The sequence below is a fragment of the Mesorhizobium sp. AA23 genome (assembly GCF_001672435.1).
Lineage (GTDB): Bacteria > Pseudomonadota > Alphaproteobacteria > Rhizobiales > Rhizobiaceae > Mesorhizobium.
Genome location: NZ_LYTP01000033.1, coordinates 1 through 111,819, shown reverse-complemented (window position 1 = coordinate 111,819; position 111,819 = coordinate 1). Strand labels below are relative to the sequence as shown.

General features: G+C 63.9%; 115 protein-coding genes, 1 tRNA gene, 3 pseudogenes and 1 riboswitch (1 of these 120 only partly in view). Of the genes and pseudogenes, 59 read left to right on the top strand and 60 right to left on the bottom strand.

Going from position 1 to position 111,819, the window contains the following annotated elements; genetic code table 11:
• From A9K66_RS28435 to A9K66_RS28405, 7 genes are all read left to right on the top strand, one after another.
• Positions 1-141: the final stretch of a transporter substrate-binding domain-containing protein gene (locus A9K66_RS28435; protein ID WP_067330488.1), read on the top strand. 630 nt of this gene lie to the left of the window's left edge; the window shows 141 of its 771 coding nt (coding positions 631-771); the start codon falls outside the window, past its left edge; it ends in the stop codon at positions 139-141.
• A 161-nt stretch (positions 142-302) separates the two neighbouring features.
• Complete coding sequence (locus A9K66_RS28430) at positions 303-1,025, top strand: ABC transporter permease subunit (RefSeq protein WP_067330484.1); 723 nt, start codon at positions 303-305, stop codon at positions 1,023-1,025.
• Between the two features lie 10 nt (positions 1,026-1,035).
• Complete coding sequence (locus A9K66_RS28425) at positions 1,036-1,725, top strand: ABC transporter permease (RefSeq protein ID WP_067330480.1); 690 nt, start codon at positions 1,036-1,038, stop codon at positions 1,723-1,725.
• Between the two features lie 114 nt (positions 1,726-1,839).
• Positions 1,840-3,069: an aminotransferase class I/II-fold pyridoxal phosphate-dependent enzyme gene (locus A9K66_RS28420; RefSeq protein ID WP_067330478.1), complete on the top strand. Its 1,230-nt coding sequence runs from the start codon at positions 1,840-1,842 to the stop codon at positions 3,067-3,069.
• Between the two features lie 22 nt (positions 3,070-3,091).
• The gene (locus A9K66_RS28415) at positions 3,092-4,501 is read left to right on the top strand and encodes an aspartate ammonia-lyase (protein WP_067330748.1); all 1,410 of its coding nucleotides are present in this window, start codon (positions 3,092-3,094) and stop codon (positions 4,499-4,501) included.
• 14 nt (positions 4,502-4,515) lie between these two features.
• Complete coding sequence (locus tag A9K66_RS28410; RefSeq protein WP_067330476.1) at positions 4,516-5,325, top strand: phosphotransferase; 810 nt, start codon at positions 4,516-4,518, stop codon at positions 5,323-5,325.
• Complete coding sequence (locus tag A9K66_RS28405) at positions 5,322-5,765, top strand: Lrp/AsnC family transcriptional regulator (RefSeq protein ID WP_067330474.1); 444 nt, start codon at positions 5,322-5,324, stop codon at positions 5,763-5,765. Before A9K66_RS28410 ends, A9K66_RS28405 begins: the two co-directional genes overlap by 4 nt.
• A gap of 120 nt (positions 5,766-5,885) precedes the next feature.
• Here A9K66_RS28405 and A9K66_RS28400 read toward each other — a convergent pair.
• Positions 5,886-6,630, bottom strand: a pseudogene (locus A9K66_RS28400) (amino acid ABC transporter ATP-binding protein).
• Positions 6,627-7,057 (bottom strand): annotated as a pseudogene (locus tag A9K66_RS28395) (amino acid ABC transporter permease); the annotation flags it as partial. The pseudogenes A9K66_RS28400 and A9K66_RS28395, both read right to left, overlap by 4 nt.
• 927 nt (positions 7,058-7,984) lie before the next feature.
• Here A9K66_RS28395 and A9K66_RS28390 point away from each other — a divergent pair.
• The 3 genes from A9K66_RS28390 to A9K66_RS28380 all read left to right on the top strand — a co-directional run bounded on the left by A9K66_RS28390 (position 7,985) and on the right by A9K66_RS28380 (position 9,018).
• A tRNA-Pro gene (locus tag A9K66_RS28390) sits at positions 7,985-8,061 on the top strand.
• A gap of 64 nt (positions 8,062-8,125) precedes the next feature.
• Positions 8,126-8,461 (top strand): hypothetical protein, encoded by a 336-nt coding sequence (locus A9K66_RS28385; protein ID WP_067330472.1) that lies wholly within the window; start codon positions 8,126-8,128, stop codon positions 8,459-8,461.
• A gap of 290 nt (positions 8,462-8,751) precedes the next feature.
• Entirely contained in the window at positions 8,752-9,018 is a 267-nt protein-coding gene (locus tag A9K66_RS28380) for a hypothetical protein (RefSeq protein ID WP_067330463.1), read from the top strand.
• Between the two features lie 37 nt (positions 9,019-9,055).
• On the opposite strand, the gene hdaA is transcribed toward A9K66_RS28380, so the two are convergent.
• From hdaA to A9K66_RS28365, 3 genes are read right to left on the bottom strand one after another with little or no spacing between them, the layout of a single operon-like run.
• Positions 9,056-9,760, bottom strand: coding sequence for a DnaA regulatory inactivator HdaA (gene hdaA, locus A9K66_RS28375; RefSeq protein ID WP_067330745.1), 705 nt, complete (start codon positions 9,758-9,760; stop codon positions 9,056-9,058).
• A 1-nt stretch (position 9,761) separates the two neighbouring features.
• Positions 9,762-10,973 carry an AI-2E family transporter gene (locus A9K66_RS28370; RefSeq protein WP_067330460.1) on the bottom strand — a complete coding sequence of 404 codons (1,212 nt, stop codon included), beginning with the start codon at positions 10,971-10,973 and terminating at the stop codon, positions 9,762-9,764.
• On the bottom strand, positions 10,915-11,502 hold the full coding sequence (locus tag A9K66_RS28365) for a CDP-alcohol phosphatidyltransferase family protein (protein ID WP_067330741.1): 588 nt from the start codon (positions 11,500-11,502) through the stop codon (positions 10,915-10,917). The genes A9K66_RS28370 and A9K66_RS28365 overlap by 59 nt, the downstream gene beginning before the upstream one ends.
• Positions 11,503-11,761: 259 nt before the next feature.
• Here A9K66_RS28365 and purM point away from each other — a divergent pair, with 259 nt between their 5' ends.
• The 3 genes from purM to A9K66_RS28350 are packed head-to-tail and all read left to right on the top strand — an operon-like array spanning position 11,762 to position 14,071.
• Complete coding sequence (gene purM, locus A9K66_RS28360; protein WP_067330457.1) at positions 11,762-12,841, top strand: phosphoribosylformylglycinamidine cyclo-ligase; 1,080 nt, start codon at positions 11,762-11,764, stop codon at positions 12,839-12,841.
• Entirely contained in the window at positions 12,838-13,545 is a 708-nt protein-coding gene (gene purN, locus A9K66_RS28355) for a phosphoribosylglycinamide formyltransferase (RefSeq protein ID WP_066995863.1), read from the top strand. The genes purM and purN overlap by 4 nt, the downstream gene beginning before the upstream one ends.
• A 7-nt stretch (positions 13,546-13,552) precedes the next feature.
• Positions 13,553-14,071 (top strand): histidine phosphatase family protein, encoded by a 519-nt coding sequence (locus tag A9K66_RS28350; protein ID WP_067330453.1) that lies wholly within the window; start codon positions 13,553-13,555, stop codon positions 14,069-14,071.
• Positions 14,072-14,193: 122 nt separating this feature from the next.
• Here A9K66_RS28350 and A9K66_RS28345 read toward each other — a convergent pair whose 3' ends face one another.
• The 3 genes from A9K66_RS28345 to A9K66_RS28335 are packed head-to-tail and all read right to left on the bottom strand — an operon-like array spanning position 14,194 to position 14,960.
• Positions 14,194-14,400, bottom strand: a complete 207-nt coding sequence (locus A9K66_RS28345; protein ID WP_067330449.1) for a DUF680 domain-containing protein — start codon at positions 14,398-14,400, stop codon at positions 14,194-14,196.
• Positions 14,401-14,454: 54 nt separating this feature from the next.
• Positions 14,455-14,661, bottom strand: a complete 207-nt coding sequence (locus tag A9K66_RS28340) for a DUF680 domain-containing protein (RefSeq protein ID WP_066995857.1) — start codon at positions 14,659-14,661, stop codon at positions 14,455-14,457.
• Positions 14,662-14,714: 53 nt separating this feature from the next.
• Positions 14,715-14,960, bottom strand: a complete 246-nt coding sequence (locus A9K66_RS28335) for a DUF680 domain-containing protein (protein WP_066995852.1) — start codon at positions 14,958-14,960, stop codon at positions 14,715-14,717.
• A 484-nt stretch (positions 14,961-15,444) separates the two neighbouring features.
• Between A9K66_RS28335 and A9K66_RS28330 the strand changes: the two genes are divergently transcribed.
• Both A9K66_RS28330 and A9K66_RS28325 read left to right on the top strand, forming a co-directional pair.
• Positions 15,445-16,113: a response regulator gene (locus A9K66_RS28330; RefSeq protein ID WP_067330446.1), complete on the top strand. Its 669-nt coding sequence runs from the start codon at positions 15,445-15,447 to the stop codon at positions 16,111-16,113.
• A gap of 4 nt (positions 16,114-16,117) precedes the next feature.
• Positions 16,118-17,515, top strand: coding sequence for a sensor histidine kinase (locus A9K66_RS28325; RefSeq protein WP_067330443.1), 1,398 nt, complete (start codon positions 16,118-16,120; stop codon positions 17,513-17,515).
• Here A9K66_RS28325 and A9K66_RS28320 read toward each other — a convergent pair.
• From A9K66_RS28320 to A9K66_RS28295, 6 genes are all read right to left on the bottom strand, one after another.
• Positions 17,496-18,371 carry an ABC transporter permease gene (locus A9K66_RS28320; protein ID WP_067330441.1) on the bottom strand — a complete coding sequence of 292 codons (876 nt, stop codon included), beginning with the start codon at positions 18,369-18,371 and terminating at the stop codon, positions 17,496-17,498. The genes A9K66_RS28325 and A9K66_RS28320 overlap by 20 nt on opposite strands.
• A gap of 13 nt (positions 18,372-18,384) precedes the next feature.
• Positions 18,385-19,239: an ABC transporter ATP-binding protein gene (locus A9K66_RS28315; protein ID WP_067330438.1), complete on the bottom strand. Its 855-nt coding sequence runs from the start codon at positions 19,237-19,239 to the stop codon at positions 18,385-18,387.
• Between the two features lie 163 nt (positions 19,240-19,402).
• Positions 19,403-20,416, bottom strand: coding sequence for an ABC transporter substrate-binding protein (locus A9K66_RS28310; RefSeq protein WP_082954146.1), 1,014 nt, complete (start codon positions 20,414-20,416; stop codon positions 19,403-19,405).
• Between the two features lie 177 nt (positions 20,417-20,593).
• Positions 20,594-21,373 carry a 4-hydroxy-tetrahydrodipicolinate reductase gene (dapB, locus tag A9K66_RS28305; protein WP_067330434.1) on the bottom strand — a complete coding sequence of 260 codons (780 nt, stop codon included), beginning with the start codon at positions 21,371-21,373 and terminating at the stop codon, positions 20,594-20,596.
• Between the two features lie 112 nt (positions 21,374-21,485).
• Positions 21,486-23,591: a molybdopterin oxidoreductase family protein gene (locus tag A9K66_RS28300; RefSeq protein ID WP_067330431.1), complete on the bottom strand. Its 2,106-nt coding sequence runs from the start codon at positions 23,589-23,591 to the stop codon at positions 21,486-21,488.
• Between the two features lie 248 nt (positions 23,592-23,839).
• The gene (locus A9K66_RS28295; protein ID WP_067330428.1) at positions 23,840-25,717 is read right to left on the bottom strand and encodes an ABC-F family ATP-binding cassette domain-containing protein; all 1,878 of its coding nucleotides are present in this window, start codon (positions 25,715-25,717) and stop codon (positions 23,840-23,842) included.
• A gap of 128 nt (positions 25,718-25,845) precedes the next feature.
• Here A9K66_RS28295 and A9K66_RS28290 point away from each other — a divergent pair, with 128 nt between their 5' ends.
• Entirely contained in the window at positions 25,846-26,100 is a 255-nt protein-coding gene (locus tag A9K66_RS28290; protein ID WP_156751164.1) for a hypothetical protein, read from the top strand.
• Between the two features lie 197 nt (positions 26,101-26,297).
• Positions 26,298-26,489 carry a hypothetical protein gene (locus A9K66_RS28285; RefSeq protein ID WP_067330421.1) on the top strand — a complete coding sequence of 64 codons (192 nt, stop codon included), beginning with the start codon at positions 26,298-26,300 and terminating at the stop codon, positions 26,487-26,489.
• Positions 26,490-26,602: 113 nt separating this feature from the next.
• On the opposite strand, the gene A9K66_RS28280 is transcribed toward A9K66_RS28285, so the two are convergent.
• From A9K66_RS28280 to A9K66_RS30905, 5 genes are all read right to left on the bottom strand, one after another.
• The gene (locus tag A9K66_RS28280) at positions 26,603-26,884 is read right to left on the bottom strand and encodes a hypothetical protein (RefSeq protein WP_067330418.1); all 282 of its coding nucleotides are present in this window, start codon (positions 26,882-26,884) and stop codon (positions 26,603-26,605) included.
• Between the two features lie 10 nt (positions 26,885-26,894).
• Positions 26,895-27,335 (bottom strand): MucR family transcriptional regulator, encoded by a 441-nt coding sequence (locus tag A9K66_RS28275; RefSeq protein WP_066995912.1) that lies wholly within the window; start codon positions 27,333-27,335, stop codon positions 26,895-26,897.
• A 352-nt stretch (positions 27,336-27,687) separates the two neighbouring features.
• Positions 27,688-27,930 carry a hypothetical protein gene (locus tag A9K66_RS28270; RefSeq protein WP_245307741.1) on the bottom strand — a complete coding sequence of 81 codons (243 nt, stop codon included), beginning with the start codon at positions 27,928-27,930 and terminating at the stop codon, positions 27,688-27,690.
• Between the two features lie 5 nt (positions 27,931-27,935).
• Positions 27,936-28,979, bottom strand: coding sequence for a DMT family transporter (locus A9K66_RS28265; RefSeq protein WP_245307740.1), 1,044 nt, complete (start codon positions 28,977-28,979; stop codon positions 27,936-27,938).
• On the bottom strand, positions 28,979-29,812 hold the full coding sequence (locus A9K66_RS30905; protein ID WP_066995820.1) for a hypothetical protein: 834 nt from the start codon (positions 29,810-29,812) through the stop codon (positions 28,979-28,981). Before A9K66_RS30905 ends, A9K66_RS28265 begins: the two co-directional genes overlap by 1 nt.
• Positions 29,813-29,922: 110 nt before the next feature.
• On the opposite strand from A9K66_RS30905, the gene A9K66_RS28255 reads away from it, so the two are divergent.
• A complete protein-coding gene (locus A9K66_RS28255; protein WP_067330413.1) occupies positions 29,923-30,891 on the top strand; it encodes a LysR substrate-binding domain-containing protein in 969 nt (322 codons plus the stop codon).
• 250 nt (positions 30,892-31,141) lie between these two features.
• Here A9K66_RS28255 and A9K66_RS28250 read toward each other — a convergent pair whose 3' ends face one another.
• Positions 31,142-31,324: a hypothetical protein gene (locus A9K66_RS28250; RefSeq protein WP_067330410.1), complete on the bottom strand. Its 183-nt coding sequence runs from the start codon at positions 31,322-31,324 to the stop codon at positions 31,142-31,144.
• Between the two features lie 125 nt (positions 31,325-31,449).
• On the opposite strand from A9K66_RS28250, the gene A9K66_RS30900 reads away from it, so the two are divergent.
• Together A9K66_RS30900 and A9K66_RS28245 are read left to right on the top strand one after the other, a co-directional pair.
• On the top strand, positions 31,450-31,605 hold the full coding sequence (locus A9K66_RS30900) for a hypothetical protein (protein WP_082954124.1): 156 nt from the start codon (positions 31,450-31,452) through the stop codon (positions 31,603-31,605).
• A 161-nt stretch (positions 31,606-31,766) separates the two neighbouring features.
• Positions 31,767-33,848, top strand: coding sequence for an ATP-dependent helicase (locus A9K66_RS28245; protein ID WP_067330406.1), 2,082 nt, complete (start codon positions 31,767-31,769; stop codon positions 33,846-33,848).
• 79 nt (positions 33,849-33,927) lie between these two features.
• Here the strand turns inward: A9K66_RS28245 and A9K66_RS28240 are convergent, their stop codons facing one another.
• From A9K66_RS28240 to A9K66_RS28230, 3 genes are all read right to left on the bottom strand, one after another.
• A complete protein-coding gene (locus tag A9K66_RS28240; RefSeq protein ID WP_067330405.1) occupies positions 33,928-34,713 on the bottom strand; it encodes a GGDEF domain-containing protein in 786 nt (261 codons plus the stop codon).
• A gap of 186 nt (positions 34,714-34,899) precedes the next feature.
• Positions 34,900-35,160, bottom strand: a complete 261-nt coding sequence (locus A9K66_RS31390; protein ID WP_245307739.1) for a hypothetical protein — start codon at positions 35,158-35,160, stop codon at positions 34,900-34,902.
• Between the two features lie 546 nt (positions 35,161-35,706).
• Positions 35,707-36,216: a DinB family protein gene (locus tag A9K66_RS28230; RefSeq protein WP_067330402.1), complete on the bottom strand. Its 510-nt coding sequence runs from the start codon at positions 36,214-36,216 to the stop codon at positions 35,707-35,709.
• Between the two features lie 54 nt (positions 36,217-36,270).
• On the opposite strand from A9K66_RS28230, the gene A9K66_RS28225 reads away from it, so the two are divergent.
• Positions 36,271-36,963 (top strand): glutathione S-transferase family protein, encoded by a 693-nt coding sequence (locus A9K66_RS28225; protein ID WP_067330399.1) that lies wholly within the window; start codon positions 36,271-36,273, stop codon positions 36,961-36,963.
• Between the two features lie 138 nt (positions 36,964-37,101).
• Here the strand turns inward: A9K66_RS28225 and A9K66_RS28220 are convergent, their stop codons facing one another.
• Entirely contained in the window at positions 37,102-37,317 is a 216-nt protein-coding gene (locus A9K66_RS28220) for a hypothetical protein (protein ID WP_067330396.1), read from the bottom strand.
• A gap of 176 nt (positions 37,318-37,493) precedes the next feature.
• Here A9K66_RS28220 and ndk point away from each other — a divergent pair, with 176 nt between their 5' ends.
• Complete coding sequence (ndk, locus tag A9K66_RS28215) at positions 37,494-37,916, top strand: nucleoside-diphosphate kinase (RefSeq protein ID WP_067330393.1); 423 nt, start codon at positions 37,494-37,496, stop codon at positions 37,914-37,916.
• A 145-nt stretch (positions 37,917-38,061) separates the two neighbouring features.
• On the opposite strand, the gene crcB (A9K66_RS28210) is transcribed toward ndk, so the two are convergent.
• The 8 genes from crcB (A9K66_RS28210) to A9K66_RS28175 form a co-directional block, all read right to left on the bottom strand.
• Complete coding sequence (gene crcB, locus A9K66_RS28210; protein WP_245307738.1) at positions 38,062-38,463, bottom strand: fluoride efflux transporter CrcB; 402 nt, start codon at positions 38,461-38,463, stop codon at positions 38,062-38,064.
• Between the two features lie 32 nt (positions 38,464-38,495).
• On the bottom strand, positions 38,496-38,888 hold the full coding sequence (gene crcB / locus A9K66_RS28205) for a fluoride efflux transporter CrcB (RefSeq protein ID WP_067330731.1): 393 nt from the start codon (positions 38,886-38,888) through the stop codon (positions 38,496-38,498).
• A 97-nt stretch (positions 38,889-38,985) separates the two neighbouring features.
• A riboswitch (Fluoride riboswitch) is annotated at positions 38,986-39,059 on the bottom strand.
• 208 nt (positions 39,060-39,267) lie between these two features.
• The gene (locus A9K66_RS28200; RefSeq protein ID WP_082954123.1) at positions 39,268-39,684 is read right to left on the bottom strand and encodes a YbaY family lipoprotein; all 417 of its coding nucleotides are present in this window, start codon (positions 39,682-39,684) and stop codon (positions 39,268-39,270) included.
• Between the two features lie 219 nt (positions 39,685-39,903).
• On the bottom strand, positions 39,904-40,383 hold the full coding sequence (locus A9K66_RS28195; RefSeq protein ID WP_067330388.1) for a molybdenum cofactor biosynthesis protein MoaE: 480 nt from the start codon (positions 40,381-40,383) through the stop codon (positions 39,904-39,906).
• Between the two features lies 1 nt (position 40,384).
• Positions 40,385-40,642: a molybdopterin converting factor subunit 1 gene (moaD, locus tag A9K66_RS28190; RefSeq protein ID WP_067330385.1), complete on the bottom strand. Its 258-nt coding sequence runs from the start codon at positions 40,640-40,642 to the stop codon at positions 40,385-40,387.
• 1 nt (position 40,643) lies between these two features.
• Positions 40,644-41,240 carry a CDP-diacylglycerol--glycerol-3-phosphate 3-phosphatidyltransferase gene (gene pgsA, locus A9K66_RS28185; protein WP_067330383.1) on the bottom strand — a complete coding sequence of 199 codons (597 nt, stop codon included), beginning with the start codon at positions 41,238-41,240 and terminating at the stop codon, positions 40,644-40,646.
• A gap of 104 nt (positions 41,241-41,344) precedes the next feature.
• Positions 41,345-43,429, bottom strand: a complete 2,085-nt coding sequence (gene uvrC / locus A9K66_RS28180) for an excinuclease ABC subunit UvrC (protein ID WP_067330379.1) — start codon at positions 43,427-43,429, stop codon at positions 41,345-41,347.
• Entirely contained in the window at positions 43,426-44,190 is a 765-nt protein-coding gene (locus tag A9K66_RS28175) for an SDR family oxidoreductase (protein WP_067330376.1), read from the bottom strand. Before A9K66_RS28175 ends, uvrC begins: the two co-directional genes overlap by 4 nt.
• Before the next feature lie 412 nt (positions 44,191-44,602).
• On the opposite strand from A9K66_RS28175, the gene A9K66_RS28170 reads away from it, so the two are divergent.
• Positions 44,603-45,259, top strand: a complete 657-nt coding sequence (locus A9K66_RS28170; protein WP_067330375.1) for an outer membrane protein — start codon at positions 44,603-44,605, stop codon at positions 45,257-45,259.
• Positions 45,260-45,352: 93 nt separating this feature from the next.
• Here the strand turns inward: A9K66_RS28170 and A9K66_RS28165 are convergent, their stop codons facing one another.
• The 5 genes from A9K66_RS28165 to A9K66_RS28150 form a co-directional block, all read right to left on the bottom strand.
• A complete protein-coding gene (locus tag A9K66_RS28165) occupies positions 45,353-45,769 on the bottom strand; it encodes a GFA family protein (RefSeq protein ID WP_067330374.1) in 417 nt (138 codons plus the stop codon).
• A 76-nt stretch (positions 45,770-45,845) separates the two neighbouring features.
• Positions 45,846-46,229: a TfoX/Sxy family protein gene (locus A9K66_RS28160; RefSeq protein WP_067330372.1), complete on the bottom strand. Its 384-nt coding sequence runs from the start codon at positions 46,227-46,229 to the stop codon at positions 45,846-45,848.
• 111 nt (positions 46,230-46,340) lie between these two features.
• The gene (locus A9K66_RS28155; protein WP_245307736.1) at positions 46,341-46,886 is read right to left on the bottom strand and encodes a glutathione S-transferase family protein; all 546 of its coding nucleotides are present in this window, start codon (positions 46,884-46,886) and stop codon (positions 46,341-46,343) included.
• On the bottom strand, positions 46,814-47,365 hold the full coding sequence (locus tag A9K66_RS31385; RefSeq protein WP_245307748.1) for a GNAT family N-acetyltransferase: 552 nt from the start codon (positions 47,363-47,365) through the stop codon (positions 46,814-46,816). Before A9K66_RS31385 ends, A9K66_RS28155 begins: the two co-directional genes overlap by 73 nt.
• A gap of 398 nt (positions 47,366-47,763) precedes the next feature.
• The gene (locus A9K66_RS28150) at positions 47,764-48,126 is read right to left on the bottom strand and encodes a hypothetical protein (protein ID WP_067330367.1); all 363 of its coding nucleotides are present in this window, start codon (positions 48,124-48,126) and stop codon (positions 47,764-47,766) included.
• Between the two features lie 515 nt (positions 48,127-48,641).
• Here A9K66_RS28150 and A9K66_RS30895 point away from each other — a divergent pair.
• Entirely contained in the window at positions 48,642-48,797 is a 156-nt protein-coding gene (locus A9K66_RS30895) for a hypothetical protein (RefSeq protein WP_197507533.1), read from the top strand.
• A 68-nt stretch (positions 48,798-48,865) separates the two neighbouring features.
• Positions 48,866-49,459 carry a TetR/AcrR family transcriptional regulator gene (locus A9K66_RS28145; protein WP_067330364.1) on the top strand — a complete coding sequence of 198 codons (594 nt, stop codon included), beginning with the start codon at positions 48,866-48,868 and terminating at the stop codon, positions 49,457-49,459.
• A gap of 20 nt (positions 49,460-49,479) precedes the next feature.
• Here the strand turns inward: A9K66_RS28145 and A9K66_RS28140 are convergent, their stop codons facing one another.
• From A9K66_RS28140 to A9K66_RS28120, 5 genes are all read right to left on the bottom strand, one after another.
• The gene (locus A9K66_RS28140) at positions 49,480-50,316 is read right to left on the bottom strand and encodes a DMT family transporter (RefSeq protein ID WP_067330361.1); all 837 of its coding nucleotides are present in this window, start codon (positions 50,314-50,316) and stop codon (positions 49,480-49,482) included.
• Positions 50,313-50,891 carry a TetR/AcrR family transcriptional regulator gene (locus A9K66_RS28135; protein WP_067330359.1) on the bottom strand — a complete coding sequence of 193 codons (579 nt, stop codon included), beginning with the start codon at positions 50,889-50,891 and terminating at the stop codon, positions 50,313-50,315. The genes A9K66_RS28140 and A9K66_RS28135 overlap by 4 nt, the downstream gene beginning before the upstream one ends.
• A gap of 202 nt (positions 50,892-51,093) precedes the next feature.
• Positions 51,094-51,546, bottom strand: a complete 453-nt coding sequence (locus tag A9K66_RS28130) for a hypothetical protein (RefSeq protein WP_067330356.1) — start codon at positions 51,544-51,546, stop codon at positions 51,094-51,096.
• Positions 51,547-51,656: 110 nt separating this feature from the next.
• Positions 51,657-52,019, bottom strand: coding sequence for a DoxX family protein (locus A9K66_RS28125; protein WP_067330354.1), 363 nt, complete (start codon positions 52,017-52,019; stop codon positions 51,657-51,659).
• Positions 52,020-52,043: 24 nt separating this feature from the next.
• A complete protein-coding gene (locus tag A9K66_RS28120; RefSeq protein WP_067330351.1) occupies positions 52,044-52,466 on the bottom strand; it encodes a VOC family protein in 423 nt (140 codons plus the stop codon).
• A gap of 181 nt (positions 52,467-52,647) precedes the next feature.
• Here A9K66_RS28120 and A9K66_RS28115 point away from each other — a divergent pair, with 181 nt between their 5' ends.
• On the top strand, positions 52,648-53,403 hold the full coding sequence (locus A9K66_RS28115; protein WP_067330348.1) for a helix-turn-helix domain-containing protein: 756 nt from the start codon (positions 52,648-52,650) through the stop codon (positions 53,401-53,403).
• Between the two features lie 24 nt (positions 53,404-53,427).
• On the opposite strand, the gene A9K66_RS28110 is transcribed toward A9K66_RS28115, so the two are convergent.
• Genes A9K66_RS28110 through A9K66_RS28100 form a run of 3 tightly spaced genes read right to left on the bottom strand, consistent with a single transcriptional unit; the run spans position 53,428 to position 55,564 of the window.
• Positions 53,428-54,276: a 23S rRNA (adenine(2030)-N(6))-methyltransferase RlmJ gene (locus A9K66_RS28110; RefSeq protein ID WP_067330345.1), complete on the bottom strand. Its 849-nt coding sequence runs from the start codon at positions 54,274-54,276 to the stop codon at positions 53,428-53,430.
• 7 nt (positions 54,277-54,283) lie between these two features.
• Entirely contained in the window at positions 54,284-54,907 is a 624-nt protein-coding gene (locus A9K66_RS28105) for a hypothetical protein (RefSeq protein WP_067330343.1), read from the bottom strand.
• A gap of 12 nt (positions 54,908-54,919) precedes the next feature.
• Entirely contained in the window at positions 54,920-55,564 is a 645-nt protein-coding gene (locus tag A9K66_RS28100) for a TetR/AcrR family transcriptional regulator (protein ID WP_245307734.1), read from the bottom strand.
• 136 nt (positions 55,565-55,700) lie between these two features.
• Between A9K66_RS28100 and A9K66_RS28095 the strand changes: the two genes are divergently transcribed.
• From A9K66_RS28095 to galE, 3 genes are all read left to right on the top strand, one after another.
• Positions 55,701-56,168, top strand: coding sequence for a carboxymuconolactone decarboxylase family protein (locus tag A9K66_RS28095; RefSeq protein WP_067330340.1), 468 nt, complete (start codon positions 55,701-55,703; stop codon positions 56,166-56,168).
• A 792-nt stretch (positions 56,169-56,960) separates the two neighbouring features.
• Positions 56,961-58,022: a UDP-glucuronic acid decarboxylase family protein gene (locus A9K66_RS28090; RefSeq protein WP_067330337.1), complete on the top strand. Its 1,062-nt coding sequence runs from the start codon at positions 56,961-56,963 to the stop codon at positions 58,020-58,022.
• The gene (galE, locus tag A9K66_RS28085) at positions 58,022-59,155 is read left to right on the top strand and encodes a UDP-glucose 4-epimerase GalE (protein WP_082954143.1); all 1,134 of its coding nucleotides are present in this window, start codon (positions 58,022-58,024) and stop codon (positions 59,153-59,155) included. Before A9K66_RS28090 ends, galE begins: the two co-directional genes overlap by 1 nt.
• Positions 59,156-59,340: 185 nt before the next feature.
• On the opposite strand, the gene A9K66_RS28080 is transcribed toward galE, so the two are convergent.
• Positions 59,341-59,832, bottom strand: a complete 492-nt coding sequence (locus A9K66_RS28080; RefSeq protein WP_245307732.1) for a DUF995 domain-containing protein — start codon at positions 59,830-59,832, stop codon at positions 59,341-59,343.
• Between the two features lie 489 nt (positions 59,833-60,321).
• On the opposite strand from A9K66_RS28080, the gene A9K66_RS28075 reads away from it, so the two are divergent.
• The 3 genes from A9K66_RS28075 to A9K66_RS28065 are packed head-to-tail and all read left to right on the top strand — an operon-like array spanning position 60,322 to position 63,336.
• Entirely contained in the window at positions 60,322-61,239 is a 918-nt protein-coding gene (locus tag A9K66_RS28075) for a lysylphosphatidylglycerol synthase domain-containing protein (protein ID WP_067330335.1), read from the top strand.
• Positions 61,240-61,244: 5 nt separating this feature from the next.
• The gene (locus A9K66_RS28070) at positions 61,245-62,321 is read left to right on the top strand and encodes a glycosyltransferase family 2 protein (RefSeq protein ID WP_066995901.1); all 1,077 of its coding nucleotides are present in this window, start codon (positions 61,245-61,247) and stop codon (positions 62,319-62,321) included.
• 31 nt (positions 62,322-62,352) lie between these two features.
• Positions 62,353-63,336, top strand: coding sequence for an NAD-dependent epimerase/dehydratase family protein (locus A9K66_RS28065; RefSeq protein WP_067330332.1), 984 nt, complete (start codon positions 62,353-62,355; stop codon positions 63,334-63,336).
• Between the two features lie 28 nt (positions 63,337-63,364).
• Here the strand turns inward: A9K66_RS28065 and A9K66_RS28060 are convergent, their stop codons facing one another.
• From A9K66_RS28060 to A9K66_RS28050, 3 genes are all read right to left on the bottom strand, one after another.
• The gene (locus A9K66_RS28060) at positions 63,365-65,779 is read right to left on the bottom strand and encodes a sulfatase-like hydrolase/transferase (RefSeq protein ID WP_197507529.1); all 2,415 of its coding nucleotides are present in this window, start codon (positions 65,777-65,779) and stop codon (positions 63,365-63,367) included.
• 334 nt (positions 65,780-66,113) lie between these two features.
• Positions 66,114-66,854 carry a sulfotransferase domain-containing protein gene (locus A9K66_RS28055; RefSeq protein WP_127335067.1) on the bottom strand — a complete coding sequence of 247 codons (741 nt, stop codon included), beginning with the start codon at positions 66,852-66,854 and terminating at the stop codon, positions 66,114-66,116.
• A gap of 138 nt (positions 66,855-66,992) precedes the next feature.
• On the bottom strand, positions 66,993-67,508 hold the full coding sequence (locus tag A9K66_RS28050) for a hypothetical protein (RefSeq protein WP_245307730.1): 516 nt from the start codon (positions 67,506-67,508) through the stop codon (positions 66,993-66,995).
• A gap of 231 nt (positions 67,509-67,739) precedes the next feature.
• Between A9K66_RS28050 and A9K66_RS28045 the strand changes: the two genes are divergently transcribed.
• Together A9K66_RS28045 and A9K66_RS28040 are read left to right on the top strand one after the other, a co-directional pair.
• Entirely contained in the window at positions 67,740-70,415 is a 2,676-nt protein-coding gene (locus A9K66_RS28045; protein ID WP_067330322.1) for a DUF6212 domain-containing protein, read from the top strand.
• A gap of 238 nt (positions 70,416-70,653) precedes the next feature.
• The gene (locus tag A9K66_RS28040) at positions 70,654-70,944 is read left to right on the top strand and encodes a hypothetical protein (protein ID WP_156751162.1); all 291 of its coding nucleotides are present in this window, start codon (positions 70,654-70,656) and stop codon (positions 70,942-70,944) included.
• Positions 70,945-70,977: 33 nt separating this feature from the next.
• On the opposite strand, the gene A9K66_RS28035 is transcribed toward A9K66_RS28040, so the two are convergent.
• Positions 70,978-71,931, bottom strand: coding sequence for a glycosyltransferase family 2 protein (locus A9K66_RS28035; RefSeq protein ID WP_164749222.1), 954 nt, complete (start codon positions 71,929-71,931; stop codon positions 70,978-70,980).
• Positions 71,932-72,188: 257 nt separating this feature from the next.
• Here A9K66_RS28035 and A9K66_RS28030 point away from each other — a divergent pair, with 257 nt between their 5' ends.
• A complete protein-coding gene (locus A9K66_RS28030; RefSeq protein WP_067330312.1) occupies positions 72,189-75,428 on the top strand; it encodes a DUF6212 domain-containing protein in 3,240 nt (1,079 codons plus the stop codon).
• Positions 75,429-75,535: 107 nt separating this feature from the next.
• Complete coding sequence (locus tag A9K66_RS28025; protein WP_067330308.1) at positions 75,536-76,312, top strand: OmpA family protein; 777 nt, start codon at positions 75,536-75,538, stop codon at positions 76,310-76,312.
• A 193-nt stretch (positions 76,313-76,505) separates the two neighbouring features.
• On the opposite strand, the gene A9K66_RS28020 is transcribed toward A9K66_RS28025, so the two are convergent.
• Entirely contained in the window at positions 76,506-76,955 is a 450-nt protein-coding gene (locus tag A9K66_RS28020; RefSeq protein ID WP_067330305.1) for a DNA polymerase III subunit chi, read from the bottom strand.
• 7 nt (positions 76,956-76,962) lie between these two features.
• Complete coding sequence (locus A9K66_RS28015) at positions 76,963-78,489, bottom strand: leucyl aminopeptidase (RefSeq protein ID WP_067330302.1); 1,527 nt, start codon at positions 78,487-78,489, stop codon at positions 76,963-76,965.
• 349 nt (positions 78,490-78,838) lie between these two features.
• Here A9K66_RS28015 and lptF point away from each other — a divergent pair, with 349 nt between their 5' ends.
• From lptF to rsmA, 6 genes are all read left to right on the top strand, one after another.
• The gene (gene lptF / locus A9K66_RS28010) at positions 78,839-80,038 is read left to right on the top strand and encodes an LPS export ABC transporter permease LptF (RefSeq protein ID WP_067330299.1); all 1,200 of its coding nucleotides are present in this window, start codon (positions 78,839-78,841) and stop codon (positions 80,036-80,038) included.
• A gap of 2 nt (positions 80,039-80,040) precedes the next feature.
• Positions 80,041-81,123: an LPS export ABC transporter permease LptG gene (gene lptG / locus A9K66_RS28005; RefSeq protein ID WP_067330296.1), complete on the top strand. Its 1,083-nt coding sequence runs from the start codon at positions 80,041-80,043 to the stop codon at positions 81,121-81,123.
• A complete protein-coding gene (locus A9K66_RS28000) occupies positions 81,123-83,537 on the top strand; it encodes an LPS-assembly protein LptD (RefSeq protein ID WP_066995713.1) in 2,415 nt (804 codons plus the stop codon). Before lptG ends, A9K66_RS28000 begins: the two co-directional genes overlap by 1 nt.
• 207 nt (positions 83,538-83,744) lie before the next feature.
• On the top strand, positions 83,745-84,671 hold the full coding sequence (locus tag A9K66_RS27995; protein WP_066995711.1) for a peptidylprolyl isomerase: 927 nt from the start codon (positions 83,745-83,747) through the stop codon (positions 84,669-84,671).
• A 78-nt stretch (positions 84,672-84,749) separates the two neighbouring features.
• A complete protein-coding gene (gene pdxA, locus A9K66_RS27990) occupies positions 84,750-85,784 on the top strand; it encodes a 4-hydroxythreonine-4-phosphate dehydrogenase PdxA (protein WP_067330293.1) in 1,035 nt (344 codons plus the stop codon).
• A complete protein-coding gene (gene rsmA, locus A9K66_RS27985) occupies positions 85,781-86,641 on the top strand; it encodes a 16S rRNA (adenine(1518)-N(6)/adenine(1519)-N(6))-dimethyltransferase RsmA (RefSeq protein ID WP_067330290.1) in 861 nt (286 codons plus the stop codon). Before pdxA ends, rsmA begins: the two co-directional genes overlap by 4 nt.
• Positions 86,642-86,689: 48 nt before the next feature.
• Here the strand turns inward: rsmA and gmk are convergent, their stop codons facing one another.
• The 8 genes from gmk to fabD form a co-directional block, all read right to left on the bottom strand.
• Positions 86,690-87,364: a guanylate kinase gene (gene gmk, locus A9K66_RS27980; protein ID WP_067330287.1), complete on the bottom strand. Its 675-nt coding sequence runs from the start codon at positions 87,362-87,364 to the stop codon at positions 86,690-86,692.
• A 5-nt stretch (positions 87,365-87,369) separates the two neighbouring features.
• A complete protein-coding gene (locus A9K66_RS27975; RefSeq protein ID WP_067330719.1) occupies positions 87,370-88,260 on the bottom strand; it encodes a YicC/YloC family endoribonuclease in 891 nt (296 codons plus the stop codon).
• Between the two features lie 156 nt (positions 88,261-88,416).
• Complete coding sequence (gene mltG / locus A9K66_RS27970; protein ID WP_067330283.1) at positions 88,417-89,646, bottom strand: endolytic transglycosylase MltG; 1,230 nt, start codon at positions 89,644-89,646, stop codon at positions 88,417-88,419.
• 103 nt (positions 89,647-89,749) lie between these two features.
• Positions 89,750-91,012, bottom strand: a complete 1,263-nt coding sequence (fabF, locus tag A9K66_RS27965; RefSeq protein WP_067330280.1) for a beta-ketoacyl-ACP synthase II — start codon at positions 91,010-91,012, stop codon at positions 89,750-89,752.
• Between the two features lie 34 nt (positions 91,013-91,046).
• Positions 91,047-91,283, bottom strand: coding sequence for an acyl carrier protein (locus A9K66_RS27960; protein ID WP_006203723.1), 237 nt, complete (start codon positions 91,281-91,283; stop codon positions 91,047-91,049).
• Positions 91,284-91,597: 314 nt separating this feature from the next.
• Positions 91,598-92,335, bottom strand: coding sequence for a 3-oxoacyl-[acyl-carrier-protein] reductase (fabG, locus tag A9K66_RS27955; protein ID WP_067330278.1), 738 nt, complete (start codon positions 92,333-92,335; stop codon positions 91,598-91,600).
• A gap of 10 nt (positions 92,336-92,345) precedes the next feature.
• Positions 92,346-92,552, bottom strand: coding sequence for a CopG family transcriptional regulator (locus A9K66_RS27950; protein WP_245307729.1), 207 nt, complete (start codon positions 92,550-92,552; stop codon positions 92,346-92,348).
• Between the two features lie 88 nt (positions 92,553-92,640).
• On the bottom strand, positions 92,641-93,582 hold the full coding sequence (gene fabD, locus A9K66_RS27945; protein ID WP_067330272.1) for an ACP S-malonyltransferase: 942 nt from the start codon (positions 93,580-93,582) through the stop codon (positions 92,641-92,643).
• Between the two features lie 257 nt (positions 93,583-93,839).
• On the opposite strand from fabD, the gene A9K66_RS27940 reads away from it, so the two are divergent.
• From A9K66_RS27940 to A9K66_RS27860, 17 genes and pseudogenes are all read left to right on the top strand, one after another.
• A complete protein-coding gene (locus tag A9K66_RS27940) occupies positions 93,840-95,786 on the top strand; it encodes an LTA synthase family protein (RefSeq protein ID WP_082954121.1) in 1,947 nt (648 codons plus the stop codon).
• Between the two features lie 357 nt (positions 95,787-96,143).
• Positions 96,144-96,629, top strand: a complete 486-nt coding sequence (rpsF, locus tag A9K66_RS27935) for a 30S ribosomal protein S6 (protein WP_067330265.1) — start codon at positions 96,144-96,146, stop codon at positions 96,627-96,629.
• On the top strand, positions 96,629-96,877 hold the full coding sequence (gene rpsR / locus A9K66_RS27930) for a 30S ribosomal protein S18 (protein ID WP_006203718.1): 249 nt from the start codon (positions 96,629-96,631) through the stop codon (positions 96,875-96,877). Before rpsF ends, rpsR begins: the two co-directional genes overlap by 1 nt.
• Positions 96,878-97,084: 207 nt before the next feature.
• Positions 97,085-97,669: a 50S ribosomal protein L9 gene (gene rplI / locus A9K66_RS27925; protein ID WP_067330262.1), complete on the top strand. Its 585-nt coding sequence runs from the start codon at positions 97,085-97,087 to the stop codon at positions 97,667-97,669.
• Positions 97,670-97,895: 226 nt separating this feature from the next.
• Positions 97,896-99,179: a cyclopropane-fatty-acyl-phospholipid synthase family protein gene (locus tag A9K66_RS27920; RefSeq protein WP_067330259.1), complete on the top strand. Its 1,284-nt coding sequence runs from the start codon at positions 97,896-97,898 to the stop codon at positions 99,177-99,179.
• 71 nt (positions 99,180-99,250) lie between these two features.
• Positions 99,251-99,574: a YnfA family protein gene (locus A9K66_RS27915; protein WP_067330256.1), complete on the top strand. Its 324-nt coding sequence runs from the start codon at positions 99,251-99,253 to the stop codon at positions 99,572-99,574.
• Position 99,575: 1 nt separating this feature from the next.
• A pseudogene (locus A9K66_RS27910) lies at positions 99,576-100,540 on the top strand (small ribosomal subunit Rsm22 family protein).
• 269 nt (positions 100,541-100,809) lie between these two features.
• Positions 100,810-102,300 carry a replicative DNA helicase gene (locus A9K66_RS27905; RefSeq protein WP_067330253.1) on the top strand — a complete coding sequence of 497 codons (1,491 nt, stop codon included), beginning with the start codon at positions 100,810-100,812 and terminating at the stop codon, positions 102,298-102,300.
• Between the two features lie 231 nt (positions 102,301-102,531).
• A complete protein-coding gene (radA, locus tag A9K66_RS27900) occupies positions 102,532-103,950 on the top strand; it encodes a DNA repair protein RadA (RefSeq protein ID WP_067330249.1) in 1,419 nt (472 codons plus the stop codon).
• 27 nt (positions 103,951-103,977) lie between these two features.
• Positions 103,978-104,658, top strand: coding sequence for a CvpA family protein (locus A9K66_RS27895; protein ID WP_067330246.1), 681 nt, complete (start codon positions 103,978-103,980; stop codon positions 104,656-104,658).
• Between the two features lie 129 nt (positions 104,659-104,787).
• Positions 104,788-106,269 (top strand): amidophosphoribosyltransferase, encoded by a 1,482-nt coding sequence (gene purF, locus A9K66_RS27890; protein ID WP_067330243.1) that lies wholly within the window; start codon positions 104,788-104,790, stop codon positions 106,267-106,269.
• 27 nt (positions 106,270-106,296) lie between these two features.
• Positions 106,297-107,040 carry an SDR family NAD(P)-dependent oxidoreductase gene (locus A9K66_RS27885; RefSeq protein WP_067001369.1) on the top strand — a complete coding sequence of 248 codons (744 nt, stop codon included), beginning with the start codon at positions 106,297-106,299 and terminating at the stop codon, positions 107,038-107,040.
• A gap of 76 nt (positions 107,041-107,116) precedes the next feature.
• Positions 107,117-107,758: a hypothetical protein gene (locus A9K66_RS27880; RefSeq protein WP_067330239.1), complete on the top strand. Its 642-nt coding sequence runs from the start codon at positions 107,117-107,119 to the stop codon at positions 107,756-107,758.
• 130 nt (positions 107,759-107,888) lie between these two features.
• On the top strand, positions 107,889-108,113 hold the full coding sequence (locus A9K66_RS27875; protein WP_067001363.1) for a hypothetical protein: 225 nt from the start codon (positions 107,889-107,891) through the stop codon (positions 108,111-108,113).
• Between the two features lie 130 nt (positions 108,114-108,243).
• Entirely contained in the window at positions 108,244-109,746 is a 1,503-nt protein-coding gene (locus A9K66_RS27870) for a peptidase S10 (protein WP_067330236.1), read from the top strand.
• Positions 109,747-109,887: 141 nt separating this feature from the next.
• Positions 109,888-110,784: a DMT family transporter gene (locus A9K66_RS27865; protein ID WP_067330232.1), complete on the top strand. Its 897-nt coding sequence runs from the start codon at positions 109,888-109,890 to the stop codon at positions 110,782-110,784.
• Between the two features lie 55 nt (positions 110,785-110,839).
• A complete protein-coding gene (locus tag A9K66_RS27860) occupies positions 110,840-111,739 on the top strand; it encodes a DMT family transporter (RefSeq protein ID WP_082954141.1) in 900 nt (299 codons plus the stop codon).
• The last annotated feature ends 80 nt before the right edge of the window (positions 111,740-111,819 follow it).

Genomic DNA, 111,819 nt, shown 5'->3' with positions numbered 1-111,819 from the left:
TCGGGCATCGGCGGTGGACTGAGAAAAGGCGATCAGGCACTGCGCGAGAAGCTCAATGCAGCAATTACGGCTGTCAGAGCAAACGGAAAGTATGCGGAAATCTCGAAGAAGTACTTCGATTTCGACCCGTACGGTGAATGAGTGTGGCTACGGCAGACGACGTAAGCGCATCTGCCGTAGCCCGCTTGTCCGCCGGTTCTGTCTCGGGTCATTGGCCGGTGCACCGCCGGCGTTGTTCGCCGGCTGCGAAGCATCGCGCTTCGCGGCTCTCGTTCCCGCCCAAAAATCAAGGTTGAACTCAGATGTCGACCTCCCAGTCGATCCTGGAAATGCTTTCCCCCTATCCGCCTGGATGGGGCGGCGTGCTTCTCAAAGGCGCGCTTTCCACCATTTCGATATCGTTGGGTGCTTACCTTCTCGGGATGCTGATTGGTCTTGGCGGGGCTCTTGGCAAACTCAAGGGCAACCCGCCGGTCCTGCTTCTTCTCGACGTCTATACGACTGCGGTTCGGGCCATTCCCGAACTGATCCTGATTATCGGTCTGTACTATGCCGGCACTGACGGTCTGAACCGAATTCTCTCGAGCTTCGGGCTTCCCAATGTCGAGATCAACGGGTTTGTCGCGGCAATCGCAGTGCTCGGAATCGTCCAGGGCGCCTACATGACCGAAGTGTTTCGTGGCGCAATCCTGGCGATTCCTGTTGGACAGATCGAGGCCGCCAGTTCCTTCGGCATGCGCCCATGGTTGAGGTTTCGCCGTATCGCTCTGCCGGCATTGATCCCGAATGCCCTGCCTGGGCTTGCCAACCTCTGGATGTCGGTGACGAAGGACAGTGCGTTGATCGCGGTCGTCGGCTATCAGGAGTTGGCGCTCGCCACGCGGATCGCGGCCGGCAACACGAAGCACTATTTTCTGTTCTTCCTGGTCGCCGCTGCCGTCTATCTCGTCATCACGCTTGTCTCCAACGTCGTCTTCGGCCTCCTCGAGAGCCGCTATCGACGCGGGCAGCCGAAAACCGCTTAGGACGCTCGCGATGAATTTCTCATGGGTATCGTCCTATTGGCCGCTCATTGCCGCAGGCGCGGTTCAGACGGTCCTCCTTCTCGTCATTTCCGTCGGGGTCGGCTTCATTCTGGCGATCGGTCTTGCGCTCGCGCAGGTCAGCGGTCCGCGATGGCTGAAATGGCTTGCCCGTTGCTACTGCACCTGCCTTCGCGGCACGCCACTTTTGATCCAACTGTGGTTGCTCTATTACGGCATCGGTTCGCTGCTGCCGATGATACCAGGGCTGCGCGCGAGCTTCCTCTGGCCGATAGTGCGGGAGGGCTTCTTCTTCGCAGCGCTCAGTTTCACGCTCAACTACGCCGCCTATGAGGCCGAAGTCCTGCGGGGTGCGCTTCTCGCCGTCCCGAAAGGCGAGCTCGAGGCAGGTCGCTCGTTCGGTATGACTTCCTGGACGCTGTTGAGACGGATCTGGCTGCGTCGCGCCATACGTATCGCACTGCCGACGATAGCTGGCGAGGTGGTTCTGCAACTGAAAGCGACACCCCTCGCCTTCACCGTGACAGTGATGGATCTCTACGCCGTCGCGTACAAGGTGAGGCAGGACACCCTGCTCGTTTATGAACCGCTGATGATCGTCACGGTGTTCTACATCTTGCTGACGCTTCTGATCACCCGCACCTTCAGGCTCGTCGAGGCGCAAATCCCGGTTCGCAGCTGAATTATCAGCTCGGCCCCAAGACGATGAAATTCCAGGAATTCTGCAGGAAGGTCTTCCATGTCCTCGAACATCTCTACTCCCTTCGCAACTGACAGTTGGGGCTCGAATGCACGCATGACGCTGTTGCCGCCCGTAAGCGGCGGTGTCGTCCTACGTCGGGAAACCCTGGCGCTCGACGGCGGACTGATCATCGATCCGATCACGAAGGCTATCGCGCCCAACATCTCAATGTCGGTCAACAACATGTTGGTTCCTGGTGACGGCGCCTTTTCCGCGGACGGGGTATCAGACCTGACTGCTCTGCCGTTTCTGTATGCCCGCTGGACCAATCCGACCGTGCGGCAACTCGAGCAGCGCATGGCCGCACTCGAAGGTGCGGAGGATGCGCTCGCAACAGCAACCGGCGTGGCCGCGATCGCAGCCACCTTCCTGACCTTTCTCAAAGGGGGGGACCATCTGATCATCAGCGACGTCTGCTATGCCGGCGCCTACGAACTGGCACACCGCATATTGCCCGAGTACGGGATCGAGGTGAGCGCCGTGAACATGTCGGTCATTGGCGACGTTGTCGCAGCCTTCCGACCCAACACGCGGCTCGTCCACTGCGAAAGCCCCTGCAATCCAATCCTGCGCCTGACCGATCTGGCCGAAGTCGCGAAGCTGGCACACGAACGCGGCGCGCTGGTTTCCGTCGATTCCACGCTTGCCACGCCGGTCGCGACCCGCCCGGCCGTACTCGGCATCGATCTCGTCATTCACTCCCTGACCAAGTTCATCAACGGGCACGGCGACGCCTTGGGTGGCGCCGTGTGCGGGCGCAAGGATCTGGTGGAAAAAATCCGCTCTCGTACTGGAGTTTATCTCGGCGCTTCTTTGTCTGCCCAGAATGCCTGGCTCATCATGCGCGGGATCGACACGCTCTTTCCCAGGCTCCGGACCATGTCCGCTTCTGCGATGCAGATCGCCCGTTTTCTCGCCAAGCATCCAAAAATCAGGTCTGTCACCTACCCCGGCCTGGAAAGCCATCCGCAGCATGCCTTGGCAACACGTCAGATGGATGTATTCGGGGGAGTTCTGACCTTCCAGACCGACGACCCGCAGGCGATGGCAGCCCAACTCGCTGACAGGCTCCGCGTAGCGCACTACGCCTTTTCGCTTGGTCACCAGCGCAGCATCGTTGTCCTTCTCGATACGAACGAAATGATGAAATCGACTTACGGTCTGCGGGGCGCTCAGCTCGACGACTACCGCGCCTTCGCGGGAGACGGCGTCTTTCGCCTTTCCATTGGCCTGGAGTCGGTGGACGACCTGATCGAGGATCTTGACCAGGCGCTGCGTGCCTAAGGCTCTTGCGCGAGGGGATATGATGACCGTTGAGAGGACCGAAACCGATATGCTCGGCGAGCGGGATCTGCCCGCCGACGCGCTGTTCGGCATCCACACGCTGAGGGCAGCGGAGAATTTCGACGTATCCGGAATCCGCCTGCGGGACTTCCCGGAATTCGTTCAATCGCTTGCCATGGTCAAAAAGGCGGCTGCACGAACCAACAAGGAGCTGCAACTACTGGCTCCCGATGTTGCCGATGCAATCGATCGAGCCTGCGATCGACTGATCACCTGCGAGGACCTCACCGACCATTTCCCGATCGACATGATGCAGGGAGGCGCCGGGACCTCGACCAACATGAACGTCAATGAGGTGGTCGCGAACCTGGCGCTTCTGGAGATAGGCAAGGTGCCGGGCGACTACGCCGCGGTTCACCCCAATGACCATGTCAACCTGTCCCAGTCGACTAACGATGTCTATCCGACGGCCATCCGGGTAACGGTGATGCGCGGCTGCGCCGCCGTGCTCGAAGCGCAGCGAAGGCTGCGAGATACCTTTGGCAGAAAGGGTGAGGAATTCGCTAATATCGCCAAGGTCGGACGCACCCAGTTGCAGGACGCGGTTCCAATGTTCCTTGGTCAGGAGTTCGACGCTTTTGCCGAGACCATTGACGAAGACATAATCCAGCTTCGAAAAGCCATGGAACTGATGCGGGAAATGAACCTCGGAGGCACCGCCATCGGCACCGGCTTAAATGCGCCCGAGGGATTCTCAGTCAGCGCCTGCCGTCATCTTTCGGAAATTTCTCGGCTTGAAATGGTTCCGGCACGCAACTTCGTGGAAGCAACGTCCGACACCGGAGCCTTTGTGTCGTTTTCGGGCACGCTGAAGCGGATCGCTGTCAAGCTTTCCAAGATATGTAACGATTTGAGGCTGCTCTCCAGTGGCCCTCGGGCTGGCCTTGGTGAAATCAGATTGCCTCCGCGACAGGCCGGCTCGTCGATCATGCCGGGCAAGGTCAACCCAGTCATTCCCGAGATGATGAACCAGATTGGCTTTCAAATCATTGGCAACGATCTGACGGTGACACTGGCGGCGAGCGCTGGACAATTGCAGTTAAACGCGATGGAGCCCGTGATCGTTCTCAACATCCTGCAATCGATGCGACTTCTGGCGCGCGGCATGGATATCCTGCGCGAACGTTGCGTCGACGGCATCGAGGCGGATGCCGATCGCTGCCGCTTTCTCTATGATCAGTCGCTCATTCTGGCCGCATCGCTCAATCCAGTTGTCGGATATAGCAAGGCTGCACTCTTGGCCAAGGCGGCGCTCGCTTCCGGCACAAGCCTTCGCCAGGCTGCTGAGGCCGATGGCTCGTTCAGCCGTGCACAACTGGATCAGATTTTCGGCGTCGCGCAGTCCTCCTCTGTTGTGCTGAAACGCATTTAACTCCCGAATCGACCATGGCCGTATTTACCCAGCTTTCCGACGATGACCGCGAAGCGATTTCGGTCGCCTACGGCATAGCCCCGCTGACCTCGGTGATTGGCATTGCCGACGGAGATACCGAGACGACCTATCTCTTCCGGTCACAGCGGGGCGAGTACATCGTCACTCTGTTTGAAAACGGCGCTGAGCCGTTCGATCTTGAACGCGCGTTTCGGACCATGGAGTTGTTGTCGGCCGCGTGTGTTCCCTGCCCTAAAACGTTCCGCACCGAAACGGGCGGGGCGACGATCCGTCTGTCCGGGAAGCTCGTGGCGGTGGTCGGCTTTGTCCAGGGCACGCAATCGGCTTGCGCAAGCCCGGCCCAGTGTTTCGATCTCGGGCGGCGCCTCGCGCAGATCCATCGAACGCTGATGCCTGCCTCTCCCGAAAAGAGGGAGGGACTGCCAAGGGGACCAATCCATGGGGCGCTGTTTCCGGACAATGTGTTTTTTCTCGGCGATTGCGTCAGTGGCATCATCAATTTCAGGCTTCGCCATGACGATGTCCTGATCGCAGAACTGGCAGACGTGTTGGTTCGATGGACGATGCTGAGCAACGGGGCGCTGGATGGGGAGCGCGCGGAGGCAATTCTCAAGGGATATTGCCGCGTCCGCCAGTTGCAAGACAACGAGCGCCAAGCACTGGCGGCCTTTGCTCTCGCTGCGGCTGCGACTTTTCTAGCTGTTTCGGAAGGTAGTATTGATCTACGGGTTCGTGCCGAGAACGCGTTCCTATCAGCGCAAAGCCTGTTTGCAGCTAGAGAAACTCCTATTGGTGCCGCATGAAAAGGCTTCTTGACCGGGCAGACGAGCGTATTCTTATGGAACTGACCAGGAACGCGCGTATCTCGCATGCGGACCTGGCCGCGAGGGTCAATCTTTCTCGCAACGCCGTCCGCCAGCGGATTGAACGCCTGGAGCGGGATGGCCTAATCCGGGGATATACGATCATTGCAGGCGAAGGACGCATCGCGTCTTCAACGATTGCGGCACTGATGTTTGTTTATCGCAATGACCGGATGCGGGGGGGCGACGTCATTCAAGCACTGCGACGGATCCCAGAGGTCGTCGCCTGCGACGTGATGAGCGGCGAATTCGACCTGGTCGTCCGTGTAGAGGCGACGGAGGCCGATCGCACACGGCAGATCTGGCAGGAGATTTCCGCATTGCCCGGTGTGCGAGACACCCTCACAGCGTTCGCGCTATCGTCGATGATCCGGCGTTGAACCTTTATGGATTCCCCTCCTTAGGCCGTGCGACCGATGGGAGGGATGTCCGACTTGGGGGCCGAGAGCGGGCTGTCCGCTTTCTGCAAGAAAGTCGAAAAGCCACCTTCTCCCGGAAGGCTAGTGCTTCAAGATCTGGCTGAAGAACAATTTCGTTCGCTCGTGGCGCGGGTGACTGAAAAACTCGTCGGGCGTGCCCTCTTCGACGATCTGCCCAGCGTCCATGAAAATGACGCGGTCGGCCACTGCACGGGCAAAACCCATCTCATGCGTTACACACACCATGGTCATGCCGTCGCGGGCCAATCCAGTCATGGTCTCCAGCACCTCCGAGACCATTTCCGGGTCGAGGGCAGAGGTCGGTTCGTCGAAAAGCATGACGTCCGGTTTTATGCACAGGCTGCGGGCGATCGCGACACGCTGTTGCTGGCCGCCCGACAGCTGGACCGGGAACTTGTTCGCCTGCTCGGGAATACGGACCCGTTCGAGGAACTGAATAGCGGTCTTGCGTGCTTCCATGGCGGAAACACCTTTGACCCACATTGGCCCGGCCATGCAGTTCATCAACACCGTCATATGCGGAAACAGATTGAAGTGCTGGAACACCATGCCAACATTGGAGCGGACGGCGGCGACGTTCTTCATCTTGCCATGCAGAGCGACGCCGTTGACGACGATATCGCCGCCCTGATGCGCTTCGAGGCGGTTGAAGCAGCGGATCAAGTGTCGACTTGCCCGAGCCGGACGGCCCGCAGATGACGATGCGCTCGCCTTTGTGGACAGTCAGGTTGATGTCCTTCAGCTCGTGGAACTGGCCGTGCCATTTGGAAACTGCCCTGGCTTCAATGATAACCCGCGCGCTCATCGCACTTTGCTCCTGGCGTAGTGCCGTTCGATCCGCGACTGGATCAGCTCGAGGCAGATCGACAGCACCCAATAAATGATGGCGGCCGAGATCAGCATTTCCATGTGCTGGAAGGTCTTCTGGCCGAGCGTTCGTGCCAGGAACATCAGCTCCCAAACGCCGATGACGGAGACCAGGGAAGAATCCTTCAGCATCGAGATGAACTGGTTGCCGGTCGGCGGAATGATGACCGGCAATGCCTGCGGCAGGATGATGCGGCGCATGATCAAGGCGAAGCCGAACCCATGGAGCGCGAGGCCTCCCATTGGCCCCGATCGATGCTCTGAATGCCGGAGCGGAATATCTCGGTCATGTAGGCGCCGTAGCAGAGCGACAGCGCCAGTATGCCGGCGGGCACGGCATTGATGACGAAGCCGAGCTGCGGCAGCATCTCAGGTTCGGGAGCGGCTCCGCCTTGCACAATCCGCAGATGAGGCGTTGACGGTTCTCGAAACTCAGCTGCTCCCGAGAATTTCCACCAATTTGCATATTTCCCCGGAGGGGTTGGAGTTGTATCGTATGGGGATGCAGCGCTGCCTTGCGGGGCGCGGTGCGATGGCCTCATTTCCGAGCACCCCTGACCGCTACACACCGCGATGATGCCCGAAAACTTCCTCGTAGGCCCCCCGTTCCCCGGCTGTATTGGCGACGGGCGAGCCAGCGGGCCACTAGGAACGCTGGAACTACGTGAGATGGCTGCGTGTGGACAATTGGGTGCAGTCTAGGCTTCGACTGGACGGGTGTCACACTACCGCATGGGAAGAGCGCTCTTTCTGGGAAGTAGACGAGAATGGTTAAGCCGAAGAAAAACGACAAGCCAGTTTCAAGGCAGTTCGAGTCTAACATTAACCGTGACAGCAGCTTGCTGCCGATGCTGATCGGCGGGCTTGTCCTGAATCATTATCGGGGCAACCGTCGTTATGATGTTCGTTTAGTTTCGCATGGGTACCGACGCGAATAGCGGCCGTGACCCACCCGCCATTAGGCCTGCTGATCAATTTGACAGGACTCTGGCCTCGTTACGTGGATGTGTGGTGACGCGAAGCTCAACGGCGGGCGCGGTCGATAGAGATGTTGCTAGGCGCGCATCCGTACGCCGCCGCGTATCTGCGCCTGCCCATCGCCCGCAGCCGACATCGAGACTTATTACATTTTTGACCTTCGGCTCGAAAGCAGGAGGGGGGAACGACTGGGCAACACCGTGGGACTTTCCGTGGGACCTTGCGTGCCGAACTCTGCCAATGTACGCCGTTCGTTCCGCTCTTCCATTTTGGGGCTTGCTCAAAATGGTTCGGAACCCTATGGGGATGCCGTTCGGAGTGTAGCGCAGCCTGGTAGCGCACCTGATTTGGGATCAGGGGGTCGCGTGTTCGAATCACGCCACTCCGACCAGTTTCCTGAACATCTTAGAGCCCGCGCTTCGGGAACCCTGTCGGCCTTCAGAAGTTCTGTTGCCATGGCCGACACTCCAAGGACCCCCACCATCGCCCGCATCTGGCGCGGCCGGACCTTGCCGGAAAAAGCCGACGATTATGAAGCTTACAATTACGAGACCGGCATCAAGCCGCTCATCGAAAAGGCAGTCGGCGTCCAGACATTTCGCGAGGACACGGCGACCCATTCCGAGTTCGTGACGATCTCCTATTGGGAGAGCATCGAGGCAATGGCGCGCTTCACCGGCGGCGGGCCGACCCAGGTCCACCACCTCGACCGCGACGCGGAATTCCTGATCGAGCTGCCGAAGAGCGTGCAAGTGCTGCGCTTGCTCACCAGCCATGGCAAGACGGGCTGAAGGTGTCCAGCATCGAGCAACAGGCCTTGATCTCTGAAGGGAGCCGTCGGCGTGGAACCGAGTAAACCCGCCGGGCGAGTCCCCAACAACCTCGAGCCCGGCGAGCCTACAACCCGATCTGCAATGTGACCGGGACCGGGATCAACCGGCCTCTTCGACGCTGCAAGATGGATGCCAGGGCAATGGCTCGAAATGGGACAGCCACGATCCCGCAACCCGGACGGAAAACCGCTACGCACTTTCCCGGAGTTGCTCTAGACTCCGGGCAAACGGGGCAAGGGGGACTCTGGATGCCTGTTCTCGAGGCGCTGCTGTCGCTGATCGGCCCGGCCTACTTGGCCTATTATGGCTTCGCGGTTCCGGTCGCGGTCGCCTGGGCAATCCTGTGCGCTACTCTGTGGGTTTGGAACAACCGGCCGAGCAAGAGGCAGAATGGCAGCGTCGCCCTGTCGCGGATCGCCAGCCTGGTGCTCTTCGTCTTTGTCGCCGCATGCTACGTGGCGGCGCATACGGGGGTCTATCTGCTGGCTCGGCATCTGGCCGGACTATGGGCGTAGAGGGCGCACAACCCCGGGAACAGCCTTCCTCGATATTCTAAATATCGAACTCGCCCTGGCCCTCGTCCATGGCGCTGACGGTCTCGGCGGCGAGCGCTCGGGTGATCGGCGTCTTGCGCTCGAGAGCGGCGCGGTCGAGGCGCTCCACGACCCGCATGGCGGTTGCCAGCGAGCGCTCGATGCGCCGCACCAGATATTGCACGACATGCGGCTCGACCTCGACCTGGCGGTCGGCGAAGAGCTTGGTGATAACGCCGGCGAGCAGCAGGTCGTCCGGCTCGTGGATCTCGATGGTCGCCGCCGCTTTCAGCCGGGAGATGAGATCCGGCAGCGCGACGCGCCAGGCCGAGGGAAAGCGCCGCGCCGTCAGAAGCAGCGTGGAGCCGGCGCCGCGCACGGTGTTGATCAGGTGGAACAGGCCTTGCTCGTCGATCGGGAGCTTGTCGATGTCGTCGATCAGCGCGGGGCTCGCGCCAAGCCCGCCAATGTGCTCGCCGATGCGATCGGGAGCGATGGCGACAGCGTGCGCATGCGCTTGCCAGATCTGGGCAAGATGCGTCTTGCCGGACCCGGGAGGGCCGGCGAGCACCACCACCGGCGCGGGCCAGTCCGGCCAGCAGTCGACAAGTGCTGCGGCCTGCGCGTTGGCGCCTGAGACGACGAGCTCGTCGCGCGAATAGCCGGTACCGTGGCCGAGATCGAGCGGCAGCTGGCGCGGTGGACCGGTTCGTTCGCCAGCCATTTCAGCCACGCGGCTGTGAGCGGCGGCCGCCGCCTCGATCCGCCGGCAAAGGAGGTGCGGGCTCGGTGGCATGGCCGTTGTAGAGCGGCGATTCGAGGTAGCGGGCAATCGCAAAGCGCACCAGCACGGCAATGGCCGCCGAAGCCGGCACCGCAATCAGCAGGCCGACGAAGCCGAACAGCGCACCGAAGGCAAAGAGCGCGAACATCAGCCAAACCGGATGCAGGCCGACGCTTTTGCCGACCAACCTCGGCTGCAGGATATTGCCCTCGATGAACTGGCCGACGAAGAACACGCAGACCACCGCCACGATCATCGTCCAATCCGGCCAGAACTGGACGAAGGCGACGCCGACAGCAAGCACCAGCCCGGTCAGCGAGCCCACATAGGGGATGAAGGAGATCAGCCCGGCGAAGAAGCCGATGAGGATGGCGAAGTTCAGCCCCGTCAGCGTCAGGCCGGTAGCGTACATGGCGCCCAGCACAAGGCAGAGCGTGCCCTGCCCGCGCACGAAGCCGGCGGTGGCGGTGTTGATGTCGCGGGCAAGCGCCCTGACCGTCTCGACATAATCTCGCGGCACCCAGCTGTCGACCACGGCCACCATCCGGTCCCAGTCGAGCAGCATGTAGAAGGCAACGACCGGGGTGACGACGAAGAGGCTGACCACCGAAACCAGCGCCACGCCCGAGCTCCAGATCGAGGTGAAGACGGTGGTGAGCAGCCCGAAGCCGGTGGTGAGCAGCGAGTTCAGTCCTTCGCGCAGGCTGGCCGCGTTGACGCCAAAACGCTGCTCCAGCCACTTCGGGTCGAAGCTGGTGATGAGCGACTGCAGGCGGGTGAGATATTCCGGCAGCTTGCGCGCGAAATCGGCCATCTGCGTGGCCAGCACAGGGACCAGAATAACGAAGGCGAGCACCACGACGACGACGAAGGCAATGAGGATCACCACCGTCGCCATCAGCCGGGAGAGGCCGAGCCGCTGCAGCCGATCAGCCACCGGATCGAGGAAATAAGCGAGCACCATGCCGGCGACGAAGGGCAAGAGGATGCCGGAGAAGACATAGAGGAACAGCGCCAGTAGCACGGCGACGATCAGCCAGAACGCGATCTGCCGGCGCAACGCGGTCGAGGCCGCGGCCGTCCAGGCTTCGCCGTCAGGTGTCCGTGCTGGAATTGCCCGACTTGGTGTTGCTCGTCCGGGAGCCTTCGCCATAGCCACTCATATGCCTTAGCCAGGCCACGAGATAGGCCGCGGCCGAAGCCACGGTCAAGACCCCCGAGAGCAATATGAGGGCCGGCCGGAGCGGATAGAGATGCATGGAAAAGGCAAGCTCGCCCAGCACAAGCGCCGCCAGCGCGATCTGCACGGCGGTGTTCACCTTCGACACCAAGAGCGGCTTCATCTCGACCGGCTGCGCCATCACGCTGGACAAAAGCACGGCGCAGACGATCAGCGCGTCGCGCGAGACCATGGTCACGACAAGCCAGAGCGGCAGTTCCCCGGCATAACCCATGACGACGAAGACCGAGACCAGGAGGAGCTTGTCGGCGACCGGATCGAGATAAGCGCCGAGCCGCGAGAACAACCGGTAGCGGCGAGCGATGAAACCGTCGACGCCGTCGGAGATGCCGGCGACGAGGAAGCCGGCAAAGGCCCAGTCCCAGCGCGCCTGCAGCATGGCCAGCACCACGGCCGGCACCAGCAACAGCCGCATGATCGTGATCATGTTAGGTATGGTCACGTGATGTCCCATCATGGGTTTTGTTGGAAGATAGTTGATGGAGATGAGAGGCGCACGCAAGGGAGGAGTTGCGGATCTCCCCGCTCGAGGGGGAAGATGGTCTCTGGCGCACAAGGCGCTGGAGCTCCACGCGAGGCGACCCCCCTCTGTCGCCTCCGGCGACATCTCCCCCTCAAGGGGGGAGATTGGCTCTCACGCGCCTTGCCCCTCGAAACCATTCATGCGATGAGCCCGCAATGGAAACAGGGATGAGCCGAAGATGAGCAACGGCGACAAGGCCAAGCGCAAGAACGGGCTCACCTATGCCGAGGCGGGCGTCGATATCGATGCCGGCAATCTCATGGTCGAGAAGATCAAGCCGCTCGTGCGCGCGACGCGCCGGCCGGGCGCCGACGGCGAGATCGGCGGCTTCGGCGGCCTGTTCGATTTGAAAGCCGCCGGCTTCACCGATCCGGTGCTGGTCGCGGCCAATGACGGGGTCGGCACCAAGCTCAAGATCGCCATCGATTCCGGCAAGCACGATACGATCGGCATCGACCTCGTCGCCATGTGCGTCAACGATATCGTCGTGCAGGGCGCCGAGCCGCTGTTCTTCCTCGACTATTTCGCCACCGGCAAGCTCGATCCGGACCAGGGCGCGTCCATCGTCGGCGGCATCGCGCAAGGCTGCCGTCAGGCCGGCTGCGCGCTGATCGGCGGCGAGACCGCCGAGATGCCCGGCATGTATCACGACAAGGATTACGACCTTGCCGGTTTTGCCGTGGGCGCGGCCGAGCGCGGCCAGTTGCTGCCCACCGACGACATCGTCGAGGGCGACGTGCTGCTTGGCCTCGCCTCCTCCGGCCTCCACTCCAACGGCTTTTCGCTGGTGCGCCGCATCGTCGACGCCAGCGGGCTTGGCTGGAGCGATCCGGCGCCGTTCAACGATGAGCTCAGCCTCGCCGAAGCGCTGCTCGAGCCGACGCGCATCTATGTGAAGTCGATCCTGAAGGCGATCCGCAACACGCATGGCATCAAGGCGCTGGCTCACATCACCGGCGGCGGTTTTCCGGAAAACATTCCGCGCGTGCTGCCCAAGGATTTCTCCGCCGAGCTCGACCTCGAAGCGATCGACGTACCGCCTGTATTCTCGTGGCTCGCCAGGACCGGCGGCGTGGCGCCGCAAGAAATGATGCGCACCTTCAACTGCGGCATCGGCATGATCCTCGCCGTTGCTTCCGGCCAGGCGGCGCAGGTGGCAGCGGTGCTGCAGGAAGCCGGCGAGACGGTGACGCCGATCGGTCGGATCGTGCCGCGCCGCGACGCCGGCGTCATCTACCGGGGCTCGATCGAACTATGAGCAGGAAACGCACGGTCGTCCTGATCTCGGGCCGCGGCTCCAACATGACGGCGCTGATCGCGGCAGCCAGCGACCCGACCTATCCGACCGAGATCGTCGGCGTCATCTCGGATCGTGCGAACGCCGCGGGCCTCGGCCTCGCGCAGTCGCGCGGCATCGCCACCAAGGTCATTCAGCGCGCCGACCATCCGAGCAAGGACGCACATGACGCTGCGATCGATGCCGCGCTTACCGGCTTCGGCGCCGAGATCGTGGCTCTGGCCGGCTATATGCGCATCCTCGGCCGCGGCCTGGTCGAAAAATGGCAGGGGCGCATGGTCAACATCCACCCTGCCCTTCTGCCTGCCTTCAAGGGGCTGGACACGCATGCGCGCGCCATCCGCGCGGGCGTGCGCATCCATGGCTGCTCCGTGCATTTCGTCACGCCCGAGATGGATGACGGCCCGATCATCGCCCAGGCCGCCGTGCCGGTGATGGTCGGCGACAACGAGGACACTTTAGCCGCGCGGGTGCTGAAGGTGGAGCACCGGCTCTATCCGCTGGCGCTAGGGCTGGTCGCCGAAGGCAAGGCGCGCATGGAAAAGGGCCACACCGTGCTTGCCCATTTCGCCGACGACGCCGACAACGCCACTTCAGTGGTGATGGCGCCCGACCCGCTGCGCGAGGAAACCGACCTCGAACAGCTGGCGCGCATCACGCCGTAGGACTGCCATGGCGACGCCCAGACAACTCCTTGTGCTGCGCCATGCCAAGTCGAGCCGGGACGATCCCAAGCTCGCCGATTTCGACCGTCCGCTCGCCCCGCGCGGGCTGAAGACGGCACCGCTGATCGGGCGCGAGCTTTCGCGGCGCGGCTGGCTGCCGGATCTGGCACTGGTCTCGCCGGCGCTGCGCACCCGCGACACCTGGCGACTCGTCGCCGCCGAATTGCCGAAGCATGGGCCAGCGGAATTCGCCGAGGAGCTCTACGCGGCGGCGCCGGCCGCCATCCTGGCGTGCGTGCGGCAGGCGAAAGCCACCAGCCTGATCGTGATTGGTCACAATCCCGGCCTGCAGAATTTCGTGCTGCGGCTCGCCGGCACCGGATCGGATGAGGGCGTGTTCAAAAAAGTCGAAGCGAAGTTTCCGACGGCGGCACTGGCCCGGTTCACGGTGAAGGAGGATTGGGCGAACCTCGACTTCGGCGGAGCGCGACTGACGCATTTCGTCAGGCCGAAGGATTTGGAATAGAGCGCCTCTGTGCGCAGCCGGGCCTATAGTCACGACACAAGCCGGCCTGCGGATAGCCGGCTCCATAAAAGCAGAGCGGCGGGACAAACCCGCCGCTTTCAGGTCTATCGACGATCGACCGTCTAGTGGTTGCCGAACAGATCGCGGTCGGCGCCCTGGGTAACCGGCTTCTGGACGTTCGCATCAGACTTCTTGACCGAAGCGGTGTACGAGGTATCGACCGAAGCAGCCGGCTGGTGGGCGTTGGCCGAACCGTAGTTGTCGGAACCGGCGAAAGCGGCACCGGTGGCAACGAGAAGGGCAGCGGCGGTAAGAGCGATCTTGGTCATTTCAGTTACTCCAGATTTGAGGGGTGAGTTTGAAGAGGTCGGGCTGGCGGCCGGTTAGTGGTTGCCGAACAGGTCGCGGTCGCTGCCCTGGGTGACGGGCTTCTGGACATTCGCATCAGACTTCTTGACCGAAGCGGTGTACGAGGTGTCGACCGAAGCAGCCGGTTGGTTGGCGTTAGCCGAACCGTAGTTGTCGGAGCCGGCGAAAGCAGCACCAGTGGCAACGAGAAGGGCAGCGGCGGTAAGAGCGATCTTGGTCATTTCAGTTACTCCAGATTTGAGAGTTGTGGTTCTGATCGGTTCGGGACGGAGGCCTAGCGGCCCCAAATGCCCTGGCCGGATTCCGGCTGGTTCTGATCGGGCGTGATCCTGAGATCGCGCTGCTCGAACTTGCGGATCGAACCGGTGATGCTGCGGTCGATGTTGTCGCCCGACCGCGGCGCAACCGACTGGGTGACGGCCGGCTGGTTGACGTTGTCGGAACCGTAATGGTCGCTGCCGGCGAAGGCGCTGCCCGTGGCAACGAGAAGGACCGCGGCGGTAAGAGCAATCTTGTTCATTTTAGGTACTCCAGATTTTCAAAATTCTGTCCGTCAAGTGGCGTGCCGTAATGGAAATTCGCGTCGCTCGGACCACCCCGAGATGGGTCGGTCCTGTTGCCATTTCCAATCACGAAGATGTGCAAATCGAACCGTTCGGTTCGACCTTGAAATCGCGTGAACAGCGCGGCTGCCACATTCTTTTGTTTGAATATCAACTACTTGCAGTGTTAGCCGACGAGGTTTCACGGTCTGGACAACGAGCCAGCGTTCACCCGAGTTACACGAACCGTCAACATAAATTGAACTGAACCGTTCGGTTTTATCCATCGCGCGAGCGAATTGGGCCTTCAGGCTGACCGACGGAACCGATTTCAGCCGGCGTTTGCCTTGTCCGCGGATCGAGACTATCGATTGCTTTCAAACTGTCCGTTCGGACCGCCGGGCCGCGCTTGCGAAAGCCCGGCGCCACCCGGATGGAGGCATTGCCGAACAGCGATGGACGATGCGGCTCCTGCTTGTCGAAGACAATCGCGAACTGGCCGATTGGCTGAGCAAGACGCTGCGCCAGGCGAGCTACGTCGTCGACGTGGTACATGACGGCGAGGACGTCGAGCATGCGCTGGCGGCCGGCGACCATGCGCTGATCATCCTCGACCTCGCCCTGCCGCGCATGGGCGGGATGGAGGTGCTGAAGCGGCTGAGGGCACGCGGCAACCCGGTGCCGGTCATCGTGCTCACCGCCAACGCCAGTCTCGACGGCCGGGTGAAGGGCCTCAACGAGGGCGCCGACGACTATCTGGCTAAACCCTTCCAGATCGAGGAACTGGAAGCGCGCATCCGCGTGCAGCTGCGCCGTGCCAACGACCGGACAGCGCCCGTCATCTCCTGCGGCGACCTCGTCTTCGACACCAACACAAGGCTGTTCTCGCTCGGCGGCGCGGCGCTTTCGCTGACGCCGCGCGAACATGCGGTGCTGGAACAGCTGGTAGTCAAGGCGGGGCGCACGGTGAGCAAGGCGGCACTCTCGACGGCGATCTACGACTTCGACACCGACGCCGATCCCAGCGCCATCGAGATCTACGTGCATCGGCTGCGCAAGAAGCTGGAAGGCTCGCGCGTGCAGATCGCCACCTTGCGCGGCCTTGGCTATCTGCTCCGCCATGAAGATTAGGGCCATGAAAATTAGCAGCCTCCGCCTGCAATTGCTGGCCTGGGTGGTGCTGCCGCTGACCGCGCTGGTGACGGTCAATCTGTGGACCAGCCAGCGCAACGCGCTGGCGACGGCAGATCTGGTCACCGACCGGATGCTGGTCGGCTCGGCGCGCGCGATCGCCGAGCGGGTGGCGATGGCCGAAGGCGTGCTCGACGCCACCATTCCGCCGGCGGCGATCGAGATGTTCGACACCGGCGACCGCGACAGCGTCTACTACCGGGTCGAGACCGCCAACGGCCGGCTGCTGACCGGATATCCCGACCTCCCCCAGGCGTCGCAGAGCGGCAGCATCGAGGCTTCCTATCGCGATCGTCGGCTGCGTCTGACAACGCTCAGCCATGCCGTGATCGGCGCCGGCACGGATTCGCCGATCAGGGTCACGGTGGGCGTCACGCTCGCCGGCCATGACGCGATGGTGCAGCGGCTGTGGTTCAGCGCCTTTGCCCAGCAGCTGGCGCTGGTGGCGATCGCCGGCCTCTTCGTGCTGCTTGGCCTGCGCCGCGGGCTGGCGCCGCTGATGCGCCTGCGCGATACGGTGCGCTCGCCGGATCGCAGCGATCTCGACCCGGTCGAGGTGCCGGGCGCGCAAAGCGAGATCCGGCCGCTGATCGACGCGCTCAACGCCTATATGGAGCGCGTGCGGGCGCAGATGGCGGCGCAGCGCCGCTTCATCGCCAATGCCGCGCACCAGCTGCGTACGCCGCTGGCGCTCATGTCGACACAGGCGAGCTATGTGCTGCGCGAAAGCGCCGCCGACCGGCGCGAGGAGGCGCTGGTGGCCCTACAGGCAGGCTCCGGCCGGCTGGCGCGGCTGGCCGAACAGCTGCTCACGCTGTCGCGCGCCGAGCCGGGCAGCCGCCGGCCGCGTGCCGACCGCATCGACCTCACCGAAGCCGCCCGCGAGGTGCTGGAAACACATGCGCCGAAGGCCGTCGAGCGCAACATCGATCTTGGGCTCGAGGAAGCCGGACCTGTTCCCGTCATCGGCGACGGCACCATGCTGCGCGAGATGATCGTCAACCTGGTCGACAACGCGCTGCGCTACACGCCAGCCGGCGGCACGGTGACCGTCCAGCTGGCCGCGATCGGTCGCGAGGGCGTGCTGACGGTCACCGACACCGGTCCCGGCATTCCGGCCGAAGAGCGCGAGCAGGTCTTCGAGCGCTTCTACCGCATTGCCGGTGCTGCCGAGGAAGGCAGCGGGCTCGGACTCGCGATCGTACGCGAGGTGGTCGAGAATGCCGGCGGCAGCGTTGCGCTTGGCGGGGCCGCCGGCAGCGGGCTCAGGGTCGAGGTCCGGCTGCCGCTCGCCGCGCCCCAGGACAGGCCGACTGGAGCGGTCAGGCCCCCTGCTCGTTGAACGGCGCCGGACGCCATTTGACGACGTAGTTCTCGAAACGGGTGATGATGAACTCCACCACCAGCGCCATCACCGCCAGGATAATCATGGCGGCGAAGACGCCATTGGCGTTGAACGCGCCCTGGGCGGTCGAGATCAGCAAGCCCATGCCCTGCTTGGCGCCGAGGAACTCGCCGACCACGGCGCCGACCAGCGCGAAGCCAAAGCTGACATGCAGGCTCGCCAGGATCCAGCTCATGGCCGAGGGAATGATGACTGTGGTGGTGATCTGATAGGGTGAGGCGCCGAGGATCTGGGCGTTGGCGATCATCGCCCTGTCGGCCTCGCGCACGCCCTGGAAGGCGTTGGCGAAGACCACGAAGAACACCATGACGACGGCCAGCGCCACCTTGGAGGCCATGCCGAGGCCGAGCGCTATGATGAAGACCGAGCCCAGCACGACGCGCGGCACCGAGTTGGCGATCTTGATGTAGATCGAGAAGACATCCGCCAGGAGCTTGTTGCGGCCAAGGATGATGCCGGCGGCGATGCCGCCGACGGCGCCGATGGCGAAGCCGAGGAAAGTTTCCTCGAGCGTCACATAGATCTGCAGCCAGAGCGGCCCCTGCGAGGTGCCCTCGGTGACCCAGGACCAGATCTGCTCCCAGATGCCGGAGGGGCTTGAGAAGAAGAACGGATCGATGACGCCGAGATCGGCGCCAAGTTCCCAAAGAGCGAGGAAGACGATCAGGATGGCGAGCCGCAGACCGATGACCAAGGCATGGCGGCGGCGCAGCCGCGCCCTCGCCCGGGCTTCCGCGGCGACGATCGAGGTCGCGCGGGCGGCTTGGTGAGAGGCTGGAGAGATGGCGGTCATGGCAAGTCTCCTTTCAATGGCCGGTCTGCAGGCCGCGGCTCTGGCCGAGCTGCACTTCCTCGCGCAGGTCGTTCCAGATCACCTTGGCGATCTCGATGAATTTCTGATCGTAGCGGATGTCGGCCATGACACGCGGGCGCGGCAGGTCGATGCGGTAGACGCTCTTCACCGTGCCCGGCCCGGCGGTGAGCACATAGACCTTGTCGGCCAGCGCCACCGCCTCCTCGAGATCGTGAGTGACGAAGACGACGGAGGATTTGAGTTCCGACCAGAGGCCGAGCAGCTCGTCCTGCATGGCGGTGCGGGTCTGCATGTCGAGCGCGCTGAACGGCTCGTCCATCAGCAGGATCTTTGGCTGGTTGATGAAGGTTTGCGCTAGCGCGACCCGTTTGCGCATGCCGCCAGAGAGCTGGTGCGGATAGTGTTTCTCGAAACGCGCAAGGCCGACGCGGGCGATCCAGTCGCGCGCCCGGTCATAGGCTTGAGCCTTCGGCGTGCCGCGATAGAGCGGGCCGGCGGCGACGTTGTCGATGACGCTGCGCCACGGAAACAGCGCGTCTGCCTGGAAGACGAAACCGATGTCGCGGCTGATCTCGGTTACGGGATTGCTCATGACGCGGACATTGCCGGTCGTCGGCCTGAGCAGCCCGGTGACGAGGTTAAGCGTCGTCGACTTGCCGCAGCCGGTCGGCCCGACGACGCAGGCGAACTCGCCGCGCGCCACCGTCATGGTGAAATCGCGGATGGCCGTCATCATGTGGCCGTCGGGGGTGACGAAGCGCAGCGTCACATCGTCGATGGCGATCGCGGCATCAGCCGGCGGCGCGGCCGGAGACAATTTCTCGGCCGCCATGGTTTGCAACTGCATGGCACACTCCTGTAGCGATGGTGCGAGGATGACTGGGGCTCGAGCCCATGGGCCCGCCGCGCCTCGGTATCCGGAAAGGCGCCGCTGCCGAATTGATTCAGGCAAGCGGCGCAACTTGTTGTTCTTCAACGACCGAGCCGGCAGGCCCGGCTCCCTGTCGGCGCTACTTGGCGGCGTCGACGAATGCCGTGGTATAGGTCTTCGACAGGTCGATCTGCTTGCCCTGCAGGCTCTTCGAGAAGGTCGACAGCACCTTCAGCACCGTCTCCGGGCCATCGGCGGGCATGCGGCCGTCAGGCGTGAACATCGCCTTGCCGCCGGCCAACCCTTGCACATAGAGGTCCTTGTTGCCGGCGTAATAATCCTTCGGCATCTGGTCCGCGATCTCTTCGGCCGAATGGCTGGCGATATACTTCATCGTCTTGACGAAAGCGTTGGCGAGCTTCTGCGCCTCGTCCTTATGGCTCTCGATCCAGGCGGACTGGACATAGAAGGATGCCGCCGGATAGTCGCCGCCCAGCGCTTCCCTGGTCTTTTCGGGCGTGCGCATATCGACCAGCACGTTGGCCTCGCCGGTCTGAAGCAGCTTGGCGATGGTCGGCTCGGTGGTCATGCCGGCCTGGATCTGGTCCTGCTTGACGGCGGCGATGAAAGTGTTGCCGGCGCCCACCGGCAGCAGCGTGTAGTCGCCCGGCTTCAGGCCGTTGCGCACGGCGAGATACTGCGTCAGGAAATCGGTCGAGGAGCCAAGACCGGTGACGCCGAGCGTGGCGCCCTTGAAGTCGGCCGGCGATTTGATTTCCGGATGCTTGGCCGAAACCAGCTCGACCTCGCCCGGCGCCTGGCTGAACTGGACGATCGACTGGATGTATTTGCCCTTCGACTGCAAGTCGACGGTGTGATCATAGAAGCCGACGACGCCCTGCACGGCACCGGCCAGCAACTCATTCTCGGCCTCGACGCCGGCGCGGGAGTTGACCAGCTCGACATCGAGCCCCTCATCCTTGAAGTAGCCGAGCTGCTGGGTGAGCACGGCCGGCAGGTAGATCTGCTTTTCCATGCCGCCGACGATGATAGTGATCTTGTCGGCAGCCGATGCCGCCGTGGCGCCCGCGGCGACGATGGCAAACGAAAGCGCCGCCGAACGCAAGACGCACTTCGAGATGAAACCGGTCACGTAACTTCCTCCACCTGGGCGGCGTGCCACCAGGCCACGCCGCATTTCCTCCTTGCCGGCCCGCTCCCGGACCGATCCCGCGGCGAACGCCGCAAAAATGTCATGGCATGCCCAAGCTTTCAGCTGGCTTTCAGTCATTTTAGCGGCCGAAAGAGCGAATTCCGCAGCTATCGCTGGTCACGAAGCGGCGAAGCCAAGCACATCGTGCATGCCGTATTCGCCTGGACACTGTCCGGCCACCCAGAGTGCCGCCGCGATGGCGCCGCGAGCAAACATCGAGCGGTCGCCAGCCGAGTGCGAGAGCGTCAGCGCCTCGCCCTCGGCGAGGAAGCTGACGGAATGCTCGCCGATGATGCTGCCGCCGCGCAGCACGGCGAAGCCGATCTCGCCGGCAGGGCGTGTGCCGACAATCCCATTTCGAGCGCGCCGCGCCACTTCGTCCAGCCTGACGCCGCGTCCGCGCGCCGCCGCCTCGCCCAACATCAGCGCCGTTCCGGACGGCGCATCGACCTTGAAACGGTGGTGCGCTTCCAGGATATCGATGTCGCAATCGTCAGCCCCAAGCGCCCGCGCCGCCTGCTCCACCAGCCCGGTCAGCATGTTGAGACCCAGCGAGTAACTGCCGGAGCGCACGATCGCGATCGTCTTCGCCGCGTCGGCGATCGTCTCCAGCTCGGAACCATCTAAGCCGGTGGAGCCGATCACCAGCGCCGGACCGCCGCGCGCCGCGCATGCCTTTGCTAGTTCGACTGACGCCGCCGGCGTGGTAAAGTCGATGACGACGTCGGCAAGCGCCAGCGCCGCGTCGCGCGCGACCAGCCCCTCGCCCGTGCTGCCCGGTCGATGGAAGCGGGCGACAAGCTCCAGCCGCGGATCGACCTGCACCGCCTCCGTCATCTCCCGGCCCATGCGGCCGAGCGCGCCGGCGATGGCTATTTTCAATGGCTGTTGCGGCAAGGGACACCTCGCCCGTCGCTTCGCTCCTTGCTCCGTCCTTGGATGACGAAGCAACGGGCGTTTTCGGCTAATCTCCCGGGCATGTGACCTGCCGAGCTCGCGCCACAGACCATCACAGCGCCCTGAGCCAGACCTTGTTGTCGTGGAGGGCAGCACCGCCATACGGCGCCGGGGCGTCGGCACCGGTCAGCACGTTGATGCCTTCGCCGCGCTCATGCGCACTGTTCGGCCAGATGCCTTCCGCAATCACCACGCCGCGCTTCACGCCGTCGAAGAACCTGGCATGCAGCACCACGTCGCCGCGCCGGTTGCCGATCTCAACGCGGCCGCCGTCCTCGATGCCAAGCGCCGCGGCATCTTCCGGGTGCAGCAAAAGCTCCGGCCTGCCTTCCTTGGCTTTCGACACCGGCGTCTCGGCAAAACTGGAATTGAGGAAGTTGCGCGCCGGCGAAGTTGCCAGCCGGAACGGATGCTCTTCGTCCGCGACCTCGATCAGCTCGACATGGTCGGGGAATTGGGGCAGACGCTCGACCGGTCCGAACAAGCCCATGCTCTTCGGCGGCCGGTTGGGCGCTGACTGCCCGGTCCAATTGGGCCGGAAGTGGAATTTCTTGTCGGCATGGCCGAAGCCGTTGATGAAATGCGCGTCGTCGAAATCGGGTTGCAGGTCGACCCACTTCTGTTCCTTCAGGCTGTCGAAGCTGCCTAGCCCGCGCTTGCCGAGGATGATGTCGATATGTTCTTTCTCGGTCAGGCCAAAGCCCGGCCGGTCGCCGACGCCCAGCCGTTTGCCGAGCTCCTCATTGAGGTAGTGGTTGGTGCGCGGCCCCTCCGGCGGCTCGATCAGCTTGGGGCCGAGCGTGATGTGCTGGTTGCCGCCACCCTTGTAGATGTCGTCATGTTCCAGAAACATCGTCGCCGGCAGCACGACGTCGGCGAGCTTGGCCGTATCGGTCATGAACTGCTCGTGCACGCAGGTGAACAGGTCCTCCCGCAGGAAACCTTTTCTGACCAGCCGCTGCTCGGGCGCGACATTGGCGGGATTGGTGTTCTGGATCAGCATCGCCGTCACCGGCGGACCGCCATAAAGCGCATCCTCGGCACCGGTCAGCACCGGGCCGATGCGCGAATGGTCGAGATAGCGCACCTTCGGGTCGCGCATCGCGGTGCCTTCGAGCACATCCTGATTCAGCTTGAAGATGCCGGAATTGGAGTGAAAGGCGCCGCCTCCCTCATATTGCCAGGCGCCGGTAACCGCCGCGATGCATGAGGCGGCATGCATATTGACCGAGCCGTTGCGCTGGCGCGCAAAACCGTAGCCGAGGCGGAAGTAGGTCTTCTTCGTTGTGCCGACCAGATGCGCGAAGGTCTCGATCTCGGTGACTGTCAGACCCGTGATTGCCGCCGCCCATTCGGGCGTGCGCGTCCTCAGATGTTCTTGCAGCCCGCGCGGATCGTCGGTGTATTTTTCCAGATAGGCGCGGTCGGCCATGCCGTCGCGGAACAAGACATGCATGACCGCGCAAGCCAGCGCGCCGTCGGTGCCGGGTTTGAGCACCAGGCCGAGATCGGCCTGCTTCATGGTGGCGTTGTCGTAGATGTCGATGGCGATGATCTTGGCGCCGCGCTCTTTTCGCGCCCTCGTCGCATGGGTCATGACGTTGACCTGGGTAACAACGGCATTGGTGCCCCAGATCACCACGCAGTCGGACTTCGCCATCTCACGCGGATCGGGGCCGCGCAGAGCGCCCGCTCCCATCATCCAGCCGGTCCAGGCGAGATTGGTGCAGATCGAGCCGAAGAAGCCCGAATATCTCTTCGCGTGCCGCAGCCGCTCGATACCGTCGCGCTGCACCAATCCCATCGTACCGGCGTAAAAATAGGGCCAGACCGTCTCCGAGCCGTATTTCTCTTCGGCCGCGATGAACTTCTCGGCGACGAGGTCGAGCGCCGCTTCCCAACTGGCTTCCTTCCAGGCGCCCTCCCCCTTGCCGCCCGCGCGCACCAGCGGCTTCAGCAGCCGGTCGGGGTGATGGACGCGGTCCGCATATCGCGCGACCTTGGCGCAAACGACTCCTGCCGTGTAGCTGTTCGCTTTCGCGCCGTGGACGCGGCCGATGCGGTTATTGTCGAGCAGCTCCACCTCGAGCGCGCAGGTGGAAGGACAGTCATGCGGACAGGCCGAATGGCCGATCCCGAGCTTGGCGTGCTGGTTCATGCCAGGGTGTGTAGCGGGTTTTGCGGGAGAGGTGTAGGGCCAGATGGGGCTCCTCCTTCTCCCCTTGTGGGAGAAGGTGGCCGAGCGAAGCTCGGTCGGATGAGGGGTGTTGGAAGGATCGCTACGACAAAGAAATGGGCGATCGAAGCCGCCTGTTGTTCGGCGCGTCACTCCATCCAACACCCCTCATCCGTCTCGGCGCTTCGCGCCGATCCACCTTCTCCCACAAGGGGAGAAGGGGAACCGCCCTACTCCGCGATCCCCTCCTCATATTCCGCCGACATCGTCAGCCACTTGTCCTCGTTGAGGGCAAGTGTGTGGGCAAGCTGCGAGCGCTCCTTGGCCAGCCGCGTCGCGGTCGAGGGGTCCTTCTCGTAAATCGCCGGGTTGGCGAGCTCGTCCTCGATCAGGTCGATGCGCTTGCGGATGCGGTCCATCAGCGCCTCGGTGGCGCGGATCTCCTTGGCTAGAGGCTCGAGCGCCGAGCGCCGGGCGGCGGCCTCGCGGCGACGGTCGGCCTTGGATGCCCTGTCTGCCTCCTTCTGCTCGCGGCGATTGGAGGAAACGCCGGTCACCAGCGTTTTGTAATCCTCCAGGTCGCCGTCATAAGGATTGACCGCGCCGTCCTTGACCAGCCACAGCCGGTCCGCCGTCGCCTCCAGAAGATGCCGGTCGTGCGAGATGAGGATCACCGCGCCTGAAAAATCGTTGAGCGCATGGATCAGCGATTCACGGCTGTCGATGTCGAGGTGGTTGGTGGGCTCGTCGAGGATGAAGAGGTTCGGCCCCTCGAAGGCCGAGAGCCCGATCAGGAGACGCGCCTTCTCGCCACCGGACAGATCTCTCGCCGCGGTATTCATCTTCTCGGTCGAGAGCCCGAACTGCGCAACGCGGGCGCGCACCTTGGCTTCCGGCGCATCGGGCATCAGCCGGCGCACATGCTCATAGGCGCTTTCCTCGGGACGCAGATCGTCGAGCTGGTGCTGCGCGAAGATCGCCACCTTCAGGCCCGGCGCCACCGTCATCGTGCCGGTCTCGGCTTTGAGGCGGCCGGCGAGCATCTTGGCGAACGTCGATTTGCCGTTGCCGTTGGCGCCGAGCAGCGCGATGCGATCGTCGGCATCGATGCGCAGCGTCATCTTCTTCAGCACCGGATTGCCCTCGGTGTAGCCGACATTGACGCGGTTGAGCGCCACGATCGGCGAGGCCACCGTCTTCACCGGCTCGGGGAAGGAGAACGGCCGCACCGTGTCGTTCACCACCGCGGCGATCGGCTTCATCTTCTCCAGCGCCTTCAGCCGCGATTGCGCCTGCCTGGCCTTCGAGGCCTTGGCGCGAAAACGCTCGACGAAGGATTCCATATGCTTGCGCTGCGCTTCCTGCTTGACGCGGCTCTTTTCCTGCAGCTCGCGCTGCTCGGTGAGCTGGCGCTCGAACAGGTCGTAGCCGCCGCGCCAGAAGGTCAGCTTCTTCTGGTCGAGATGGACGATCGAATTGACCGCGCGGTTGAGCAGGTCGCGATCGTGCGAGATGAGCAAAACCGTGTGCGGATACTTTGCGACATAGTTCTCGAGCCAGAGCGTGCCTTCGAGGTCGAGATAGTTGGTCGGCTCGTCGAGCAACAGAAGATCGGGTTCGGAGAACAGCACGGCGGCCAAGGCCACGCGCATGCGCCAGCCGCCGGAGAAGGACGAAGCCGGGCGCTTCTGCGCCGCATCGTCGAAGCCGAGGCCGGCAAGGATGGTGGCGGCGCGGGATTCGGCCGAATGCGCATCGATGTCGGCGAGCCGTGTGTGGATTTCCGCGATGCGGTGCGGATCGGTCGCGGTCTTCTCCTCTTCCAGCAAGGCCTGCCGCTCGACATCGGCTTTCAGCACGATGTCGATCAGCGGCTCCTCGGTGCCCGGCGCTTCCTGTGCGACCTGGCCGATGCGGGTGTTTTTCGGCAGGCTGATCGAGCCGGTCTCGGAGGGGAAATCGCCGGTGATTGCCTTGAACAGTGTCGTCTTGCCGGTGCCATTGCGGCCGACGAGACCGGCCTTGGTGCCGGCCGGCAGGGTCAGCGAGGCATGATCGAGAAGCAGGCGCCCCGCCATGCGCAGCGAGAGGTCGTTGATGATAAGCATGGGCTGGCTTTTGCACCGGACGTCGGCGCTTCGCAAGAGCCAGGCCTGGAGGACGGCTCGCCGTGTTCCGGGCGCCGGTCCCGAGCCCAATCAGGGAACCAGTTGCCGGCCGAAGCGTTCTGAGCCCCGTGATCCGCTATTTCGCCCTCGCCTTCATCTTCTTCCAGGTCGCCACGACCGCCGCGCTGGCGACACAAGTGGTGCTGTTTGAGGGCGAGACGGCTGCAGTGCTCTCCTTAACCGGCCCGGCAAGCGCGGCGCCGACGCTGCCAGTCTCCGCCCAAGTGGAGGAGATGACCGACAGGCCAGAGGCGGACGCGACGAAACACCTGCTGATCCAAATTTATCCTGGAAAACAATCCCAGACGTCGCCTACGCAATGACCGATAGGCCGGCGGCGCAGCGCCGCTCTGGGCTGCCGCGCGTCGAAGCTTTTGGCCCAGGCCTGATGCTTTCTGAAAATTGACTTCAGTTTTTGTCGTGACCCTGCGAATTTGGAATTGCGCTGTGAGTCGCGCGTAAGCGCCAAGAATGATCAAGAAGAACAACAACAATAACTTGGCTTGTCTAGGAACTCACGATGGACGGGGCGGCAAACGATCTGCGCATGCTAAGATATGTGGCGGAGATCACGCGCAGGCTGGCGAAGATGCTTTCAAGCACGCGCTATCAAATGCTTGTCTATTTGCTGGAAATGACCGCCGTCGAGGCGGACAGCCTCGCGGCCGACCAGGATCGAGGCACCGGGGCGCGCAAGCTGCCGCGCAATTGAAGGCGGCCCGAGCGGGTCCGGCTTTGATAGGGACTAACGCTGAATACCGCTCCTCCCGGATTCCGGAAAACCGCTGCGCGGTTGTCTCGGAACCGCCTTGACCATGCGCCTTTTCAGCCGCCGACGATGCCGTCCAGGACCGCGAGGCATCTCAGCCGTCGCGCAGCGACGACCGGCCGGTCGTCATGCTCGACGATGGCGCGCTCGAAATTGTCGAGCGCGTCGAGCGCGGTACGCAGATCGATGGCCGGCAGGTCCAATGAAAACAGGACGCGCCGCGCCTTGACCCCCTCGCCGGCATCGGCGCAAGACTGGATGGCCACCCTGCGACGCAACGCGTCGAGCGCGGCAAAGCGGTCGGCCGACGGCGTGGCGCCGTCCGTAGCGGGCAGCATGACCTTCGGCTCAGGCCTTGGCTTTACGCTTGCCCCTGCCGGAATCCGCGGCCGGCTTCCGGCCCAGGCCGGAAGACTTGGCAAGCGCCGAGCGAGTGGCCGAATAACTGGGCGCCACCATGGGATAGTCCGCCGGCAGGCCCCATTTCGCGCGATATTCGTCCGGCGTCAGCCCATGGTCGGTCGACAGGTGCCGCTTCAGCGACTTGAACTTCTTGCCGTCCTCGAGGCAGACGATGTAGTCGGGGAATACCGAACGCTTCGGATTGACGGCCGGCGTCTGCGGCGCGCTTTCCTTCACCGGGGCGCCCCCGGCGAGCTTGCGCACGGAAGCGCTGACGCTGGCGATCAGATCAGGCAGGCCGGATGCCGGAAGCGGGTTGTTGCCCACATAGGCCGAAACAATGTCGGCGGTCAGCTCGATTGCAGTCTTGTCGTCGATATTGGACAATTTTTTCACCTTCTGCTGGCTCTCAAATGACCAGCTGTTTTTAAGACTTTAGTCTAGGTATCTTATTGGACCTGTCCCCCAACGGACGTCCAGAGTCAGTAAACGTGCGAGACTCAATACCGAAGGTATGTTTTCACCGCGGGCCGCGACCGCGCAAGTTAGGAATTCTAATACCTACAACAAACACTTTACAGCACCGAAGCTCTGCACGGGCGAGGAAATGACGCAACAGCACTTCAATTTCTACGAGTAATTCCTGCAAAAATTGGAATTCTGGACGGAAAGCCAATAATTGCGAGCAGCGCTGGCTCTCTGATCAATCGATCATGCCCGATTCGTTAGGGCAAGTCGCTTATTTCGCGGCAACGCCGCGCCGGAGATCGGTCGGGCCGTCGGCCAGAATCTCCAGCACGCGTTTCCAGCGGGCGCAGCGGCCGAAATCCTTCTGCTCGATGGCCTTCTCAGCCTTCATGGCGGCATAGAGCTGCGCCTCGGCGCCGAATTCCTTGACCAGCCAATGCGCCTCCTGTCTGGCCCGGCGTTCGTCGTCGTCAAGCCCGCTCCCTGGCATGTTTCCTGGTACGATCCCTGGCATGGTCTTCAGCCCTCCGGACGTTCGATGCCGACAGCAATGCAACTGCCGATGACAAGGACGGCGCCAGCCATGGCCGTCATCGACAGGCTTTCGCCCGACAGCGCCAGCAAAAGCGTGGAAGCGATCGGCGTGAGATACGCCACGACCGCGAGCCGCCCACCCTGATCGAGGCTGAGCGCGCGCGACCAGAAATAATAGCCGAGCCCCATCGGCCCGGCGCCGAGATAGAGTCCGAGCAGCAGGTCCAAGCCGCCCAGGGCGGCGACGCCGTCATGCAGGCACCATGCGAAGGTCAGCGCCACGCCGATCAGGGCCGAAGGCAGCAGAAGCCGATCCGGCGACACGGCAAGGCGGCCGACGGCAAGCGAGTAGAAGGCCATGCAAAGTGCCGAGCCGAAGGCGGCGCAATAACCGACGGGGCTACCTCCGAACCAGGCATGCGCGCCTCCGCCGGAGATCACCAGCGCGACGCCGGTGAAGCCCAGCGCGGCGGTCAGTCCAAGCAGCAGCGGCCGTCGCGGGCGGCCGAGCACGATGACGGCGGCGGCGACCATCAGCGGCCAGGTGTAGGCAACGAGATTGGCCTCGATGACCGGCATCGAGGCGAAGGCGATGTATTGCAACGCCATGGTGCCGACCAGGCCGATGAAGCCGACGGCGCAGGCGCGCATGGTTCTCCCCTTATCCCCTTGGGGAACAAGGTGGATCGGCACGGAGCACCGAGACGGATGAGAGATGTTGGAAGAAACTCCTGCGTCGGCGATCCGTCCGGCCCCCTTGATCACAAGGGGAGAAGGGAAGAACCTGATCAGCGCAAAGACCAGCGCGGCGCCTGAGAACTGCAGGAACTGCACCTCCGATACCGGGTGATTGGCAAGCAGCGTCTTGCCGACGAAAGCGTTAGTCGCCCAGAGCGCCACGGCGCCGAGGGCAAAGGCCAGCGCCACCGGGGGAGCAGCGCTGGAACGGTCGCTGCGCCTTTCGGCGGTGAGCGGGCCAAGGCTCAGCGATGCTGAAGGCGGCTGGCGACCGGCCGGATCGTCAGCCACTACCACGATTCCCTGGCTCCGCCGGAGACCGGATCGACAGCCGGCTTCGGCACGGGATGTTCTTCGGCGTGACGGCGATAGGCCGGCAGCTGGTTCGTCCAGACGTCCTCGGCCAGTTCGTTCACCCAGCCGCGGTCCTGGTCGTTGTCGGCGGCGAGGTAGAACATGCGGTTGTCGTCGACATAGGGCTTCGCCACCGAACGCTGGTTGAGCACCAGGGTGACCCGCGAGCCGAGCTGGATCGGCGCGGTGCGATGGAGCACGCCGAGGAACTGGCCGAGCGTGGCGTAATTCATCTTGTGGTCGATGCGCATGACCCTGTTGCGCGGCAGGTCGCTGCCGGATTCGAGGATGGCACGCCCCGTCTCGGAATCGTCGCAATAGATTTCAAGATGGCCGCCGATCAGAGGATCGCTGATCGAGAGCGGAATGAGTTCCGTCACCGGAACGCCATCGCAGTGCCAGTCGACGGCGCCGTCCTTGGGGTTCATGAAGGTGACGGTCGAGCCTACGATAGACAGCGGATAGGGTTCGAGCTTGGTGCCCATCATGTCGGACAGCCGTTCCAGCCGCAGCTTGTCGTTGAGCAGTTCCTTGATCTCGGGAATGTAGCGGTCCGCGCCGGTGATGAAGGTGAGGTCGAGATGCTTGTGCACGGCGTGGCTGGCCTTGAGCTTGAGCGCCGCCTCCTCGATCGCGGCGAGCAGTTGCGGGTCGTAGCCGTGAAGATACTGGGCGACGCCGAAGCTCGACACTTTCCACGCCGTATCATGACCGATGATGGCTTCACGGCTCATCGCATAGCGCAGTTCGGGGATTGTATGGGCGTTCATTCTACTTCTCCAAGGTCGGGGCAACACTTGGTAAACAGTCGATTGAGCACCCTCCCCTGTAAATTTAGGAATGCTGGTGCTACTTTAAGCATAGCTAAAGGTCGAACCCCGTGCGTCTGCTCAGCCAGGTCAACTTAAACTCGCTGAAAATCGTGGAGAGCGCCGCCAGGCACCGCAACTTCACGCGTGCGGGCGAAGAGCAGTTCATTACCGCCTCCGCCGTCAGCCAGCGGGTGAAGAGCCTGGAGGACCAGCTGCGCTTCAAGATCTTCCAGCGCGGCGGCAATGCGGTGTCGCTGACGCCGGAAGGCGAGACCTACGTGGCGCGCGTGCGCGAGGCGCTGGAGCGGATCGTGGCTGCCAGCATGGAGGCGACCGGCCAATCCCAGGCGCATGTGCTGAAGATCTGCGTTTTGCCGACCTTCGCGGCGCGCTGGCTGTTTCCGCGGCTTGCCACCTTCCAGCGGCAGTATCCAGATATCGAAATGCGGGTCTCGACTTCCTATGCCACGCATGAATTCGCGACCTCCGAATACGATCTCGAGATCCGCTACGGCGACGGCAATTTCCCCGGCCTCAACTCCGCGCTGCTGTTCAAGGAGGACCTGACGCCGGTGTGCAGCCGCAAGCTGTTCCGCGAGGTGCTGGGCGATAAGCCGCTGTCCAAGGTGACGCCGGAGGACCTCAGGCACTTCACCCTGCTCCACTCCGACACCTGCACCCAGAACTGGCAGTCGTGGCTGGCTTTTGCCGGCGCGAGTTTCGTGCTTGGCGAGACCAAGAGCATCTATTTCGATTCCTGCATGATGTCCTACGAGGCGGCCAATGCCGGCATGGGCTTTGCCGTTGCCAACCGCGCCTATATGGCAAGCGACATCCGAGCCGAGCGGCTGGTCGCCCCCTTCGCGGTCCACCATCCCAACACCGCCGGCTGGTATTTCGTCAGCCCCATCAAGGCGCTCGGCGCCCGCAAGGTGGAGCTGTTCAAGCAGTGGATCATGGCCGAAGCGGCGCTGACGCAGCGCCAGCTGGACCTGGAGATCGCCAACGTGCCGCTGGCGCGCGCCGCGATGGCGTGACGCGGCGGCGCAAGCGACGCAAACACACCCCTGAGATTCTCCGATCTTTGAAGGCCGACAAAGCGTTTGGACGGATACCTGTAGCCGGCTAGCGCGATCGCCCCATGACGCGGCGGAGAGACTCAGCTATCTTTGATCCTGCGGCGGGCCTGATTTTCCCGCTTGGCCGGCGCTTTCCAGCTTCCTCCCAAGCAGCGCCGGCCTTCTTCTGCGGCGCCGCCGCTTCGTCTCCCGACAACATCGTCCGCTCTCATTGCTTCGGCGGCGTGCCGGGCTGGTCGCCGCCGGTGGTCGATTGCGGCACCGGGTTCTTGTCGACCTGCGGGTTTTTGTCGACGGTGTCGCTTGGCGCCTTGGTGGGCTGCACGCTGTTGTCGCAGGCGGCGAGCCCGAGCCCTGCCGCGAGAGCCAGCAGCACAGGAAGTTTCTTCATGACGACCTCCTCTCGTTCGCCCCATTCTTCGAAGCAAACGAGGCGGCGGCGGTTTGGTTGCGCCGTCCGGCGGGAACCAACGCGCCTGTCTCCGGTTGAACCTCGTTAACTCACGAGGAGATGTCATGATCCGTCTGCTGCTCGTCGGCCTGTTCGGCTACACGGCCTATCGCGTCACGATGAGGATCATCGAGGAGGCGTCCGGCGATCTCGCGCCGCCGGACGATCGGCGGTCGCTGCGGCGCCAGTCGGCGGCGATGGGCGTCGAGCCGAAAAGGTAGATCGGCCGTTCTCGCGCTTGTTGGGAAGATGGCCGGCCTATCCAGCACATGCCGGCGCGTACAGCGTCCCCTCTGCCCTGCCGGGCATCGCCCCCCACTTGGCCGCCTTTGGGCGAGATTAGCTGTATTGCGAACAAAGCGGAAACGATGCTTGATGGGCGATGAACATCGCCGCCCGTGATTCGTCCTTCGAAACTCCTGCCTATCTTGCCCGGCTGAACGACGAGCAGCGGCTGGCGGTGGTGCATGGCGACGGCAAGGTGGCCGCGCCGCTGCTGGTGATCGCCGGGGCCGGCTCCGGCAAGACCAGCACGCTGGCGCATCGCGTGGCGCACCTCATCGTCAAGGGCGCCGATCCGCGCCGCATCCTTTTGATGACCTTTTCGCGCCGCGCCGCGGCTGAAATGGCGAAGCGCGTCGAGCGCATCGCCGGCGAGGTGCTGGGCCGCGATGCCGCGATCATCGCCGATGCGCTATCCTGGGCCGGTACTTTCCACGGTATCGGCGCCAGACTCTTGCGCGACTATGCCGAGCAGATCGGCCTCGATCCGGCTTTCACCATCCACGATCGCGAGGATTCGGCCGACCTGATGAACCTTGCCCGGCACGAGCTCGGTTTTTCCAAGACCGAAAGCCGTTTTCCGACCAAGGCCACCTGCCTGCAGATCTATTCGCGGGCGGTGAACGCCCAGGCGCCGCTCGGCGAGGTGCTGGGCTCGGCCTTTCCCTGGTGCTCAGGATGGGCGGAACAGCTGAAGGAGCTGTTCGCGGCTTATGTCGAGGCCAAGCAGGCGCAGAACGTGCTCGATTACGACGACCTTTTGCTCTACTGGGCGCAGATGGCGGCCGAGCCGGAGATCGCCGCTCACCTTGGCTCCCGCTTCGACCACGTGCTGGTCGACGAATACCAGGACACCAACCGGCTGCAGGCCTCTATTCTGTTGGCGCTGAAGCCGGACGGCGCGGGCTTGACCGTGGTGGGCGATGACGCACAGTCGATATATTCCTTCCGGGCCGCGGAAGTGCGCAACATTCTCGATTTCCCAAAACAGTTCGCGCAAGGCACCGAGATCGTCATGCTGGAGCGCAATTACCGCTCGACCGAGCCGATCCTAGCCGCCGCCAACAAAGTAATCGGCGAGGCAAGCGAGCGTTTCACCAAGAATCTCTGGACCGAACGCCGGTCGTCGCACAGGCCGCAACTGGTAAGCGTGCGCGACGAGGCTGAGCAGGCCAATTATGTCTGCCAGGCGATCCTTGCCGAGCGCGAGGCCGGCACGGCGCTCAAGGCGCAAGCCGTGCTGTTCCGCGCCTCGCATCACAGCGGGCCGCTGGAGGTGGAGCTCACGCGGCGCAACATCCCCTTCGTCAAATTCGGCGGACTGAAATTCCTCGATGCCGCGCATGTGAAAGACATGCTGGCGATGCTGCGCTTTGCCGAGAACCCGCGCGACAGGGTCGCCGGCTTCCGGGTGCTGCAGTTGATGCCCGGCATCGGGCCTTCGGCCGCCTCACAGATCGTCGAGGCGATGGCGACGTCGCTCGACGAGACGCTCGGCCTTGCCCGCTTCCGGCCGCCGCAGCGCGCGGCCGAAGACTGGCCGGTCTTCCTCGACATCTACAGCGGGCTGCGCGCCGGCGCCAAATGGCCGGCCGACCTCGAGCGGATCAGGCTCTGGTACGAGCCGCATCTGGAGCGTATCCACGAGGACGCCATCACGCGCCGGGCCGACCTGTTGCAGCTCGAGCAGATCGCGTCGGGCTATCCCTCGCGCGAGCGTTTCCTGACCGAGCTGACGCTCGACCCGCCCGACGCCACCAGCGACCAGGCCGGCCCGCCGCATCGCGACGAGGATTACCTGATCCTGTCCACGATCCATTCGGCCAAGGGCCAGGAGTGGAAGAACGTCTTCGTGCTCAACACGGTCGACGGCTGCATCCCGGCCGATCTCGGCGTCGGCACCAAGGAGGATATCGAGGAGGAGCGGCGGCTGCTCTATGTGGCGATGACGCGCGCCAAGGACAGCCTGCACCTGGTGGTGCCGCAGCGCTTTTATCCGCACAATCAGCCGGCGCGCGGCGACCGTCACGTCTATGCCTCGCGCACCCGCTTTATCCCGGCCTCGATGCTTTCGGCTTTCGAACAGTCATCCTGGGCGAGCGCGGCGATCACGGACGACCCGCGCCAAAAGCCGGGCGTCAAGGTCGATCTCGGCGCGCGCATGCGCGGAATGTGGAAATAGACGCTTACCCAAAGGCGGCTCGACACTCCTACTCAACCCCACGCTGGTGAGGGCGCTCCGTTCCCTGCTGCGGGTTCGTTCAGTGGAACGTGCCGGCGGCCTCGCCGGATAGCCTGCTGCGCGGGCTTTCGAAGCTCACCTGGTCGCGTCCGTTCGACTTCGCCTTGTAAAGATGCCTGTCCGCGACCCGAAACATGTGGTGATAGGTGGTGGGCCCGCTGAACGCGACGCCACCGATGCTGACCGAAAGCGGGCACGGCTGCCCGCCCGGCGCGAACTCGGCCTCGCGGATACGCAGTCTGATCGACTCGGCGACCAGGAAGGAGCGTGTCGCGTCGGCGCCCGGAAGGAAGACCGCGAATTCCTCGCCGCCGATGCGTCCGACGATGTCGGCGCCGTGGAGCTGGTTCCGGATCGTGGTAGCGATCAGCTTCAGCGCCTGATCGCCGCAATCGTGGCCGAGCCGGTCGTTGATCGACTTGAAATGGTCGGCATCGACGATCAGCAGCGCGCCGGCTTCGGCCACCGCGTGGCTGCGGGCCTTGTCGAGATAGGCCTCGACCAGCATCGAGAAAGCGCCGCGGTTGAAGACCGCCGTCAGGCTGTCGGTCGCAGCAATGATGCTGAGCTCCTTCTGGGCGATGGCCAGCTGGCGCATCTTCCACATCAGGAAGAAAAGGAAGGAGCCGCCAAGGATGAGCGGCAGGAACAGGTCGGTGAGCTTGGCCCAGAGCAGCGCTTCGGGTGACAGCGAGGCGAAGTTGAAGGAATCGACAAAGAAGGCCGCGGCAATGAAGAATGCCGTGCCGGCAACGGTGACCAGCGCGACCCTGGCCCAACTGGTGGGGGACAAATCGATGCGCATGGCATTGCTCCCACTACAACTGGCCTATTGTGGAGCGCGAGCGCAAACGAAGTCCTAATATATTGGCTTCAATGGGAATGTGGTTAACCAGGCGTCGAGCGCGCCGCACCGCGATACCAGCTGAAGAAGGCCCGCCGACGCAGCGGCGGGCTTTGCGATTGGCCAGAGGCGCTCGTCAGCGCGCCGTCAACGACGCGAAATCATCAGGCAGAGCGCCCTCAGATCACGATCATAGGTGCCCTCGCTGCTGAGCACATCGACGCAGCGCTTCTTCATCCGCGACAACTGGCTGCTCGACATCTGGGCGACGGCGGAGGACAGGTTCGTCGTTCCCGGCGGCGTCGCGCCGACGGTTCCAGGAACGGCGGCGCCCGCGCCGAGGGCGACGCCAGCGCCGCTCGTGCCGCCGGTCGTCACGTTGAGCGCGCTATTGGTGCCGTTGCCCAAAGTCGCATCGGCTCCAGCCCCGTTGGTGCCGCCGATGGATGCGGTGGCCGTGGAACTGCTGCCGCCGATGGTGGCGTTTCCGCTGCCGCCGCTTGCGCCGCCGATCGAAACCCTGGCGCTGCTGTTGCTGCCGCCGAAGGATGCATTGCCGTCAGCCCCATTTGGCCGCCCGCATTGGCGTCGGCGCTGTTGCCGCCTACGGATACGCCGCCGAGGCTGCCCACGCCGACGCTCTGGGCGCTCGCAGGCATGGCAAGAGCAACGACGATTGCACCACTCGCCAATGTGCTGGCGAATCTTTTTACGATACTGGCCATGACACTCTCCCTGTGGTTTTGTATTTCCGCCTTGCACCGTTTGTTGCGCTTTTCTAGAGCGCGTAGCTTTTGAGACAGAAATACGCCGAGAGTGCCCTTTCGGTTTCTTTAGCTATTTCGCATATGACGAATCGTAGTTTTCAAAAACGATACTTCTGCTTTAAAAATATAGACGAAATTGAAGTGTTTCTTAATTTTTTTGAATTGGCCAACCGGAATCCCGTAAGCTTCAGGCGTAGGCGCGGCCTTCTTCGGAGCGCTGGAACTGCATCAGGTCAAGCGACACCGAGGGTCTGCCGAGGACGGTAAGGCACATATGCGCCTGGCCGCGATGGTGGGTCTGGTGATTGAAGAGATGGCTGAGCGCCGGCGCCAGCCGCTGCGAAACGGTGCGCATGTCGGTGGTCATATAGGAAAATCGCCCGGTGAGCGCCTTATCGGTCATGCCGCCCATCCAGTCGACGATCCTCCTGTCCTCGGCCTCGCGTGCCAGGCGCAAGCCCGGGAAGGCGCGATAGAGGATCGTCGCAAGGTTTGAGGGCGCGTCCCCCTCGCCCGTAAAGCGCTTCATCCAGACGCGGTCGGTGACGAGCAGGTGATTGAGCGTGCCCAGCGTCGAGCCGAAGAAGGCGCCGACATCGCGGCCGAGTTCCTCTTCGCTGAGATCGGCGGCGGCATCATAGATGCGCGTGTTGGCCCATTGATTGTAGGCCGCAAACATCATGAAATGCTGTTTCATTCTTCCACCCGGCTCGCAACGAATCCCGGCTCTTCGTAACCCGCAGGAACCGTAATGACCATTCTGTTCTATGATCTCGTCGGCCACGACGCAAAACGCCCCTTCAGTCCGCATTGCTGGAAGACGAAGATGGCGCTGGCCCACAAAGGGCTCGATGCCACCAAGGTGCCGACGCGCTTCCTGGAAGTCCCCAAGGTGGAAGGCGGCGCGTCGAAGACGGTGCCGGTGATCCGCGATGGCGAGCGCGTGGTGGCCGATTCCTTCGCCATCGCACTTTATCTCGACGAAGCCTACCCCGAGCGGCCGATGTTGTTCGGCGGCGAAGGCGGCAAGGCGACGGCGCGCTTCATCGAACGCTGGTCGCAGCTCACCATCCATCCTTACCTCATGACGGTGCTGCTCACCGATCTGCACAGCATGCAGGACGAGGCGAACCGCGCCTATTTCCGCGAGAGCCGCGAGCAGCGGCTCGGCAAGCGGCTCGAAGAGGTGGTGGCCGGCCGCGACGAGGGGCTTGCCGGCTTTCGTGCCTCGCTCGAGCCGCTGCGCTCGATGCTCAGCTATCAGCCTTTCATCGGCGGGACATCGCCGCTGTTTGCCGACTACATCGTGTTCGGGGCGCTGCAATGGGCGCGCGTCGCCTCGCCCTACCAGCTGCTCGAGACGGGCGACGGCGTTGCCGAATGGTTCGAACGCTGCCTAGACCTGCATGGCGGAATCGGCCGGCAGGTCGCCGCGGCGGCGTAAGCGCTAATCTTCCTCTTGTGGGAAGATGTCGCCGAAGGTGACAGAGTGGGCGCCTCAACAGCTGCGGCGCCTACTTGCGAGTAAGAAGTCGGCGTTTCAGGCGCGGCGCCCCACTCTGGCCTGCCGGCCATCTCCCCCTCAAGGCGGGAATTTTCCGGCTTCATCCTTTTCGACCAGCCTGACGCAGATCGGATCGCCCTCTCCCATGCGGGCGCATTGCCATTCCGGGCCGAAGCCGAAATTCTGCTGTCCGGTTTGTGGAAAGAACAGCAGGACGAAGACGATCACGGCAAGGACCACGGCCATCAAGAAAATGCCGGCGATATCGTCGCGTTTGAGGTAGAGCCGGTTCATCGCCTCCTGCTCCGCTGCCGCGGCGCTCCGGACTGCACGCGAAGCGCGCTCTCAGCCGTCTAATTATCCCGCAAACAGCCGGCCTTGACCAGAAGCCGCCTCCCCTTGGCAAGCCGCCAAGCGGCTTGTATAGAGCCCGCCACTCCAATTTCCATTCCCAGAACAAGGACGACCCAATGGCGATCGAACGCACCTTCTCCATGATCAAGCCGGATGCCACCAAGCGCAATCTGACCGGCGCCATCACCAAGATGCTGGAAGACGCGGGCCTCAGCGTCGTCGCGTCGCGTCGCGTATGGATGAGCCGCCGCGAGGCCGAAGGCTTCTACGCCGTCCACAAGGATCGTCCTTTCTTCGGCGAGCTGGTCGAGTTCATGTCGTCGGGCCCGACCGTCGTGCAGGTGCTGGAGGGCGAGAACGCCATTGCCAAGAACCGCGAAGTGATGGGCGCCACCAACCCGGCCAATGCCGCCGAGGGCACCATCCGCAAGGTGCATGCGCTGTCGATCGGCGAAAATTCGGTGCACGGCTCGGACGGGCCGGAGACCGCCGCGCAGGAGATCAGGTACTGGTTCTCCGACACCGAGATCGTCGGCTGAGACGCTTCGGTCCCGGCAATGAAGGCGGCTCTCGGGCCGCCTTTTTGTTGCAGCGGGCGGCCGGGCAGGCTATAGGAACGGGCGATTGCCCGCGGCTGCGCCGAGGCCTCCGAGCCGGCGAGAAGTGCCATGCTCTCCTGCCTGATCACCTGGTGATCGGCAAGCGGTTGAACCTGGCCGCCATGAGATAGCCGAGCCAGGCCGACGCAAGCGACAGCACCACCACACTGACAAGATAGGTCGCCGCAAGGCCGAGGTCGCCCTCGAGAAGCAGGATGAAGGTGTCGAGGCTCATCGACGAAAAGGTGGTGAGACCGCCGCAGAAGCCGCCGGTCACGAACTGGCGGCCGGCCGGGCCGACCATCAAGCGTCCATCCGGCCTGGTCAGCGTGGAAAAGAACATGATGACCCAGGAGCCGACGACGTTGACCAACGCCGTTGCAAGCAGCGCGCTCCAGCCCAGCAGCGAGACAATAACATAGCCGCACAGGAAGCGCGCCAGCGAACCGATGGCCGCGCCGCAGCCCACCGCCAGATAAAGCCGCATGGCTGTCTGTCTATCGTTTCCAAACATGCGCCCTACCCTGCCATCCGCACGACGGTCCAAAACCCAAAGGCGACGGCAAGCACGCAGAGCGCCGCCGAAGCCACGATGTTGAGAGCGGCGAGCCGCCGCTCGCCGTCGAGCGCGAGGTTGAGCGTCTGCAGGCAGAAGGACGAAACCGTGGTGTAGCCGCCGAACAGCCCGACCACGATCAGGTCGCGCACGAGTTCGGCGGAAAAGATGCCGCCGACGGCCCGCGCCGCGCCTGCGAAGGCGCCGATGGCAAGCGCGCCGGAGACGTTGACCACCAGCGTGCCCCAGGGAAAGGTCTCGCCGACGCTGCGGCCGACAAGGCCCGACAGGAAGAAGCGGGAAACACCGCCGAGGAAGCCGCCGATCAGGACCAGGGCGCAGGCCGCAAGGCTCATCGCTTCTTTGCCTTTCCACAAAGCGATTCCTCGCGGGAATCGCGCCATCAAGACAGGCGTGTGCGAGCGGAAAAAGAAATCCTGCCGCGCGAAAGCACGCCTGGCAGGAGTCATCAGCCCAGATGCGAAAAGCTCGGGCGGTTTCGGGGGAACCCCATCCCCATTTGACGAGGGAAACTAGGTGGTCGCGGGGTCGCGGTCAATCGGGGCCACTATGGTTGCGACGCGCTTCTTCGCGCCCCGTTAACATTTGGCGAATCCGTTATGGTGGCGGACGCGGTGGCGGACGAGAGACCGGAACTCCCGGGGCTGACGCAGAAGCGGCCGCGATCCCTCGTCTCTATGCGTTTCCGGCGTGTCGGAAATTTTGCGAACCAGGCTACGACGTGACCTTCTTCAGCACGATGGTCTGCGGCTTGCCGTCCAGCGGATCGACCTGGTGGCGAGTGTCGGTGAGGAAGATCAGCCGGTCATCGACAGTTATGCGGGCCTGCAGCGCGTAGGCCCTGCCGGGCTGGATTGCCTTGCGATCGAAGCCGATCTCGAATTTGATCGGCACCTGGCCGGCCAGGACGATCTTGCGCTGGCCGAGGAGCGTCGCCGGCGCGTCGGCCAGCGAGATGTCGGCGAGCTCGACCGAAAGCACGGCATTGGGCGGCAGCGCGATGCGCTCGCGATAGGTCACCTCGCCGGCAATCGTCTTTTCGGCGGCACTGGTGAACTCCGGCACGGCAAGCACGCCGACCACCAGCGGCACCAGGCCGAAGATGAAAAATTCCGCAATTCTGTCCAGCATAAGATTGCTCCCGCCCAGCAAATCAAACCGATTTCCAAGGTCGGGAAGGATTGCGGTCGTTCGATGGCCTTGGGGAGGAAATTTCGCCGGCTTGTCCCTCAGCCGGATTGCCAACCGAAATTGCGAAGAGCAGTTCGGGGCGACCCTCTTCTCCCCAAGGGGAGAAGGTGCCGCGAAGCGCGCCGGATGGGGCGATCGCCAAGGCAATGCCGTCCTTGCTTACTTGTCCGGGGTCTTCCAACGATCCGCGGCTTCGTCGTCGGCTTCCTTGGCCTCGACCCAGCAGCCTTCGGAGCCGTCGGCACGGTGCTCCTTCTTCCAGAAGGGCGCGCGCGACTTCAGGTAATCCATCAGGAAATTCGCCGCCTCGAAGGCCGCCTGGCGATGCGCGGAGGCCGCGACCACCAGCACGATGTTTTCGCCCGGCGCGATTTTTCCATGGCGGTGTACGACGGTGAGCCCCTGCAGCGGCCAACGCCCGATGGCCTCAGTGGCGATGCGGCCGATCTCGGCCTCGGCCATGCCGGGATAGTGCTCGAGCTCGAGGGCGGCGAGCGCGCCTTTTTCGTCACGGCAGAGGCCGGAGAAGGTGACCACGGCGCCGATGTCGGCACGGCCTTCGGTCAGCGCGGCAATCTCGGCGGCGACGTCGAAATCCTCCCGCTGGACGCGGATGGCCGGTACGACCGTGCTCGCCATCTCAGCCCCCGGTCATCGGCGGAAACAGCGCGATCTCGCGCGCGCCCGCGATTTTCTCGCGGTGGCCGACATGTTCCTGGTTGATGGCGACGCGAATGACGTCCGGATATTGCAGCGCGTTTTCGTATTCCTCGCCGCGCGACTTCAGCCATCGCAACAGGTCGGCGACGGTCTCGACTCCGGCGGGCAGTTCGACATGCTCTTCCGGCTTGCCGATCCGCTCGCGCACCCAGGCGAAATAGATGAGCTTGGTCGACATCTCACTCGTCCATGATGTGTTTCAGGCCGGCGCGGAAATAGTCGTAGCCGGTGTAGAGGGTGACAAGTGCCGCGATCCACAACAGCACCAGGCCGATTTGGGTGGTCAGCGGGAAGATCTTGTCGCCGGCCGGGCCGACGAGCAGGAAGGCGATGGCGACCATCTGGATGGTCGTCTTCCATTTGGCGAGTTGGGTCACCGGAACCGAGACCTTCAGCGCGGCCAAATATTCGCGCAGGCCCGAGACAAGAATCTCGCGGCACAGGATGATGATCGCTGCCCATAGCGACCAACCGGCAATGCCGGCATGGCGGTCGGTGTCGGCGGCGAGCAAGAGCAGGCAGGTGGCGACCAGGAGCTTGTCGGCGATCGGGTCCAGCATCTTGCCGATGTTGGAGGTCTGCTGCCAGGCGCGCGCGAAATAGCCGTCGAAATAGTCGGTGATGGAGGCGAGCAGGAAGATGGCGAGCGCCGACCAGCGGGCAAAGTCGGAGGACTTCAGATGGCCTTCGAGAAAAAAGCACAGCACCACCAGCGGCACCGCGATGATGCGGGCGTAGGTGAGGATGTTCGGCAGGTTGAAAGCGCGCTGGGCCATATCTGATCGGGATCTCTCTCCGCCTGCCTACTCAAATCAGAAGCCAATGTGGGGGGTCAACAGGCGAGATTCGATTGGTCAACCCAAAATAGGCGCAAGAATGGTCAGCTGTCATGAAAATGGTTGTAGACCAGCTTCGCCACGTGCTCGGAAATGCCATCGACCTTGACCAGGTCCTCGACCGCGGCGCGGCTGACCGCCTTGGCGGTGCCGAAATGGTGAAGCAGCGCCCGCTTGCGGCCTGGGCCGATGCCGACGATCTCGTCGAGCGGGCTCTTGACCATCTCCTTCTTGCGGCGGGCGCGGTGCGAGCCGATGGCGAAGCGATGCACCTCGTCGCGCAGGCGCTGGACGAAATAGAGCACCGGGTCGCGCACCGGCAGCGTGAAAGAGTCCCTGCCCTTGACGAAGAAGCGCTCGCGCCCGGCGTCGCGGTCCTGGCCCTTGGCGATGCCGATGGCGACGACCCGGTCCTCGATGCCGAGATCGGAGAGGATCTTGCGCACCGCCGTCATCTGGCCCTGGCCGCCGTCAATCAGGATGACGTCCGGCCATGCCGGGAAGCTGCCGTTTCCCTCGACAAGATCCTCTGCCGCATCGTCCTCGGCCTCCGCGCCCGCTCCGATTGAAGGCTGGACGTCGCCATGCTCCCTGAGGAGCCGCGAGAAGCGGCGCTCCATCACCTCGCGCATCATGCCGAAATCGTCTCCGGGCGTGATCTCGGTCGAGCGGATGTTGAACTTTCGGTACTGGTTCTTCACAAAACCTTCCGGCCCGGCGACGATCATGGCGCCGACCGCATTGGTGCCCATGATGTGCGAGTTGTCGTAGACCTCGATGCGCACTGGCGGCCTTGCGAGGCCGAAGGTCTCGGCAAAGCCTTGCAATAGCCGCGCCTGCGTCGACGTTTCCGCCAGCCTGCGGCCGAGCGCCTCACGCGCGTTCTGCAGCGCGTGATCGGTGAGATCCTTCTTCTCGCCGCGCTGCGGCACCGAGATCGCTATCCTGCGCCCGGCGCGGGTTGACAGCGCCTCGGCGAGCAGCTCCTGCTCCTGCACCGGCTGGGAAAGAAGCAGCGTACGCGCCGGCAGCTTGTCGTCATAGAACTGCGCGAGGAAGGAGCCCAGCACCTCGGCCGGCTCCAGCGCCGGATCGGCCTTGGGGAAATAGGCGCGGTTGCCCCAGTTCTGGCCGGTGCGGAAGAAGAACACCTGGATGCAGGTCTGGCCGCCTTCCTGGTGGATTGCAAAGACATCCGCCTCCTCCACCGTCTGCGGGTTGATGCCCTGATGCGCCTGCACATGCGATAGCGCCGCGAGGCGATCCCGGTAGATAGCGGCCCGCTCGAAATCGAGCTCTTCGGAGGCTTGTTGCATGGCGGCCGAGATCTCGGTCTTCACCTTCTGGCTGCGGCCGGAGAGAAAGTCCTTCGCCTCGGCAACCAGCTCGGCATAGCCCCGATGCGATATCTCGCCGGTGCAGGGACCGGCGCAACGCTTGATCTGGTAGAGCAGGCAGGGCCGCGTGCGGTTCTCGTAGAAGGAATCCGTGCAGCTTCGCAACAGGAAGGCGCGCTGCAGCGAATTGATGGTGCGCCCGACCGCGCCGGCGGAAGCGAAGGGCCCAAAATAGTCGCCCCTGCGCGAGCGCGCGCCGCGATGCTTATAGATACCGGGCGAGACATGGTCGCCGGTAAGCAGGATGTAAGGGAACGACTTGTCGTCCCGCATCAGCACGTTGAAGCGGGGCCTCAGCCGCTTGATGAGGTTGGCCTCGAGCAGCAGCGCCTCGATCTCGGTGCGGGTGACGACGAATTCCATCGTCGCCGTCTCGCGCACCATGCGGCCGATGCGGGCGGTGTGGAAGCGCCCCTGCGCATAGTTGGTGACGCGCTTCTTCAGGCTGCGCGCCTTGCCGACATAGAGCACGTCGCCGGCGGCGTTCATCATTCGGTAGACGCCCGGCTGGTTGGGCAGCCGCTTGACCAAAGTCTGGATCACCTCGGCGCCGACCATGCCGTCGGCGTCGCCGGCATGCGGCGTCCAGTCGATCGCGGTGAAAGCGACGTCGGGACCGGCGGCAACCGCCTCCGGCTCGACGATTTCCTCCGACGCCTCGTCCTCGATGTCGAGATCGGGCGGCAAATCATCGGCGGCGCCGAGGGGGCTGTGTTTATGGGCAGGACTCATTCCACCATGCCTGTCACATCGGGCGTCTGCCATGCAAGATGCTGGCCGCCGTCGAGCGCGATCATCTGGCCGGTGACGGAGCGCGCTTTCCAAAGATAGCGGATGGTGGCGCCGAATTCCGGCAATTGCGGGCCGCGCTTCAGAATCAGCCCTTCGACCTGCCTGCCGAAATCATCGTCGTCCTGGCGCTTGTTCTTCAGTGTCGGGCCGGGGCCGATGGCATTGACGCGAATGCGCGGCCCCAGCGCCTGCGCCAGCATCTGGGTCTGCGTCCACAGGGCCGATTTCGACAGCGCGTAAGAGAAATAGCGCGGCGTCGGCCGCCAGACACGCTGGTCGATGACGTTGACGATCAGTCCATCCGCGCCTTCCGGCAAGGCGCGAGCAAAGTTCTGCGCCAGCAGCGCCGGCGTCTTCAGATGAATGGCGAAGTGGCGGTCCCAGGCCTGCCAGTCGAAATCCTCGATACGGTCGTCGACGAACAAGGAGGCGTTGTTGACGAGGAGCGTGACCGGGCCAAGGGCAGCTTCGGAGCGGCCGACCAGATCGCCGACGGCTTTCATATCGGTGAGGTCGGCGGCGAGCACGGCGGCACGGCCGCCCTGGTTCCTGATGCGGCTGGCCAGCGCCTCGGCCTCGGCTCCGGAACGATTGGCATGGATGGCCACGGCAAAGCCATGCGCGGCAAGGTCCTCGACGATCGCCTTGCCGATCCTTTTCGCTCCACCCGTCACCAGCACCACGCCAAAGGCTTCTTTCATGTCGTCAATCCTCTATCGGCTTCACGATTCCGGGAAGCCGGCACAATATGACGGGCCAAGCGTTAAATGCCATTTCTACCTGGGGCAGGAATGTGGCGAAGCGGCCCGTACGCACGCTGCCGACCCGGATTGCGGAAGTTTCATAATGCAATATATGTCCCCGAACCCCTTGAACCAAGCGGTGTGCAGCGCAACATGACTAGCGTGCTGACATTCGCTGTTGCGAAGATGCAACGTCACCTTTTGGCCTCATTCGCGCCAGGGAATTACCCAAGTTCAGGTTCGCTTCAGCCGTATTTCAGCACGACATTTGGAACCGTTGAACGCCAGGCCCGTTTATCCCCCCGGACGGGCCGGGGGCATTCATGAACATAAAAAGCCTCGTGTCTTGTGGCTTAAGGAGTAAACAACAATGCAAGCTAATCTCAAGTTTGCGCGGCCGCTGGCGGTTGCGCTCGGGCTCTTCGCCCTCGGTGGTACCGCTTATGCCGCAGACGCCGTCACCGAAGAGCCGCCGGCACCGGCCCCGGTCGCCGAACTCCCCGTCGCTTCCTGGGCCGGCCCCTATGCCGGTATCAGCCTCGGCTACGGCTTCAGCGGCCATGCCGACGCCCGCGACGCCGGCGTCAATGTGAAGACCAAGGGCTTCATCGGCGGCGTCTTCGGCGGCTACCAGTGGCAACAGGACAACTTCGTCTACGGCGCTGAAGCCGATCTCGGTTACAATGGCGTCAAGGGCGACAGCGCGGGCATCAATGCGAAGGGCGGCCTCGAAGGCTCGCTGCGCGCTCGCCTCGGCTATTCCGTGACCCCGGAAATCCTGCTCTATGGCACCGGCGGTCTTGCCGCCAAGAACCAGAAGATCACTGATAGCGTCACCGCCACCGACGAGAGCAAGGCGATGCTGGGCTGGACGGCCGGTGTCGGCACCGACATCAAGATCACCGACAACGTGTTCGGTCGCGTTGAATACCGCTACACCGACTACGGCGACAAGGACTTCGGCGCCCTCGGCAACGTCAAGTCGAAGGACAACCGAGTCACTTTCGGCGTCGGTATGAAGTTCTAAGTCGTCCAAGCCACGACACGGAAAAAGCCGGGCCGCGCGCCCGGCTTTTTTTGTGGTTGGCGTTGCCCCAGGCCGACACGTTTGGCCACGCCTTCAACGCAACCCGGTGGATGGCGCCTGCTGGAAAGCCTCATGGGCTGAAATCGACTGCAGTTGGTCGAGCCAATTCGCGCGCGAGCGCGTGAAGACCTGGGCGTCCGGACGGTAGTCGGCCGGGTCGGTCATGGTCGCGGCGTGAACGTGGATCTCGTCGGGCCATCTGTCGGAGCGGAAGTAGAGCCTGGTGCCGCAGGACGGGCAGAACCCGCGAAAGGTGTTCGGGCTGCTTTCATAGTGCCTGATGACGCCGGCCCAGTTCAGCTGCTCCGGCCTCATGCCCAGGAAAGCAGTGAAGGGAGCGGACGTGGCGCGCTGGCAATCGGCGCAGTGACAGACAAGGTTTCGCGTGAGCTCCCCGGAATAGATCCAGATGACCGCGCCGCATATGCAACGTCCCGCCAGAGATGCCATCGCTTCCTCCGCCGACTGCGTGCCCGGGCCGACCTCGCCTACACCGCCGATGTGAAGGATAGGCCGCGCGATCTGTTCAGGCTGGCCGCTTTGCGACCTTGGCGGGTTTGACCTTCGGCGGCAGTGTCTCGACGAAAGCCAGCGCACGATCGATCCACTCGGCGAGATCTGCCTCGGTTGCAGTGCCTTCCGGCGCGACATGGACATAGCCTTCCATGGAACGCCCGCCCATTTCCATCGGCCGCGCATGGGGCCGTGCGGCTGCGGCCGCGTGCCCGTCCTTGCCGACACGCACAAGCAAACCGCGCTTCGAGGTGCCGACCAGCATATTGCCGTTGATCATGAAGCAGGTGCCGCCGAACATTTTCTGTTCCGTGAAAGCGCGCCGGCCAAGGGCCGCGCGCAGGCGCTCGACCATCGGATCGGGAGTGGTGCTGCTCTTGGTGACTGCCTTCGCCATGCTCAGCCCTCCGCGATTTGCGCGGCATCAGGCAAGCATGGAAGTGGGTCGAGGTTCAAGATGGGCGCGCGAACCGCCAGTCTCCTCGCTCATGGGGGAGATCAGCAGTCCTCACCCCGGCACGCAGCCCTTCAGTTCCGGAAACTTTTCGTCGAAGCGCGCGGCCCAGCGTGTAAGCCGGCCGCGGCCCTTTTCCCACTGGCCGCCGAAACGCAGCGCGAGATAGCCGAGGGTGGCACGCAGCGCCAGCTGGCCGGCGGTGATCTTCTTGGGCAGTTTCGGCGGGTTGGCGTTGAGCAGGTCGAGCGCGGCGGTGATCTTCCCCCACTGACGGTCGAGCCAGGGCTGATAGACCATGGCGTCGGGGCGCGTGCGCCGCTCATAGACCATCGACAGCGCGCAGTCGCAGATGCCGTCGGCCAGCGCCTCCAGCACCTCGGCCTCGAGCCGCTTGTCGGGGTTGCGCGGGAACAGCAAGTTCTTCGACAGCCGGTTGAGATGCTGGGTGATCGCCCGGCTGTCGTGGATCGTGCGGCCGTCCTCCAGCACCAGCACCGGGATCTTGCCCAGCGGATTGGCCGAGATCAGCTCCGCCGGCTTGTCCTCCGTCTTGACCGGCACGAGGTCGATGGCGATGCCGGCATAGGCGGCGGCCATGCGGACCTTCGAACTATAGGGAGAGGTGGAGGCGTAGAGCAGCTTCGGCATGGATCGGGTTCCTGATTGTCCGCGCGCACTGTTGACCGAATGCTCTTGCCAGAGCAACGGCCAGCGTCGCCAAAACCTACCGCCAGTTGGCCGCACCTTGTTCGAGCGGCGCGTGCCGCCGCTACTTCAGGGACCGCTCCATGATGATGGTTCGTTCGTCGTCGTGGAAGCAGTCCCGGAGCGCGGAAGCCAAGTCTGAAATAAAATCGCTCCGCGGTTACCGAGGACGGCACCGTCAGCACCGTCGCGCCGTTTGCCCGCGCTGCTTCCTCGATCTCCAGCATCAGCCCGCTACCCACGCCGCGTCCCTGAAATTCAGGATCGACGAACACAGATCGAACCGTTGTTCCGTCCAGCCCCGCGGTACCGACAATTTTGTCGCCGCAAACGGCGACAAAGACTTGGCGCTTCTTGAAAAGTTGCAGCACGGCCGAGGGGCTGAAGCTCTGCTCAACGCGGGCGATGATTTCCGGCCCGTAATCCCTGGCGTTGTTTTTCCGCAGAGCGGCAACAATGACCCGACTTACCGCTTCGGCACCGCCTCGCCTGCCCGTCGAATTCCAAGCCACAAAGCCATGATCAACCCTTTCTACCTGATCGACGTGCGGCAGCAGCCGACATCGCCCGGACCAGAACGGATCGTGACGATGCGAGCCGGTCGCGCAATAAAAAAGCTCCCGGAAGTTTGCCGGGCGGCAAATTTCCAGGAGCTTTCAGGACAGGCCTTTACCGATCCACTTCGCCCGCTGTCACGCCGAACTGGCGAGAGGGGCGCCTCGACGGCACCCACCCTCGCCTGTTCAGGCTCGCGAGCGAAGTTACGCGATTACTTCTTGGCCGGCGCCTTCTTGGCAGGCGCTGCCTTCTTCACGGCTGCCGTCGACTTGGCGGCTGCTGCTTTCATCGGCGCCTTGGCGGCGGGCTTGGCCGCTGCCTTCGCTGCCGGCTTCTTGGCGGCGGGCTTCGCTGCCGCCTTCGCGGCGGGCTTGGCTGCCGCCTTCGCGGCCGGCTTAGCCGCAGCCTTCGCCGCAGGCTTTGCCGCTGCCTTGGCCGGAGCCTTGGCCGGAGCCTTGGCTGCTGCCTTCGGTGCCGCTGCCTTCTTCGCTGCTGCAGGTTTCGCGGCAGCCTTCGGTGCCGCTTTCTTTGCCGGCGCTTTCGCCGCCGGCGCCTTGGTTGTCGTCTTTGCCATGCGATGCCCCTTGCGTTTTGCCCAAGGTCGTGAGTGACCCGGCGTGCTCATGCATATCTGACTCGCGGCTATCTAGCCAGCGAAGCAACACATTGAATTTCAGTTATTGAATTTTGGTTACGCAAGACGCGTTGACAAGGGCATCGGCGAAAAAAACGACAGAGAATCTTTGCCCGTCGAAGTGAAATTGCGCCGTCGAGAATTCCCGATGCTCTCTATCGCCGGATCATCCAGACATCTTGATGCCGCGCAGAGCGTAGAATGTGAGCGTATTGCTCATAATGGACAACGCACACCAAACAAAGCACCTCATCTTGTCCAGCGGAAAGATTTACAAGTCAAGGCGGAGCAGAACCGAACCGGCGAAGGGGCAAAGCTTGCGCGGCAAAAAGCGAGCTTACAGCTCACATTCAAAAAACTGCCGCTGGAGAGCTTGATCCGCTCAGGCTCCACTGCAGACGGCGTGAGGACTCCGCCGTTCCATGCTCCTCGCAAGTTCCGAGGGGAGAAAACCGTTGCGCACAGTCCTGGAATTGCTGTTCTTCCTGGTCGCAATTCCGGACGGAAAACCGCTTCGCACTTTTCCTGGAATTGCTGTTCTTCCTTGGTCGCAGTTCCGGACGGAAAACCGCTTCGCACTTTTCCTGGAATTGCTCTCAGGCCAAATGTGAGTATTCTGGTTATATTCTCGGGAGGCAGGTTGGGGATGTCTACTCGCATTGCAAAGCCAGCCCCGCGCATGCGCAAGGAGCCGCGCCAGGCGCGTTCGGTCGCCACCGTCGAGGCGATAATCGAAGCAGGTGCCCGCGTTCTAAGCGAGATCGGCTGGGCGGGCTTCAGCACCAACAAGGTGGCCGAGACCGCGGGCGTGAGCATCGGGTCGCTCTATCAATATTTCCCCGACAAGCTTGCGCTGGTCGACGCCATCCGACGCCGCCACTTCGACCATGTGCTGTCCGTCATTCGCGAAGCCGCGGCCGAGGAGAAGCCGCTCAGGCAATTCGCGCGCGAGCTGGTGCGCGGCATGATCGCCGCGCACAGCATTCACCCGACGTTGCATCAGGTGCTGCTCGACGAGACGCCGGGCGACCGCGGCTCGCGCGCCGCGCATGCCTCGTTCCAAGCCCGCTATCTCGAGCACTATGCGGCGGCCGTCGCGCAATACCGCCGGCGCCTGAAGAATACCGAGACCGTGGCGCGCGTGCTCTCCTCCGCCGTCGAGGGCGTGATCCACAATGCGGCGCGCCGCAACATGCTCGATGCGCCGGAGCTGCAGAAGCAGCTCGGCGAGCTGATCTGCGCCTATCTGTCCGGCCAGGGCGCGCGAGCGTGACCAGCGCGATACCGACGCCGTCAGGGTCGATAGCCGAGGCAGATCGCGCCCAGCGCGACGACGGCACAGGCTCCGATACGGCGCGGCGTCAACTGCTCGCCGAGGAAGAAGCGGCCGATGAAGGCCGCGAAGACGACACTGGTCTCACGGATGGCGGTGATCGGCCCGGCCGGCCCCAGCGCGAAGGCGGCGACCACCGCGCCATAGGCCAGCAGCGCGAATAGACCGCCGCTCAAGGCCTTGCGTGTTTCCGGCGCACGCAGGTCGACAGTGAGCCTGCCGCTCAGGCCGACGAAAGCCGCCGGCAGCAGGGCACCGTAAATCAGCAGCACCCAGGCGGTGTAGGCGGCGCTGTCGCCGGCGACGCGCACGCCGATCGCGTCGACCGTCGCATAGGCCGCGATGATGATGCCGGTGGCCAATGCGTAGAGGATCGATGTCACTGAGGCCCTGCCCCGCCCGACTGACAGAGCCATAATGCCGCAGGCGACCAGCGCGACGCCGATGAGTTCCGGCGCGGCGAGCCGCTGGCCGGCCAACAGGAAGCCGCCGAGCGCCACCAACGGCGGCACGCTGCCGCGCACGATCGGATAAACCTGCCCGAGCTCGCCATAGCGGTAGGCGGCAACCAGGAACACGCTGTAGCCGACCTGAAGGACGGCCGATAGCACGACATAGGGCCAGGCAGCCGCAGCCGGCAGCGGATGGAAGAGCGCCAGGACAATAGCAGCGGCAGTGCTCGAGAAGCTCATGACCGTGACCGTCCACAGCCTGTCGGCCCCGGTCCGTAGGAAGGCGTTCCAGCTGGCATGCAAAATGGCCGCGGACAGCGCGAGCCCAACGACCGTCGCGTTCATTGGGGGACCTGCGCGCCGGCGAGGATGGCGGAAGCCGCCTTGCGCGCATTGGCGATGGCGGCATCAGCCTCCCCCATCTGGGCCAGCAGCGTCGCGCCCTCGATCAGCATCAGCAGCGCCGTGGCGACGCCCTCGGCCCGCTCCGGCGGCATCTCTTCTTCCAGGATGGCGCGCAGGCGCGCCCGCAAACCGTTCTTCTGGCGGCTGGCTGCCTTGAACACCGGATGATCGGGATCGCCGAACTCGGCGAGCGCGTGCGCGAACAGGCAGCCGTGGAAGTCCGGATCGCGAAACCAGCGTTCGTGCCAGTCCAGTATCGTTAAGATCTTCGCTTCCGCCGTGTCCGCCGTCGCGGCCAGCCGGTCGAGCTGGCGTTCGAAACGCGCCGCGCGGTGCTCGAGCACCGCGACGATTAGCTCGTCCTTCGCCGGGAAGTGGCGGTACATCGTCATCTTGGCGATGTTGGCCTCGGCAATAATTCGGTCGATGCCGGTGGCGTGGAAGCCGTCGCGCTTGAACAGCGAATACGCGGTGTCGACGACATGCTGGCGTTTGGCGGAGGGCGATGAGGGCATTTATGCTGCCGCGTGATGAGACAGGTCTGTCTCTTTTTAGGCAACGGTTCGACAGTTGTCAATTGGCGGCCGATTAGCCGATTTGCTTCCGGCGATAGCCGGCAAGCTCACAATATTCGCGATCGGACTGATGCGGTCGGCGGGCCGCACTGAGTGTCCTGCGGCCTGAAGGCCGCAGGCCGGGGAATGGATCGGCGGCTTCTTACCGAAGCACGCGGCAGCGGCCGTTATAAACCATCCAGCGGTCGAAGCCGGAGACGCAGAACTCGACATTGTCGCCGATCGAGGCGAAGCCCTGGCCTTCCTCGATCAGGTAGAAGATCGAGCGGTCGTGGCCGTCCGACAGGCTGACGGTGGCGCGGCAATAGTGCCGGCCGATCGGCCATCTCTCGCTCGACGGCAGATAACGATGCAGGCGGATGTTATGGAAATCGGTGATCGCGACATCCGGCAGGTGCGGCACATGATGAACCTGATAGCTGAAGCGGTCGGTGATCTTGCTCAGCACCCAGGCCTCGCCGCAGACGCTGCCGTCATCCTCGGTGTAAACGGCAAGGTCGGCGGCCTGCGCTGCCTGGGTGAAACCAAGCGACGTGCCAAGCGGCGTCAGAAGCGAAATCAGCGCGGCAAGGGCGGAACGGGCGAAGCGAGTCATGACAGCCTCTCAAGGTCGGTTGCGCGCACTGTGCGGATTCGCTTGGCGGCGGTCAAGCGGTTGTGAAGACAATGGTTTCCCAAATCATCGTTCCAGATGCGGTCCGGCTGTCAGACGGTTCCCGCCACCAGCAGTCCGCCGACGACGGCCAGGTTGATCAGCAAGGCGTTGCGCAGCACCTGCCGCTCCGGCTCTTCGGACTCCCAGAAGCGCAGCAGCGCGACGTTCGTCGACAGCGTGAACAGGACAAGCGCGCCGGCGGCGAAAGGCACGGCACGGCCGAGCGCAAGCATCAGGCCGGCGACGACTTCGAGGGCTGAGCCGGCTGCCAGCATGACAGCGGGAGCCGGAAACTTCCGGCTCGCCAGATAGTCGCACATCGCCTTGAATTTCACGAAGTGCTCAATGCCGGCGAAGACGAACACGCCGCCGATGAGAAGCGCGCCTATCGCCTGAATGGTATCGATCGACATGTCGACCTCCTGCAGGCTTCCGGGTCAATCCTTCGGGATGAAAGCGGGGTTGTAGACGACTTCCCAGAAATGATCGTCGGGATCCTGGAAATAGCCGGCATAGCCGCCCCAGAAGGTCTTTTGCGCCGGCTTGGCGACGCGCGCGCCGGCCTTGACGGCCTCGGCCATGGTCGCGTCGACCTCGGCCTCGCTCGCCACGTTGTGGCCGATGGTGAACTCGGTCGGGCTGCGGCCGCTCTGCGGCACGGTGGCGTCGAGGGCGATGTTCGCGCGCTCGAAGATCGCGAATTTCAAGCCGCCGGCAAGCTCGAAGAAGGCGACGGCGCCATGCTCGAACTCGCGGCCGATGATGCCTTCGGTCGGCAGGCCCAGGCCGTCGCGGTAGAATTTGAGCGACGCCTCCAGATCGTCGACGCCAAGGGTGAAGACGGTGATGCGAGCTTTCATTTCTCTCACTCCCTTCTATATTCGTCACCACATCCGCGACCGGATGCGGCGCAGTGAAGGCGCTGGACGCGCCAAGAGGCTGCATCTGTTTTGCCACGGCGGAAGCGACCCGCATTGAAGATTTCGGCCAAAATGGCCGAAGCGGATCCGCCAGAGGACGCCGAAGCAGATCGGAGAAGATATGGAAGCGGTCCTGGCGCAGACCACCGGCTTCTTTCGGGAACGGCCCGTCCCGCGAGGCCTGGCCGGCGCCTTCTCCGTCGTCTGGGTGCATCGCATGGCGAAGCAGGACGTCCCGCCAATCGTCATCACGCCGGACGCGACCATCGATCTGCAATGGATCGAAGGTCGCTTCCGCGTGGCCGGACCGGACAAGGAGCCGCAGATCGAGCGCCTTCCCCCCGGGTCGGTGATCATCGGCTTCCGTTTCCGGCCGAGCGCGGCCGCCGGGTGGCTCGGCCTGCCGGCCGGCGAAATCGTCGGCGGGCGGCTGAGCCTCCAGGACTTATGGGGTACGCGTGCCCGCGAACTGTCGGATCGCGTCAAGGCCGCGCCTGACCTCGCCGGCATGGTGCGGCAGCTGGAAAATAAAGTCGGAGCGCATACAGAGGGGCGCGATGCACTTGATGCGCTGATGGGCAGAGCCTTCGAGGTTATTGATGAAGGCCTGTCGCCGGAGACCCCGCTGGTTCCCTATCTGCTCAACCGCCTTAACATGAGCGAGCGGACGCTGCGCCGGCGTTTCGAGGACGCTTTCGGCTATGGTCCGAAGACGCTCGACCGCATCCTGCGCTTCCACCGCTTCCGTCGCCTGCAGCGACGGCATAGCGATGCCTCGACCGCGCTGCTCGCCATCGAGGCCGGCTACGCCGACCAGGCGCATCTGATCCGCGAAACCCGGCGGCTGACCGGCGTGACACCCTCGGCGCTGGCGTAGCTCAGTCTTCGGCTGGTCCCGGTCTCACTCACCGGCCAGCCATTCGATCGTCCAGCGCGACGGCTGTTCGACGGCAAGCACTCCATGCAAGGCCGGCAGCATCAGCCGCAATTCGGCCTCCAGCGTGAAGGGCGGGTTCACCACCACAAGGCCGCTGCCGTCGAGGCTCGGTTCGCTCGAGGCAGGCCGGATCTCGAAGCCGATGTCGAGCAGTTTTGGAATGCCAGTCTCCTTCAGCGCGGCGCGGAAGGCGGCGACCGCCTTGCGATCCTTGATCGGATACCAGAGCGCGTAGACGCCGCCCGGCCAGCGCCGGTGCGCTCGGCGCAGGTTCTCGACGAGACGCTGGAACTCGCCCTCCTCCTCGAAGGGCGGATCGACAAGCACGAGCCCGCGCTTTTCCTTCGGCGGCAGATGCGCGCCGAGCGCCAACCAGCCGTCGAGCTCGATCACCCTGGTCTGGATGTCGCCGGCGAAGACGGCTTTGAGCCGCGCAGCGTCCTCGGAATGCAACTCGATCGCCGTAAGCCGATCCTGCTTGCGCAGGAGATGGCGCACGATCAGCGGTGAGCCGGGATAGCGGCGGAGACCGCCGTCGGGATTTTCCAAGCGCGCCGCTTCCAGATAGGGCTGAAGCAGCGCGGCCGTCCGAGGCTCGAGCGCGGCCTCGGATAGCCGGCCGATGCCGCCCTGCCATTCACCCGTCTTGCCGGCCTCCACCGACGCGAGATCGTAGCGGCCGATGCCGGCGTGAGTGTCGATAACGCGAAAGGCCTTGTCCTTCTGCTTCAGATACTCGACCAGCCGGCTGAGCACCGCGTGCTTGACGACATCGGCGAAATTGCCGGCGTGGTAGGCGTGGCGATAATTCATGCCGCCTTCACCTTTGCGAACCGCCGCGGCCCCAGCGCGGCGGCGGGGGCTGCGAGTTGGGATTCTGCGGCGGCTTGTTGCCACGCCCAAAGACCAGCGAAAGCACCAGCCCAGCCAAGCCGACGCCCATCAGCGTGTAACCGGCCGGCTGCGCGCGTTCGTCGACCGAGCCGGTGCCGGCACGCAAGATCAGGTCGACGGCGCGCATGTCGATGCCGTCCGCATCGCCCGGACCGACAGTGAAGACGTAAGCGCCCGGCGTGACCGTCTCTATCACGCCGGCCTCGTCGCGAAAGATCCTGTCGGGCAGTTGCGGGCTCACCTGGCGTGGATTGTCGGGGTGGTTGAAGGAGAGCGTCGAGGCGAGCGCCGTGCGGCCGCCGCTTGCCGCGGTCAGCGTCAGCACCGTGTGCTGCTGCGAGGCGACGCGCTCGGCACGCGCGGTGAGGTCGACCAGCACGCGGACAGGCGCGTCGCGTGCAGCGAGCCGTACGGTCGCCGGCCGGAAGCGGCCGCCCTCGTAGACGCGCCAGGTGCCGATCGCATGGCCGGAGAAATTGCTCACCGCCCAGGGATAGAAGACCCCGATGGCAGCGCCGGCGATGAGGACAAGAACCGAGAGGAAGCGCATTGAGAGCCCTGGCTACATTTTGTTGCGGGCGCGATCGTCAATCTTGGCGGCCTCGTCCCGGGCAGCGTCGCGAATCCGCTCCATCTCGTCCAGAAACATCTCCAGGCCAAGCTCGAAAGTCTTGTCGAAACCGCTTGTGCCAAAATAAGCCGCGGCCGTCACGACACTGGGATAGTCGCGCGCCAATTCTTCGTCGCTGACCGTGGTGACCGCCGACGGCCCCTTGGCGTAGCCGGCGGTCTCGTCGAGGATCGCCCCCATCAGATAATAACCGGCGGCGCGGAACAGACGGGCGCTGAGCTCAGGTCCGAAGCCGCCATCCTCGAACAGGCCGATGATGGCGTTCAACTTGGCGAGGCAGGGCGGCGAGTTCATGCGATAGACGACGATGAACGGCGCGAAGGCCGGATGCTCCGTCGCCACACGCCGGAATTCCTGCATGCCGATGCGCGCCCGCTCACGCCAAGGAAGGCTGTCATCGGGGATCACGAGCCCGCTCATCTGGCGATCGACCAGCGCCTCGTAGAGATGCGCCTGCGAGGGAAAGTGATGGTAGATGCTCATCGCCTCGCAGCCGAGCCTGGCGGCGAGCTTGCGCATCGAGAAGCCGGAGAGCCCTTCCCGCTCGATCACCTCAAAGGCCGCGTCCTCGATCATCTCGCGGGACAATTTTCCGCGGGTTCGGATTTTCTTGCTCGGTGAGTCCATGGCGCCGCTTGACAACTTACACTGTAAGGTTCATGTTCCAAATCACCTTACACCGTAAGGCTAACAAAAACCAGAGGAGAACACCATGCCTGTCATTCGCATCATCTCAAGCGCGCATTCCTACCTTCGCTCCGCCTCGCTGCTCGCCGCTATCGCGTTCACCGCGGCCTTGACCATGCCTGCCGGCGCCGACGACTGCGACGCCGCCATCAAGGACATCCAGTCGACCATTGGGGGCGTGCCCGGCTTCATGAAACAGTTCCCGAAAGCCGGTCTGCCCGGCGCGTGGGCAGAGGTCAAGGCAATCGAGATCAGCGACAACACGGCGCTGCCGCCGAAGGTGAAATCGCTGATCTCGCTGGCGGTCGCGGCGCAAATCCCCTGCAATTATTGTGTTTGGTCGGACACCGAGAACGCCAAACGCGCCGGCGCCACCGACGAGGAGATCCAGGAGGCAGTCGCCTTGGCCGCCTTGACCCGCCACTGGAGCACCATCTTCAACGGCATGCAGGTCGACTTCGCCCAGTTCAAGAAGGAGATGGGCGGAGAATAAGGAGGGCAATGAGGAGTAGAAACGGGAATGCACGCGTCCAGTTGTCCAACCTGCGCTACTCCTTGTGCTCCCCTTTTTGATGCACCTCAGAGTGCTGGCGATGCCGGGAGGCCATCTCGGCGTGCCGGACAGCACGGCTGCGGAGCCGTCGTCACCACGGCCGCCTAGCCCCGATCAATTCGGAAAGCGCGTTTCGCAGACAGGGCCTACAGGCTCGCCAGATCTGCCTGTTGGCGAACTAAGATATACTTGCGCAATTTTCTAGCCCGAAAGACCGGCCGCAAGAAATGCCAGAGCCCGAGAGACGGCGCCAGACGCGTTCCTTGTCCTTCACCTTGAAGCCTTCCGCCCTAACGCTCGACGAGTTTTGCGAAGACCGCGGCACGCGGTGTTTACCGCGGGAAAACCGGACGGAACCGCCCCTTTTATGATGCAAAAGGCGCGCCTGCCTACGCCTACAGTTAACCAACAGCAAAAGAGTAACGTTAACGAATCCCTAAATTAGTTGACTATGCGGCGCACAGGTATATCTTTCTATACGTTGGGTGTGCAATTTGGGCGAGCAGTCCGCGGTGGTGGCAACCATGTTCGTGGATCGCGACTTAGGGGCAAAGGGACGCTGAGCGGCAGCACATAAAGCCGTACGGCAACGACCCCGCTTACTCAGACAAAACACACGTTTCTGGCGACTCCGCGCATGCGGGGGGATCGCCATGATTTCACCTGGTCGGGCAACGCTGTTGCCCCGGCCCGGAACGATGATGCGTGGGTGTGTGCGAGTATGAGGTCGCCATGGGTAGGGTCATCAAGGTTCTGAAGCTGGACACCAAGCCGGGACGGAGGCGTGCCGATCAAGGACGCGCGCTGGTCGCCGGCGGAGCAGGATTTCTGGGTTCTCATCTGTGCCAAAGGCTGCTTGCCGATGGATATGAAGTCATCGCGCTGGACAATTTCCACACGGGCAAGCGCTACAACCTGTCAGCGATAGCGCGTGACGCGACTTTCACCTGCATCAGGCACGACATCGTCGAGGAACTGCCGACGGACCTTGCTGTCGACGAGATCTACAATCTCGCCTGCCCGGCTTCTCCGCCGCATTATCAGGCCGATCCGATCCACACCTTCAAGACCAGCGTGCTCGGCTCGATCAACCTTCTGGAGCTCGCGCGGCGACACAACGCCAAGATCTTCCAGGCGTCGACTTCGGAGGTCTATGGCGATCCGCTGGTGCATCCGCAGCCCGAAGGTTACTTCGGCAATGTCAACACGCACGGTCCGCGCTCCTGCTACGACGAGGGCAAGCGCTCAGCCGAGACGCTGTTCTTCGATTACTCGCGGACATACGGCATCGATGTCCGCGTCGCGCGCATCTTCAACACCTACGGTCCGCGCATGCGGCCCGACGACGGCCGCGTGGTGTCGAACTTCATCGTCCAGGCGCTGCGCGGCGACGACATCACCGTCTACGGCAGCGGCGCGCAGACGCGATCCTTCTGCTTCGTCGACGACCTGATCGAAGGCTTCGTGCGCCTGATGAACGCCGACGTGGCCCCCCAGCACCCGGTCAATCTCGGCAACCCCGTCGAGTTCACCGTCATGGAATTGGCCGAGCTGGTCATCGACTATACGAATTCACGCTCGCGCATCGTGCACCGGCCGCTGCCGGTCGACGACCCCAGGCAGCGCAAGCCCGATATCTCGTTTGCCAGGCAGCATCTCGGCTGGGAGCCGAAGGTTGCGCTGAGCGAAGGCCTCGCCCACACCACTGCCTATTTCGACGCCGTCCTGGGCGGACGCCGGTTCATCGCCCCGCGCAGGGTCCAGGCATCAACCGCCAGGGAGGCAACGGCATGATGACCCGCCGCCCCGTTCTGGTGACGGGTGGCGCCGGCTTCATCGGCAGCCATGCCTGCAAGCTGCTGTCGGCGGCGGGCTACTTGCCGGTGGTCTACGACAATTTGAGCCGCGGCAACGAGAAAGCCGTCGCCTGGGGGCCGCTGGTCGTCGGCGACATCCGCGACCCCGAAGCGTTGCGGCGGGCGATCGAGACTCACAGACCACAGGCGATCATCCATTTCGCCGCCCTTGCCTATGTCGGCGAGTCGGTCAGCGCGCCGGCGGATTATTATGCGACCAATGTCGGCGGCACCATCGCCGTACTGGACGCCGCGCGGGCAAGCGGCATCGACAAGGTGATCTTTTCCTCGAGTTGCGCGACCTATGGCGTGCCGGAAGCATTGCCGGTGAGCGAAGCCTCGCCGCAGAAGCCGATCAGCCCCTATGGCCGCAGCAAGCTGATGGGCGAAGAAATCATCAGGGACTATGCCGCTGCCTATGGAACGAGATACGCGATCCTTCGCTACTTCAACGCCTGCGGCGCCGATCCCGAAGGCGAGCTTGGCGAGTGGCATACACCCGAAACCCACCTCATTCCGAGGGTGCTGATGGCGGCGTCCGGCATGATCGAGGCGATCGAGGTCTTCGGCGCCGATTACGAGACGGCGGACGGCACATGCGTGCGCGACTACATCCACGTCAGCGACCTCGCGCGCGCGCATCTCATGGCATTGATGCATCTCGAGGCCGGCGGCGACAGCCTGTCCGTCAATCTCGGCGCTGGCCGAGGCATCTCGATAAAGGAGATCCTCGAGGCCGTCGGCCGCGTCACCGGCCGGACGGTCCCGGTCGCCTATAAACCGCGCCGGCCCGGCGACCCGGCCGGGCTGTTCGCCGATCCCAGCCTTGCACAAGAGCAGTTGGGCTTTGTGGCGGAACTTTCCGATCTAGACACCATCGTCAGGACGGCAGCGCCCTTCTTCGGGCTCCGACCGGCCCTGAAGCCGAAGGTTTTCAAAGCGTCCGCCGGCGTCTCGCGCGCGAAGCGCGCGCCGCGCGGCATGAACGCCGCGGAAAAACGCCAGCCTGCACGGCTGGCAGTCGTCCCTGTGAGTACTGTGTCGGGGCGTGGGCTCGCTGAGCTGGGTTGACGGCTTGTCTCAGCGAGCCTCTGATACGCCGGGACAATTCCGAGCGGAAACTGCTAGAGCAATTCCAGGACGTGTGCAGCGGTTTTCCGTCCGGAAATTGCGTGAGCAAAGAGATAGAGCGGGTCGGCGTTTCCGTGAAACGGCCAGCCGCTCTAGGCATTTTTCTGGACGTGCGCCAGCAGCGACTAACTCTTGGGATCGACCAACTTGCGGGCCTTTTCGAAATCGACGCTCCTGGTATCGCCCGCCTGAATTTTCTTGAACTCGTCGGCCGAATTGTCCGAAGCGTGCCTGAAGCTGTACCACCGGCCATCCGGATCCCTCCGTTGCTGGACGGTCCCGTTCAGGACGCGATGGCTGAAACAGGTGCGGATGGGCTGTGCCGTATAGGCCGTGGACCGCCAGAGGAGCTCCATGCACATCTTGCCATCATTGCTGAGATGCCATGTACCTTCGGCGAAGGACGTTGAACCAGGCTTGGACGTCCACGCGCGCATGCGCCTGTCCTGGGCGAAATAGGCGGCTCCGTCCTCCCAGTTCCAGGTGCGGTCGGCATAGAACAACTGCAACTCAAATGCCGTCGGCGTGGTGCCTGCTTGTGCCGCTGCCGGAGACCCAGCGCCGGCTGCGTGAGCAACGCCGGACAGCGCCACTCCACCGCAGAAGAGCAGAAGCATCAGGTCCGCGCGCCGCGCAGAACGACGGCACCTCACGCTCCGCGCTGGTCTGGACGGCAATATTTTTCGAACTGCAGGAATGATGAGCGATAACATTTCGACGACGCCTTTCGATCTGGCGTCACTACCCAGATTGGGTATTCGATCCCAATGCGCAGCTACCGCCCCCACGTGATATTAACTGCCGCTCGAGGAATGGCGTCAACCTTCCCGTCGCAGCGAGCCAAGATCGCCCGCGGACGGTGATTGCGGCCGCGCCAAAGCTTGTGGATGGGCAAGCCGCTGGTTTATAGGATCGGCCGCTTATGATGGAGCAGAAACGTTGAACGGGCCGGCGACCACGGAAGGGCTCGGAATCTTGGCGCCTCGCCAGGCCATTGAAAACCGGCAAGGGAGCCGGCGGCCTGGAGCGGTCCCCTTCCGTGCGCCCGATTTCGAAATCGAAGCAATTACCCGGAATGCGGCGGTCGGCGCCATTCGGAGAACTGGTTGAAAAGAGCATTCTCGATAATCGTCACCCTGGCGCTGCTGGCATGGCTTGCCGCAGACTCGCGCTGGAAGATGGTGGGCGACGCCTTCGCCAGCATCACGCCCAGCGCCTTCGCTGCGGTGACGCTGGCGCTGTTCGTCACTTATGTGCTGCGCGCGCTGCGGGTCTGCGACGAGTTCCGCGACGAGGTGAACGGCCGTTTCGGCGCCTGCCTGCGCGTCATCCTGATTCACAACGCCATGATCAACGTCGTGCCGTTCCGCGGCGGCGAGACCGCCTTCCCGCTGCTGTTGCGGCAGGTGTTCGGCATCTCGATCGTGCGCGCCGGCGCTTCGCTCCTGTGGTTCAGGCTGCAGGACGCCTTCGTCGTCGGCGTGCTCGCGTGCCTGGTGTGGCCCGGTCTTCACCCGGCCCTCAGGGCTGCGGCCATCGCGGCGCTGATTGCCGCCGCCTGGTATCTGCCGCGCTGGGCGCGCGCGCCGCATGACTGGGCCGGGCGCGGCAGCATCGTGTCGAAGCTCGGCAAGCTGCGCGATATCTTCACCGAGGCCACGGGGCGCTCCCGCTACGGCTGGTGGTGGACGGTCGCCAACTGGACGCTGAAGCTTGCCGTGCAGGGATGGCTGCTCGCCATGCTGCTCGGCACCTCCTTCCAGACTGCCTTTCCCGGCGCCGTCGGCGCCGAGGCCGCCGCCATCCTGCCGGTGCAGGGTGTCGCCGGTTTCGGTACCTATGAGGCGGGCGCGGCAGCGGCGCTGCTTTATTCCGGCATCGCCATGAAGGACGGGCTGCAGGCGGCGCTGGCGCTGCATCTGTTCATCCTCTGCTCGGCCGTTGCCACCGGTGCGATCGCCTGGCTGTTTCCCTCGAAATCGACGCTGCCGGAGACGCCGGCTACGGGACCCGCAAGGAAATGACCGCCATGGACATGCTTCCCATTCCTCAGTCGGGGCTGCCTGCCGGTGCCGTCATGCCCGAGCACCAGCTTTCCATCGTCATCCCGATGTATAACGAGGCCGACAACGTCGAGCCGCTGATCGTGCGTATCCACCAGGCGATGGAGAATTACAGCCAGCCCTGGGAAGTGGTGCTGGTGGACGACGGCAGCACCGACGCCACGCCGAATGAAATTCGCCGCCTGGCGGCCGAATACGGTGCGCATGTGCACGCTGTGGAGCTGGTGCGCAACTTCAAGCAGACGGCGGCCATGCAGGCCGGCCTCGACGCTGCCCGCGGCGATGTCATAGCGACGCTCGACGGCGACCTGCAGAACGATCCGTTCGACATACCGCGCATGGTCTATCGACTGCTGACCGAGGACCTCGACCTCGTCGCCGGCTGGCGCAAGAACCGTCAGGAGGGTTTCTGGATGCGCCGGCTGCCGTCACGCATCGCCAACTCGCTGATCGCGCGCGTCACCGGGGTTCGGCTGAAGGACTATGGCTGCAGCCTCAAAGTGTTCCGCGGCAGCGTCATCCGCAGCGTCAGGCTCTATGGCGAAATGCACCGCTTCATCCCGGCCTGGCTGGCGACGGTGACGACGCCGCGCCGTATCGCCCAGGAGGTGGTAACGCATCACGCCCGCATCCACGGCCAGTCGAAATACGGCATCTCGCGCACCTTCCGCGTGGTGCTCGACCTGGTCTTCATGTTCTTCTTCATGCGCTACCGCACCAGGCCCGGCCATTTCTTCGGCGGCATCGGTATCGTGTTCGGCGTGCTCGGCTCGCTGATCCTTGCCTACCTGTTCAGCTTGAAGGTGTTTTTCGGACAGGACATTGGAACGCGCCCGATGCTGTTCACCGGCTTCTTCCTGGTCATCGCCGGCCTGCAGATGGTAACGTCGGGCGTGCTCGCCGAGATGCTGTCGCGCGTCTATCTCGAGGCCAATGTTTCGCTCGCCTATGTGGCGCGCCCGCAGCCCGCGCCTGGCGAAGGCGATGGCTGGCGTTGGCCGAGCCCGCCGGCGCAAGCCAAGAAAGCCCCGAGACGGAAATGATCCCGCCCCTGCCCTCATCCGAGGTCCGCGCATGACCATCCTTGTGACCGGAGCCGCCGGCTTCATCGGCAGCCATGTCTGCGAGCGCCTGCTCGCCCGCGGCGACGCCGTTGTCGGCGTCGACAGCATGAACGCCTACTACGACCCGGCATTGAAGGCGGCACGGCTCGCCCGGCTTTCCGGCCGGCACGGATTTTCGTTCCAGCAACTCGACATAGCCGAGTCGGGCGCGCTGGCGGCGACGCTCAATGGAACGCTGCTGAGCGGCATCGTGCATCTCGGCGCCCAGGCGGGCGTGCGCTATTCGCTCGAAAATCCGCGCGCCTATATCCACGCCAACATCGCCGGCCACCTGGAGGTGCTGGAGCTCTGCCGTGCATCGCCCGAGATCAAGCATCTGGTCTATGCCTCGTCGAGCTCGGTCTATGGCGGCAACACCAAGGTGCCGTTCGTGGAAAGCGACCGCGTCGACAATCCGGTGTCGATCTACGCGGCGACCAAGAAGGCGGATGAGCTGATCAGCTCGACTTATTCGCATCTCTTTGGGCTGCCGCAGACGGGCCTGCGCTTCTTCACCGTCTACGGCCCCTGGGGACGACCGGACATGGCGGCCTGGATCTTCACCGAGGCGATGCTCTCCGGCAAGCCGATCCGCGTCTTCAACCATGGCGAGATGTGGCGCGATTTCACCTATGTCGACGACGTTGTCGAGGGCGTGATTGCGGTTCTCGACAAACCGCCGGCGGCCGGCCGCGAGCGCCACCGCATCTACAACATCGGCAACAGCCAGCCGGTGCATCTCGGCCGCTTCATCGAGACGCTGGAAGGGCTGCTCGGCGTGAAGGCCATCCGTGAGGATCTGCCCATGCAGCCCGGCGATGTCGAGAAGACCTTTGCCGACACCAGCGCGCTAGAGCGCGACATCGGCTTCAAGCCGAAAGTGCCGATCGAGGAAGGACTGGCGAAATTCGTCGACTGGTACCGGCGGGAATGGCGGCCGGAGGGCAAGCTGTAAAGCGAAGCGCTGCCGCCGATGCCCTGCCCTACATGCATCCTTCGATAAACGGACCGCTGACCCATAGCGAGCCGTTGGTATACATGGCGGTTCCGCTGTCGTCGGTGTAGCCGTGGGATTGCTCGTCGACGTGCAGCTTGCTGTTGGGCACAAGCTGCCCGTTCACTTTTATGCTCTTGATGAAAAGGTTGCGATCGCCGGGCCGGCCGTCTCCGGCCCACTGGTCGTTGACATAACGAATTTCGATCGTCTTTGGATTGGGCACGCCGCTAAGGTCGAGGTGGAACGGTTGCGCCTCGACGGCCGCCTCCGTCAGTTCCGCCACGCGCTGCTCGCCTGTCGAGGCCTTGCTCACCTTGCCGTGGACGGCGATCTCGCCAAGGCGCGTGCCGTCGGCGAAGACGTCGAAGCGAGGCTGACCCTGGTAGTCCGTGCCGGCCGCGTCGATCTCCAAGCTTGTGGCTGTGCAGCGCCCAGCGTCCCGGGCCGCGTTGGCGACAAGCGTGGCTATGCGCCGCTTTTGCGATTGCACCCATCCGGCAATCGGCTGCAGCAGCGCCGTTCGATCGCTCGAGCCTTCATTGAATAGGTTCGTCTTTTCGCCGGGATCGGCCTTAAGGTCGTATTCCTCGACCCTGCCGGTGGTAGCATTGAAGATCACCTTTCGATCATTGTCGCGATAACCGAGCAAGGAGCCGGCCCACGGATTGAAGAAGAAGGTCCTGTTTGGCCGTTGCTCGCTGAACAGGCTGCGGCCCTGCCACTGCTCGGGCAAAGGCAGCCCTAGTATGTCCATGATCGTCGGAGCGATATCGATGATGCCGCCGACCGGATGCGCGACTTCGTCATGGAAAAGGTGCTTGTTGATCATGATCAGCGGGATGTGGACGTTCTCGTCGTAAATCGCGGTGGCATGGACGTAGTCGCCATGTTCTCCGAACGCCTCGCCATGATCGCCAAGGACGACAACCAGCGTCGAATCGAGCTTGCCGGACTGCTTCAGTGAATCGAGGATTTCACCGAACGCCGCGTCGCCGACCTTCAGGGCGTTGAGATAGGCATTGAATTTTTCGTCATCGACGTAGTGCACCGGCCCGATGTCTTTGGCGGAAGGCACCATCTTCGAGAACATCGGGCTGCCGGTGATGTACGGATAATGCGTCATCGCCGTGAACATGATGCCGAAGAAGGGCTTCTGCGAATCCTTCTTCATCCAGTCGATGATCGTTTGGGCCGTGCAGAGGTCACTGTTGTAGTCCATGTTCTTCCACTGCTCGGTACTGAGCTTGAAGGTCGGGGTGGCGCATTTCTGCCCCCGATAGTCCTGGATGGCGTCCAGTCCCTTGTTGAGCAGGAACTCGTCCACACGCTGGAAACGGGAATCGGCGCTCCAGAAGAACCCGGTGCGAAAATTGTGCTTGGACAGGGTGTTGGAGATCGTCTCCAGCGGCAGGTACGGATATTTGGCAGTCATGCCGTAGAATGAGATGTCGTTGTACATCGAGGTCAGCAGCGAGAAGATCGAATAGTGCGTGGAAGGAGCATGCGCATAGATCTTGTCGAACCGAATGGAATCTCCGGCATAGCTCTTTATGTTCGGCGTGATCGGATACTGGCCGCCAAACGGCTCGATGTATTTCGACGGCACCGACTCCATCATGAAAATCAGCACGTTCTTGATCGGATTTGGCGTCGGCGCCTTGAAGCTTGAGGTTTCCGCCGGACGCTCCCCGACGCTGGCGACATCGGGATCATCGCCGCCGGCGCTCATCGCAAAAGTCACCGGCGTCGAACTGAACCACGCCGACTGAACGAAATACACGATAGGATTGTCGACCTTGGATGCTGGCAGCGACTGAGCGCGCACATGATAGCCGCTGCCGACCAGGGCCGCGCCAACGCACAGAACCAAAGCGATGAGAAACCTCTTGCGGCCTGCGGAACTCAGCCGCTGGCACAAACTGCCCGCGGCGTAGCCGAGGGCCAGCACCAGAACGATGGACCCGAAAAGGATCGCGGCATCCCTCACGTTGAGGGCATCGCCCATCGCGCTCTTGGCGTCGGCATTCTGCAGGAAGTCGCCATAGACCAGCCACTGGAAGGTGAAAGGCTCACCCAGCATCTTGACGAGATTGATGTTGGCAAATCCCCAGCCGAGCGACACCAGGACCACGAGATAGAAAAGGGAGGCGACGGCCGCGGATGCGAGCCGGCTTGACTTTGTAAGGAAGAGCAGGATCAGCGTTGCCGCCGTCACCGATGTGATGAGTATCAGGTCGTAATAGCTTGCCGCCAATCCCATGGGAATGGACGCCAGGCCTCCCTGAAATGTCGTTTGCGGATCGACGATTACGGCCCGGTAGATGCCCAGCAGAAGCCATAACCACAGGCTGGTGCAAATGACGCGCAAGGACGTCCGCGTGAAGCGAAGTTCCTGCGTCAATGCAGGTTTCGTCCTCGATCCCGTCTGGCCGCACTCGGACCGGCTCGCCGAGCCCATACCGCCGCCGATACTCATGAGATTGCCCACCGCCAGTTTGTGCTCCGGCCAGAAACCACGGCCGGCAGCTTTCAAACCTCGTGCGCAAAATCGGTTCGGGGCAGGAAAGAGTCAACAAAATCAAGTGTGCGTTAACGACGTCTCTTCAGAACTGGTTAACCGCAAACATTGAAAGACGATGGGCTTGCCAAAGCGCCGATCAGCATGGAAGCGGCCAACTTGCGGCAGCGAAGAAGGCTGAGACCGTGTTGCGGGCCGGCCCGGCTTCATTCCGACGTCAGCCGAACGCGTACAGATCGTCCGTCGAGACTGCCCTGAAATAGGTCACGAATTCCCAGTAATTCTCGATGCGGTCGACGAAAGGCCGCTGCGGCGGCTTCAGGATCTCGGTCTCGAAGTGGTCCAGTCGCTGGGAACCGCCGAGATAGGCAATGATTGCATTGCCAACCAGTGGATCGCCGATGTCGCTATAGTGGATCGGGAAATACGGCTGTCGGGTCTCGAACAGCACCGATCTGATCTTTGCGCGAAACAGATTCAGCTCGCGCAGAAACGCGTTGAAACGTTCTATGTCGAAATGCACCTTCTTTCTGGGGCTGTCGGCTGCGAACCGGTCGGTGGCATGGACTGTCCATACTCCGGATGCTTCCGCTTCGAGCAACGAGACGAAGGACGCGATCGGATTCCTGACAAGCCAGAGCTTCTTGACGCTTTCATCTTCCAGCACGGGGAGTATGGCCGCGCGCGTCTGGTCGGGAAATATATGAAAACCGATGAAGCGAGCCGACTGATCGTCGAAGATGCGCGCGATGAACTGCTCCGGCTCGACATCTCGCAAATCGACCCGATCGCGCGGCAGATCGATTTTCTCGTGATAGTCATGGCGCAAGCCGACGAAGCTCGGATTGAAGATTTCGCCGTGCAGCACCATTCCGTCATACTGGTTGAGATGGCGATTGAGCGCTTGAGAACCGGTTCGTGGCGAAGCGATCAGCACGAACTTCTGACAAGACTGCATTCACGCCACACCCGTTGGAGTTTGCCCGAACATACACAAACGACCTCTCCGTTCAAATGTGAGCGGCCGCTTGAAACGGCAACGGCAGGCGCCCTGAAGCACCCGCCGTCGTCGGTGTCCCAGCACTTGCTGCGGGGTTCAACCGCCGCGCAGGCGCGTTGGGCTGAGGCTCGCAATGGTCGAACGCTGTTCGGCGGGACAAGTCGGCAGGAACCGGCTCGCATCCGCATAGGTCATGGTGGTGACGGAGTTCTTCAGGCCGCCGCGCTTGGCGATCCAGCCGCGAACCCAGCCAGGGTAGTTCTTCATCATGAAGTCGGCCGCGACCTGGTTGCCGCGCACCCCGGCGCCATACGGCAGGTGGAAGCCGAACGATGCGTTGCGCGTGACGCAGACCTTGCTCTTGGGCATCGCCAGGTAAAGCGTGCAGGCCGAATCGCACGCACCGTTGAAGCGCACGAAACCGCCGCTGCGGCGCATCTTCAGCATGCGGATGGCATAGTCGATTACATAGCCGCCGCGGTCGCCGCTGATCGTCTTGACGTAGCCCTTGCCGAGATTCATGCGCGGACGCAGCAATTGGTCTGCCGAGCTCGTCGAGATCATCGCGCCCGTCAAGGCGAGCGCAGCGAGAAACTTCAATATCGTTTTCATTCGCGCCTCCTGCTATGCCGTGAACGGTTAGCCGGGACGCGTAAAGATTGGTTATGCCGTGTCGATAAACTTGTAACAATCGCTTGATTGCACAGTCTTTTTAGGGGCCGCTTGATTGCATTGGTTTATCAACGGCGCAGAAGGATGATCACTGAAAAGTAAATCCGGCATGGTCAAAGACCAGAGAAGCGTGGAAGCCTTGCCGGTCGATTTGGGTCAGAGGAACGTTCAATGACCGCTGCAAGCAAGCCGAAGCCGGAAGGCGGTCGTCGCCGCATCTGCGTGGTCACGCCTGCGATCCGGCGCGACGCCGATAAAGACGATGCCTCGGCGCCCGGCGAACTTGCCAGGCTCTTCGCCGAAGACGGAGACGACGTCACGCTGCTGTGGGTTGCCGGCCGGGACGTGCCATCCACGGACGAGGTCGCGGCCCGCCGGGCGGAGTTCGGGGCCGCCTCGGTCAAACTGGAGGTTCTCGACCGGTCCGACCAGCTGCTTCCCTCGCTGGCGACGCCCGAAAGCCGCTCCGCTGCGCTGCTGCATTATCTCGAGCGGTGCAGTTACGATCTGGTCTACGCGCCGCTGGAGGGTGGCCTGCCCTACTTCACCCTGCTCGCGGCTGAGACCGATGCCTTCGCCACGCCGCCGATCGTCCTCCTTGCCCGCGCTCCGCAAGAATGGGCGCATGAAGCCGACAAAACATTCATGGGCAGCACCGAGGCGATCGCCACGGCCTACATGGAAAAGTACTGCGCCGAGATGGCCGACAGGACGGTCTGTGCATCCGCCGCCCTGCGCCAATGGATGCTGTCGAGAGGCTGGAAGGTGCGCAAGGCGACGGTGCTGCCGCCACCGCTTCGGGCCGTCCGGACCGAAGCGCCGCAGCCACCCATCGCGAGCAAGGCGCGTGAGCTTGCCGCCCTGGCCGGATCGCGCTTTCGTGACGGGCTGACGCTGCTCTGCGACGCGCTCGACATCCTCGCGCAATCGGCGCCCGAAGGGCTGACCCTCACCGCGTTCGGTCCATTCGGCAAGATCATGGGCGAGCACAGCGGCGGACTGCTTCTGCGGCGCGCCGAACGTTGGCCGTTCCGGCTCAAGCTGTTGCCGCGCGCGACCCTCGAGGAGAGGCTCGACTACCTCGCACGCAGCGGCGCCTTGGCCGTTGTCCCCAGCCTTGCCGCATCGACCGGCGAGGCCGTTGGCGCATGCACCGCGGCAGGGCTGCCCTTCGTTGCAACCAATGCCGGCGCGAATGCCGAAGCCTGGAAGGCTCAAGCCGGCCAGCCGCCGCTGGTCGAGCCCGACACGGCGCAATTGGCGGCCGCCATGCTGGCGGCGCTCGAGAAGCCGCCCCGGCCACGGCGGATCGATATGACGGGGCCCGGCCGCAAGGCATGGCTGGATACGCGCCCTCTGCCCGCTGCCCGGAAGCGCATTCGCAAGCGGCCCCAACCGGCGCCCCTGGTTTCGGTGGTGATGGCGCATCGCAACCGGCCGCTCTATCTCAAACAGGCCATCGAAGCGGTCGAGGCGCAAACCTACGGCAATCTTGAACTGGTGCTGGTCGACGACGGAAGCGATCTGGAAGAAGCCAGGCAATTGCTGGATACGTTGGAACCAGGCTTCCGTAAGCGCGGATGGAGGATCCTGCGCCGGCCGCACAAGCATCTTGGCGCCGCCCGCAATGCCGGAGTGCGCGCCGCGCGCGGCGAGTTGCTCCTGTTTGTCGACGACGACAATGCGCTTTTTCCGGAAGCCGTCGAGCATTTCGTCCGTGGCATGGCGGCATCGGGCGCCGATATCTGCACCGCCTTCCAACTGATCTTCTATGAGGATTTCGTGCCCGAGGACCGGGCCGACGGCCTGATCCAGTATCTGCCGCTTGGCGGCCCCGACGCGCTGGGCCTGATCCACAACGTCTATGGCGACGCCAATGCGATGGTGCGCCGGTCGGTTTTCTCGCAGATCGGATTTTGGCTTGAGGATCCCGGCTATGCCATGCACGACTGGGAGTTCTTCGCGCGGGCCTCACTCGCCGGGCGCAAGCTCAGGCCCATTCCAAAGCCGCTCTACTGGTACCGGTCGAAACCGGACGGCATGTTCCGCACGTCGAATTGGTACGACAACCGCTTGCCTGTCCTGGAGGCGTTCCGGACGCTGCGATCCGATGACACCCGGCTGCTCCACCAAATGGCCATCGCGCAGAACACGGCGCGTTCCGAAGTCGACAGCGCGCGCGAGAACCTGAAATATACGCCTGCCGATCGCAAATATCTGGCTCTCAGCGACCTCGAGCCGAACGGCGAGGCAGCGATCGAGACGCTCGCCGGCATCGCCGCTTCGGTCGGCCGCCACGATACTGCCACCGCCTTGCTTGGAGACGGTCTCGCCTGGCCGCAGCCAGACGCATCAGGCAGAGCCGTGGCGGCCGGCGCTTCAGGCGCGCTCGCTTACGACGTGCTGAGGAGCGCAAGGCTGCTTACGCCGCGCACTGCCGCGCTGCCGTTGTTGCTGGTGGCGCCCGACGGCGGCGGCGTGTTCCTGCGCCCGCATGCGGAGGGTGCGGTCGCAGCATCGATCGATCATCAATTCCCGCCCTTCTTCCGCAGAATAGAGGCCGCCATCGAACTCGCCCATGCCGAGGCTCCGGCAATCGCGTTCGGCCTGGCGCTCGCCCGGCCGGACCGGCCTATAGACTGGCAGCAGGATGTCGGCGCGCAGACAATCGGCTTTTCCGGCTGGATGACGGTCCGCGACAGATTCGTGCGCCACGCCTTGGCGGCGACGGTCAATGTCAGGCGCAAGATGCCGCTTTCGATCGTGCTCGCAGTGCGCTTCGCGGAAGGGCCGAACGGTGCTCCGAGCAACGCCTTCTTTCGGACGCTGACGGTGTTCAGCGACTAAAGCAGGACGTTCGAAATCTGAACTCGACATGCTGCCCGTTCGCCTGTTTTTCGGCGCCGCATTTCTGCGGCCAGACGCGATTCAGCCCCGTCTGCGGGAAATAGCCTTCACAGGCCCAAGCAGCCGCTGGAGACGTTAACCATCCCCCAGCCGATTTCTTCCGATATGGTTGACAAATTACTAACAAATCAATAGTATCAACAGCCTATGGGGTGTGTAGTGTGCAAGGGTGGGCGTAATGCGTAAGATACAGTCGCTACTTCTGGGCGGACTCAGTCTGCTGGGGTTGAGCGTCGCGTTTTCGAATGGGGCGCAAGCGCAAATCGAAGTTGCTCCAATCAAGGAAGCCGAGCTCGCCTGCGAGCAGGCCCTCAAGATCGGCACCATCGAGGCGCTAGAGGACTACCTGCATCGTTATCCGAATGCGCCAACGGCCTGCAAAGCGCTTGCTTTGAACAGCTTGTCGCAGTTTGCCGGGGGCGGTGGGAACGGCAATGGCGGGGATGGCGGCGGCCGCTACGGCGGATAATTGCCGGCGGCATTTCGCCAATAGATCGTCAGTTCAGCTGGCCGCGGTTTCCTGTAACCGCGGCCAGCCCGTCGCGACGAATTCGGCGTAGCGATCCGAGGTTTTCATCCAGCCGAGTTCCACGAGCTGGGCAGTGTCGCCGCGATAGCGCACGGACCGGTCGTTGCGAAGCGAGAGTTTCGGATTGCGCTCCAAGGCCTCCATATAGGCGGCGCGCTCTTCGAGCGTCTTTTCTTTCAGTTGCGCATTCTCGCCTAGCGAGGATGCCGATTTCTGCTGGAAGCCCCAAACAAATTTGAAGTGCAGCAGCGCGACGCGGAGTTCGCTGAACCGCACCTTGCTGATGGTGTGCTGCGCCGCGTGATAATGTGTGTCCCTGCTCCACCGCACGATCGGCACCTTGGTCAGGCACGGTGGAAAGGTCTGCTTGAAGCGGCCGCGCCAGAAAACGCGCTCGCGCACCCCGCCGAACATTTGCTCGGGAGGATAAAGTCCATCCCGCGCGCGCAGCCATCCCGGCTCCGGATCGAAATAGGAGGATGCGTCCACCAAAGGGATGCTGCCGTCGTAGCTGCACTCCGCCAACGGTCCGTCCGCGTACATGTCGATCATGGATCCGATCACAGCTTCGGCGCCGGTCGACTCGAGATAATTGAAAAGCCGGCGCAGGCTCACGCGCTCGAGATCGGGATAGACAAGAAGCTCGTCGGCATCGACGGACAGACACCAGTGGCCGGAACCGAACACGCGCATCAATGTGTTGATCCATCGCGGCGGGGTGATGTTCTCGGCGAAATGCGACCCCTCCGTGTGGAAACAATGGCTGTCCGGCTGCTCCAGGACTAGTTCTCGCGTCCCGTCCGTCGAGCCGTTGTCCAGGAAGAAGAACCGGTCGACTCCGAGCCTTCGATAATGTTCGAGAAGATGCGGCAGCAACGTCCTCTCGTTGCGCAGTGCAACGAAGCACAGAATCTCGTCCTTGCGCACGTCAAGCGGCCTATGGTCCAGCCGCTCAAGGTGTTTTGGAGGTCGATGGGCAAGCATGCGAACGCCAATCAATACGGTTTGCGCGAGGAGCCTGGACAGGCTTGCGATGATTATCCCGGTCAGACGATTATCAAAGTGTTATCCACCTGTTGGCAAGACTGCTGCGGCTGAGGATCGAGGGGGACCGATTGAAGGTTGGTTCGAAGACGGGCGCAATCTCTACGCCTAAGCGGCAGTCAAGCCACAAACCCCGCAGGGTGTGTGTCGTTTCCGAAGTCGAGTTCGGCTCTACGGTTACCGCTGATCCAGGGTCGGCGACGTATGCGCTGGCGCAGCACCTGGCGAAAATCGGCGACACGGTCACGCTGCTATGGGTGCCGAGCCCGCTCGGCAGCCAGCCCGACGAGCAGGAGATCGACAGGCTCGCCAAATGGAGCTTCGATAATTTCCTGGTGCGCCTCGAGCTGCTGCCGCGGTCACCCGAATTGCTGCGTGGCCTGGAGTCCAGCGACAAGAATTCCGTAGCCGTCTACCACTACCTCAAACAGAACCCCTTCGATGTCGTCTATTTCGCGCTTGAAGGCGGGCTGGCGCATTTCCCCACCGTCGCCAAGCGCACGGGTGTCTTTGCCGACCCTCCCATCCTCGTGGTGCTCGCGCATGGGCCGCTCATGTGGGATCTGGAGGCTAACGCCAGGGCGATCGAACGCAAGGAGCAGATGACCGTCGCCCATATGGAGAGGACCTCCGCCGAAACCTGCGACCATCTCGTCGTCACAGGCCAGTCCCTGCTCGACTGGATGAACAAGGCGGGGTGGAGACTGCCGGCCAGCCAGCACATCGCGACGCCGTTGGAGCCCGAGGAGTGGCGTTCGAACTTCGCCGTCGATCACTACCGGCCCCGGGAAAAACCGGCCGCCGAGGTGGTTCATTTCTCGGGCACCAAGACGCGAAGCGGACTGACGCTGTTTTGCGACGCACTGGATCGCCTGGCCGAGAATGGCGTGACGGACCTGGCCGTGACCATCGTCGGCGCATTTGGTCATGTGCTCGGCGAGCATTCGGGCGGCATGATCCTGCGGCGCGCCCGGCATTGGCCCTTCAAGCTGAAACTGCTGCCCATCCGGGACGAGCCCGAGATCTTTCGTTACCTGCGGCAAAGCCATGCGCTGGTGGCAATCACGCACTCGGCCGCGCAGCTCCCGCTGGATGTGGTGACTTGCCTTGACGAGAAGATCCCGTTCGTCACGACGGACGTCGGCAGCATGCGCGGGCTGCTTCAGCCGGAGTCCGCCGAGGCGGTCATGGTGGAGGCATCCCCCTCCGCGATCGCGGCCAAGATCCAATCCGTGCTCGAGAGCCGCTCGTTCGGTCCGGCAAAACCGTTGCTTGACCGGGAAGCGCGCGAGAAGGCCTGGAGCAAACTGCACGTCAAATTGTGCCGACATCCGGCCAGAGCCGACGGCCCAAGCCGGAACCGCAGCCGACCGCCGCTGGTATCCATCATCACGGCGCACTACAATCGGGCGCGGCTGTTGCCGCAGGCGATTGCCTCGGTCCGGCGCCAGGACTATCCCAATATCGAACTGATCGTCGTCGATGACGGCAGCACGGATCCGGATGCAATTCGGCTGCTCAATGACATCGAGCCCGAGTTCGAGCAGCGCGGCTGGCGGATCATCCGGCAGAAGAACGGCTTCCTCGGCAAAGCGCGCAACACCGGTATTCGCGCCGCCAAGGGGTCCTTTATCCTGTTCTTGGACGACGACAACGCTCTCTTCCCCAACGCGGTCAGCACGTTTGTGGCCGGCATGCAAAAGTCCGGCGCCGATATCTGCACGACTTTCGCCAAATGGCTCAACGAGCCTTTCGTGCCGCCGGACACCAAGAGCGGCTATATGCTCTACTTTCCGGTCGGCGGTCCGCCGGACATCGCGCTGATTACCAATCCGTATGGCGACGCCAACGCGATGTTCCGGCGCGAGGTGTTCGACAAGGTTGGCTACCTCAACGAGGAGCGCGGCTTTTCGGCGAGCGATTGGGAATTCTTCCTGCGCGCCGATCTCGCGGGTCTGGAAATCGTCACCGTGCCGGAGCCGCTGTACTGGTACCGGTCTTCGCCGGCCGGCATGAACCGCAATGCCGAGTGGCTGAGGAATCGCCGTCCTATCATCGATGTGTTTCGAAAGCACAAGTTCGCGCACACCGACATGTTCGTACAGCTCGGCATCAGCTCGAACACTGCCGATCATGAGAAGGACCTCAACCTCTGGAATCTTGAACTGCGCGTCAAGGACGAACGGTATCTGCGGCTGAGCGCAGCCTCCCCCAACTCCGCGGACGCAGTGCAGTTGCTGGCCGAGATTGCGGCGCGAGAAGGCAGGGCCGATACGGCCATTTCGCTGCTCGCTCACGCCGGACGGTCCGACTTCACGCTGGGCGTCGTCGAACTGCTCAACGCCGCCGCTGAAGAAACAGTGCCGGAACTCCATTCCTCGCTCTACAGCGAGCGCTACCTCCCGGTCGAAGCCCTGCGCCGCGCCTATGTTGGCTCGCATCCGGCTGCCGATGCGGATCTCTTGAGCTATGTCGAGCAGTCGCCGGACCAGCTGTTTGTGCAGGCCACCGCCGGCACCGTCTCAATGGCGCTGCTGAAGGGCGTCTGTCCGGCGGGGACGATCAGCGCCAGCTGCTGGGTCTATCTCGATGAGGCACTGACCGCACCGGCGCAGTTCCAGATCGCGATCGTGGACGCGGAAAACCAGACCTTTGACCAGCTCGCCCGGCTCCTCGAGGATGGCGACGGGAACGGTTGGGCCGATGTCAGCCGCCCGCATGAACCACGCGAGATCGCAACGGGCGTCCACTCGCCTGCTCCCGGCAGACGCGACCTGCTGCTCGCCGTCAGATGCGGCGGCAATCGGCCGGACGCTCGGGTGCTCGGGGGCTTTTCAAGCATTCAGGTCCGAAATGTGGTTTCGACCGGCGGGAAGCACCCGCGTCTCAACGCGCCGCAAGAACGTCAACGCATGCGGCGGCTGACCGGCGAGGAGCTGAAGCGCGCAGCGCTTGTAACGAACTATCCGTCCGAGTTGCCGGCATTGCTGGTCGCCGGGGACAATGGCGGTATCTTTTTGCGGCCGAGCATCCATGGCCCGGTTGTCGCCGCCCTCAATTCGACTTTCCCGACCTTTGCCCGCAGTGTCATCGCTACGGTGGAGATCGCCCACGAGGATGCCTCGCCGTTCGAATTCGCCATGGCGCTGGGCCGGCCGGAAGAAAAACTGGGCTGGAAAAACGACACGCCGGTCGGCGCGCTGGCATTCTCCGGATGGACGCGGATTTCGAAACCTTTCGAGTTGCACGATTTGAAGGTTTCCGTCCGGGAGATCGACCGCAAATGGCTGACCATCTATCTGGCCATCAAACTGCCGCGCGGTTCGAAGCCGATGCCGTCCAACGCCTTTTGGCGCAAATTGCTGCTCGTCTGGGACTGAAGGGCGGGAGCCCGCCAATCGCGCGAACGTGACCTTTCATGGGTGCGAATCAAGAGTGCGAAGTGCGATAAGAACAGATCGGGTCAGTTTGGAAGGGCGCCAAAGAAATGAAAAGTATTGTCGGCCTTGTCCTGGGCCTTTTCATCATTCCCGTCAGTACCGCATTTTTCACAGCCGCCGCCCAGGAGCGCGACGTCGGGCCGAAGTGCACCCAGTGGAACTCGTACCGCGTCCTGTTCAAAAAGGGCGACAGCAAGATTTCCGACGAAACCGCGAAAGGGCTGGCGGCATTCGTCAAGGACGCCGGTCGCGATTGCGGCTACCGGCTCTACGCGACGGCCAGCAAGGAAGGCGCGTACGACAAGGCGGACAGCATTGCCGGCCAAAGGCTGAACGCCACACGCGCGTTTTTGAAAGCGCAGGGCGTCAAGCCCGAAATGGTGCTGGCGCTTTCTCATTGGGTCGACGATCGCGCCAGCGATAGGAACCAGGCGCGGAGCGCTATCCTGTATACCTTGCCGAAGCAAGGGATCTCCTGCCGGCAGTATGAAAAGCGAAGCCCTGCCCAGGTCGCCCTCTTCTTCGACAGCGGATCCTCGGTGATTTCACCCCCGGTCAAACGCGACCTCGAGAACTTCGCCAGCAGCATCAAGGATTCGCGTTGCAACGTGGAACTGACGGCATTGGCCGCCAAGGAGATCACGGGCGCCAATGCGGCAAAGACGAACAAGGACCTGGCCAAGCAACGGATCAAGGCGATCATGGACATCATGACCGCGATTGGCATCGACAGCGACCGCCTCATCGATACGAATGTTGAGTATGTCGGCGACAAGAAGCCGAATACCGCCAAAAATCGCATGGCCACCGCATCGCTGATGTAGCGCGCCTGCCGCCGGCGAATGTTACGACTTTTGACGCCACCCGTGCTCGGAGGGGAAATGTCCGTCGAGCAAATCAAGAAGACTTGTCTTCGGGGTTAAAGTGCATATCGCCGGCCAAATCCACCGACAGGTGAAGGACCTTCCGCCCAGCACCAAAATCAACAAGACAACGATGAGCGACCGCTGATCACCCTCACGCCTTGCGCTCCCAGCGACGGTCGGGCGTCTGCTGCCAGTAGGTCACCGCGTGGCCGGCTTCCTTCATCGTCTTCCAGTGGCTGCGCGCGCCCTTGAGCTGCGCCGCGTCGTGGCCGTCGAACAGGAAGACGGCGCGCTCGTAGCCCGAAAGCTCGGGCGGGTGCGCACCATCGACCAGGAAGCGTATCTGGGCAGCGTTGGGGTTGCCCTCCCCCGTGGTGAGCAGGATCGGCTGCTCGGCCGGATAGGTTTCGCGGTCGGTGGCGTGCGCGAGGAAGGAGTCGTCGCGAAACGTCCACAAATGCTGGTCGAGCGCGTCCCGCCGTTCCTCCGTGCCGGTCTGCACGACCGCGCGCCAGCCGCGCTCGACACTGCGCTCGAGCAGGCCCGGCAGGGCTTCCTCAAGCGTCGATTCGGTCAGGTGGTAGAACAGGATGTCGGCCACGACAGCCTTACCCTTCGTAATGGTCGCGTACCAGCCTATCGAGCAGCCGCACGCCAAAGCCGGAGCCCCAGGATTGGTTGATCTCGCTCGCCGGCGCGCCCATCGCGGTGCCGGCGATGTCGAGATGCGCCCAGGGCGTGTCCTTGACGAAACGCTGCAGGAACTGCGCGGCGATGATGGCGCCGCCATAGCGGCCGCCGATGTTCTTCATGTCGGCGTTCTTGGACTCGATCAGCTTGTCGTATTCGGCACCAAGCGGCATGCGCCACAGCCGCTCCTGCGTGGCTTGGCCGGCGCCGAAAAGCCTGCCGGCCAGCTCGTCATTGTTGGAAAACAGGCCGGCATAGTGCTGGCCAAGCGCGACCATGATGGCGCCGGTCAGCGTCGCCAGATTGACCATGAATTTCGGCTTGAAGCGATCGTTGGTGTACCAGAGCGCATCGGCGAGCACCAAGCGGCCTTCTGCATCGGTGTTCAAGACCTCGATCGTCTGGCCCGACATCGAGGTGACGATGTCGCCCGGGCGTTGCGCATGGCCGTCGACGGCGTTCTCGACCAGGCCGATGACGCCGACGATATTGGCCTTGGCTTTGCGGGCGGCCAACGCACGGATCAGCCCGGTGACCGCGGCGGCTCCGCCCATGTCGCCCTTCATGTCCTCCATGCCGGAGGCCGGCTTCATCGAATTGCCGCCGGTGTCGAAGGTGACGCCCTTGCCGATGAAGGCGATCGGCGCGTCCTTGGCCTTGCCGCCCTTCCATTGCATGACGGCCATGCGGGCGCCGCGCGGCGAGCCCTGCGCAACGCCGAGCAGCGAGCCCATGCCGAGCTTCTTCATCTCCTTCTCGGTGAGGATCTCGACCTCGACGCCAAGGCCTTCCAGTTCCTTCGCGCGAGCGGCGAACTCGACCGGACCGAGCGTATTGGCCGGCTCGTTGACGAGATCGCGCGCAAGCAGCACGCCTTCGATAACCGCCTCTTCCCCGGCGAAGGCCTTCTTGGCGGCGGAAGGGTCGGCGCAGTGGATGGTTATCTTGGCCGGCTTTGCGGTTTCGGCCTTTTTGCTCTCCGCCCCCTTCGCGTCGGATTGGCCGTCTTCCTTGTCCTTCCTGGTCTTGTATTTGTCGAAGCCGTAGCTGCGCAGGAGGATGCCGGCGGCAAGGTGCGCCGCCTGCCTGCCGTCCGGCTGGAGGTCCGGAAGATCGAGGATGACAGCGACTTCCACAGCCTTGCGCAGCGCGGCGGCAACCGCGCCGCCGAGCTTCAGCCAGGCGTAGTCGTCGAGGCTTGCGACCTTGCCGGCGCCGGCGGCCACCAGCCGGTCGACAGAGGTTCCCTCCGGTGCCAGCACTTCCACCGAGCTCGCGAACTTGCCGGAGAAATCGGCGACCGGAAACGCGCGCGCCAATGCGCCAGCCGGGTCGCAGGCCTTCGCGGCATCGCCAAGGCCGCCGCCGTCGGCCGCAAGCACGAAGACGCTGCCTTTTTTGGGCGCGGCGAATTTGGCGAAGGCAATCGAAGGTCTCGAAGTCATCAGATCCTGCTTCCGGGGTGAGGCGCCGCGAACCGGCTTTCAAGCGTGCGCGACATTTGGTCGTTTTCGGCCATTTGGCAAGACTTTGGCCGAAATCGCTGTCTATATCGGCGCCGAAACCAACCAAGGATTCGTCGCGGCGGAACGCAAGCTTTATGCCGCAACCTGTTGTTAACCATCAATGTTTCGCATTTCTTATTCATTGACGCGGAGACTCCGCCGCGCCGGGCGCGTGGCGTGGAGAGGACAAACCAGATGAGCCGCCTATGGACCCGGTTGTGCAGGCGTCGGCGGATGACTACCTTGTCGGCGGGCATGATGCCGTTCGGCACAATCGAGAAAAGCCTTCATGAAGGTCGTTGAACGCTACATCATGCGTCGCGCTACCGCGATGTTCCTGGCGGCGCTGGCGTGGACACTGGCGATCGTGTGGACGACGCAGGTGCTCGCCAAGATCGACTTGGTCACCGACAGCGGCCAGTCGGCGTTGACCTTCTTCGAAGTCGCAGCCCTGATCATCCCCTCGATCGTCCCGATCGTGGTGCCGTTCGCGCTGGTGGTCGCGGTGGCGCAGACGCTGAGCGCCATGAACACGGATTCGGAGCTGGCGGTGATCAACGCCGCGGGCGCCTCGCGTTGGGCGATCGCGCGGCCGCTCCTTCTGCTTGCGCTGGCGGCCAGCGTCTTTTCCTTTGCCGTCGATAACGGCGTCGATCCCTATGCCAGGCAGAAGAACCGGCAGCTGGTGGCGGCCTCGCGCGCCGACCTTCTGTCACTGATCATCCAGGAAGGCACGTTTCGTAAGATCGACGACGGCCTGTTCCTGCAGATCGGAGAACGGCTGCCCGACAACAAGCTCGGCGGCATCTTCGTCGCCGATTCGCGCGAGGAAGGCGCCAACCTCACCTATTACGCAAAGACCGGCAGCATCGTCGAAAAAGGCGACGAGAAGGTGCTGATGATGAATGACGGCGTCATCAACCGCAAATCGGTGACCGGCGACCTTTCCGTCATCCGTTTCACCTCCTACGCCTTCGACCTGTCGGCCTTCATGTCGGCGGCGAACGAGATCACGCTGCTGCCCAAGGACCGGACGACGTCATACCTGCTCGACCCGGATCCCAACGACAAGATGTACCAGCGCAATCCGGGCAGCTATACGGCCGAGGTCAACCAGCGCTTCTCCGAATGGTCCTATTCGCTGGTCTTCGCGCTGATCGCGCTTGCGGTCGCGGGCGACGCGCGCTCGCACCGCGAGGCGCGCATCCATCCGCTGATCACGGCAATCGCTATCGCCCTTTTCGTCCGCTGGCTTGGCTTCTTCGCCGCCGGCAAGGCCGACAAGGTTTGGTACTACGCCTATATGGTCTACGCCGTTCCGATCGTGGCGTCGGCGGTCTCCGCCTGGTTCATCGTATCGTCGCGGAGCATGGAACTGCCCGCCGCCTGGGCCGACTGGATGACGAATCTCGCCGGCCGCGTGAGCGAGGGCTGGACGGCGCTCAAGCTGTGGCTCGCCCGGCGCGGCACCTCCGGCCAGGGAGCCTGACGATGGGCTGGACGCTGGGCCGTTATTTCTTCTTCCGCTACGTGTCGATCACCATCTGGTTCTTCCTCGGCCTTTTGGCGCTGGTGTTCCTGATCGATTTCACCGAACTTTCGGGCCGCACGACCGGACTGCCGGGCTTCACCTACGGCACCGCCTTCGCTATTTCGGCGCTCAGGATGCCGATGATCATGCTGCAGACGGTGCCTTTCGTCGGGCTGTTTTCGGCGATGGCAACGCTGGTGTCGCTCAACCGCCGCTACGAGCTTGTCATCGCGCGCTCGGCCGGGGTTTCGGCCTGGCAGTTCCTGTTCCCGTGCTGCGTCGGCGCGCTGATGTTCGGCCTGTTGTCGGTCGGCGTGCTCAACCCGATCGCCGCGCACGGCTTTTCCTGGTCGGAGCAGATGGAAAACCAGCTGCGCGCCGGCAAGTCTAACGCCGTCACGGAGGACACGACGCCCTGGCTGAGGCAAAAGACCAACTCCGGCGACACCATCATCGGCGCCCGCGCCATCCTCAACCAGGGGCTGGAAATGGCGGACGCGGTATTCTTCGTCCTCGACCAGCAGGGCAACATCGTCGAGCGCAAGGACGCCGCGCGCGCCTTCCTGCGCGACGGCTACTGGGAATTGCAGGACGTCAAGCTGTTCAAGGACGGCAACATCCGTGCCGAGGCTTCCGACCGCGTGGCCACCAACCTCAAGCCGGAATTCGTGCAGGAACGCCTGGCGCGCCCGGAAACCATTCCGTTCTACGAGCTGCCGGCAAAGATCGAGGTTGCCCGCTCCTTCGGCCTCAAGGCAAATGCCTTCGCCATGCAGTTTGATTCGCTGGTGGCGTTGCCGTTTCTCCTCGTCGCCATGACGCTGATTGCGGCAACAGTTTCAATGCGATTTGCGCGGATGGGGCAGTCGGCGACGATGATTCTGGGTGGCGTCCTGGCCGGCTTTCTGCTTTATGTCGTTTCGGTACTGGTCAAGGCATTCGGGGTCGCCGGATTCGTGCCTACAATGGTGGCTGCATGGGTTCCGGTTGTCGTGGCTATGTTCTTCGGGGTGACTTTTCTGCTATACAAGGAAGACGGCTAGTGAGGGAGGCTGGTTTGCGCAGCCATAGGCAGGCCGGCCTGGCACGCCTTTATGGGGCGACAGCCTTGGCATGTTTGTTCGCTTGCGTGGTACCGACGGTGCCGGCGCTGGCGCAGACCATCACGGCGAAGCCTGTTCCCTCCGGCACACAGATGCTGCTGGCCGCCGATACGCTCGTCTATGACAACGACAAGCACACCGTGACGGCCGTCGGCGGCGTGCAGATCGACTATGGCGGCAACAAGCTCGTCGCCCAGCGAGTGGTGTACAACCGCGATACCAAGCGCCTCGTCGCCAGCGGCGCCGTCGAGCTCATCAACAGCGACGGCACCAAGATCAATTCCGAGCATATCGACATCACCGACGATTTCGCCGACGGCTTCGTCAACGCGCTGCGCGTCGAGACCGTCGAGAAGGCCTATTTCGCCGCCGAAAGCGCCGAACGCATGGGCGGCGTGCTGACGACATTCCACAACGGCATCTACACCGCTTGCGAGCCTTGCGAGGACAAGCCCGACTCGGCGCCGACATGGCGCGTCAAGGCGAGGAAGATCATCTGGAACGGCGAGAAGAAGACGGTTCGGTTCGAGAATGCGAATTTCGAGTTCTTCGGCTATCCGCTTGCCTATTTGCCAGCCTTCGAGATCGCCGACCCGACGGTCAAGCGCAAGAGCGGCTTCCTGATCCCCGGCATCGTCTACAACAACAACCTCGGCGTCGGCCTCAAAGTACCCTACTATTTCGCGCTCTCGCCGACCTATGACCTGACCGTCACCGGCAGCGGCTACACCAAGCAGGGCTTCCTCGGCGAGGCCGAATGGCGGCAGCGCTTCAACAATGGCGAATACAGCCTGAAAATCGCCGGCATCAATCAGCAGGATCCGGACGCCTTCATCGGCACGGGCAATCGCTTTACCGTCGATTCGGGAGAGCCAAACGATCCCAACAAGTTCCGCGGCATGATGGGCACCAAAGGCCAGTTCGCCATCAACGAGCGCTGGAACTTCGGCTGGGACGTGCTGCTGCAGACCGACAAGAATTTTTCGCGCACCTATAACATCGACGGCTACAACGACCTCGTCCACCAGTCGTCGATCTATCTGACGGGCCTGAGCGACCGTAATTATTTCGACGTCAGGGCAATGCGATTCGAGGTGCAGGAAGACACGCTGTCCAGCGACCCGACGGCGCGCTCCGCCAAGCAGCCCTGGGTGCTGCCGTCGTTCGACTACGCCTATATCCCCGACATGTCGGTGGCGGGCGGGCAGTTGTCGCTCAATGTCAATGCGCGCGTCATCAGCCGCGACCGGCTGGACGCGGTGCTGGCCAATCCGCTCGACGACACTTCCATCAACAACGTGCGCGGCCTCGAGGGCCAGTCCAGCCGGCTGACGGCGGAGGCCGAATGGAAGCGCACCTTCACCACCGATGACGGACTGCAGCTGACGCCGCTGCTCGCCTTCCGTGGCGACGCCGGCTATGTGTCGACCACATCCGAATCGCTGGCGGCGGTCAACCAGATGGCGGCGAATCTCGGCGAGGATGTCGATATGCGCTCCTCGCTCGCCCGCTACATGGCCACGCTCGGCCTGGAGATGCGCTGGCCTCTCCTGTTCTCGATGTCGAACTCCAGTCATGTCCTGGAACCGACAGCGCAGATCTTCGTGCGCCCGAACGAGCAATATGTCGGCGGGCTGGCCATTCCGAACGAGGACGCGCAGAGCTTCGTCTTCGACGCCACGACCCTGTTCGAACGCGACAAGTTCTCCGGCTACGATCGCATCGAAGGCGGCACGCGCGCCAATGTCGGCTTCCGCTACTCCGGCGCCTATGGAAACGGCTGGGGCACCAACGCCATCTTCGGCCAATCCTACCAACTGGGCGGCGAGAACTCCTTCGACGCGCCGGACCTCGTCAATGTCGGCGCCTATTCGGGCCTGCAGACCGCCAAGTCCGACTATGTCGGCCTCATCGGCTTCAACAGCCCGAGCGGCTTCTCCGGCTCGCTCAGCGGCCGGTTCGACGAGCAGACATTCGAGGTCAGGCGCGCGGAGATCAAGGCGGCCTATTCCGGCCTGCCGGTTTCGCTCAGCGCCAAATATGCCTTCATCCAGGCGCAGCCGCTCTACGGCTTCGCCACGGACCGCCACGAGGTCACGCTCGGAGCCTCTACGCACCTGGCCGAGAGCTGGCGGGTCTTCGGCACCGGCACCTACGATCTGGAGACAAGCGTCCTGGTTAAGGACGGCGTCGGCTTCGCCTATAACGATTCCTGCTTCACCTATGTGATGACGTTCTCGCAGACGCGCGATACGGTCACCAAGGAGGTGTCGCAGAATATCGGCTTCAACCTGTCGTTCCGCACGCTCGGCGATTTCGGCTCGTCGACCAGCGGCGTCGACACGATCCAGTAAGCGGAGGCAGCGCCGGTCACGGCGTGCGCCGTCGCTGGCGTGAAGCTTGGTTTGGCGCGTGATCCTTCGAAAGTGGGGCCGGATTCTCGGGGTCATGCGCCGGCGACATTGTTTCGCCGCATAGGACGGGCATGGGGTCGACCACATAGCGCATGCGTTCGGAGGACGTGCGGCGCCGTCGTGGCGGATAGGAATTGGGAAGGTGAGATGAGGAAATACCTGTTTTCGGCAGGATTCGCGCTGCTGGTGGCGGCGACCTCGGTTTCGATCGCGGCAATGACGCCGCCGGCATTCGCCAGCCAGATCAAATATGTCGTCAACAACATACCGATCACCACCGGCGACATCGCCCATCGCGCCGCATTCTTCAAGCTGCAGCGCAAGAAAGGCGACGCGGCCAAGGAAATGATCGACCAGACGCTGCGGCTTGCCGAGGCCAAGCGGCTCGGCATCCGCATCACCGACCAGCAGGTCGACGCCGCCTATCAGCGTTTTGCCTCCAACAACAAGATGCCGCTCGCGAAGCTCGACGCCGTCATGGCGCAGTCGGGCGTCACCAAGGAGCATTTCAAGGAGTTCATCCGCGCGCAGATGGCCTGGAACCAGGCGCTTGGCGCGCGCTACCGCTCCGGCGAGGGTGGCTCGGTGACTGAGCAGGATGCGGTCCGCCGCATGCTCGACAAGGGCGGCTCCAAGCCGAGCGCCACGGAATATATGCTGCAGCAGGTCATCTTCGTGGTGCCCGCTTCCGAGCGCTCGGCCACGCTTGCCAAGCGCAAGCGCGAGGCCGACGCCATGCGTGCCCGCTTCAACGGCTGCAACACCACGCGCGAATTCGCCAAAGGGCTGATCGACGTCACGGTGCGCGATCTCGGCCGCGTGCTGGCGCCGCAATTGCCGTCGGACTGGGCCGAACAGATCAAGGCGACCAAGGTCGGAGGGGCGACGCCGACGCGCGAGACCGAACGCGGCGTCGAGTTCATCGGGATCTGTTCCTCGCGCGAGGTTTCCGACGACAAGGCCGCCCAGATGGTGTTCCAGGCCGAAGGCGGCAGCAACGACAAGGACGCCGACGAGCTCAGCAAGAAATATGTCGAGGAACTGCGCAAGAAGGCCACCATCGTCGAGCGATAGGCCGTTGCGGCGCATGACAGACCAAGGCTCGAGCCACCCGCCCTGCTTCGAAGCAGGTATGGCGCCCCCCGTGACGCCATGAGCGCAGGTAGGACCGACGCGCCGCTGGCGCTCAGCGTCGGCGATCCATCCGGCATCGGGCCCGAGATCGCCATCACCGCCTGGCAGGCGGGCGACAGCGCCGGCGTGCCGCCCTTCTACCTGCTCGCCGATCCTGCCCTGATCAAGGCGCGGGCGCGCGAGATCGGGGCCAGCGTGGCGATCATGGAGACCTTGCCGGGGCAAGCGGCGCATCACTTTCCCCGCGCACTGCCCGTCGTCCCACTCTACGCCCGGCATCTGGACAGTCCCGGAAAGCCGAATTCGGCCAATGCCGCGGGCACCATCGAAGCGATCGACCGCGCCGTCGCCGACTGCCTCGCCGGCCGCGCCGCCGCGGTGGTCACCTGCCCCATCGCCAAGAAGCCGCTCTACGACGCCGGCTTTCGCTTTCCCGGCCACACCGAATACCTGGCGCATCTGGCCTCGCGCCACACCGGCGCCGAGGTGACGCCGGTGATGCTGCTTGCCGGGCCCGAATTGCGCACCGTTCCGGTCACCATCCACATCGCGCTTGCCGAGGTGCCGAAGGTTCTGACGAGCGAGCTGATCGTGGCCACAGGACGCATCACCGCGGCCGACCTCGAGAGCCGCTTCGGCATCGCGCGGCCCAGGCTCGCCATCGCCGGGCTCAATCCGCATGCCGGCGAAGGCGGCGCGATGGGCGCGGAGGATCTGTCGATCGTCCTGCCTGCCGTTGAGGCGCTTCAGGCCGAGGGCATCGACGCCGTCGGGCCGCTGCCGGCCGACACGATGTTCCATCCGCAGGCACGCGCCGGCTATGACGCAGCCCTTTGCATGTATCACGACCAGGCGCTGATCCCAGCCAAGACGCTGGGCTTCGACGAGGCCGTCAATGTGACGCTCGGCCTGCCCTTCATCCGCACCTCGCCGGACCACGGCACGGCGTTCGACATCGCCGGCAGGGGCATTGCACGCGCCGACAGCCTGATCGCGGCGCTGAGGCTGGCGCGCCGCCTCGCCGACAGCGGCCGCCGGACTGCGGCGGCATGAGGCTCGATTTGAGCGGGGGGCGCACGACCATCGACGGATTGCCGCCACTGCGCGAGGTGATCGAGCGCCACGGTTTGCAGGCGAAGAAAGCGCTCGGCCAGAACTTCCTGCTCGACCTCAATCTGACGAGCAAGATCGCGCGCGCGGCCGGCGACCTCAGCGAGACGACCGTGATCGAGGTCGGGCCCGGCCCAGGCGGGCTGACCCGGGCGCTGCTCTTCAACGGCGCCAAACGGGTGATCGCCATCGAGCGCGACGAGCGCTGTCTAGAAGCGTTGGCGCAGGTGTCCGGCCATTATCCAGGCCGGCTCGAGGTCATTCCCGGCGATGCGCTGAAGACGGATTTTGCCGCGCTTGCCGGCACGACGGACGGCAGCCCGGTGAAGATCGCCGCCAACCTGCCCTACAACATCGGCACGGAGCTTCTGATCCGCTGGCTGACGACGGCAGACTGGCCGCCCTTCTATCAATCGATGACGCTGATGTTCCAGCGCGAGGTGGCCGAGCGCATCACCGCAAGCCCGGGCAGCGGCGCCTATGGCCGGCTCGGCGTGCTTGCCGGCTGGCGCACCGAGGCAAAGATCGTCTTCGACGTGCCGCCGCAGGCTTTCACTCCGCCGCCGAAGGTCACGTCCTCGGTGGTGCATCTGGTGCCGCGTGCATCTCCCCTGCCCACCGACGGCAAGAGGCTGGGCCGCATCACCGAAGCCGCCTTCGGCCAGCGCCGCAAGATGCTGCGGCAAAGCGTGAAGAGCTTGGGCGGAGAAGCCCTGCTCACTCGCGCCGGCATCGACCCGACGCGCCGGGCCGAGACGCTGAGTGTGGAAGAGTTCGTAAGGTTGACGAACGCGGTGTAGCCTGCCGGCCTCCTGCTCCCCTTGTGGGAGAAGGGGAGGCACTGCCTCTCACTCCGTCGTCTCGTCCAGCAAGCCTGAGATGAAATCGAACAGGCCCGGCCGACGGTCGCGGCGCAGGCGCTCGGCTGTAACGATTGCACGCACCTCGGCGAAGGCGCGGTCGAGATCGTCGTTGACGATGACGAAGTCATATTCCTTCCAGTGCTCGATCTCGACGCGGGCATTCTTCAGCCTGGTCTCGATGACCTGCTCCTGGTCCTCGGCACGGCGCTTCAGGCGCGCCTTCAACTCCTTCATCGAAGGCGGCAGGATGAAGATCGAGACAATGTCGGCGCGCATCTTCTCCTTGAGCTGCTGGGCGCCCTGCCAGTCGATGTCGAACAGCATGTCGCGGCCTTCGGCAAGTGCTGCCTCGGCCGGCTCGCGCGGCGTCGCATAGAAATTGCCGTGCACCTCGGCCCATTCGAGCAGCGCGTCGGAATCGCGCAGCCGTTCGAACTCGCGCATGGTGCGGAAAAGATAATGGACGCCCTCGATCTCCGAGCCGCGACGCGGCCTGGTGGTGACGGAGACCGACAGCTCCAGGCTCGAATCGCTTTCCAGAAGATTGCGCGCGATCGTCGACTTGCCGGCGCCCGACGGCGACGACAGCACCAGCATCAGCCCGCGGCGGCGGATGCGGGACCCCAGATCCCTGGCGGCCGTAGGCTCCTTGGCAACCATCCCCGTCACTCCAGATTCTGAACCTGCTCGCGAAACTGGTCGACCACCGCCTTGAGCTCCAGCCCGATCGCGGTGACCGCGGCGGCATTCGACTTGGAACACAAGGTATTCGATTCGCGATTGAATTCCTGCGCCAGAAAATCGAGCTTGCGGCCGACGGCGCCGCCGCTGGAAAGCAGCGTGCGGCCTGATGCGACATGCGTCTTCAGCCGGTCGATCTCCTCGCGGATATCGGCCTTGGTGGCGAGGAAGGCCGCTTCCTGATGCAGACGGACCGCGTCGAGATTGGCCGACGCATCCATCAGCAGGCGGACCTGTTCGGTGATGCGCTCGCGGATCGCCGCCGGCTCGCGCGACGGGTCGGCCTCGGCCTTCAGCGTCAGCGCCTCGATGGCGTCGATATGGCCGGACAACAACTTGCGCAGCGCGGCACCTTCGCTCTGCCTTGCCTGCTCCAATCCGGCCAGCGCCATGTCCAGCGCCGACAGGATCGTCGCGTCGAGGGCGGCGCGTTCCTCCTCGGTCTCGACCGTCTCCAGGATGTCGAGCACGCCGCGCAGCGCCAGCAGACCGTCAGCCGTCGCCGGCGCGGTGCCGAACTGCTCCTGGAGGCGCTTGGCCAGTCCCGCCAGGTCCTTCAGGAACGCCTCGTTGACCACCGGCTGCGCCTGCTGGGAGGCGGCGCGCGCGACAGTCAGCGTTGCCTGGAAATTGCCGCGCGCGAAGCGCTTCTGCACGGTCTGCCTTACAGCGGGCTCCAGCCGGTCGAAACCCTGCGGCAGCCTCAGCCTGACCTCGACGCTCTTGCCGTTGACCGATTTGACTTCCCAGGCGATCGACGTGCCGTCGAGCTCAGCGACGGCTCGCGCGAAACCGGTCATGCTCTGCACGTTCATGATGCGTGTCACCCCCTTGACGCAGGCCCGGCGCGATTGCCCGAGCATGCGCCCCTAGCAAGACGCCGGACCTCTGGCCAGCGTCGGATGTCCCCTCAAAACATGAATACGGCCCGGCGTCAAAGGAGGCGGGCCAGATCCGGCAATCACCGCGGCCTACTGGGCCGCGTCGCCATTTTCGCCGCTGGCGCCTGCACTGGCACCGTCGTCGGGAGTGGCCGGCGCCGTCGTCTGGCCGGAGGCCTTGGCCGCCGCATCGGCCTGCTTCTTCTGCACCGCCCGATAGCGGGCGACGTTCTGGTTGTGCTCTTCCAACGTCGCGGCAAAGACATGGCCGCCATTGCCGTCGGCGACGAAGTAAAGGTCATCGGTCTTCGAAGGATTGGCCACCGCCTCGAGTGCGGCGCGGCCCGGATTGGCGATCGGCGTCGGCGGCAGGCCCTTGATCAGATAGGTGTTATACGGCGTCTGCTTCTCGATGTCGGACTGATAGATCGGCCTGTCGGCCGGTTTGCCCTTGCCGCCGAACAGGCCGTAGATGATGGTCGGATCCGACTGCAGCCGCATGCCCTTGGCGAGCCGGTTGAGGAAGACCGCGGCCACGCGCGAGCGCTCGTCGCCCCTGCCCGTCTCCTTCTCGACGATCGAGGCCAGGATGACGAAATCCTCCATATTGGCGATCGGCAGGTCGGGCGCGCGATGCGCCCAGACGTCCTCGACCAGCTTCTTTTGGTCGGCGACCAGCTTTTCGACCATCTGCTGCCGGGTGGCGCCGCGCGTGAAGCGCAGCGTGTCGGTCGCGATGCTGCCCTCGGGCGGCATGGCCGCCGGCATGTCGCCGGTCAGCGCCTCCTGCTCGGCCACGCGCTGCAGCGCCTGCTCAACCGTCAGCCCCTCTGGGATGGTCAGCGAATACATCACCGACTTGCCGCTCTTGAACAGCTCCATGATGTCGCGCATCGAGGCCCGCGGCTTGATGGCGTATTCGCCGGCCTTCAGCGCGGAATCGTTGCCTGTGGCACGCACCCCCAGCCTGAAGATGCGCGCATCGCTGACCAGGCCGCGCCGCTCCAGCTGGTCGGCGATCTCCTGAACGCCGGTGTTCGGCTTGACCATGAAGGTGTCGCCATTGGCCGACGGACCCGGCTCAATGAAGGCCTGCATGCCGAAATAGAGTGCGGCACCCGAGGCAAGCACGACCAGGATGACCAACGAAAGGAAGAAATTCAGAAATACGACGACCTGGCTGCGCGACGCGCGCGAGCGTTTTGACGGCGGCGGCGTGCCGGCCTCGGGGCGCAGCGCCTCGGCGGCTGTCTTGGGCACGATCGGTCCTTGCGCCTGACGCTGTCCGAATTCTCCACCGCCGCCCGGATTTGTATTCATGGCGCCCTACCGTCTGATCTTGCAACGAATCCCCTAGCCGAAGTGTAGGGGCAAATTTGGCAAAAATGACGGCAGGCGGCGGACCTGCCGGTAGGCTGACTGTTCAGCCATCGTAACGCTGGAAGACGAGCGAGGCGTTGGTGCCGCCGAAGCCGAAGGAGTTCGACAGCGCCACATCGATCTGGCGCTGGCGCGGCTTGTTCGGCACGAGATCGATCGCCGTCTCGCGTTCCGGATTGTCGAGGTTGATGGTGGCGGGGGCAATGTTGTCGCGGATGGCGAGGATCGAGAAGATCGCTTCCGCGGCGCCCGCGGCGCCCAGCAGATGACCGATCGACGACTTGGTGGACGACATCGAGATCTTGGAAGCGGCATTGCCGACCAGCCGCTCCACGGCGCCGAGCTCGATCGTGTCGGCCATGGTCGAGGTGCCGTGCGCATTGATGTAGTCGATGTCGGCGGGCGAGAGCTTCGCCCGATTCAGCGCCGCCGCCATGCAGCGGAAGGCGCCGTCGCCGTCCTCGGCCGGGGCGGTGATGTGATAGGCATCGCCGGTCAGGCCGTAGCCGGTGACCTCGGCATAGATCTTGGCGCCGCGCGCCTTGGCGTGCTCGAGCTCCTCCAGGACGACGACGCCGGCGCCCTCGCCCATGACGAAGCCATCGCGGTCGCGGTCATAGGGGCGCGAAGCGATCTCGGGCGCATCGTTGCGCTCGGTGGAGAGCGCGCGGCACGCGGCGAAACCTGCCATCGAAAGCCGGGTGATCGGCGCTTCGGCGCCGCCGGCCACCATGACGTCGGCATCGCCCCAGATAATCAGCCGCGCGGCATCGCCGATGGCGTGCGCGCCCGTCGAGCAGGCGGTTACGACAGCATGGTTCGGGCCTTTCAGCCCGTGCCGGATGGAAACCTGGCCGGAGACCAGGTTGATGATCTGTCCGGGGATGAAGAACGGGCTGATGCGGCGCGGGCCGCGCTCCTTCAGGATCATCGCGTTCTCGGCGATGCCGTCGATGCCGCCGATGCCCGAACCGATCAGCACGCCGGTGGCGCACTGGTCCTCATGCGTCTCGGGCTTCCAGCCGGAATCGGCCAGCGCCTCGTCGGCGGCCGCGATGCCGTAGAGGATGAAGTCGCCGATCTTGCGCAGTTCCTTCGGCTCGAGCACGGCCTCGGGATTGAAGGTGCCGTTCGAGCCGTCGCCGCGCGGAATGACGTGGGCGATCTTGCAGGCAAGGTCGTCCACCTCGAATTCGGTGATGCGGCAGGCGGCGCTGCGGCCGGAAAGCAGTTCCTTCCAGCTGTGCTCGACACCCATGCCGAACGGCGAAAGCAGGCCAAGGCCCGTGACGACGACTCGCCTCATCGCAGGTCCTCCCCGGCGATACCCGCGGAAAGCCTCAGGCCGAGGCCTTATCGATATACTTCACGGCATCGCCGACAGTCAGGATGGTCTCGGCGGCGTCGTCTGGAATCTCGACGCCGAACTCTTCTTCGAACGCCATCACGAGTTCGACCGTATCGAGGCTGTCCGCGCCCAGATCGTCGATGAAGCTCGCCTGCTCCGTCACTTTGTCGGCATCGACGCCGAGATGCTCGATGACGATCTTCTTGACGCGCTCTGCGGTGTCACTCATTTGGGGCCTCGTCTTACGTTGTGTTGTCTTCGTTAGCGGGCGGAATGCCGCTAATCAAGCTGAAAGATGGTCTTGTGGGAAACGCAACGCCACAGGACCGGTTTTTGCCCGAACCGCCGGGTTGCCGGCCGCATTACACGAAAAACAGCGGGCGTCCAAGCCGAAATGGCTGTTTTCACAGGCGCCCGGGGCTCGGTCGCCCGGGTGTGTGAGATTCAGCTCAAGCCGAGCCGAAAATGGCGGCTTTCGAGGGCCGGAGCGGAAGCGCAGGAAGCCGCCGTTTGCAGGCCGGCATCACCTGAATCTCAAATACCCTAGATCATCGCCATGCCGCCATTCACGTGGATGGTCTGGCCGGTGACATAAGCCGCCTCATTGGACGCGAGATAGGCGACGGCCGAGGCAACCTCGGCGCTGGTGCCCATGCGCCGGGTGGGAATCGCCGCCATGATGGTTTCTTTCTGCTTGTCGTTGAGCTTGTCGGTCATGGCCGATTCGATGAAACCTGGGGCGACGCAGTTGACGGTGATGTTGCGGGTGGCGATCTCCTGTGCCAGCGACTTGGAAAAGCCGATCATGCCGGCCTTGGAGGCGCAGTAATTGGTCTGGCCGGGATTGCCGGTGACGCCGACCACCGAGGTGATGTTGATGATGCGGCCATGGCGGCGGCGCATCATCGGATGGGTGAGCTCACGAGTGAGCCGGAACACGGCGGTCAGGTTCACCTCGAGCACGGAATCCCAGTCGGCGTCCGACATGCGCACGAACAGGCCGTCCTTGGTGATGCCGGCATTGTTGACCAGGATGTCGACGCCTTCGAGATCGGCCTCCGTCTTCTGGCCGAGCGCCTTGACCGCGTCGCGGTTGGTCAGATCCGACGGGAAGAGCTTTACGCGGTCGCCGAGCTCGCCGGCCAGCGTTTCCAGCTTCTCGACGCGGGTGCCGTGCAGGCCGACGATCGCGCCCTGGCTGTGCAGCACCCTGGCGATCGCCTCGCCGATGCCTCCCGATGCACCAGTGACGAGCGCCTTACGGCCGGTCAGTTCGAACATTGCTTCAACCTCATTCTTCCGGACGCCCCGCGAGCGACCCTCGTTCCGCATTTGTCATGTTGTCCAGGCCATACCAGAAGTTCTCGGCGCTCACGACCGATTCTTCACAAAGCCTGATCTGCTCCAGCACTTCCGCAGCCAGGTAATAGTCCTCGAGATCGTCGAGTCCACGCTCAACGAAGTCACGCAGGTATTCGGCTTTGCTTCGACCAGTCATCGCCACGAGATCGTTGAGGCGATGCTCGACTTCGGGAGAAAGACGGATGGAAGTAGGAATGCCGCACCTGCCGGCAAGAGTTTCCCGTTTATCCTAAAGTTGCCAGCGCCGCCTCGACTTCCGCGGCCGTGCCGATGGCGCCGGTCGCGATATCGCGGTTGATGCGTCGCGCCAAGCCCGACAGCACCTTGCCGGCGCCAACCTCGTAAAGCGTCGCGACACCTTTGGCGCCGAACCATTCCACCGTCTCGCGCCAGCGCACGCGGGCGACGACCTGCTCGACCAAGCGGCGGGCAATCTCGTCCGGGTCGCTGGTCGGCGTGACCGAAACATTTGAGACGATGGGAACAACCGGCGCGCTTTTCGCGACCCCGGCCAGCGCCTCGCGCATGATATCGGCGGCCGGCGTCATCAATGCCGAGTGAAAAGGTGCCGAGACCTGCAGCATCAGCGCCCGCTTGGCACCCTTTTCGGTGCAGAGCTTCGCCGCCAGTTCGACGGCCGCCTTGGCGCCGGAAATCACCAATTGGCCACCGCCATTGTCGTTGGCGATCTGACAGACAGAGCCTTGTGCCGCTTCGGCGCAGGCGGCTTCGACATCGGCCTGCTCCAGCCCGATGATGGCGGCCATGGCGCCCTCGCCCGCCGGCACCGCCGCCTGCATGGCGTTGCCGCGGGTGCGCAACAGCCGCGCGGCATCGGCCACGGATACGAAGCCGGCTGCGGCAAGCGCCGAATATTCGCCGAGCGAATGGCCGGCGACATAAGCCACCTTGTCGTTCAACAAAAAACCGCGCGATTCCAGCGCCCTTACGGCCGCCAGCGACACCGCCATGAGCGCCGGCTGGGCGTTGGCCGTCAGCGTCAGCGTTTCCTCCGGCCCCTCCCAGATCAGCTTCGACAGTTTCTCGCCGAGCGCCTCATCGACTTCCTCGAAGACATGGCGCGCTTCGGGAAAGGCATCGGCGAGGTCCTTGCCCATGCCGACGGCCTGGCTGCCCTGTCCCGGAAAGGTGAATGCGACGGCCATGTTAGCGTCTCCAGCAGCTGCTTTTTCCCTGCCTCTGGCGCAAGGCGGACGGCCAAGTCAAGCCCGCAAGCGCCAGTTCAGCGGCTGTTCCAGCCGGGACAACGGCCGAGTTCCCTGTTCTGAAAGGCTTTTTGGCGATCACACCTGATGAAAACCGCTCACGAATCGTTTGCTGGCTCTTCTTATTTCCGCCACAGGCGCTAGCTTTGTGTGATATTTCGATGACAGTGGCGTGACGCGAGTGGAAGACGCGTGACATGGGCCGGGGAAGCAAAGTGGCTAGGATCAGGAAAGGCGCGGCCAAACCCGCGCCGCAATTTTTGGAAGACGATCCGTCCACCGGCTATCTGCCGGGGCGCAGATGGCCGATTGTCCGCTACGGCCTGGCGACGCTGCTTGCCTCCGCCCTTCTGGTGTTCGCCATCGAATGGATCGTGCGCGGCGACTTCTTCGGCACCGTCGACTTCTTCCTGCAGCCCTTCAAGCCCGGCTGGACCACCATCATCGTCTTTTCGCTGGTGCTGATCGGGCTCGACGCCATTCTCGGCCGCAGCCATCAAAGCCTGATGATCGTCGCGCCGGTGACATTGGCATTGGCCTTTGTCGGTCACCAGAAATCGCACTATCTGGGCGATCCGCTCTACCCGACCGATTTCCTCTATGCCCGCCAGATCATGGCGCTGATGCCGCTTCTGGTGCGCGAGCGCCCCTGGACGGCCGTGCTGCTTGCGGCGGCGATCGTCGCCAGCCTCGCGCTGCTCGTCTATGGCTGGCGGCTCTGGCGCCGGCGTGTGCCGATCCTCAGCCGCAAGGGACGGCTGGCGCGCTTGACGCTTGCCGTGCCGCTGCTCGCCTTCTTCGTCTCGATCATGGACTACGCCACCTTCTCGTGGACGCGCGACAGGCTGCAGATTATCCCGATCATGTGGGACCAGAAGGAGAACTATGCCTCCAACGGCTTCGCGCTCGCCTTCGCGCTCAACGTGCCAATGGCGCATGTCTCGGCCCCGCCCGGCTATTCCGAGAAGACGATGGATGCGATCGCGCGTCCCGGGGTTGCCGCCTCGGTGCCGGACCAGAAGCCCGATATCATCGTGGTGATGAGCGAATCCTTCTGGGATCCGACGGAGCTTCCCGGCGTCAGCATCAAGCCCGACCCGATCCCGACGGTGCGCGCGCTGCGCTCAGGCTCGATGTTCTCGCCGGAATTCGGCGGCATGACCGCCAATATCGAGTTCGAGGCGCTGACCGGCTTCTCCAACGCCTTCCTGCCGGCGGGCTCGATTCCCTATCAGCAATATGTGCGCACGCCGACGCCGTCGCTGGCGACTTTCCTGAAGAGCGAAGGCTATAGGGCGCGCGCCATCCACCCGGGCACCAACTGGTTCTGGAACCGGGGCGCCGTCTACGCCGATTTCGGCTTCAGCGACTTCCGCTCGGAAGAGACGCTGCCGCCGATGGAGAAGCGCGGGCCGCTGGCCTCCGACGCGGCCATGACCGACGAGATCATGCGCGAGGCCGATGCCAGCGACGGGCCGGTATTCCTGTTCGCGGTCAGCCTGCAGAACCACGGGCCCTACGAGCCCTACCGCTATTACAATCCGACCCATAGCGTCGACGCGCCGATCAGCACCTGGGCGCGGGAATCGCTGCTCTCCTACGCCGAAGGGTCGGCCGACGCCGATCGCGGCCTGCAGCGCCTGATCGACTGGGCGAAGAAGCGCGAGCGGCCGACCATCATCGCCTTCTTCGGCGACCACTTGCCGCCGCTCGGCCCCGTCTATGTCGAGACCGGCTTCCTCAAGGACAATGTCGCGCCGCGCAAGGAGCCGACGCCCGAGGCGGCGCTCGAGCATCACGACACGCCGCTGATCATCTGGTCGAACCGCTCCGGTCCGGTCGAGAATCTGGGCTCGGTGAGCCCCGCCTTCCTGCCCTATCATATCCTTACCACGGCCGGGATCACCCACCCCTATTACACCGGCTTCCTCGGCGCGCTGCGCGAGCACTACCGGGTGGTTGACCGCAACCTTTTGCTGTCGCCCTCCGGCGAGGCGACGCCCGACTGGGCGCGGCAGAAAAAGATCGATCCGAAGATCAACGATTTCCGGCTGATCCAGTACGACATGATGTTCGGCAAGCGCCGGGTCGCGCCCGACTTCTTCCCCGAGACGGTAGTCCCGCTCGTCGCGCACATGAGCTGAGTGGATCGCCTTCCGACGAAATGCCGACCTGCGGCCGGCGGGTCAGCCAATTCCCACAAGCGCCGCCAGTCCTGCGACACTGCGGAGCCGCCGACCCTCTCTGCCGCCCTTGCCTTCCTCACGAATTGCTGTATAGACGCCGGCAATCTGCCGGTCCTTGCTGGGGGCTGAACGGAGGGCCGTGGCCTTAGAGGGCCACGTCATGAAGCCAGAAGCGCTTTGGGCCTCCCGTGTCTCCGCTCTCGACCGTCTCGTGATGCTCCTTTCTTCCCCGCTCCTTCGCGAACGGGTCAGACAAGTTGCAGAGGCTTAGCCGCGAGGGCCGGTGAGAGAAACGAAGAAAGGCAGAAAAACATAATGGCTCTTTACGAACATGTGTTTCTTGCCCGGCAGGACCTGTCGCAGCAGCAGGTTGATGCGCTTGTCGAACAGTACAAGGGCGTCATCGCCGCCAATGGCGGATCGGTCGGCCGGATCGAGAACTGGGGACTGAAGTCCCTCACCTACCGGGTCAAGAAGAACCGGAAGGCTTACTACACGCTGATGGACATCAACTGCCCGCCGGCCGCGCTCAACGAAATGGAGCGCCAGATGGGCCTGTCGGAAGACGTGCTGCGCTTCCTCACCATCAAGGTCGAGGCGCATGAGGAAGGCCCCTCGGCGATGATGCAGAAGCGCGAAGAGCGCTCCGAGCGCGGCGGCTTCGGCGACCGCGACCGTGGCGACCGTGGCCCGCGTTCGTTCGGCGACCGCGACCGTGGCCCGCGCTCGTTCGGCGACCGTGATGGCGGCGACCGTGGTCCGCGCCGCCCGCGCGAAAACGTTGAAGGGGGTGCAGAATAATGGTCGACATCAACCAGATCCCGACCCGGCGTCCGTTCCATCGCCGCCGCAAGACCTGCCCGTTCTCCGGCGCCAACGCTCCGAAGATCGACTACAAGGACGTGCGTCTGCTGCAGCGCTACATTTCCGAGCGCGGCAAGATCGTGCCGTCGCGCATCACCGCCGTCAGCCAGAAGAAGCAGCGCGAGCTCGCCAAGGCGATCAAGCGCGCCCGCTTCCTCGGCCTGCTGCCCTACGTGGTTCGCTAAGCTATTGATGCGGGCGGCTTGCCGCCCGCTTCAGCCCACGGCGACGGGCGCCGCAACGGGCAGGCTCAAATCCCGAGTTGAGGCCATAAACCTCTAACTGCCAAAACAGGCAGGACAGCGACACCGGCGAAGACGCCATTTGCTTCCTGACCTGTTCCCAAAGAATCCCCCGTCATCCGCGATGGCGCCAACCAAAGGAACGAAACCATGGAAGTCATTCTCCTCGAGCGCATTTCCCGCCTCGGCCAGATGGGCGAAACCGTCAAGGTCAAGGATGGGTTCGCCCGCAACTTCCTGCTGCCGCAGGGCAAGGCGCTGCGCGCCAACGAAGCGAACAAGAAGAAGTTCGAGGGCCAGCGCGCCCAGCTCGAAGCCCGCAACCTCGAGCGCAAGTCGGAGGCTGCGCAGATCGCCGAGAAGCTCGACGGCAAGAGCTTCATCGTCGTGCGCTCGGCAGGCGAGACCGGCCAGCTCTACGGCTCGGTGTCGACCCGCGACATCGCCGAACTGCTGACCGCCGAGGGCTTCTCCGTCAGCCGCAACCAGATCGAGCTCAACCAGCCGATCAAGACCATCGGCCTCTCCAACGTGGCGATCGCGCTGCATCCTGAAGTCGAGGTCACGGTGGCGCTCAACGTCGCCCGCTCGGCCGATGAGGCGGAGCGCCAGGCCAAGGGCGAGACGCTGACGACGGCCGAAGCCATCTATGGCGAAGACATCAACGACAACGCCCGGCCGGAAAACTTCTTCGATCCGAACGCCGAATTCGAAGGCGGCGAGGACAACGCCTGATCGACAAGGCAGGAGCCGTGCTGCGGCTCCTCGTCCAGCGCCGGCTGGACCAACGCCCGGGTCTTCGACCCGGGCTTTTTTGTGCCAATAGGAACCTTTCTGATCCCTATATCTTGTTGCAGATTACGGCGTGGCGCGTCGATTGGACGCGGGCGATGCGCTGTGGCACTTTCGATTTGGCATTCGGTCCGACTGCCGGATGGTCCGTCTGAGGGGACATTTGGTCATGAACATCCTGTTGAAACACGTTCTCGAACGGCTGGTGCGGACCGGCGACCTCAAAGTGACCGGGCCGAAAGGCACGACGCATAAGTTCGGCGACGGCAGCGGCGAACCGGTACACATCCACATCAAGACCATGCATGCCGAGCGCGCGATCACCTTCGATCCGATGCTGGCCGTGCCCGAAGCCTATATGGATGGCGAACTGGACATCCCCGAGGGCGGCGTCCTCGGGGTGATGCGGATCGCTTTCCAGAACATGGGCAGCGGCGGCATCGACGTGACCTGGTCGAAGGCCATCGAAGGTCTGCGCCATGCCTTCCGCCGCCTGCAGCAGATCAACACGGCGTCGAGATCTCGCCGCAACGTGCAGCGCCACTACGACCTCTCCGGCGAACTCTACAAGCTCTTCCTCGACGAGGACATGCAGTATTCCTGCGCCTATTTCGAACAGCCCGACATGACGCTGGACGAAGCGCAGGTCGCCAAGAAGCGCCACATCGCCGCCAAGCTGAGACTCAAGGCCGGCCAGACGGTGCTCGATATCGGCTCCGGCTGGGGCGGCCTCGGGCTTTATCTCGCCAAGGCCTTCGACGTCGACGTGCAGGGCGTGACGCTATCCACCGAGCAGCAGAGCGTCTCCACCGACCGCGCACATGCACTGGGCCTGCAGGACCGCGCGCATTTCGACCTCAAGGATTATCGCGCGCTCAACGAACGCTTCGACCGCATCGTCTCGGTCGGCATGTTCGAGCATGTCGGCGTCAACCACTACCGGACTTTCTTCGACAAGGCGGCGACGCTGCTCAAGCCCGACGGCGTGATGCTGCTCCACACCATCGGCCGGTCCGGCGTGCCGTGGGCGACCAGCGCCTTCATCCGCAAATACATCTTCCCAGGCGGCTACGTCCCGTCGATGTCGGAAGTGCTGCCCGCGATTGAGAAATCAGGCCTTATCGTCACGGACATCGAGATTCTCAGGCTTCACTACGCCGACACGCTGAAGCATTGGGGCCAGCGATTTGCCGCCAACCGCGACAAGGCGAAGGCTATCTATGACGAGCGCTTCTGCCGCATGTGGGAGTTCTACCTCGCGGCCTCGGAAGCCGCCTTCCGCTGGCAGGACCTGGTGATCTTCCAGTTCCAGATCGCCAAGAAGAACGACACGCTGCCGATGACGCGCGACTATATGGCCAAATGCGAGAAGGCGCTGGAATTGCGCGACCTCGGCCATCAGGAGCCGGCGACGCCCGCCGTCAAGCCGACCCGCCGCAAGAAGGTGGAATAGAACGGCGGCGATTGCCGCTTGCCATTGCGGCCTGACGCCACGAAAAAGGTCTCGTTCGCGAGGCCTTTTTCATGAACTACCTAATCTACATCGCGGCGGCACTTGCCGAGATCGCCGGCTGCTTTTGCTTCTGGGCCTGGTGGCGGCTGGGGAAGTCGCCGCTCTGGCTGGTGCCAGGTCTGGCGTCGCTGGCATTGTTCGGCTTCCTTTTGGCGCTGGTCGACACGAGCGCCGCCGGTCGCGCTTACGCCGCCTATGGCGGCATCTACATTGCCGCTTCGCTGGGCTGGCTTTGGCTAGCCGAAGGCGTGCGCCCCGACCGTTTCGACCTCGCCGGCGCCGCGCTCTCGATCGTCGGCGCCTCGGTGATCCTGCTCGCGCCAAGAGGAGCCTGAATTGGAACTGCCCACCGCGCTCCGGCAAGGCGTCGACAGCCTGCTCGAAAAAGTACCGCTGCCGGCGCTGAAACAGGCCGCGAGAACGCTTTCGGAACGCTATCGCGCCGAGTTGCGTGACGGCCGCCTGCATATGGGCGAAGACATGGCGGTGAAGGCTTACCTGGCGACCAGGCTGCCCGCCACCTATGCCGCCGTCGCGCTTGCCTGGACGCGCTGGCGGACGCTCGTCCGGACTTCCAGCCGAAAAGCCTGCTCGATATCGGCGCAGGGCCTGGCACCATGCTTTGGGCCACGGCCGACACCTGGCCGGAGCTCGAACGGGCGGTTCTGGTCGAGGCAAGCGCCGCGGTGCGCAAGGTCGGCCAGTCGCTGGCCGCCGGCGCGATCGCTGCCCGCGCGAGCTGGGTAGCCGGCGACGCCACCATCGATCTCGACGGTCTCGACCCTGCGGACTTGATCAGCGTCGCCTATGTGCTCGACGAGATCGCGCCGGCCTCGCTGCCAAAACTCGTCGACCGGCTCTGGCGATTGACGGCCGACACGCTGCTGATCGTCGAGCCGGGCACGCCGGCCGGCTGGCAGCGTATCCTTGCCGCGCGCCGGCAGCTCATCGAAGCCGGCGCGCATGTCTCGGCGCCCTGCCCGCACGAGGCGCCCTGCCCGCTCGCTCCGCCAGACTGGTGCCATTTCTCGCGCCGCGTCGCGCGTTCGCGGCTGCATCGGCTCGCCAAGGACGCCGACGTGCCGTGGGAGGACGAGAAGTTCATCTACCTCGCCGCCTCGCGACTGCCGGCGCCGGCGCGCGCGTCACGAGTGATCGCGCCGCCAAAGGGCGGTTCGGGCAAAGTCATGCTCAAGCTCTGCCAGCCCAACGGCCATGCCGGGGAGCGCCTCTCCAGCAAGCGCGACGGCGATGTCTTCAAGGCGGCGAGGCGGGCGGACTGGGGCGACACGCTTGGCTGAGCCGCTTGTGATTCAGGGGCGAGGCGACACGGCGCAGACAAGCTTGCCACGACTGACATAGCCGGCATCGCATTTTCCTGTTTTGTTCTCGTTCGAGGCCCGCTAGGGTTGCGCACTTCGATTCGAGTCAATGACGATTCTTTCCACGGAAAAATTTCGGTTGTGAATCGCGAGCATCGAAGCCGGTTGGAACCTCACTGTTGCAGATAAGTCAGCACCGATTTTTCCAGTTCTGATATCGAGGAAGCGGGATCGAAATCGGGGACATCATGGCTGAAGCAGCGCGCAAGCTCGGCGTGGCGGAGCAACCGCTCTACCGCGAGGCACCGAACAACATCGAGGCCGAGCAGGCGCTGCTTGGCGCAATTCTGGTCAACAACGACGCCTTCTACCGCGTCTCGGATTTCCTCAAGCCCGCGCATTTCTATGAGCCGCTGCACCGCAAGATCTTCGAGGTCGCGGCCGAGCTCATCCGCATGGGCAAGATCGCAACGCCGATCACGCTGAAGACCTTCCTGCCGGCGGAAGAGAAGGTCGGCGACATGACCGTGGCGCAGTATGTCGTGCGGCTCGCCGTCGAGGCGGTCACCGTCGTCAACGCCGCCGATTACGGACGCGCCATCTACGACCTCGCCACCCGCCGGGCGCTGATCACCGTCGGCGAAGACATGGTCAACATCGCCTATGACGCGCCGGTCGACATGTCGCCCTCGGAGCAGATCGAGGACGCCGAGCGGCGCCTGTTCGAGCTCGCGGAGACCGGCCGCTACGACGGCGGCTTCGAGAGCTTCAACGACGCGGTCAAAACCGCCGTCGACATGGCCAACGCCGCCTATATGCGCGACGGCCATCTGTCAGGCATCGCCACGGGGCTGCGCGACCTCGACCGCCGCATGGGCGGCCTGCAGCCTTCCGACCTGATCGTGCTTGCCGGGCGCCCCGGCATGGGCAAGACCTCTCTGGCCACCAACATCGCCTTCAATATCGCCGAGGCCTATCAACCGGCGCAGCAGGCCGACGGCACCTTCAAGGCGGCCAATGGCGGCGTGGTCGGCTTCTTCTCGCTCGAAATGTCGTCGGAACAGCTCGCCACCCGCATCATCTCCGAGCAGACCGAAATCTCGTCATCGAAGATCCGCCGCGGCGAGATCTCCGAGATGGATTTCGAGAAGCTGGTCGCCTGCTCGCAGACGATGCAGAAGATCCCGCTGTTCATCGACCAGACCGGCGGCATCTCGATCGCGCAGCTCTCCGCGCGGGCGCGGCGGCTGAAACGCCAGCGCGGCCTCGACCTCATCGTCATCGACTATATCCAGCTGATGCAGGGCTCAAGCGCGCGCGCCTCGCAGAACCGCGTGCAGGAAATCACCGAAATCACCACGGGCCTGAAGGCTCTAGCCAAGGAGCTCGGCGTGCCGATCATCGCGCTGTCGCAGCTGTCGCGTCAGGTCGAAAGCCGCGACGACAAGCGCCCGCAGCTCTCGGACCTGCGCGAATCCGGTTCGATCGAGCAGGACGCCGACGTGGTGCTGTTCGTCTACCGCGAGGAATACTACCTCAAGAACCGCGAGCCGAAGCTCGGCACCGACGAATACATCAAGTGGGAAAACGAGATGAACGAGGCGCGCGGCAAGGCCGAGTGCATCGTGGCCAAGCAGCGTCACGGACCGACCGGCACCGTCAGCCTCGCCTTCCATGGCGAATTCACGCGGTTCTCGGACCTGGCCGAGGAGCATCATTTGCCGGAGAGGTTTGAGTAGTTTTTTGGCCCACGTCAGCGCTCCGTCACACCCCCCTCTGTCCTGCCGGACATCTCCCCCGCAAGGGGAGAGATTGGCTGTCGCCACAACCTTCGCCAATCGCCGCCGTTGCAAGAAGAGCGCCGGCGGCCAAGCTGCTGATCTCCCCCCTTGCGGGGGAGATGGCCGGCAGGCCAGAGGGGGGTGGGCGGGAACGCCGGCCTTCGAAAATTTGCGATCGGCCCGACGCTAATGGCCAAATCGCGCGTTCAGTTCATCTGTCAGAATTGCGGCTCGGTGCATCAGCGCTGGGCCGGCAAATGCGACGCCTGCGGCGAGTGGAACACGCTGGTCGAGGAAGGCACCGCGGGCGGCATCGGCTCGGGGCCGGCCAACACCCGCAATGCCCGCAAGGGCCGCGCCGTGGTGCTCACCAGCCTGGCCGGCGACATCGAGGACGCGCCGCGCATCGTCTCCGGCATCGGCGAGCTCGACCGCGCCACCGGCGGCGGCTTGGTGCGCGGCTCCGCCCTTCTGGTCGGCGGCGATCCCGGCATCGGCAAGTCGACGCTGCTGACGCAGGCCGCAGCCGCTTTGGCCTCGAAAGGCCACCGCATCGTCTATGTTTCGGGTGAGGAAGCTGTCGCGCAGATCAGGCTGCGTGCTCAGCGCCTCGGTGTCGCCTCGACGCCGGTCGAACTCGCCGCCGAGACCAATGTCGAGGACATCCTCGCGACAATCGCCGACGGCAAGCGGCCGGACCTGGTGATCCTCGATTCCATCCAGACGCTGTGGACCGATCTTGCCGATTCGGCGCCCGGCACGGTCACCCAGGTGCGCGCGGCCGCCCAGGCGATGATCCGCTATGCGAAATCCACCGGCGCCGCGATCGTGCTCGTCGGCCATGTCACCAAGGAAGGCCAGATCGCCGGCCCGCGCGTCGTCGAGCACATGGTCGACGGCGTGCTCTATTTCGAGGGCGAAGGCAACCACCACTTCCGCATCCTGCGCACGGTGAAGAACCGCTTTGGGCCGACCGACGAGATCGGCGTCTTCGAGATGTCGGACAAGGGCCTGCGCGAGGTCGCCAATCCATCCGAGCTGTTCCTCGGCGAGCGGCATGCGAAGTCGCCCGGCGCCGCCGTCTTCGCCGGCATGGAAGGCACAAGGCCGGTGCTGGTCGAGATCCAGGCGCTGGTGGCGCCCTCTTCGCTCGGCACGCCGCGCCGCGCCGTCGTCGGCTGGGACGGCGCGCGGCTCTCCATGGTGCTGGCGGTGCTGGAAGCGCATTGCGGCGTCCGCTTCGGCCAGCACGACGTCTATCTCAATGTCGCCGGCGGCTACCGCATCTCGGAACCGGCGGCCGATCTCGCGGTCGCCGCAGCATTGGTTTCGTCGCTCACCGGTCTTGCCCTTCCCGCCGATTGCGTCTATTTCGGCGAAATCAGCCTTTCGGGCGCGGTAAGGCCGGTTGCGCATGCGCAGCAGCGCCTTAAAGAGGCCGAAAAGCTGGGTTTCGGAAGCGCGGTGCTGCCGCTCGGCAGCGAGGAAGTCGTTGGCGGTAATGGGGCCGGGGGAATCGCGGCCGGCGCTTTCCAACCCACCGAGCTTGCCGACCTGGTGGCGCGCATAGCCGGCTCACGGCGCAGTCGCGCCGACGAGGGGGAGTGATGCAGCTCATGATGTGGGGCGAAAGATATGCCGATTACGCTGCTTGACGGAATTCTCGTCGGCTTCACCCTGGTCTCGGCGATGCTTGCCATGGTGCGCGGCTTTTCCCGCGAAGTATTGTCGGTGGTGTCGTGGGCAGCGGCGGCGGCGGCGGCCTTCTTCTTCTACAGGCCGGTCCTGCCCTACGTTCAGCCATATGTCGACAACGACAAGATCGCCATGGCCGCGGCAGCCGGCATCGTCTTTGTCATCGCGCTGATCGTCGTCTCGGTGATCACCATGAAGATCGCCGACTGGATCATCGATTCGCGCATCGGTGCGCTCGATCGCACGCTCGGTTTCCTCTACGGCGCGGCGCGCGGCATCCTGGTCGTCGCGGTGGCGCTGTTGTTCTTCAACTGGCTGGCCGGCGCCAAGGCGCCCGCCTGGGTTGCCAATGCCAAGTCCCGGCCGCTGCTCGAGACGATCGGCGCCAAGCTCGAAAGCGTGCTGCCCGAGAACACGGAAGAGCTGGTCAACAAATACACGCGTAAGGGCACCCCCCAGGCCGGCGCGCCGGCGACCACCGACCAGCCCGCGGCCGAACCGCCGGCGACCGGCGACGACAGCGCGACGGCGCCCGACGACAGCGAAGGCGCAGCGCCGGCCGACAATGAGCCGGCTCCAGCCCCCGCCCCGGCTCCCGCCACCCCGGCGCCGGCAAACTGAGGCGCCGGCAAACTGAAACCAGGCCAGTTCCGTCACTGGCCTGGGGCATGTTATGGATGCGGCATCGCGTGCGTTGCGTTCGATGAGCGATCGCCCTATATGGCGGTTTTAGCGGAGCTTGAGCCCCAGATGGCAGACTCAACGGCAGACGCAGGCAAAGTCCCTTCCGCCGAGGCCGATGACCATTTCCATGACGAATGCGGCGTGTTCGGCATTTTCGGCCGGCAGGACGCGGCAGCCATAGTCACACTCGGGCTTCACGCGCTCCAGCATCGCGGTCAGGAAGCCGCCGGCATCGTTTCCTATGACGGCACCCAGTTCCACGTCGAGCGTCATGTCGGGCTGATCGGCGACACCTTCACCAAACAGAACGTCATCGATCGCCTGCAGGGCAACCGCGCCATCGGCCACACCCGCTACGCCACCACCGGCGGCGCGGGCCTGCGCAACATCCAGCCCTTCTTCGCCGAGTTGGCCGAAGGCGGCCTTGCTGTCGCCCATAACGGCAACCTCACCAATGCGCTCACCGTCCAGCGCGCATTGCAGAAACAGGGCTCGATCTTCTCCTCCACCTCCGACACCGAGACGCTGCTGCATCTGGTCGCGACCAGCAAGGAGCGCGATTTGAACTCGCGCTTCATCGATGCCGTTCGCCAGGTCGAGGGCGCCTTCTCGCTGGTCGCGATGACGGCCAAGAAGATGATCGGCTGCCGCGATCCGCTCGGCATCCGTCCGCTGGTGCTCGGCGACCTCGACGGCGCCTGGATACTCGCTTCGGAAACCTGCGCCCTCGACATCATCGGCGCCCGCTTCGTGCGCGATATCAAGCCGGGCGAGATGGTGGTCATCACCTCCAAGGGCATCGAGAGCCTGTTCCCGTTCGAGCCCCAGAAGACCCGCTTTTGCATCTTCGAATATGTCTATTTCGCGCGGCCGGATTCCTCGGTCGAGGGCCGCAACGTCTATGAGGTCCGCAAGCGCATCGGCGCGGAGCTGGCGCAGGAGAACCCGGTCGAGGCCGACATCGTCGTGCCGGTGCCGGATTCCGGTACGCCGGCCGCGATCGGCTTCAGCCAGGCCGCGGGCATTCCCTTCGAGCTTGGCATCATCCGCAACCACTATGTCGGCCGCACCTTCATCCAGCCGGGCGATTCCATCCGCCACATGGGCGTGAAGCTCAAGCACAACGCCAACCGCCGCATGATCGAGGGCAAGCGCGTGGTGCTGGTCGACGATTCCATCGTGCGCGGCACCACCAGCCAAAAGATCGTGCAGATGGTGCGCGACGCCGGCGCGAAGGAAGTGCATATGCGCATCGCATCGCCGCCGACCAGCGCATCGTGCTTCTACGGCGTCGACACGCCGGAGAAATCGAAGCTTCTGGCATCGCGCATGTCGGTCGAGGAGATGGCCGAGTTCATCCGCGTCGATTCGCTCGGGTTTTTGTCGATCGACGGGCTCTACCGCGCCGTCGGCGAGGCGCGCCGCGACAACGACCAGCCGCAATTCTGCGACGCCTGCTTCACCGGCCAGTACCCTACCCGCCTGCTCGACTTCGAAGGCCACGACAACGTGCGCACGCTGTCGCTGCTGGCGAGCGGCGGGTCGTAAGCCGGTCCACCCCACGGAATCCCTCACATGACCCTCGACCTTTCCGGCCGCGTCGCGGTCGTCACAGGCGCCTCGCGCGGCATCGGTTACTTCATCGCCAGGGAACTGGCTGCCGCCGGCGCGCATGTCGTCGCGGTCGCCCGCACCGTCGGCGGGCTGGAAGAGCTTGACGATGCGATCAAGGCCGACGGCCGCGGACAGGCCACGCTGGTGCCGCTCGACCTCGCCGACATGGCGGGCATCGACCGGCTGGGCGGCGCGATCCACGAGCGCTGGGGAAAGCTCGACATCCTGGTCGCCAATGCCGGTATACTCGGGGTGATCTCGCCGATCGGCCATGTCGAAGCAAAAACCTTCGATAAGGTAATGACCGTCAACGTCACCGCGACCTGGCGCCTGATCCGTTCGGTCGATCCGTTGCTTCGGCTCTCCGACGCCGGACGCGCGATCATCATGTCCTCCAACGCGGCGCACTCGGCGCGCGCCTTCTGGGCGCCCTACGCGGCTTCCAAGGCCGCGGTGGAGACGATGATGCGCTCCTGGGCGCATGAGACCGAGAGCCTGCCGCTTCGGGTCAACGCCGCCGATCCGGGCGCCACCCGCACCGCAATGCGCGCTCAGGCCATGCCGGGCGAGGATCCCGAGACGCTGCCGCATCCGTCCGAGATCGCCAAACGCATCGTGCCGCTGGCAAGCCCGGACTTGAAGGAAACCGGGCTGATCTTCCAGGCCAGGCACAACCGTTTCGTCGCCTATCGGCAACCGGAATAAACCTGCCTCAAGGCGGATGAAACAGGCCTCCGGCTACGTTCTTCGAATGTAGAACATTCGAAACCGGAGGACCGACATGCGCAGACTTCTTCTCGTTGCCGCCACCGCCATTACCGCCGCACTCGCCGCCACGGCAGGCGCGGCCCTGTCGCAAGACGCCAAGATGAGCTTCTTCGTCACCAGCGTCGGCTCCGGCAAGGGCGCCGATCTCGGCGGCCTCAAGGGTGCGGACGCGCATTGCGCCTCGCTGGCAGAAGCGGCCGGCGTCACCGGCAAGACCTGGCACGCCTATCTCTCCTCCAGCGCCGAGGATGCGCGCGACCGCATCGGCAAGGGTCCCTGGTTCAATGCCAAGGGCGAGAAGATCGCCGACGACGTCGCCTCGCTGCACAGCGACGCCAACGCCATCAGCAAGCAGACGGCGCTTACCGAGAAGGGCGAAGTCGTCAACGGCCGCGGCGACAAGCCCAACCGCCACGACGTGCTGACCGGCTCCAAGCCCGATGGCACCAAGATCGCCGACCAGACCTGCGGCGACTGGACGATGAGCGGCGCGGAAGGGGCAGCCATGACGGGCCATCACGACCGAGTCGGCCTCGACGAATCGGCCGCGGCGAAGTCGTGGAATTCCTCACATGCTTCGCGCGGCGGCTGCAGCCAGGAGGCGCTGAGAGGCACGGGCGGCGACGGCCTGTTCTACTGCTTCGCTGTCGAATAAGCGTCCGGCCAGCGGTCGTTCACGGGTCTGTGACCAGGGCGGGGGAGCGTATGCCGCCGCCCTGCTTTCGCCATTTGCTGGGAGTTGCTAGCATCGACCCGACTCCGACATCCAGCAAAGAGGAATTCCCATGGCTGCCACCCCCAGCGTAGCGTTGGTCTGGTATCTTGTGATCGCCGGCCCGCAGGGCGGCATGGCGGTGCTGCCCAGCACCTTCGACACCCGCGAACAGTGCACCAACGCGATTGCCGAATATCAGAAGCAGCCGACGCCGCAGGGTTGGGCCGTGCAGTGCGTGCCGAGCGCCTCGCCCTTCACCGACGAGGGGGATGCGGAAGTGCCATCGGCACAGTAGCGCCAGTTGATCTCCCCCCTTGTGAGCGGCAAGTGGGGAGATCGAAGTTCCAACGCAGCGCCAAGCCTATCCCCTTTGACTTCGGCCGCCCCGGCCATACCTTTGCGGGGGTCATTCCCGCGGAGGTCGCATGCGGTCCAAGTTGAAGCTCCTGCCCTTCATCCTCCTGGCGCTCACAGCCTTTGCGCAGCCAGTCGGCGCCGAAACACCTGAACGGCCGGCGCCGGCCGGCGGCGTGTTGTCGCTTTTGCCGCCGCCGCAGGTCACCGAGCATTCGATCACCCTTGGCGGGCGCAAGCTCGACTACCAGGCCAAGGCCGGCACGCTGTCGCTGCTTTCCGGCAAGGGCGAGGTCACGGCCGAGATCTTCTACGTCGCCTACACGCAGCAGTCGCCTGCCCCGGCCAAAGAGCGGCCGATCACCTTCGTCTTCAACGGCGGGCCGGGCGCGGCCTCCGCCTACCTGCATCTCGGCGCGATTGGCCCGCGCATCGTTGCGACCGCTGCCGACGGCCAATTCCTGCCGCCGCCACAAAGGCTCATCGACAATCCGGACAGTTGGCTCGACATGACCGATCTCGTCTTCGTCGATCCGGTCGGCACCGGCTACAGCCGCGAAGCGCCGGGCCAGGACACGAAAGGGTTCTGGGGCGTCGACCAGGACGCCAGCTCGGTCGGCGCTTTCATACGGCTCTATCTGGCGCAGAACGGCCGCACCGCTTCACCGCTCTTCCTCGCCGGCGAAAGCTATGGCGGCTTTCGCGCCGCGCTGCTCGCCAGGACGCTGCAGGAGGATGTCGGCTTGAGCCCCTCCGGCATCGTGCTGATCTCGCCGGCGCTGGAGTTCATGCTGGTGCGGCCGGACCAATTCGATCAATTGCACTGGGCGCTCGAACTGCCTTCGCTGGCGGCGGTGCGGCTTCGCGCCGACGGCGTCAGCGGCGAGGCGCTGCGCGACAGGCTGGCCGAGGTCGAACGCTATGCGCTTGGCGACTATCTGACGGCTCTCGCCAGCGGGCTGGAGCAAGGCGGCAAGCTCGCCAGCGGGCGCGTGGCGGAAATCACCGGCCTGCCGCTCGATCTCGTCGAGCGCAATTTCGCCCGTGTCCCTACCGGCCTGTTCACCCGCGAGTTCCAGCGCGCCAAGGGCAAGGTGCTCAGCCCTTACGATGCCACGATCAGCACCGCCGATATCTCGCCGGGCAGCGCCCGCATAGAAGGCCCGGATCCGGTGCTTGACCGCAGTGTGCCGGTGCTGACCTCGGCCTTTGTCGCTTACGCCCGTAACGAACTGAATTATCGCACGGATGTCAGCTACCGGCTGCTCAACGGCGAGATCAGTCGCAAATGGGAGTACGGCACCTCGGGGCAAGGCTATGCCGGGGCGATGAACGACCTGCAGCGGGCGCGTTCGCTCAACCCCTCGCTCGGCGTCGTCATAATCAACGGCTATACCGACCTGGTGACGCCCTATCTCGCTTCGCGCTATCTGGTGAACCAGCTTCCCTCACTCGCCGACGCCAAACCGATCCGGCTCGATGTCGTGGAGGGCGGCCACATGATGTACCTCAGGCCCGACGGAAGGCGCGCGCTGAACGAGGCAGCCTCCGAGCTCTACCAGGCGACGCAGTAAGCGCTTCTCGATCGGCCACGAGGGCTCTGCCCCAACGCAAGCGCCGCGCTGGAACAGCGCCGTAGAAGCTTTCGCCCGTATAGCTGGCAGAAGTGGATCCGATGGGGCGGAGCCGCCTCCACGCTGGCAAATCGATACCGCATGGCCGATGTCGTCGTCCTCGAAAGCCGCGAAAGGGTGCTGGCCGGCATCCTGTTCACCGCGGCCGCCTATTTCCTGTTTTCGGCGCAGGACGCCTCGATCAAGCTGTTGGTGGCCGGCATGACGGTGTGGCAGATCATGTTCTTCCGCTCGGTCACCGTCCTTGCCGCCTGCGGCGCGATCGGCGGACGGACGCTGTTCGCCGACACCGCAAACTCGCCCATCGTGCGGCCGATGCTGGTGCGCAGCGCGTTCACGCTCGCGGCCTGGCTCTGCTACTACAACGCGGCACGCTCGCTGCAGCTCGCCGAGCTCACCACCATCTACTACGCCGCGCCGATCATCGTCACCGTGCTTTCAGTGGTGATGCTGGGCGAGACCGTGCCGCTCTTGCGCTGGGCGGCGGTGTTCGTCGGATTCGTTGGCGTCTTCATCGCCTGCGACCCGGCGCGTCTCGGCTTCTCCGTGCCGGTGCTGCTTGTGCTGGCGGCAGCGCTTTTGTGGGGCATCGCCGTGGTGCTCTTGCGCAAGACCGCGATGCAGGAGCGCACGACGATCCAGCTGGTGCTCAACAATTTCTACTTCCTGCTTTTTTCGGCAGTGCCGGCGCTGATCTGGTGGCGCATGCCCGACGCGCCGCAACTCATGCTTCTCATGAGCGTCGGCGCGCTCGGCGGCGTCGCGCAATACATGCTGTTCGAGGGCATGAAACGGGCGCCGGTGTCGATCGTGGCGCCATTCGAATACACCTCGCTGGTCTGGGCGTTTGCGCTGGGCTTCGCCATCTGGGGCGACGTGCCGAGAACCGAAGTTTTCACGGGCGCGGCTTTGATCATCGGCGCCGGCCTGCTGATCGTCGGCAACGAGCATTTCCGCAAACGGGTCGAGGGCTCATGACAGAAGGCTGTCAGCAGGAGCGGCATAGTCTGGTACCATGACGGATACGGTCGACATGCCTGAAAAGCTTGCCAAGGGCACCGCCGACGCCACAGCCGAGCGCATGCTGGGCGTGGTGCTGGTCTCGGCCTCGGCCGTCGCCTTCGCGCTCACCGGCGTGCTGACCAAGTCGATCCATGCCGATCCGCTGACCATCACCTGCTGGCGCGGCTTCTTCGGCTCGATCCTGATTGCTCTCTACGTGCTGTGGCGCCGCCGCCGCTCGGGCGGGCGCGAGAGCCTCAGGCTCGGCTGGCGCGGCTGGCTGCTTGCGGTCGAGGGGGCTGCCGCCAGCATCGCCTTCATCGCGGCGTTCAAATACACCTATGTCGCCAATGTCGCGGTGATCTACGCCACCTCACCCTTCATAGCCGCACTGCTTGCCTTGCTGCTGGTGCGGGAAAAATTCCGGCTGCAGACGATGCTGGCGGCGGCCGTGTCGCTATGCGGCGTCGCCGTCATGGTGGGCGGCGGCTTTGGCAGCGGCCACCTGTTCGGCGACGGGCTGGCGCTTTTGATGACCACCGGCAGCGCGCTCTACATGATCATGGTGCGCGCCTTTCGCGACTCGCCCGTCGTCTGGGCCGGCGCGGTGTCGGCCTTCCTGCTCTTCGTCCTCGGCTGGTTCGTCACCGACCCGGTTGCCGTTTCGACCCGCGATATGGTGCTGCTTGCCACCTTCGGCTGCTCCTTCGCGCTGGCCTCGATCCTGTGGACCGAAGGTTCGCGGCTTATCCCCGCCGCCGAATCCGGCCTGCTCGGCTCGGCCGAAGTGCCGTTCGCCATCCTGTTCGCCTTGCTGTTCCTCGGCGAATTCCCACCGCTGGCCAGCATCGTCGGCGGCGCGATCGTGCTTTGCGCGGTTTTCGCGCACGCCGCACGCGACTGGTCGAGAGCCAAATCGACGCGTTCGTAAATTTTTTTCGCGGTCACGGAACCATCACCCGACTCAGGCATTGTTAGATCGACGGGTCACCCCCCAAGTCCCCCCAAACC

Coding starts and splice junctions, on each gene's coding strand:
- A9K66_RS28300 (WP_067330431.1), bottom strand. CDS start 23,591: ATGAACCAGCACGCCAAGCTCGGGATCGGCCATTCGGCCTGTCCGCAT.
- A9K66_RS27895 (WP_067330246.1), top strand. CDS start 103,978: ATGCCGATTACGCTGCTTGACGGAATTCTCGTCGGCTTCACCCTGGTC.
- pdxA (WP_067330293.1), top strand. CDS start 84,750: ATGAGCGCAGGTAGGACCGACGCGCCGCTGGCGCTCAGCGTCGGCGAT.
- purM (WP_067330457.1), top strand. CDS start 11,762: ATGAGCAACGGCGACAAGGCCAAGCGCAAGAACGGGCTCACCTATGCC.
- ndk (WP_067330393.1), top strand. CDS start 37,494: ATGGCGATCGAACGCACCTTCTCCATGATCAAGCCGGATGCCACCAAG.
- rpsF (WP_067330265.1), top strand. CDS start 96,144: ATGGCTCTTTACGAACATGTGTTTCTTGCCCGGCAGGACCTGTCGCAG.
- A9K66_RS28345 (WP_067330449.1), bottom strand. CDS start 14,400: ATGACCAAGATCGCTCTTACCGCCGCTGCCCTTCTCGTTGCCACCGGT.
- A9K66_RS28330 (WP_067330446.1), top strand. CDS start 15,445: ATGCGGCTCCTGCTTGTCGAAGACAATCGCGAACTGGCCGATTGGCTG.
- A9K66_RS28385 (WP_067330472.1), top strand. CDS start 8,126: ATGGCCGACACTCCAAGGACCCCCACCATCGCCCGCATCTGGCGCGGC.
- A9K66_RS28125 (WP_067330354.1), bottom strand. CDS start 52,019: ATGTCGATCGATACCATTCAGGCGATAGGCGCGCTTCTCATCGGCGGC.
- A9K66_RS28420 (WP_067330478.1), top strand. CDS start 1,840: ATGACGCTGTTGCCGCCCGTAAGCGGCGGTGTCGTCCTACGTCGGGAA.
- A9K66_RS28080 (WP_245307732.1), bottom strand. CDS start 59,832: ATGCTTCTGCTCTTCTGCGGTGGAGTGGCGCTGTCCGGCGTTGCTCAC.
- radA (WP_067330249.1), top strand. CDS start 102,532: ATGGCCAAATCGCGCGTTCAGTTCATCTGTCAGAATTGCGGCTCGGTG.
- A9K66_RS28175 (WP_067330376.1), bottom strand. CDS start 44,190: ATGAAAGAAGCCTTTGGCGTGGTGCTGGTGACGGGTGGAGCGAAAAGG.
- purF (WP_067330243.1), top strand. CDS start 104,788: ATGGCAGACTCAACGGCAGACGCAGGCAAAGTCCCTTCCGCCGAGGCC.
- A9K66_RS28025 (WP_067330308.1), top strand. CDS start 75,536: ATGAAAAGTATTGTCGGCCTTGTCCTGGGCCTTTTCATCATTCCCGTC.
- A9K66_RS28425 (WP_067330480.1), top strand. CDS start 1,036: ATGAATTTCTCATGGGTATCGTCCTATTGGCCGCTCATTGCCGCAGGC.
- A9K66_RS28295 (WP_067330428.1), bottom strand. CDS start 25,717: ATGCTTATCATCAACGACCTCTCGCTGCGCATGGCGGGGCGCCTGCTT.
- A9K66_RS28250 (WP_067330410.1), bottom strand. CDS start 31,324: ATGAAGAAACTTCCTGTGCTGCTGGCTCTCGCGGCAGGGCTCGGGCTC.
- A9K66_RS28195 (WP_067330388.1), bottom strand. CDS start 40,383: ATGGCGAGCACGGTCGTACCGGCCATCCGCGTCCAGCGGGAGGATTTC.
- A9K66_RS28415 (WP_067330748.1), top strand. CDS start 3,092: ATGACCGTTGAGAGGACCGAAACCGATATGCTCGGCGAGCGGGATCTG.
- A9K66_RS27915 (WP_067330256.1), top strand. CDS start 99,251: ATGAACTACCTAATCTACATCGCGGCGGCACTTGCCGAGATCGCCGGC.
- mltG (WP_067330283.1), bottom strand. CDS start 89,646: ATGAATACAAATCCGGGCGGCGGTGGAGAATTCGGACAGCGTCAGGCG.
- pgsA (WP_067330383.1), bottom strand. CDS start 41,240: ATGGCCCAGCGCGCTTTCAACCTGCCGAACATCCTCACCTACGCCCGC.
- A9K66_RS28145 (WP_067330364.1), top strand. CDS start 48,866: ATGCGCAAGGAGCCGCGCCAGGCGCGTTCGGTCGCCACCGTCGAGGCG.
- A9K66_RS28220 (WP_067330396.1), bottom strand. CDS start 37,317: ATGAACCGGCTCTACCTCAAACGCGACGATATCGCCGGCATTTTCTTG.
- A9K66_RS27995 (WP_066995711.1), top strand. CDS start 83,745: ATGAGGAAATACCTGTTTTCGGCAGGATTCGCGCTGCTGGTGGCGGCG.
- A9K66_RS27905 (WP_067330253.1), top strand. CDS start 100,810: ATGGCTGAAGCAGCGCGCAAGCTCGGCGTGGCGGAGCAACCGCTCTAC.
- A9K66_RS28105 (WP_067330343.1), bottom strand. CDS start 54,907: ATGCGCTTCCTCTCGGTTCTTGTCCTCATCGCCGGCGCTGCCATCGGG.
- A9K66_RS27960 (WP_006203723.1), bottom strand. CDS start 91,283: ATGAGTGACACCGCAGAGCGCGTCAAGAAGATCGTCATCGAGCATCTC.
- A9K66_RS28115 (WP_067330348.1), top strand. CDS start 52,648: ATGGAAGCGGTCCTGGCGCAGACCACCGGCTTCTTTCGGGAACGGCCC.
- A9K66_RS28120 (WP_067330351.1), bottom strand. CDS start 52,466: ATGAAAGCTCGCATCACCGTCTTCACCCTTGGCGTCGACGATCTGGAG.
- A9K66_RS28320 (WP_067330441.1), bottom strand. CDS start 18,371: ATGACCGCCATCTCTCCAGCCTCTCACCAAGCCGCCCGCGCGACCTCG.
- rsmA (WP_067330290.1), top strand. CDS start 85,781: ATGAGGCTCGATTTGAGCGGGGGGCGCACGACCATCGACGGATTGCCG.
- A9K66_RS28065 (WP_067330332.1), top strand. CDS start 62,353: ATGACCATCCTTGTGACCGGAGCCGCCGGCTTCATCGGCAGCCATGTC.
- A9K66_RS28045 (WP_067330322.1), top strand. CDS start 67,740: ATGACCGCTGCAAGCAAGCCGAAGCCGGAAGGCGGTCGTCGCCGCATC.
- A9K66_RS28100 (WP_245307734.1), bottom strand. CDS start 55,564: ATGATCGAGGACGCGGCCTTTGAGGTGATCGAGCGGGAAGGGCTCTCC.
- A9K66_RS28405 (WP_067330474.1), top strand. CDS start 5,322: ATGAAAAGGCTTCTTGACCGGGCAGACGAGCGTATTCTTATGGAACTG.
- A9K66_RS28160 (WP_067330372.1), bottom strand. CDS start 46,229: ATGGCGAAGGCAGTCACCAAGAGCAGCACCACTCCCGATCCGATGGTC.
- A9K66_RS28155 (WP_245307736.1), bottom strand. CDS start 46,886: ATGGCCGCCGCCTATGCCGGCATCGCCATCGACCTCGTGCCGGTCAAG.
- A9K66_RS28050 (WP_245307730.1), bottom strand. CDS start 67,508: ATGAAAACGATATTGAAGTTTCTCGCTGCGCTCGCCTTGACGGGCGCG.
- A9K66_RS28270 (WP_245307741.1), bottom strand. CDS start 27,930: ATGCCAGGGATCGTACCAGGAAACATGCCAGGGAGCGGGCTTGACGAC.
- A9K66_RS28315 (WP_067330438.1), bottom strand. CDS start 19,239: ATGCAGTTGCAAACCATGGCGGCCGAGAAATTGTCTCCGGCCGCGCCG.
- crcB (WP_245307738.1), bottom strand. CDS start 38,463: ATGCGGCTTTATCTGGCGGTGGGCTGCGGCGCGGCCATCGGTTCGCTG.
- fabF (WP_067330280.1), bottom strand. CDS start 91,012: ATGAGGCGAGTCGTCGTCACGGGCCTTGGCCTGCTTTCGCCGTTCGGC.
- A9K66_RS27885 (WP_067001369.1), top strand. CDS start 106,297: ATGACCCTCGACCTTTCCGGCCGCGTCGCGGTCGTCACAGGCGCCTCG.
- lptG (WP_067330296.1), top strand. CDS start 80,041: ATGGGCTGGACGCTGGGCCGTTATTTCTTCTTCCGCTACGTGTCGATC.
- A9K66_RS28090 (WP_067330337.1), top strand. CDS start 56,961: ATGGGTAGGGTCATCAAGGTTCTGAAGCTGGACACCAAGCCGGGACGG.
- A9K66_RS28370 (WP_067330460.1), bottom strand. CDS start 10,973: ATGGCGAAGGCTCCCGGACGAGCAACACCAAGTCGGGCAATTCCAGCA.
- A9K66_RS27920 (WP_067330259.1), top strand. CDS start 97,896: ATGAACATCCTGTTGAAACACGTTCTCGAACGGCTGGTGCGGACCGGC.
- A9K66_RS28325 (WP_067330443.1), top strand. CDS start 16,118: ATGAAAATTAGCAGCCTCCGCCTGCAATTGCTGGCCTGGGTGGTGCTG.
- uvrC (WP_067330379.1), bottom strand. CDS start 43,429: ATGAGTCCTGCCCATAAACACAGCCCCCTCGGCGCCGCCGATGATTTG.
- A9K66_RS28230 (WP_067330402.1), bottom strand. CDS start 36,216: ATGAAACAGCATTTCATGATGTTTGCGGCCTACAATCAATGGGCCAAC.
- A9K66_RS27860 (WP_082954141.1), top strand. CDS start 110,840: ATGCCTGAAAAGCTTGCCAAGGGCACCGCCGACGCCACAGCCGAGCGC.
- A9K66_RS28150 (WP_067330367.1), bottom strand. CDS start 48,126: ATGGCAAAGACGACAACCAAGGCGCCGGCGGCGAAAGCGCCGGCAAAG.
- A9K66_RS28130 (WP_067330356.1), bottom strand. CDS start 51,546: ATGACTCGCTTCGCCCGTTCCGCCCTTGCCGCGCTGATTTCGCTTCTG.
- A9K66_RS28200 (WP_082954123.1), bottom strand. CDS start 39,684: ATGCTGGACAGAATTGCGGAATTTTTCATCTTCGGCCTGGTGCCGCTG.
- A9K66_RS30905 (WP_066995820.1), bottom strand. CDS start 29,812: ATGAACGCCCATACAATCCCCGAACTGCGCTATGCGATGAGCCGTGAA.
- A9K66_RS28135 (WP_067330359.1), bottom strand. CDS start 50,891: ATGCCCTCATCGCCCTCCGCCAAACGCCAGCATGTCGTCGACACCGCG.
- A9K66_RS28070 (WP_066995901.1), top strand. CDS start 61,245: ATGGACATGCTTCCCATTCCTCAGTCGGGGCTGCCTGCCGGTGCCGTC.
- A9K66_RS28225 (WP_067330399.1), top strand. CDS start 36,271: ATGACCATTCTGTTCTATGATCTCGTCGGCCACGACGCAAAACGCCCC.
- A9K66_RS28280 (WP_067330418.1), bottom strand. CDS start 26,884: ATGCTGCCCGCTACGGACGGCGCCACGCCGTCGGCCGACCGCTTTGCC.
- moaD (WP_067330385.1), bottom strand. CDS start 40,642: ATGTCGACCAAGCTCATCTATTTCGCCTGGGTGCGCGAGCGGATCGGC.
- A9K66_RS28380 (WP_067330463.1), top strand. CDS start 8,752: ATGCCTGTTCTCGAGGCGCTGCTGTCGCTGATCGGCCCGGCCTACTTG.
- A9K66_RS28110 (WP_067330345.1), bottom strand. CDS start 54,276: ATGAATTATCGCCACGCCTACCACGCCGGCAATTTCGCCGATGTCGTC.
- A9K66_RS28430 (WP_067330484.1), top strand. CDS start 303: ATGTCGACCTCCCAGTCGATCCTGGAAATGCTTTCCCCCTATCCGCCT.
- A9K66_RS27870 (WP_067330236.1), top strand. CDS start 108,244: ATGCGGTCCAAGTTGAAGCTCCTGCCCTTCATCCTCCTGGCGCTCACA.
- A9K66_RS28015 (WP_067330302.1), bottom strand. CDS start 78,489: ATGACTTCGAGACCTTCGATTGCCTTCGCCAAATTCGCCGCGCCCAAA.
- rplI (WP_067330262.1), top strand. CDS start 97,085: ATGGAAGTCATTCTCCTCGAGCGCATTTCCCGCCTCGGCCAGATGGGC.
- A9K66_RS27875 (WP_067001363.1), top strand. CDS start 107,889: ATGGCTGCCACCCCCAGCGTAGCGTTGGTCTGGTATCTTGTGATCGCC.
- A9K66_RS27940 (WP_082954121.1), top strand. CDS start 93,840: ATGGGCCGGGGAAGCAAAGTGGCTAGGATCAGGAAAGGCGCGGCCAAA.
- A9K66_RS27865 (WP_067330232.1), top strand. CDS start 109,888: ATGGCCGATGTCGTCGTCCTCGAAAGCCGCGAAAGGGTGCTGGCCGGC.
- A9K66_RS28095 (WP_067330340.1), top strand. CDS start 55,701: ATGCCTGTCATTCGCATCATCTCAAGCGCGCATTCCTACCTTCGCTCC.
- hdaA (WP_067330745.1), bottom strand. CDS start 9,760: ATGGCTGGCGAACGAACCGGTCCACCGCGCCAGCTGCCGCTCGATCTC.
- A9K66_RS28340 (WP_066995857.1), bottom strand. CDS start 14,661: ATGACCAAGATCGCTCTTACCGCCGCTGCCCTTCTCGTTGCCACTGGT.
- fabD (WP_067330272.1), bottom strand. CDS start 93,582: ATGGCCGTCGCATTCACCTTTCCGGGACAGGGCAGCCAGGCCGTCGGC.
- purN (WP_066995863.1), top strand. CDS start 12,838: ATGAGCAGGAAACGCACGGTCGTCCTGATCTCGGGCCGCGGCTCCAAC.
- gmk (WP_067330287.1), bottom strand. CDS start 87,364: ATGGTTGCCAAGGAGCCTACGGCCGCCAGGGATCTGGGGTCCCGCATC.
- rpsR (WP_006203718.1), top strand. CDS start 96,629: ATGGTCGACATCAACCAGATCCCGACCCGGCGTCCGTTCCATCGCCGC.
- A9K66_RS28350 (WP_067330453.1), top strand. CDS start 13,553: ATGGCGACGCCCAGACAACTCCTTGTGCTGCGCCATGCCAAGTCGAGC.
- A9K66_RS28165 (WP_067330374.1), bottom strand. CDS start 45,769: ATGGCATCTCTGGCGGGACGTTGCATATGCGGCGCGGTCATCTGGATC.
- fabG (WP_067330278.1), bottom strand. CDS start 92,335: ATGTTCGAACTGACCGGCCGTAAGGCGCTCGTCACTGGTGCATCGGGA.
- A9K66_RS28140 (WP_067330361.1), bottom strand. CDS start 50,316: ATGAACGCGACGGTCGTTGGGCTCGCGCTGTCCGCGGCCATTTTGCAT.
- A9K66_RS28335 (WP_066995852.1), bottom strand. CDS start 14,960: ATGAACAAGATTGCTCTTACCGCCGCGGTCCTTCTCGTTGCCACGGGC.
- crcB (WP_067330731.1), bottom strand. CDS start 38,888: ATGAGCCTTGCGGCCTGCGCCCTGGTCCTGATCGGCGGCTTCCTCGGC.
- A9K66_RS28055 (WP_127335067.1), bottom strand. CDS start 66,854: ATGCAGTCTTGTCAGAAGTTCGTGCTGATCGCTTCGCCACGAACCGGT.
- A9K66_RS27950 (WP_245307729.1), bottom strand. CDS start 92,552: ATGACTGGTCGAAGCAAAGCCGAATACCTGCGTGACTTCGTTGAGCGT.
- A9K66_RS28240 (WP_067330405.1), bottom strand. CDS start 34,713: ATGCGCATCGATTTGTCCCCCACCAGTTGGGCCAGGGTCGCGCTGGTC.
- A9K66_RS28170 (WP_067330375.1), top strand. CDS start 44,603: ATGCAAGCTAATCTCAAGTTTGCGCGGCCGCTGGCGGTTGCGCTCGGG.
- A9K66_RS28285 (WP_067330421.1), top strand. CDS start 26,298: ATGGACGGGGCGGCAAACGATCTGCGCATGCTAAGATATGTGGCGGAG.
- A9K66_RS30900 (WP_082954124.1), top strand. CDS start 31,450: ATGATCCGTCTGCTGCTCGTCGGCCTGTTCGGCTACACGGCCTATCGC.
- A9K66_RS28245 (WP_067330406.1), top strand. CDS start 31,767: ATGAACATCGCCGCCCGTGATTCGTCCTTCGAAACTCCTGCCTATCTT.
- A9K66_RS28040 (WP_156751162.1), top strand. CDS start 70,654: ATGCGTAAGATACAGTCGCTACTTCTGGGCGGACTCAGTCTGCTGGGG.
- A9K66_RS27975 (WP_067330719.1), bottom strand. CDS start 88,260: ATGAACGTGCAGAGCATGACCGGTTTCGCGCGAGCCGTCGCTGAGCTC.
- A9K66_RS27880 (WP_067330239.1), top strand. CDS start 107,117: ATGCGCAGACTTCTTCTCGTTGCCGCCACCGCCATTACCGCCGCACTC.
- A9K66_RS28410 (WP_067330476.1), top strand. CDS start 4,516: ATGGCCGTATTTACCCAGCTTTCCGACGATGACCGCGAAGCGATTTCG.
- lptF (WP_067330299.1), top strand. CDS start 78,839: ATGAAGGTCGTTGAACGCTACATCATGCGTCGCGCTACCGCGATGTTC.
- galE (WP_082954143.1), top strand. CDS start 58,022: ATGACCCGCCGCCCCGTTCTGGTGACGGGTGGCGCCGGCTTCATCGGC.